Origin of the sequence: Flagellimonas olearia (genome assembly GCF_004150225.1) — a bacterium.
GTDB lineage: Bacteria > Bacteroidota > Bacteroidia > Flavobacteriales > Flavobacteriaceae > Flagellimonas > Flagellimonas olearia.
Genome location: NZ_ML142912.1, coordinates 1 through 115,343 on the forward strand (window position 1 = coordinate 1; position 115,343 = coordinate 115,343).

Annotated in this window: 102 protein-coding genes, 1 tRNA gene and 1 pseudogene (1 of these 104 running past the window's edge); 44 read left to right on the top strand and 60 right to left on the bottom strand. The window is 45.3% G+C overall.

Going from position 1 to position 115,343, the window contains the following annotated elements; genetic code table 11:
* Together DN53_RS13320 and DN53_RS13325 are read right to left on the bottom strand one after the other, a co-directional pair.
* Positions 1-299, bottom strand: a pseudogene (locus DN53_RS13320) (gfo/Idh/MocA family oxidoreductase); the annotation flags it as partial.
* Between the two features lie 17 nt (positions 300-316).
* On the bottom strand, positions 317-1,015 hold the full coding sequence (locus tag DN53_RS13325; RefSeq protein WP_313790143.1) for a 3-keto-disaccharide hydrolase: 699 nt from the start codon (positions 1,013-1,015) through the stop codon (positions 317-319).
* Between the two features lie 204 nt (positions 1,016-1,219).
* On the opposite strand from DN53_RS13325, the gene DN53_RS13330 reads away from it, so the two are divergent.
* The 11 genes from DN53_RS13330 (at position 1,220) to DN53_RS13380 (ending at position 18,231) form a co-directional block, all read left to right on the top strand.
* The gene (locus DN53_RS13330; protein ID WP_129654922.1) at positions 1,220-4,354 is read left to right on the top strand and encodes a VPS10 domain-containing protein; all 3,135 of its coding nucleotides are present in this window, start codon (positions 1,220-1,222) and stop codon (positions 4,352-4,354) included.
* Between the two features lie 24 nt (positions 4,355-4,378).
* Complete coding sequence (locus DN53_RS13335) at positions 4,379-7,501, top strand: VPS10 domain-containing protein (protein ID WP_129654924.1); 3,123 nt, start codon at positions 4,379-4,381, stop codon at positions 7,499-7,501.
* A gap of 18 nt (positions 7,502-7,519) precedes the next feature.
* The gene (locus DN53_RS13340; protein ID WP_129654926.1) at positions 7,520-8,065 is read left to right on the top strand and encodes a CopD family protein; all 546 of its coding nucleotides are present in this window, start codon (positions 7,520-7,522) and stop codon (positions 8,063-8,065) included.
* 183 nt (positions 8,066-8,248) lie between these two features.
* Complete coding sequence (locus DN53_RS13345) at positions 8,249-9,658, top strand: sensor histidine kinase (protein WP_129655371.1); 1,410 nt, start codon at positions 8,249-8,251, stop codon at positions 9,656-9,658.
* A 45-nt stretch (positions 9,659-9,703) separates the two neighbouring features.
* A complete protein-coding gene (locus tag DN53_RS13350) occupies positions 9,704-10,486 on the top strand; it encodes an enoyl-CoA hydratase/isomerase family protein (protein ID WP_129654928.1) in 783 nt (260 codons plus the stop codon).
* A 27-nt stretch (positions 10,487-10,513) separates the two neighbouring features.
* Positions 10,514-12,064, top strand: a complete 1,551-nt coding sequence (locus DN53_RS13355; protein WP_129654930.1) for a hypothetical protein — start codon at positions 10,514-10,516, stop codon at positions 12,062-12,064.
* A gap of 158 nt (positions 12,065-12,222) precedes the next feature.
* Positions 12,223-13,176, top strand: coding sequence for a DNRLRE domain-containing protein (locus DN53_RS13360; RefSeq protein ID WP_129654931.1), 954 nt, complete (start codon positions 12,223-12,225; stop codon positions 13,174-13,176).
* A gap of 491 nt (positions 13,177-13,667) precedes the next feature.
* A complete protein-coding gene (locus DN53_RS13365) occupies positions 13,668-14,756 on the top strand; it encodes a collagen-like protein (protein ID WP_129654933.1) in 1,089 nt (362 codons plus the stop codon).
* 569 nt (positions 14,757-15,325) lie between these two features.
* A complete protein-coding gene (locus DN53_RS13370) occupies positions 15,326-16,399 on the top strand; it encodes a PA0069 family radical SAM protein (protein ID WP_129654935.1) in 1,074 nt (357 codons plus the stop codon).
* 144 nt (positions 16,400-16,543) lie between these two features.
* On the top strand, positions 16,544-16,894 hold the full coding sequence (locus tag DN53_RS13375) for a YciI family protein (RefSeq protein ID WP_129654937.1): 351 nt from the start codon (positions 16,544-16,546) through the stop codon (positions 16,892-16,894).
* 89 nt (positions 16,895-16,983) lie between these two features.
* A complete protein-coding gene (locus tag DN53_RS13380; protein ID WP_129654939.1) occupies positions 16,984-18,231 on the top strand; it encodes an RNA polymerase sigma factor in 1,248 nt (415 codons plus the stop codon).
* 18 nt (positions 18,232-18,249) lie between these two features.
* Here the strand turns inward: DN53_RS13380 and DN53_RS13385 are convergent, their stop codons facing one another.
* The 5 genes from DN53_RS13385 to DN53_RS13405 all read right to left on the bottom strand — a co-directional run bounded on the left by DN53_RS13385 (position 18,250) and on the right by DN53_RS13405 (position 23,194).
* Positions 18,250-19,731: a vanadium-dependent haloperoxidase gene (locus DN53_RS13385; protein WP_129654941.1), complete on the bottom strand. Its 1,482-nt coding sequence runs from the start codon at positions 19,729-19,731 to the stop codon at positions 18,250-18,252.
* A gap of 87 nt (positions 19,732-19,818) precedes the next feature.
* A complete protein-coding gene (locus tag DN53_RS13390; RefSeq protein ID WP_129654943.1) occupies positions 19,819-21,243 on the bottom strand; it encodes a Gfo/Idh/MocA family protein in 1,425 nt (474 codons plus the stop codon).
* A 55-nt stretch (positions 21,244-21,298) separates the two neighbouring features.
* On the bottom strand, positions 21,299-21,958 hold the full coding sequence (locus DN53_RS13395; RefSeq protein ID WP_129654945.1) for an HD domain-containing protein: 660 nt from the start codon (positions 21,956-21,958) through the stop codon (positions 21,299-21,301).
* Positions 21,955-22,698 carry a lysophospholipid acyltransferase family protein gene (locus DN53_RS13400; protein ID WP_129654947.1) on the bottom strand — a complete coding sequence of 248 codons (744 nt, stop codon included), beginning with the start codon at positions 22,696-22,698 and terminating at the stop codon, positions 21,955-21,957. Before DN53_RS13400 ends, DN53_RS13395 begins: the two co-directional genes overlap by 4 nt.
* Before the next feature lie 85 nt (positions 22,699-22,783).
* Positions 22,784-23,194, bottom strand: coding sequence for a BrxA/BrxB family bacilliredoxin (locus tag DN53_RS13405; RefSeq protein WP_129654948.1), 411 nt, complete (start codon positions 23,192-23,194; stop codon positions 22,784-22,786).
* A gap of 122 nt (positions 23,195-23,316) precedes the next feature.
* On the opposite strand from DN53_RS13405, the gene DN53_RS13410 reads away from it, so the two are divergent.
* A complete protein-coding gene (locus DN53_RS13410) occupies positions 23,317-24,054 on the top strand; it encodes a TerB family tellurite resistance protein (RefSeq protein WP_129654950.1) in 738 nt (245 codons plus the stop codon).
* Here the strand turns inward: DN53_RS13410 and DN53_RS13415 are convergent.
* Positions 24,051-25,205 (bottom strand): PepSY-associated TM helix domain-containing protein, encoded by a 1,155-nt coding sequence (locus tag DN53_RS13415; protein ID WP_129654952.1) that lies wholly within the window; start codon positions 25,203-25,205, stop codon positions 24,051-24,053. The two genes, DN53_RS13410 and DN53_RS13415, sit on opposite strands and share 4 nt — an antisense overlap.
* Positions 25,206-25,258: 53 nt before the next feature.
* Positions 25,259-27,643: a TonB-dependent siderophore receptor gene (locus DN53_RS13420; protein WP_129654954.1), complete on the bottom strand. Its 2,385-nt coding sequence runs from the start codon at positions 27,641-27,643 to the stop codon at positions 25,259-25,261.
* Between the two features lie 160 nt (positions 27,644-27,803).
* On the opposite strand from DN53_RS13420, the gene DN53_RS13425 reads away from it, so the two are divergent.
* The 3 genes from DN53_RS13425 (at position 27,804) to DN53_RS13435 (ending at position 30,553) form a co-directional block, all read left to right on the top strand.
* Entirely contained in the window at positions 27,804-28,388 is a 585-nt protein-coding gene (locus DN53_RS13425) for a HupE/UreJ family protein (RefSeq protein ID WP_129654956.1), read from the top strand.
* 85 nt (positions 28,389-28,473) lie between these two features.
* Entirely contained in the window at positions 28,474-28,911 is a 438-nt protein-coding gene (locus DN53_RS13430) for a deoxycytidylate deaminase (protein ID WP_129654958.1), read from the top strand.
* Positions 28,912-28,927: 16 nt separating this feature from the next.
* Positions 28,928-30,553, top strand: coding sequence for a S41 family peptidase (locus tag DN53_RS13435; protein ID WP_129654960.1), 1,626 nt, complete (start codon positions 28,928-28,930; stop codon positions 30,551-30,553).
* Between the two features lie 4 nt (positions 30,554-30,557).
* Here the strand turns inward: DN53_RS13435 and DN53_RS13440 are convergent, their stop codons facing one another.
* Positions 30,558-30,761, bottom strand: coding sequence for a hypothetical protein (locus tag DN53_RS13440; RefSeq protein ID WP_129654962.1), 204 nt, complete (start codon positions 30,759-30,761; stop codon positions 30,558-30,560).
* A 9-nt stretch (positions 30,762-30,770) separates the two neighbouring features.
* The gene (locus DN53_RS13445) at positions 30,771-31,355 is read right to left on the bottom strand and encodes a MarC family protein (RefSeq protein WP_129654964.1); all 585 of its coding nucleotides are present in this window, start codon (positions 31,353-31,355) and stop codon (positions 30,771-30,773) included.
* Positions 31,356-31,476: 121 nt separating this feature from the next.
* On the opposite strand from DN53_RS13445, the gene DN53_RS13450 reads away from it, so the two are divergent.
* Positions 31,477-32,055, top strand: a complete 579-nt coding sequence (locus tag DN53_RS13450; protein ID WP_129654966.1) for a DUF3109 family protein — start codon at positions 31,477-31,479, stop codon at positions 32,053-32,055.
* Here the strand turns inward: DN53_RS13450 and DN53_RS13455 are convergent.
* Positions 32,045-34,012 (bottom strand): tetratricopeptide repeat protein, encoded by a 1,968-nt coding sequence (locus DN53_RS13455; protein WP_242502145.1) that lies wholly within the window; start codon positions 34,010-34,012, stop codon positions 32,045-32,047. The genes DN53_RS13450 and DN53_RS13455 overlap by 11 nt on opposite strands.
* 15 nt (positions 34,013-34,027) lie before the next feature.
* Positions 34,028-34,762, bottom strand: coding sequence for a LytR/AlgR family response regulator transcription factor (locus DN53_RS13460; RefSeq protein WP_129654970.1), 735 nt, complete (start codon positions 34,760-34,762; stop codon positions 34,028-34,030).
* A gap of 901 nt (positions 34,763-35,663) precedes the next feature.
* Between DN53_RS13460 and DN53_RS13465 the strand changes: the two genes are divergently transcribed.
* Positions 35,664-36,650 (top strand): ribonucleotide-diphosphate reductase subunit beta, encoded by a 987-nt coding sequence (locus tag DN53_RS13465; protein WP_129654972.1) that lies wholly within the window; start codon positions 35,664-35,666, stop codon positions 36,648-36,650.
* Positions 36,651-36,785: 135 nt separating this feature from the next.
* Entirely contained in the window at positions 36,786-39,257 is a 2,472-nt protein-coding gene (locus DN53_RS13470; RefSeq protein ID WP_129654974.1) for a ribonucleoside-diphosphate reductase subunit alpha, read from the top strand.
* Between the two features lie 173 nt (positions 39,258-39,430).
* Here the strand turns inward: DN53_RS13470 and DN53_RS13475 are convergent, their stop codons facing one another.
* Positions 39,431-40,084, bottom strand: coding sequence for a gluconate 2-dehydrogenase subunit 3 family protein (locus tag DN53_RS13475; RefSeq protein ID WP_129654976.1), 654 nt, complete (start codon positions 40,082-40,084; stop codon positions 39,431-39,433).
* Positions 40,084-41,802 (bottom strand): GMC oxidoreductase, encoded by a 1,719-nt coding sequence (locus tag DN53_RS13480; RefSeq protein WP_129654978.1) that lies wholly within the window; start codon positions 41,800-41,802, stop codon positions 40,084-40,086. Before DN53_RS13480 ends, DN53_RS13475 begins: the two co-directional genes overlap by 1 nt.
* A gap of 137 nt (positions 41,803-41,939) precedes the next feature.
* On the opposite strand from DN53_RS13480, the gene DN53_RS13485 reads away from it, so the two are divergent.
* Genes DN53_RS13485 through DN53_RS13500 form a run of 4 tightly spaced genes read left to right on the top strand, consistent with a single transcriptional unit; the run spans position 41,940 to position 45,804 of the window.
* Positions 41,940-42,938: a sugar phosphate isomerase/epimerase family protein gene (locus DN53_RS13485; RefSeq protein WP_129654980.1), complete on the top strand. Its 999-nt coding sequence runs from the start codon at positions 41,940-41,942 to the stop codon at positions 42,936-42,938.
* Positions 42,939-42,962: 24 nt separating this feature from the next.
* Positions 42,963-43,406: a DinB family protein gene (locus tag DN53_RS13490; protein WP_129654982.1), complete on the top strand. Its 444-nt coding sequence runs from the start codon at positions 42,963-42,965 to the stop codon at positions 43,404-43,406.
* A gap of 16 nt (positions 43,407-43,422) precedes the next feature.
* A complete protein-coding gene (locus DN53_RS13495) occupies positions 43,423-44,652 on the top strand; it encodes a nucleoside permease (RefSeq protein ID WP_129654984.1) in 1,230 nt (409 codons plus the stop codon).
* A 12-nt stretch (positions 44,653-44,664) separates the two neighbouring features.
* Positions 44,665-45,804 (top strand): Gfo/Idh/MocA family protein, encoded by a 1,140-nt coding sequence (locus tag DN53_RS13500; RefSeq protein WP_129654986.1) that lies wholly within the window; start codon positions 44,665-44,667, stop codon positions 45,802-45,804.
* Between the two features lie 45 nt (positions 45,805-45,849).
* Here the strand turns inward: DN53_RS13500 and DN53_RS13505 are convergent, their stop codons facing one another.
* A complete protein-coding gene (locus DN53_RS13505; protein WP_129654988.1) occupies positions 45,850-46,314 on the bottom strand; it encodes an ASCH domain-containing protein in 465 nt (154 codons plus the stop codon).
* Between the two features lie 9 nt (positions 46,315-46,323).
* Complete coding sequence (locus DN53_RS13510; protein WP_129654990.1) at positions 46,324-48,030, bottom strand: GMC oxidoreductase; 1,707 nt, start codon at positions 48,028-48,030, stop codon at positions 46,324-46,326.
* A gap of 139 nt (positions 48,031-48,169) precedes the next feature.
* Between DN53_RS13510 and DN53_RS13515 the strand changes: the two genes are divergently transcribed.
* From DN53_RS13515 to nadD, 6 genes are all read left to right on the top strand, one after another.
* A complete protein-coding gene (locus DN53_RS13515) occupies positions 48,170-49,222 on the top strand; it encodes a sugar phosphate isomerase/epimerase family protein (protein ID WP_116216846.1) in 1,053 nt (350 codons plus the stop codon).
* Between the two features lie 17 nt (positions 49,223-49,239).
* Positions 49,240-49,962: a 3-keto-disaccharide hydrolase gene (locus DN53_RS13520; RefSeq protein ID WP_417935930.1), complete on the top strand. Its 723-nt coding sequence runs from the start codon at positions 49,240-49,242 to the stop codon at positions 49,960-49,962.
* Positions 49,963-49,966: 4 nt separating this feature from the next.
* Positions 49,967-50,719 (top strand): 3-keto-disaccharide hydrolase, encoded by a 753-nt coding sequence (locus DN53_RS13525; protein ID WP_417935932.1) that lies wholly within the window; start codon positions 49,967-49,969, stop codon positions 50,717-50,719.
* Positions 50,720-50,799: 80 nt separating this feature from the next.
* A complete protein-coding gene (locus DN53_RS13530) occupies positions 50,800-51,657 on the top strand; it encodes a YicC/YloC family endoribonuclease (protein ID WP_129654995.1) in 858 nt (285 codons plus the stop codon).
* Positions 51,654-52,253, top strand: a complete 600-nt coding sequence (gene gmk, locus DN53_RS13535; RefSeq protein ID WP_129654997.1) for a guanylate kinase — start codon at positions 51,654-51,656, stop codon at positions 52,251-52,253. The genes DN53_RS13530 and gmk overlap by 4 nt, the downstream gene beginning before the upstream one ends.
* Positions 52,254-52,256: 3 nt before the next feature.
* Positions 52,257-52,841 carry a nicotinate (nicotinamide) nucleotide adenylyltransferase gene (gene nadD, locus DN53_RS13540; protein ID WP_129654999.1) on the top strand — a complete coding sequence of 195 codons (585 nt, stop codon included), beginning with the start codon at positions 52,257-52,259 and terminating at the stop codon, positions 52,839-52,841.
* A 12-nt stretch (positions 52,842-52,853) separates the two neighbouring features.
* Here the strand turns inward: nadD and DN53_RS13545 are convergent, their stop codons facing one another.
* From DN53_RS13545 to DN53_RS13555, 3 genes are all read right to left on the bottom strand, one after another.
* Positions 52,854-53,573 (bottom strand): DUF6503 family protein, encoded by a 720-nt coding sequence (locus tag DN53_RS13545; RefSeq protein WP_129655001.1) that lies wholly within the window; start codon positions 53,571-53,573, stop codon positions 52,854-52,856.
* 54 nt (positions 53,574-53,627) lie between these two features.
* Positions 53,628-55,925 carry an inorganic phosphate transporter gene (locus tag DN53_RS13550; protein ID WP_129655004.1) on the bottom strand — a complete coding sequence of 766 codons (2,298 nt, stop codon included), beginning with the start codon at positions 55,923-55,925 and terminating at the stop codon, positions 53,628-53,630.
* A gap of 76 nt (positions 55,926-56,001) precedes the next feature.
* Positions 56,002-57,216, bottom strand: a complete 1,215-nt coding sequence (locus DN53_RS13555; RefSeq protein WP_129655006.1) for a porin — start codon at positions 57,214-57,216, stop codon at positions 56,002-56,004.
* Positions 57,217-57,542: 326 nt separating this feature from the next.
* Here DN53_RS13555 and dgt point away from each other — a divergent pair, with 326 nt between their 5' ends.
* Complete coding sequence (gene dgt / locus DN53_RS13560; protein ID WP_129655008.1) at positions 57,543-58,901, top strand: dGTP triphosphohydrolase; 1,359 nt, start codon at positions 57,543-57,545, stop codon at positions 58,899-58,901.
* On the opposite strand, the gene DN53_RS13565 is transcribed toward dgt, so the two are convergent.
* The gene (locus DN53_RS13565) at positions 58,898-59,956 is read right to left on the bottom strand and encodes a DUF3078 domain-containing protein (RefSeq protein WP_129655010.1); all 1,059 of its coding nucleotides are present in this window, start codon (positions 59,954-59,956) and stop codon (positions 58,898-58,900) included. The genes dgt and DN53_RS13565 overlap by 4 nt on opposite strands.
* Positions 59,947-61,725 carry a 1-deoxy-D-xylulose-5-phosphate synthase gene (gene dxs, locus DN53_RS13570; protein WP_129655012.1) on the bottom strand — a complete coding sequence of 593 codons (1,779 nt, stop codon included), beginning with the start codon at positions 61,723-61,725 and terminating at the stop codon, positions 59,947-59,949. The genes DN53_RS13565 and dxs overlap by 10 nt, the downstream gene beginning before the upstream one ends.
* Positions 61,726-61,809: 84 nt before the next feature.
* Here dxs and DN53_RS13575 point away from each other — a divergent pair, with 84 nt between their 5' ends.
* Positions 61,810-62,259: a nucleoside deaminase gene (locus DN53_RS13575; RefSeq protein WP_129655014.1), complete on the top strand. Its 450-nt coding sequence runs from the start codon at positions 61,810-61,812 to the stop codon at positions 62,257-62,259.
* Positions 62,260-62,313: 54 nt separating this feature from the next.
* On the opposite strand, the gene DN53_RS13580 is transcribed toward DN53_RS13575, so the two are convergent.
* The 4 genes from DN53_RS13580 to aspS form a co-directional block, all read right to left on the bottom strand.
* Positions 62,314-62,508: a cold-shock protein gene (locus tag DN53_RS13580; protein WP_116216857.1), complete on the bottom strand. Its 195-nt coding sequence runs from the start codon at positions 62,506-62,508 to the stop codon at positions 62,314-62,316.
* Between the two features lie 81 nt (positions 62,509-62,589).
* Entirely contained in the window at positions 62,590-62,853 is a 264-nt protein-coding gene (locus DN53_RS13585) for a hypothetical protein (RefSeq protein WP_129655016.1), read from the bottom strand.
* Positions 62,850-64,550, bottom strand: a complete 1,701-nt coding sequence (locus tag DN53_RS13590; protein WP_417935931.1) for a chloride channel protein — start codon at positions 64,548-64,550, stop codon at positions 62,850-62,852. The genes DN53_RS13585 and DN53_RS13590 overlap by 4 nt, the downstream gene beginning before the upstream one ends.
* Positions 64,551-64,693: 143 nt before the next feature.
* Entirely contained in the window at positions 64,694-66,442 is a 1,749-nt protein-coding gene (gene aspS / locus DN53_RS13595) for an aspartate--tRNA ligase (protein ID WP_129655020.1), read from the bottom strand.
* A gap of 335 nt (positions 66,443-66,777) precedes the next feature.
* Between aspS and DN53_RS13600 the strand changes: the two genes are divergently transcribed.
* Entirely contained in the window at positions 66,778-67,128 is a 351-nt protein-coding gene (locus DN53_RS13600; protein WP_129655022.1) for a toxin-antitoxin system YwqK family antitoxin, read from the top strand.
* A gap of 56 nt (positions 67,129-67,184) precedes the next feature.
* On the opposite strand, the gene DN53_RS13605 is transcribed toward DN53_RS13600, so the two are convergent.
* From DN53_RS13605 to DN53_RS13630, 6 genes are all read right to left on the bottom strand, one after another.
* Entirely contained in the window at positions 67,185-70,694 is a 3,510-nt protein-coding gene (locus DN53_RS13605; protein ID WP_129655024.1) for an efflux RND transporter permease subunit, read from the bottom strand.
* Positions 70,695-70,704: 10 nt separating this feature from the next.
* Positions 70,705-71,880: an efflux RND transporter periplasmic adaptor subunit gene (locus DN53_RS13610; RefSeq protein ID WP_129655026.1), complete on the bottom strand. Its 1,176-nt coding sequence runs from the start codon at positions 71,878-71,880 to the stop codon at positions 70,705-70,707.
* Positions 71,881-71,903: 23 nt separating this feature from the next.
* A complete protein-coding gene (locus DN53_RS13615; protein ID WP_129655028.1) occupies positions 71,904-73,235 on the bottom strand; it encodes a TolC family protein in 1,332 nt (443 codons plus the stop codon).
* A complete protein-coding gene (locus DN53_RS13620; protein ID WP_116217626.1) occupies positions 73,236-73,841 on the bottom strand; it encodes a TetR/AcrR family transcriptional regulator in 606 nt (201 codons plus the stop codon). It abuts the gene before it with no gap.
* A 220-nt stretch (positions 73,842-74,061) separates the two neighbouring features.
* Positions 74,062-74,490 carry a hypothetical protein gene (locus DN53_RS13625; protein ID WP_129655030.1) on the bottom strand — a complete coding sequence of 143 codons (429 nt, stop codon included), beginning with the start codon at positions 74,488-74,490 and terminating at the stop codon, positions 74,062-74,064.
* A gap of 2 nt (positions 74,491-74,492) precedes the next feature.
* The gene (locus tag DN53_RS13630) at positions 74,493-75,038 is read right to left on the bottom strand and encodes an RNA polymerase sigma factor (protein WP_129655032.1); all 546 of its coding nucleotides are present in this window, start codon (positions 75,036-75,038) and stop codon (positions 74,493-74,495) included.
* 178 nt (positions 75,039-75,216) lie between these two features.
* Between DN53_RS13630 and DN53_RS13635 the strand changes: the two genes are divergently transcribed.
* Positions 75,217-76,200 (top strand): polyprenyl synthetase family protein, encoded by a 984-nt coding sequence (locus DN53_RS13635; protein WP_129655034.1) that lies wholly within the window; start codon positions 75,217-75,219, stop codon positions 76,198-76,200.
* Here DN53_RS13635 and DN53_RS13640 read toward each other — a convergent pair.
* On the bottom strand, positions 76,197-77,339 hold the full coding sequence (locus tag DN53_RS13640; protein ID WP_129655036.1) for a lycopene cyclase family protein: 1,143 nt from the start codon (positions 77,337-77,339) through the stop codon (positions 76,197-76,199). The two genes, DN53_RS13635 and DN53_RS13640, sit on opposite strands and share 4 nt — an antisense overlap.
* Positions 77,340-77,427: 88 nt before the next feature.
* On the bottom strand, positions 77,428-79,698 hold the full coding sequence (locus DN53_RS13645; RefSeq protein ID WP_129655038.1) for a TonB-dependent receptor: 2,271 nt from the start codon (positions 79,696-79,698) through the stop codon (positions 77,428-77,430).
* A gap of 78 nt (positions 79,699-79,776) precedes the next feature.
* On the opposite strand from DN53_RS13645, the gene DN53_RS13650 reads away from it, so the two are divergent.
* Both DN53_RS13650 and DN53_RS13655 read left to right on the top strand, forming a co-directional pair.
* Positions 79,777-80,433 carry a metal-dependent transcriptional regulator gene (locus tag DN53_RS13650; RefSeq protein ID WP_129655040.1) on the top strand — a complete coding sequence of 219 codons (657 nt, stop codon included), beginning with the start codon at positions 79,777-79,779 and terminating at the stop codon, positions 80,431-80,433.
* A complete protein-coding gene (locus DN53_RS13655) occupies positions 80,433-81,254 on the top strand; it encodes a ZIP family metal transporter (RefSeq protein WP_129655041.1) in 822 nt (273 codons plus the stop codon). The genes DN53_RS13650 and DN53_RS13655 overlap by 1 nt, the downstream gene beginning before the upstream one ends.
* Positions 81,255-81,256: 2 nt before the next feature.
* On the opposite strand, the gene DN53_RS13660 is transcribed toward DN53_RS13655, so the two are convergent.
* From DN53_RS13660 to DN53_RS13685, 6 genes are all read right to left on the bottom strand, one after another.
* Positions 81,257-82,390, bottom strand: coding sequence for an efflux RND transporter periplasmic adaptor subunit (locus DN53_RS13660; RefSeq protein ID WP_129655043.1), 1,134 nt, complete (start codon positions 82,388-82,390; stop codon positions 81,257-81,259).
* 4 nt (positions 82,391-82,394) lie between these two features.
* Positions 82,395-86,732, bottom strand: coding sequence for a CusA/CzcA family heavy metal efflux RND transporter (locus DN53_RS13665; protein ID WP_129655045.1), 4,338 nt, complete (start codon positions 86,730-86,732; stop codon positions 82,395-82,397).
* Positions 86,733-86,809: 77 nt separating this feature from the next.
* A complete protein-coding gene (locus tag DN53_RS13670; RefSeq protein ID WP_129655047.1) occupies positions 86,810-87,208 on the bottom strand; it encodes a hypothetical protein in 399 nt (132 codons plus the stop codon).
* A 93-nt stretch (positions 87,209-87,301) separates the two neighbouring features.
* Complete coding sequence (locus tag DN53_RS13675) at positions 87,302-90,331, bottom strand: VPS10 domain-containing protein (RefSeq protein WP_242502146.1); 3,030 nt, start codon at positions 90,329-90,331, stop codon at positions 87,302-87,304.
* A 171-nt stretch (positions 90,332-90,502) separates the two neighbouring features.
* Positions 90,503-90,973 (bottom strand): hypothetical protein, encoded by a 471-nt coding sequence (locus DN53_RS13680; protein WP_129655051.1) that lies wholly within the window; start codon positions 90,971-90,973, stop codon positions 90,503-90,505.
* A 4-nt stretch (positions 90,974-90,977) separates the two neighbouring features.
* Positions 90,978-91,745, bottom strand: a complete 768-nt coding sequence (locus DN53_RS13685; protein WP_129655053.1) for an SDR family NAD(P)-dependent oxidoreductase — start codon at positions 91,743-91,745, stop codon at positions 90,978-90,980.
* A 185-nt stretch (positions 91,746-91,930) separates the two neighbouring features.
* Between DN53_RS13685 and DN53_RS13690 the strand changes: the two genes are divergently transcribed.
* The 4 genes from DN53_RS13690 to DN53_RS13705 are packed head-to-tail and all read left to right on the top strand — an operon-like array spanning position 91,931 to position 95,264.
* Positions 91,931-93,976 (top strand): S9 family peptidase, encoded by a 2,046-nt coding sequence (locus DN53_RS13690; RefSeq protein ID WP_129655055.1) that lies wholly within the window; start codon positions 91,931-91,933, stop codon positions 93,974-93,976.
* A complete protein-coding gene (locus tag DN53_RS13695) occupies positions 93,963-94,397 on the top strand; it encodes a hypothetical protein (RefSeq protein WP_129655057.1) in 435 nt (144 codons plus the stop codon). The genes DN53_RS13690 and DN53_RS13695 overlap by 14 nt, the downstream gene beginning before the upstream one ends.
* Before the next feature lie 49 nt (positions 94,398-94,446).
* Entirely contained in the window at positions 94,447-94,854 is a 408-nt protein-coding gene (locus tag DN53_RS13700; RefSeq protein ID WP_129655059.1) for a DUF2141 domain-containing protein, read from the top strand.
* 17 nt (positions 94,855-94,871) lie between these two features.
* Positions 94,872-95,264 (top strand): DUF423 domain-containing protein, encoded by a 393-nt coding sequence (locus tag DN53_RS13705; RefSeq protein WP_129655061.1) that lies wholly within the window; start codon positions 94,872-94,874, stop codon positions 95,262-95,264.
* Between the two features lie 4 nt (positions 95,265-95,268).
* Here the strand turns inward: DN53_RS13705 and DN53_RS13710 are convergent, their stop codons facing one another.
* From DN53_RS13710 to DN53_RS13750, 10 genes are all read right to left on the bottom strand, one after another.
* On the bottom strand, positions 95,269-95,793 hold the full coding sequence (locus DN53_RS13710) for a YybH family protein (protein WP_129655063.1): 525 nt from the start codon (positions 95,791-95,793) through the stop codon (positions 95,269-95,271).
* A 3-nt stretch (positions 95,794-95,796) separates the two neighbouring features.
* On the bottom strand, positions 95,797-96,510 hold the full coding sequence (locus tag DN53_RS13715) for a DUF4097 family beta strand repeat-containing protein (protein ID WP_129655065.1): 714 nt from the start codon (positions 96,508-96,510) through the stop codon (positions 95,797-95,799).
* Between the two features lie 30 nt (positions 96,511-96,540).
* The gene (locus DN53_RS13720) at positions 96,541-97,293 is read right to left on the bottom strand and encodes a DUF4097 family beta strand repeat-containing protein (RefSeq protein ID WP_129655067.1); all 753 of its coding nucleotides are present in this window, start codon (positions 97,291-97,293) and stop codon (positions 96,541-96,543) included.
* Positions 97,294-97,312: 19 nt separating this feature from the next.
* Positions 97,313-98,101 (bottom strand): HEAT repeat domain-containing protein, encoded by a 789-nt coding sequence (locus DN53_RS13725; protein ID WP_129655069.1) that lies wholly within the window; start codon positions 98,099-98,101, stop codon positions 97,313-97,315.
* Positions 98,102-98,103: 2 nt separating this feature from the next.
* Positions 98,104-98,628, bottom strand: a complete 525-nt coding sequence (locus DN53_RS13730; protein WP_129655071.1) for an RNA polymerase sigma factor — start codon at positions 98,626-98,628, stop codon at positions 98,104-98,106.
* Between the two features lie 85 nt (positions 98,629-98,713).
* Complete coding sequence (locus DN53_RS13735) at positions 98,714-99,115, bottom strand: TonB-dependent receptor plug domain-containing protein (RefSeq protein ID WP_129655073.1); 402 nt, start codon at positions 99,113-99,115, stop codon at positions 98,714-98,716.
* Positions 99,116-99,195: 80 nt separating this feature from the next.
* Positions 99,196-99,342 (bottom strand): hypothetical protein, encoded by a 147-nt coding sequence (locus DN53_RS17960; protein ID WP_165357430.1) that lies wholly within the window; start codon positions 99,340-99,342, stop codon positions 99,196-99,198.
* Positions 99,342-101,564: a ferrous iron transport protein B gene (feoB, locus tag DN53_RS13740; RefSeq protein WP_129655075.1), complete on the bottom strand. Its 2,223-nt coding sequence runs from the start codon at positions 101,562-101,564 to the stop codon at positions 99,342-99,344. Before feoB ends, DN53_RS17960 begins: the two co-directional genes overlap by 1 nt.
* The gene (locus DN53_RS13745; RefSeq protein ID WP_116216888.1) at positions 101,561-101,806 is read right to left on the bottom strand and encodes a FeoA family protein; all 246 of its coding nucleotides are present in this window, start codon (positions 101,804-101,806) and stop codon (positions 101,561-101,563) included. The genes feoB and DN53_RS13745 overlap by 4 nt, the downstream gene beginning before the upstream one ends.
* 85 nt (positions 101,807-101,891) lie before the next feature.
* Positions 101,892-102,566, bottom strand: a complete 675-nt coding sequence (locus DN53_RS13750) for an SCO family protein (RefSeq protein ID WP_129655373.1) — start codon at positions 102,564-102,566, stop codon at positions 101,892-101,894.
* Between the two features lie 151 nt (positions 102,567-102,717).
* On the opposite strand from DN53_RS13750, the gene rseP reads away from it, so the two are divergent.
* Both rseP and DN53_RS13760 read left to right on the top strand, forming a co-directional pair.
* Positions 102,718-104,073, top strand: a complete 1,356-nt coding sequence (rseP, locus tag DN53_RS13755) for an RIP metalloprotease RseP (RefSeq protein WP_129655077.1) — start codon at positions 102,718-102,720, stop codon at positions 104,071-104,073.
* Positions 104,074-104,142: 69 nt separating this feature from the next.
* Positions 104,143-104,216: transfer RNA gene (locus DN53_RS13760), tRNA-Asn, on the top strand.
* Between the two features lie 77 nt (positions 104,217-104,293).
* Here the strand turns inward: DN53_RS13760 and DN53_RS13765 are convergent.
* Both DN53_RS13765 and DN53_RS13770 read right to left on the bottom strand, forming a co-directional pair.
* Positions 104,294-106,003, bottom strand: coding sequence for a peptidase associated/transthyretin-like domain-containing protein (locus DN53_RS13765; RefSeq protein ID WP_129655079.1), 1,710 nt, complete (start codon positions 106,001-106,003; stop codon positions 104,294-104,296).
* Positions 106,004-106,152: 149 nt separating this feature from the next.
* Positions 106,153-106,560: a VOC family protein gene (locus DN53_RS13770; RefSeq protein WP_129655080.1), complete on the bottom strand. Its 408-nt coding sequence runs from the start codon at positions 106,558-106,560 to the stop codon at positions 106,153-106,155.
* 146 nt (positions 106,561-106,706) lie between these two features.
* On the opposite strand from DN53_RS13770, the gene DN53_RS13775 reads away from it, so the two are divergent.
* Positions 106,707-107,810, top strand: a complete 1,104-nt coding sequence (locus DN53_RS13775) for an acyltransferase family protein (RefSeq protein WP_129655082.1) — start codon at positions 106,707-106,709, stop codon at positions 107,808-107,810.
* Between the two features lie 34 nt (positions 107,811-107,844).
* On the opposite strand, the gene DN53_RS13780 is transcribed toward DN53_RS13775, so the two are convergent.
* Genes DN53_RS13780 through DN53_RS13790 form a run of 3 tightly spaced genes read right to left on the bottom strand, consistent with a single transcriptional unit; the run spans position 107,845 to position 108,584 of the window.
* Positions 107,845-108,096: a helix-turn-helix domain-containing protein gene (locus DN53_RS13780; protein WP_129655084.1), complete on the bottom strand. Its 252-nt coding sequence runs from the start codon at positions 108,094-108,096 to the stop codon at positions 107,845-107,847.
* Positions 108,097-108,106: 10 nt separating this feature from the next.
* Positions 108,107-108,340: a helix-turn-helix domain-containing protein gene (locus DN53_RS13785; protein ID WP_129655086.1), complete on the bottom strand. Its 234-nt coding sequence runs from the start codon at positions 108,338-108,340 to the stop codon at positions 108,107-108,109.
* Positions 108,341-108,344: 4 nt separating this feature from the next.
* Complete coding sequence (locus DN53_RS13790) at positions 108,345-108,584, bottom strand: helix-turn-helix domain-containing protein (protein ID WP_236640831.1); 240 nt, start codon at positions 108,582-108,584, stop codon at positions 108,345-108,347.
* Between the two features lie 119 nt (positions 108,585-108,703).
* On the opposite strand from DN53_RS13790, the gene DN53_RS13795 reads away from it, so the two are divergent.
* On the top strand, positions 108,704-109,144 hold the full coding sequence (locus DN53_RS13795) for a hypothetical protein (RefSeq protein ID WP_129655090.1): 441 nt from the start codon (positions 108,704-108,706) through the stop codon (positions 109,142-109,144).
* Positions 109,145-109,275: 131 nt separating this feature from the next.
* Here DN53_RS13795 and DN53_RS13800 read toward each other — a convergent pair whose 3' ends face one another.
* The 4 genes from DN53_RS13800 to DN53_RS13815 form a co-directional block, all read right to left on the bottom strand.
* Positions 109,276-110,820, bottom strand: coding sequence for a vanadium-dependent haloperoxidase (locus DN53_RS13800; RefSeq protein ID WP_242502147.1), 1,545 nt, complete (start codon positions 110,818-110,820; stop codon positions 109,276-109,278).
* Positions 110,807-111,820 (bottom strand): transporter family protein, encoded by a 1,014-nt coding sequence (locus DN53_RS13805; protein WP_129655092.1) that lies wholly within the window; start codon positions 111,818-111,820, stop codon positions 110,807-110,809. The genes DN53_RS13800 and DN53_RS13805 overlap by 14 nt, the downstream gene beginning before the upstream one ends.
* Positions 111,821-112,104: 284 nt before the next feature.
* Positions 112,105-112,614 (bottom strand): PepSY domain-containing protein, encoded by a 510-nt coding sequence (locus DN53_RS13810; RefSeq protein WP_129655094.1) that lies wholly within the window; start codon positions 112,612-112,614, stop codon positions 112,105-112,107.
* A 42-nt stretch (positions 112,615-112,656) separates the two neighbouring features.
* Positions 112,657-113,217, bottom strand: coding sequence for a YceI family protein (locus tag DN53_RS13815; protein ID WP_129655096.1), 561 nt, complete (start codon positions 113,215-113,217; stop codon positions 112,657-112,659).
* A 242-nt stretch (positions 113,218-113,459) separates the two neighbouring features.
* Between DN53_RS13815 and DN53_RS13820 the strand changes: the two genes are divergently transcribed.
* Both DN53_RS13820 and DN53_RS13825 read left to right on the top strand, forming a co-directional pair.
* A complete protein-coding gene (locus tag DN53_RS13820; protein WP_129655098.1) occupies positions 113,460-114,458 on the top strand; it encodes a sensor histidine kinase in 999 nt (332 codons plus the stop codon).
* A gap of 3 nt (positions 114,459-114,461) precedes the next feature.
* Complete coding sequence (locus tag DN53_RS13825; RefSeq protein WP_129655100.1) at positions 114,462-115,160, top strand: LytR/AlgR family response regulator transcription factor; 699 nt, start codon at positions 114,462-114,464, stop codon at positions 115,158-115,160.
* Between the two features lie 73 nt (positions 115,161-115,233).
* On the opposite strand, the gene DN53_RS13830 is transcribed toward DN53_RS13825, so the two are convergent.
* Positions 115,234-115,343, bottom strand: the 3' end of a protein-coding gene (locus DN53_RS13830; protein WP_129655102.1) for a sodium:solute symporter. Its footprint extends 1,543 nt past the window's final position; only the last 110 of its 1,653 coding nucleotides appear in the window; its start codon lies beyond the right edge, outside the window; the stop codon is at positions 115,234-115,236.

Here is a 115,343-nt window from a genome sequence, read left to right on the forward strand (position 1 = left end):
ACGGCATCGATCTGATCGGCCATTTCCTTCAACATGGTGCGGTAATCGAAGAACACACGGGCCGTTGGGTGCAGCTTGCGTGCGGCGGAGAGGTTCACGGCGTCCACATCGCACAGGGCCACGACGTCCACGGAACCGTGGGACGATATGGCACTAAGGTCGGCGGCGCCCATATTGCCCACACCGATGTGGGCGGTGCGCAATCTTTCCTTGAAAGGGGCTCCCTTCAACAACGAAGGGGCCACCATGATGCCCAGGGCACCTACACTACTCTTCTTGATGAATTCTCTTTTATTCATGGGTCGGTTTTAGCGGGTTATAATTTCTTTATCTTGATGTTGCGGAACCATATCGGGCTGGAATGGTCCTGTAGCGCGATGTAGCCGGTCTTGAACTTTCCGTAGTCGGGACTGTTCTTCCATTTGTCCGAGTTCTTCTTTTCCTGCCAGGCCTCGTCCCAAGGGACAAATGACAACAATAGTTCGCCATTGAGCCAGTGCTCCACTTTTTCGGGGGTGAAGACGATCTTGGAGCTGTTCCATTCCCCAACGGGGTGTAGGGTCTTATCGGCCTTCGGGGGATGCATGGCATAATCGGCCCCGGTCTGTTGCAAGGGCTTGAGCTCTTCTGGCTTATCGGTGTAGCCCAGACTGGTATTGTAGGCCGTAAGGTCATGGATGCGGGCATAGTTCTCGTCATCGATGAGCTGATATTCGGGCGATACCACTGGAGGCCCGTCATAGCCTTCCTTGACATGGTAGAAAATACCGCTGTTGCCCCCTTCGGGGAGCTTCCATTCCATGTAGAGCTCAAAATTCTCGAACTCCTCGGCGCCGTAGATGATGTCCTTTCCGCCCTTGTAGTCCTGCTCCATGCCCAGTTCGGTGTCGAAGGTCAGGGTGCTGTCCTTTATGATCCAGCCGGGGGGAAGGGTCTCCATGTTGTAGCCGCGCCAGCCTTCGGTGCTGGTGCCGTCAAAGAGATAGATCCATTCGGACTCTTCCTGTGCTGGCATTTGTGCTGTTTGTGCTGTTTGTTCTTCTTGGGATTTTGATTGGTTTTTGCAGGCTGACATCAGAATAACAAGAACGATGAGCCCAAAATAATTTCGCATAGTGTGGGTTGAGATTTAAATGAGGGAGTTAAAATACAAAATATTGTGAAACCTTTTTTCTTCCTTTTTCATTACATTTAGACACGACTAATTAACACTTTGAAAATGAAGACTTGCTTTTCCAAAATGGGTATGCTGCTGCTTACCTTCACGCTCTGCGTTGCTACCGTTCAATCCCAACGAAAAAAGAAAACCCAAACCACTCCCGAGTATCCGGAGGAAATCTATTCCAGTTTGGAATATCGATTGATCGGTCCGTTTCGTGGCGGTCGCTCCGCTGCGGTTACAGGAGTACCCGGGGAACCCAATCTTTTTTATTTTGGCGCCACTGGTGGTGGGGTTTGGAAGACCACGGATGGGGGTCGATCATGGGAGAATATTTCTGATGGTTATTTTGGAGGAAGTATCGGTGCCGTTGAGGTAGCCAAAAGTGATCCCAATGTAATTTATGTTGGAGGAGGTGAAAAAACCGTACGGGGGAATGTCTCTTCAGGATATGGTGTTTGGAAAACTGAAGACGGAGGAAAGACCTGGGCATCCATGGGGCTTGAAAAAACAAGGCATATCCCCAGGTTAAAGGTACATCCCACAAACCACGATATCGTTTATGCGGCAGTGATGGGTAATATTTATAAGCCCACCAAGGAACGCGGGGTCTATAAAAGTACCGATGGGGGCAAAACCTGGAAACAAGTTCTTTTTGTAAACGATCATGCGGGTGCTGTGGATCTTACCTTGGACCCCAACAACCCAAGAGTATTGTATGCTTCCACATGGAGGGTGCAAAGAACTCCGTATAGCCTAAGCAGTGGCGGGGAAGGTTCTGCACTTTGGAAAAGTACGGATAGCGGAGAGACTTGGACAGAGATTTCAAAAAATGATGGTTTTCCGCAAGATACCTTGGGGATTATTGGTGTGACCGTATCCCCAAAGAACAGCGAAAGGGTATGGGCCATTGTGGAAAACAAGGAAAAAGGAGGCTTGTACCGTTCAGATGATGGAGGAAAAAAATGGACTCGCGTAAACGAGGAGCGCAAATTGCGTCAAAGGGCTTGGTACTACACCCGTGTCTATGCCGATACGGAAGATGAAGATGTGGTCTACGTGCTCAATGTCCAATACCACAGAAGTACGGATGGTGGGAAAACCTTCAATACCTTTAATGCACCACACGGTGACCATCACGATCTTTGGATCGCTCCAGAGAACTCAAAACGGATGATCATTGGGGACGATGGTGGCGCACAGATCAGTTATGATGGTGGGGAAACTTGGAGTACCTATTACAATCAACCCACGGCCCAGTTTTATAGGGTCACTACGGATAACGCCTTTCCATACCGGATCTATGTGGCGCAGCAGGACAATTCCACTTTGCGGATTAACCACCGGAGTGATGACAATTCCATAGGCGAGGACGATTGGGAAGAAACAGCGGGAGGCGAATCTGCCCATATTGCAGTGGACCCCGCCAATGATGATATTGTGTACGGAGGCAGCTATGGAGGATTCCTGACTAGGGTCAACCATAAGAACAAAACTGTTAGGGGCATCAATGTTTGGCCGGATAATCCTATGGGTTACGGCGCCGAGGGAATGAAATACCGTTTCCAATGGAACTTCCCGATCATATTCAGCAAGCATGACCCCAAAAAGCTCTACACCTTTTCCAACCATGTGCACATGAGTACCAATGAAGGGCAAAGTTGGACCTTGTTGAGTGATGACCTTACCCGAAACGATCCCACAAAATTGGTGTCCAGTGGTGGACCCATAACACAGGACAATACCAGTGTGGAATATTATTGTACCATTTTTGCTGCCAATGAAAGCCCTTTAAAAGAAGGTTTGTTGTGGGTAGGAAGTGATGATGGTCTCATCCATGTGACCCAAGATGGAGGAAAAACATGGGAGAATGTAACGCCCAATATCATGCCCGAGTGGAGTATGGTGAACAGCATTGAACCCTCCGCTTTTGATGAAGGGACCTGTTATGTGGCTGCCACCCGTTACAAATTGGGGGATTTTACTCCTTATCTCTACAAGACCACGGATTATGGAAAAACGTGGACCAAAATCACCAATGGGATCAACAACGAGCATTTTACCCGTGTGGTACGCGAAGACCCAAAAAGAAAAGGATTGTTATATGCCGGGACGGAAACGGGAATGTACATTTCCTTCAATGATGGCCAAAATTGGGAGAAATTCCAATTGAACTTACCCATTGTTCCCATTACCGACTTGACCATTAAAGACAACAACCTCATTGTGGCTACCCAAGGGCGAAGCCTTTGGATTATTGATGATCTTACGGTTTTGCATCAACTGGATGGCTCCAAAAAATCGGCAGAGGCCATTTTGTTCCATCCCAAGGACAGTTATCGTACCAAGGGAGGAGTGGCAAAGACTCCTTCCAAGATAGAGGGGCAAAACCACCCAAATGGTGTGGTCACCCATTTTTATCTCAAAAACCTTTCGGAAAAAGACAGCGTAGCCTTGACCTATACCAAAATGAATGGGGATACTTTGGCGTCATACAGCAACTATGCGAAGGACAAGGACAAAAAACTTGCGGCCAAGAAAGGGGGCAATACCCATGTTTGGGATACCCGTGGCAAAGGAGCGGAAAAATTGGAGGGAATGATTCTTTGGTGGGCCAATTTGGATGGCGCCAAAGCGGTTCCGGGAAGCTATAAAGTGCACTTGAATGTGAACGGTGCCGATCAGACCCAGGAATTTAAGATTCTTCCCGACCCCAGGGCGGAAGTTTCCGTGGCCGATATGCAAAAGCAGTTCGATTTTATTACCGGTATCAATGAAACGGTGGACAGGGCCCATCAATCCATAAAAAAGATTCGGAAAATCAATGAAAAGCTGGACGCTTTTGTAAAACAGTACAAGGATAATGAGGCGACCAAGGCCTTGGTGGAAAAGGCCGAAAAAATGAAGGAGGATTTCGGGGAAATTGAAAAGGCGCTTTATCAGACCCAAAACCGAAGCAACCAAGACCCCTTGAACTTTCCCATACGGTTGACCAATAAACTGGCCCACTTGAACAGCTTGGTGTCCATAGACGATTTCCCTCCAACAGAGCAGGATATGGCCGTGAAAAATGAGCTTTCAGGAAAGATCAAGGAACAATTGAATGCTTTTGATGCTTTGGTGGACAAAGAAATTGATGCGTTCAACAATGAGTTCAATCAACTGGAATTGGACTATTTGAGTATTGAGGATTAAAAAGAAACCTAAACCCGACCGGACATGAAAAAAGTAAGCTTTCTTTTAGGGGTGCTTTGTGCTACCCTGACTTTTGGGCAAACCGCCAATGACTATTTCAAACCCATGAAATTCAGGAACATTGGTCCATTTCGTGGTGGACGGTCCGTAACCGCCAGTGGTGTTGTGGGAGATCCCTTGACCTATTATATGGGCACAACAGGTGGCGGATTGTGGAAGACCACCAATGCCGGACAACAATGGGAAAACATTTCGGATGGTTTTTTTGAAATGGGTTCTGTTGGGGCGGTTTCCGTATCGGCCTCCAATCCCAATGTGGTGTATTGTGGGATGGGCGAACATGCCCCCCGTGGGGTAATGACCTCTTATGGGGATGGCGTTTACAAATCCAATGATGCCGGAAAGACATGGATCAAGCTGGGATTGGAAAAAACACAGCATATCTCCCGAATCATTGTGCATCCCACCAATCCAGATATGGTTTATGTGGCGGCGCAGGGAGCACTTTACGGTCCCAATAAGGAACGTGGGGTGTACCGCTCCACCGACGGGGGAAAAACCTGGAAGAACATTCTTTTTGTCAATGAACTTACGGGAGCCGTGGAACTTTCCATGGATGCCAATAATCCCTTGGTGTTGTACGCGGCCATGTGGGAGCACCAACGCAAACCCAATATCGTCATCAGTGGGGGCACCGGAAGCGGATTGTACAAGAGCACCGATGGAGGGGATACTTGGACCGAATTGACCGAAGGGCTTCCCAAAGAGAAAGGGAAAATGGCCATTGCAGTGAGTGCGGCCAATTCCGATAAGGTATATGCCCTGATTGAAAGCGATTCCAATGCAGACAAGGGCGGACTTTTCGTTTCGGGTGATGCCGGGAAAAGCTGGAGCATGGTGAGTGGCGATAACCGATTGGTGCAACGGGCTTGGTACTATATTGAAGTATTTGCCGACCCCACTGACGAGGATACGGTATATGTGCTCAGTGCAGAAATGTTCCGATCGGAAGACGGAGGAAAAACCTGGGAGACCATTTCCGTGCCACATGGTGACACCCATGATCTTTGGATCAATCCGAATAACTCCAAGAACATGGTAATGGCGGACGATGGTGGGGCCACCATAAGCTTTGATTATGGCAAAACGTGGACGCTTCAAGAGAATATGCCCACGGCCCAATTCTATCGCATCAGTACCGATAATCTTTTTCCATACAACATCTATGGTGGGCAACAGGACAACACCTCGGTGAAGATTGCAAGTCTTTCTTTAGGCCGATGGAGCATAAGCCGGGAAGATTGGCATTATTCCGCAGGGGGTGAGAGTGCCTTTTTGGCTTTCGACCCGGACAATCCCAGATATGTGATGGGCGGAAGTTACTTGGGAACCATTGAATTGTTGGATATGGAAACCAAGATGGCCACGGATGTCATGGCGGCTCCCATCCAATATTTAGGGCGTGAGGCCCGGAACATGAAATATTTGTACAATTGGAATGCCCCCATTATTTGGTCCCAACACGAACCCGGAACGTTTTATCACGGAGCGCAGCTAGTGCTTCGCACCCGTGACAATGGGGTTACTTGGGAAGAAATTTCACCCGACCTTACCCGTGATCAAGATGACAAACAGGGCAATGGCGGCGGACCCTATACCAATGAAGCTGTGGGCGCTGAAAACTATGGCACCCTGTCGTACATGATTGAATCCCCCCACGAAAAAGGGATTTTTTATACAGGAAGTGATGACGGATTGGTGCACATTACCAAAAATGGAGGCGAAACTTGGGAAAATATCACCCCAAAAGGACTTCGGGAGTGTTTGATCAATGCCATTGAAGTATCGCCCCATGACCCGGCCACGGTCTATATCGCCACTACGCGCTATAAGTTCAATGACCATACCCCGGCTTTGTACAAAAGTTCGGACTATGGCAAGACATGGGCCAATATCAGCACGGGAATCCCGTATGGTTCCTTTACTCGTGTGGTGCGGGAAGATCAAGTCCGTAAGGGATTGCTATATGCCGGAACCGAAAAAGGGCTTTATATTTCTTGGAACGATGGTAAAAACTGGGAACCATTGCAGTTGAATCTGCCCAAAGCGCCCATCACCGATTTGAAAGTGCATCAGGGAGATTTGATAGTGGCCACTTCAGGACGGTCTTTTTGGATTTTGGACAACATCACGACCCTGTCCCAGTACAAGGCCAATGTCAATGCGCTGCAACTCTTTCAACCAGAGGATGCCGTGAACGGATTTTGGTTCAGCCCCCTTGACAGCAACTCAAAAGAAGTGGAAGGGACCAACCCTTACGAAGGGGTGAATCCCGCCAATGGCATGGTCATCCACTACAATCTTCCCAAAGCCATGGACAGTACCGAGATCACTTTGGAGATTTTGAACCAACAGGGCAAGGTAGTGCGCAGTTTCACCTCGGAAAAGGACAAGGACTACAAACCCCATCATGGGGGTGGGGCACCTCCGGCACCAGTGTTGGGTACGGATAAAGGATTGAACCGTTTTGTATGGGACTTAAAGACTCCGATAATCCCGGGCATACCCGATGTGTATATTGAAGCCAATTTCACAGGGCATAAGGTCCCTCCCGGCAGCTACACGCTCCGGTTAAAGGCAGGTGGGGAAACCGTAACCACCACAGGTACTGTGCTAAGCCCTCCCAATACCAATATGACTCCCGAACGGTACAGGGAACATGATGTGTTTATGACAGAATTGGAAACCAACCTTACTGATATGCACCAAAAGATAAACGACCTTTTCAAGGTGCAGGGGCAGCTAAAGAAGTTATTGGAAGAGTTGGACAATGAAAACTTGAAAGCAGAAGGCAAAGCCCTACTGGAGAAGCTCAAGGCATGGGATGAGGATATGGTACAGCGAAAGTCGCAGGCCTATGACGATGTGGAGAATTTCCCCAACAAGTTCTCGGCAGAATATTTGTTTTTGATGAACCAGAGCAACAGTGCCTTGCCCCGAATCAATCAACCATCAAAAAACCGCAAGCGGGAATTGGATGCGCAATGGGTTGGACTTAAACAAAGAGCCGTAACTTTGATGACTGCCGATATCCCCAATTTTAACAAGAAGCTTTGGGAAAATGGGGTAGGGGCACTTCGATTGTAATCGTAAAAAAGCGTACTGTTGATTTACCCATATATTAAATCCTTGCACCTCATCTTTGTGGTCACCTGGTTCGCGGGACTGTTCTATATTCCGCGTTTGTTCATCTACCATATTGAGGCCTGGCAAAAACCCTCCCCGGAGCGGGAAATATTGACCGACCAATTGAAGCTGATGACCAAACGCCTATGGTACATCATCACATGGCCTTCGGCCATTCTGTGCACACTGTTTGCGGTTTGGATGCTTATTTTGATGCCCTCTTGGCTACAACAACCTTGGATGCATGTAAAACTGGGATTTGTGCTGTTGCTGTTCGCATATCATTTTAAATGCCATCAAATTTTTAAGCAATTGCAGCGCGATGAGGTAACATACACCTCCAAGTTTATGCGCATCTGGAACGAAGGGGCCACCTTGATACTCTTTGCCATCGTATTTCTGGTGATTCTTAAAAGTGCCTTCAATTGGATTTATGGGGTCATCGGTATTGTGGTGCTGGGCATTCTTTTGATGTTGGGCATTCGACTTTATAAACGTATACGGGACAAGAATCCCAATGCTTAGGAAAGTTCAAATATTAAGTTCAAGCGCATGCTCAGTTAAATTAGTAGGAACCTAATTTTGAGCTTGAAACTTGAACTTGCACTTACTCTAGTGCCTCATTTGGCTCGATAATTGCTTAAATTTACCTCAAACCAAATACGCTTGTTCAGTAAATTATCCTTACGATCCCGGATATTCTTCAGCATGATATTGTTGGTGGTCATTGCCTCCGTATTGATTGCCGGGGTTACCATTTACCAGTATAGCGAACAGGGCAGGGACTATCATGAGAATAGGGTGGAGCGTAAGGAAGAGCAGGTGCTCCAAAGCATTGCCTACACCATACGGGAAACCACCTACCCGGTGAACACGGAAAACCTCGGATTGATCTTTAGGGATGAAATCTACAAGATTGCTGATGTCCAAAATGTCAACTTTAATATTTACGACCTCGAGGGCAGTCTGATCAAAAGCTCTAGGCCCAGTTTTGAGGCCGATTCCATTTCCAATTGTTTGGATGCACAGATTCTGAACCATCTACGGGACAGTGATGACAAGCGATATGTTCAGGAACAGCGTGCCGCCGGCGATAATTACCAAGCCACCTACACCTACATCAACGATACAAGGTTTAAACCCATCGGGATCGTAAACCTTCAGTACTTTGAGGACAATACCTTCAACAATAAGGAGCTTACCGAGTTTCTCTTGCGTTTGGGGGGGGTGTACCTGATCATGTTGTTCTCCGCCATTTTCCTCGCGTACTTCATTTCAAAATACATTACCCGATCCCTCCAGACCATTTCCGATAAGATCAACCGGACCAACCTTACTAGGCGGAATGAAAAAATATACATTGAAAGCCCCGGGCAGGAAATTGGGAAACTGGTGGATTCGTACAACAGAATGATCGATGAATTGGAGGAAAGTGCCGTAAAATTAGCCAAGAGCGAACGCGAACAGGCATGGCGTGAAATGGCCAAACAAGTGGCTCATGAAATCAAAAACCCCTTGACACCCCTACGGCTTACCGTTCAGAATTTTGAACGCAAGTTCGACCCCCAGGACCCCGAGATCCAAACCAAGGTCAAGGAATTTTCAAAGACTTTGGTGCAGCAAATCGACACCATGAGCAATATCGCCACGGCCTTTTCCAGCTTTGCCAATATGCCCGCCCAGCAGAACGAGACCTTGAATGTGGTGAAGATCGTGAAGTTGGCCTTGGAGATTTTTACGGAAGACTACATCCATTTTATTGCAGACGAGGAAGAGATCATCGCCAAACTGGACCGCACCCAATTGATCAGGGTCATTACCAATCTGGTGAAAAATGCCATACAGGCCGTCCCCGAGGTGCCTTCTCCCCGAATATTGGTAACCGTTTCCTCGGAAGGGGAACAGGTAAAGATTTCGGTGGCGGACAATGGGGTGGGCATTTCGGATGGGTACAGGCAAAAGGTCTTTGAGCCCAAGTTCACCACCAAATCAAGCGGAACCGGCCTTGGTCTGGGAATGGTAAAGAACATTGTGGAAAACTACGGAGGAACCATTAACTTTACTTCACAAGTAGGTAAGGGAACCGTGTTTACCGTAAGGTTTCCAAAGCAATCTTAGGCATTAGTCAGGTCGAGCGCAGTCGAGACCTCAAAATAACAACACATGGACTACGAAAACATCTACATCGAAGAAGAGAACAGTATAGCCACCATCACCATTGATCGGCCCAAAAAACTGAATGCCCTCAACAAACGGACCATAGAGGAACTGCATGTGGCCGTGAAGGAGTTGGATGAGGATGCCGACACCAAGGTCATCATCATTGTGGGAAGTGGTGAAAAGGCTTTTGTGGCCGGGGCGGACATCTCGGAATTTGCCCACTTTTCGGTCAAAGAAGGGCGTCAATTGTCTGCCATGGGCCAAAAAAACCTGTTCGATTTTATTGAAAACCTATCCACACCCGTGATTGCGGCCATCAATGGCTTTGCATTGGGTGGCGGATTGGAGCTGGCCATGGCCTGCCATTTTAGGGTAGCGAGCACCAATGCCAGAATGGGTCTCCCCGAAGTCTCCCTCGGGGTCATCCCCGGTTATGGGGGTACACAGCGCCTCCCACAGCTTGTGGGCAAGGGTAGGGCCATGGAAATGATCATGACGGCAGGTATGATCGATGCGGACAAGGCCTTCGCCTACGGTTTGGTGAACCATGTGGTGTCCCCAGAGGAATTAGTGCCCTTGTGCATTAAAATAGCAAGCAGGATATCGAATAATTCCACTGTGGCGTTAAAACAGGCAATAAAAGTGGTAAATGCTGGTTTTAAGTATGATGTTGATGGTTATGCCGCCGAAATAGACGCCTTTGGCCATTGTTTTGGGACCGATGACTTTAGGGAAGGCACATCGGCCTTTTTGGAAAAGCGCAAGGCAGATTTCCCCGGCTCATGACCGTTGGCGAGACCAACCCAAATCGAAATGAAAAAACAAATCGTCCTGTTGGGCCTTCTTCTCATGGGCATTGTGGCACAGGCCCAAAAAATGCCCGTTTCCTATAATTTTGGTGAAAAATACAACGACCGCTATCGCTATTCCAACCTCTTGACCATTGATGATGACGGTACCGGGGGCTATATCTTGGTCCGGGCCTACTACCAAGGCCTGATCTTAAGGCCCAAAGGCTACCTCATAGAACACTACAATGCCGATCTGGAACTGGTCACGGAGTACAATTACAAGCTCAAGGGGCTCGACTTTGTGGACGGGTTCCTGAAAAACGGCCAATTGAACCTCATGTTCCTCAACTATAATGAGGGTAGGCACGAATACGAATATTGGGTGCATTCCAGCCCTATCATCGCGTTTGACTTTAAGGAGAAAAAACTGCTTTCCATCAGCTCGGAGCAGGTGGATGATCCCGTGGGGAAAAACTACTACAACCGGAACTTTTCCAAAGGATTTACCACGGCCATTCTTTTTGATGAGGACAAAAGGGGCTTTGTGATCAGTACCCACCACAAAAGAGGCAAGGACAACAAGCATATGATCCATATGTTCGATACGGCCCTCAACAAAAAATTCGAGTTCGACTTCTCTGGCGAGATCGAAGAAAAGAACTACGCTTTTGAGAATGTGGCCTTCTCGCAGGACCTGCAGACCGCGTATATTGTGGGGAAAGCCTATTTTAAGAAGAAACGCTTTCAGGTGGACGAGCGCAAGTTCCAGTACGAGCTTATAAGGGTTAACACCAACGGAAGCAGCGCGCAATCGTTCGTGGATCCCGGAAAATACCCCGAAGCGCTCTATCCGGTCCGGTTTAAAAACAGACTGGTCTGTATTGGATTTTATGCCGATAGAAAGGACAATCGCTACAACGGAATCGCCTATTTTGATCTAGATCCCACCTCGCTCGACATCAATTCCCAAAAATACAATCCCTTTTCGCAACAGTTCATGGAAGACAAGTTTGGTAGGGAAGAGGACAAGGAAGTAAAGAATTTGGTCTTCAAAGGGGTGCAGATCGCCCCAAACGACGATATCTTCTTTAATGCCGAGGAATACTTTGTTACCACGGGCATGGAGGTCACAGGTGCCGGACAGCGCATTAAAACGGAACGCTACCACTATAACGACATTGTAAGCGCCAAGTTAAAGCCCAATGGCGAAATGGACTGGGTGCGCAACATCAACAAAACGGAGGTTACCCGAGGCGATGGCGATTATGCCTCCTACAGCTCCTACTGCAAGGATGGCAACACCTACTTCTTTATCTGTACCGCAGCAGACAACCCACAACTTATTGGTAACGAACGTCTTATCTTTAAACAGGGTTTTAGCCGAAACCGCAATGTGTTCATGATCTCCTTGGACCCGAACGGCGTTTTGGACTACGAAAAGATCATAGACCAACAAGAGGCCCGTTTGCCCCTTATGGTCTCCAAACCCTTAAAAGATGCCACTGCGGACCAAATGTTGTTCTACGCCAAACGGGGTGGTAAAAAGCAGTTGGTCAAGGTAGATTTCAACTGATCGCCCACAAAAAGCAGCTTAAAATTCCCACAGCAGATTTCATCCGTCAATCCTAAAGGGCAATCCGTCAACCCAAACGGGTCAAGGGTCAACTAGGCCCCAAAATACCCAATGGCCCCGCGTACTTTTGGTTTCAGATAACAATTAAATAAAAAATTATGAAATCAATTAAAGTACTGGGCATGGCTCTTTTGGGAATGTCCATCATTTTGGCCTCTTGTTCTGCAGAAGATGGGGAAAAAGGGGATCAAGGATTGCAAGGAGCCAAGGGCGACACAGGAGATAAAGGTGATCAAGGAGAACAAGGTATTCCTGGGGAAGACAAGCCCAATGTGGATTTTTATTTCCAAAATGGTTTTAGCGATTATACAGATACTCAAGATGCAAGCATTGTACCGCCTAATATTGGGAGCGATGACCAGGAATTACAACTTCTCTATTCAAATAATGGCCTAGTGACAACGGAAAGAAGATCAGTGTTGCGCTTTGACAATATTGCTGATGAAATTACTGCTACCTTGGTTGGTGATGGGGAAAACTGTGCAGACGCTTTTCGTGTAAACAAGGCAACTTTATATGTATACCTAACTGGCTATACAAATCAAGATTATGATAATCTATTCATGAAAATTGGTTTTTATGGAGAGGATGAACCAACTTTTGAGCAAACAGAAGCTACATGGACATTTGCCCATGAGAATGAGTATTGGGCGGCAGATGGAGGAGAAGCAGCTACATGGGCAGGATTCTCAGGCTCTGACGATTATACATTCTTGCTCCCCAAGGGTTCCGGTGAAGCTTATGGTTGGTTTCCAATTATGTTGCCGAGAAGTGTAGTAGAGAACTGGATCTGTAATACTGGCTCCAACAAAGGAATGCGTTTGCGTATTGACCCTAACAGTGTCGATCTTGGACAGGGTTCAATTGATATTGCTTCAAGTGAAAATCCTAATACAGACCTAAGACCCCTTTTGGTCATCGAGACCGAGGATGTAGAGCCATCTGCTACTACCAAAATGGCCCCAAGCGGCAAGGCCAAAGATTGGGAGAACCTATCCTATGAAGAAAAAATGGCGCCCCTGTACCGCTACTTTGCGGCCAAGGGCCTATAACAAGCTTTCCCTTTCCCATACCTACCTGCAGAGAGAGTCCCGTCCGGGGCTCTTTCTTTTTGTGTCATTTCGAACTGTCATCCTGAGCGCAGTCGAAGGAGCATGTGAGAAATCTAAAGGTTGCCAGTGAACTATGGGATTTCTCGTTCCACTCGAAATGACATCAAGACTTCATCTCATTTCTGACTCTGTTTTGAGCCTTGCCTTGAGCCAAGTCGAAAGGGTAGTCGAAGGAGCGGTCGAGAACACTTACGGGCTTCCCTTAACCTTTGACCCTTCACACCATCACCTTTCGCCTAGCCCCATCTACTTTAATTCCAAGATGCATGTAAATTATCGGCCTTGGAACCCTTCAAAAAGTCTTGCTTCAAAACGTTCGTCAATCCTAAAGGGCAATCCGTCAATCCAAACAGGTCACAAGTCAACTAGGCCCCAAAATACCCAATGGACCTGTTTACTTTTGGTTTCATTTAACAAGTAAATAAACAATCATGAAATCAATAAAAGCACTGGGCATGGCCCTTTTGGGAATGTCCATAATCTTAGCTTCTTGTTCCGGGGAAGACGGACAAACAGGTCCAACCGGCCCTACGGGCCCTGCTGGCCCAACGGGACAAGGAACCCCTGGTGACCCGGGCGCGGATGGACTTGCCTGTTGGGACCTTGACGGTAGCGGAACCGCCGATTTGGAATCGGAAGATATCAACAATGATGGCGTTGTGGATGCTTTGGACTGTCAAGGCGTACCGGGCAATGATGGCCTAAATGGCCAGGACGGTAGCGACAAACCCAATATGGATTTTTATTTCCAGGATGGGTTTAAAGGGTATTCAGGTACTGTGGATGCAACCATTACCAACATCAATGGGGATAATGGGGACAATGGGACCATCTCACAGGTGTCTTTTGCTGAAATGGCAGTGGATAGAAGATACCATGTAATGCGCTTTGATGATATCTCTGAACAGATAACTACTGTATTGGTAGGTCAGGGAGAGAACTGTGCAGAGGCTTTTTATATGAACCGGGCCACCTTGTATATTTATATAACGTCCTATACCAATGATGCCGATCCATTATACCTTAGAGTAGGTTTTTACAATGCCAACGACCCCTTGTTTGTTGAGGCTGAAACCATCTGGACCATGGCAAATGGAACCGATGCATGGCATGGGACAGGTGGGGAAAGTGTTAATTGGGCTGGACCTTTTGTGGGAACAGATAATTATGCTGTCCAATTTGATGCAGGGCAAGGAGTCTCAGGCTCAAACTCAGGATGGTTTCCCATTCAATTGCCCAGAAGTGTAGTTGAGAATTGGATTTGTGACGGAAATACCAATAAAGGAATACGTTTGCGCCTTGATGGTGATAACGCAGTCAATGGAAGTACAATAAGTTTCCCGTCCAGTGAAAACACAAATGCAGACCTAAGACCCCTTTTGGTCATCGAGACCGAGGATGTAGAGCCATCCGCTACTACCAAAATGGCCCCTAGTGCCAAGACCAAAGATTGGGAGAACCTATCCTATGAAGAAAAAATGGCGCCCCTGTACCGTTACTTTGCGGCCAAAGGCCTTTAAAACTTTACCTTTCCTATACCTACCTGCAGAGAGAGTCCCGTCCGGGGCTCTTTCTTTTTGTGTCATTTCGAACTGTCATCCTGAGCGCAGTCGAAGGAGCATGTGAGAAACCTAAAAGTTACCAGTGAAACATGGGATTTCTCGTTACACTTGAAATGACATCAAGACTTCATCTCATTTCTGACCCTGTCCTGAGTCTTGCCTTGAACTGTCATCCTGAGCTCGGTAGAAGGAACAGTCGAGAATACTTATACCCTTGTCATTCTGAGCAGAGCGAAGAATCCCTTTCAGGTACCCATCCCTATGGAAACAGGTCAATGCGATGCTGAACTAAATTCAGCATGACGGCTTCATTTAACTTTTATAAACGTATTGCCCGTTCAAGCCTTGTCCATAGCAGTCGAGAACACTTACTGGCACCCTTCACCCTCCACCTTTGACCTTTCACCTTTGACCTTTGACCTTTCACCCTTTTTCCATGACCCATCACCTTTTACCCTTCACCCATTTAACATTTACCCAACACCAAACAAAGGAAATAATCCATAAATTTGGAATAAATCCAAAAAATGGAACCCAAAGAATACCAAAAAGGCCGAGGCGCCCAAAAAAACACCCCCAACCAATTTTTGCAGCAGGTGTACGAAATAAGGGAAGATTTTCTGGAGTTCTGTCGTTTGGAGGGCGAGGAGGCCGAGAACAACAAGACCCAATACATTCCCATTTTCCCCAAGACCATTGTGAACAAGGTGGACAGCCCCGATGTGGGGATGCTATACTCCATGAACCCTTACCAAGGTTGTGAGCATGGGTGTATTTACTGTTATGCCCGGAATACCCATGAGTATTGGGGCTATAGTGCCGGACTGGATTTTGAACGCCGGATTTTGGTCAAAAAGGCGGCCCCGGAATTGTTGGAGGCCAAGATCAAACACAAAAACTGGAAGGCGTGCACCATTGTGCTTTCGGGAAATACGGATTGCTACCAGCCCGCCGAACAAAAGTTCGAGATTACCCGTAAATGTCTGGAGGTATTTCTAAGATACCGCCACCCTGTGGGCATCATCACCAAAAATGCATTGGTGTTGCGCGATCTGGATATTTTAAAGGAGCTCAATGCCCATCAATTGGTGGGGGTCAATGTTTCGGTGACCTCCCTTTCGGAAAAGACCCGAAGAAAACTGGAACCGCGAACAGCTTCCATCCAAAAAAGGTTGAAGACCATTAAGGTCTTGTCCGAAAACAATATTCCCGTCAATGCGATGTTGGCGCCCATGATACCGGGCATCAACAGTCATGAGCTCTTGCCCTTGGCCAAGGCCGTGGCCGATCATGGGGCCCGTTCGTTTGCCATCACCGTGGTGCGTTTGAACGGGGCAATTGGACAGATTTTTACCGATTGGATCAAAAAGGCCATGCCGGACCGGGCCGAAAAAGTATTGCACCTGATCCAAGATTGCCACGGCGGGTCCATTAACGATAGCCGGTTTGGGATTCGGAGTCGGGGTGAAGGGAAAGTAGCCCAACAGATTCATGATATGACCCACTTGGCCCGCCACAAATATTTTAGGGACCGGCAGTTTCCCAGATTGCGGACCGATCTGCACGAACCCTACAAAAATGGTCAGATGAAATTATTTTGATACGCTCATTTCGAGTTAGTATGCGATGGGGAAATCTATTTTTCAACTATTTTTAGAGAAATGTCCAATCCTTGCCTTTGGTTTCGTCCTTAGGATGAAAACAATATATAACCAGTCCTAAATAAGGACACAAAACGAAACGTGATGAGTAATTTTTTGTATCTGTTCAGAGGTGGCGATGACGCCTTTGACAAATTGTCCCAAGAAGAAAAGCAGGCCCATATGGAAGTTTGGGGTGCATGGATGGGAGGCTTGAGTGAAAAAGGCAAGTTGTTGGACGGACTCCCTTTGGGAAAGGATGGCAAAGTGGTCCGCGATAGGGGCGAAGTGGTCACCAACGGTCCCTTTGCGGAAGGTGCCGAAATGGTGGGCGGATATTTGATCGTATCGGCCAAGGACTATGACGAGGCCGTGGAGATTTCCAAGGGCTGTCCCATTTTTGATTATGAGGGAAGTTTTGTGGAGGTCCGTGAGATCCTTTCCATGGAACACTGATGTAGAAAAAGTCATTTCGAACGAATGTGAGAAATCTAACCATAAGAGATTTGAAATGACGCAATTAAGAAAGTAGTCTTTTAAAAGTAATGTCACAGGACCACCACGCAACCGTAGAACACCTTTTTAGACAGGAATATGGGAAAGTGGTGGCCCTATTGACCCATAAGTTCGGGACTTCGCATTTGGAGCAGATAGAGGATGCCACCCAGGACACTTTTGTGAAAGCCATGCAAGTGTGGGCCTACAAATCTGTCCCCGATAACCCAACGGCTTGGTTGTACCGTGTGGCCAGCAATCGGTTGATCGATGTATTGCGGCGGGACAAAAAAGTGGACCTTCACGACACCGAACGACTCTCCCAACACAGCGGAATAGAACAAAACGGTGACCCGGCCTTGGATGCCACCCTTTCGGACAGCCAATTGAAAATGATATTCGCCTGTTGCCACCCTGCGCTTTCCAAAGAGCATCAAATAGTGTTGAGTCTAAAGCTCATTGGCGGTTTCAGCAATAAGGAATTGGCAGAGGCCCTATTGAAAAAGGAGGAAGCGGTAGCCAAATCCTTTACCCGGGCCAAGAAAAAGTTCCGGGAAGCGGTAAAAATGCTCAAAATCCCTGTGGAAATGGGCCTTCAGTCCCGTTTGTTCCGGGTATTGCAGGTTGTTTATCTCTTGTTTTCGGAAGGCTATGCCGCCACTTCGGGTACCTTGATCGTTAAAAGGGACATTTGTTATGAGGCCTTGCGATTGGCCTTGTTGATGCAGCAAAATACCTATTGCCAACACCCTAATTTGGAAGCATTGATCGCTTTGATGTGTTTTCATGCGTCCCGTTTTGACGCCCGACTGGATGATGAAGGTGCATTGGTCACTCTGGAACATCAGGATCGGAGCAAATACAACCAAGAATTGATTTCGATTGGGATGCGGCATTTGGAGCGTGCAGGGACCCATGACCGCACACCTTCCAAATATCATTTGGAAGCAGCCCGATCGTATTACCATTCCACGGCCAAAAGTTTTGTGGAGACCGATTGGAAGAACATCCTGTATCTATATGACTTGCAACTGAAATTGGAACCTTCACCTATGGTGGCCTTACATCGCATCGTGGCCTTTGCCAAAATCCATGGTGCCGAAAAAGCATTAGGGGAACTGAGGCAACTGGAGCAGAAAAACGATTTTACCGATCAAGCCCTATACCATGCCATTAAAGCCGAACTATATTTCGATTTAGGAAAAACCAAGGAGCAAAGGGCTGCTTTGGAAAAGGCCATTGCCCTCACCGAAAATGAACTGGTCAAAGCGCACTATCAAAAGAAAATGAAAACCTAGCGCCCTTAGTGGTGCAGGTTACATATCTTCTTCCCCAACATGCTTTTTATAGAATTTCCAAGCTTCGTGGGCCACATCGCGGCCCAATTCCAATCCGGCAATATTGTCCGATTGGATGTGGTATCCGCCAAGCACCCTTGAAATCCCGGCCATTTCGGCTGTTTTGGTAAACGTGGGAAACTTAAGGGTCACGGTGTCCCCAAGGTTCTCCGGTTCGGTAAGCGAACCCGCCACGAGTTCCACTTCGGAACCAAACTCATCGCTGCCCGTCCAAAGTTTCAATGCTTCGGCACAGCCCCCACTGATGGTACTGTGGCCCGAGGTGTAACTTGGAAAAGGTGGGCACAAGAACGTATCCGGGGAATAGGGGCGCCATTGGCTGCCATCCATCTCTACCATTCCTTTTCCGACCCCGCCCCATGCTTTGATTTTTTGCTGGTCGTAATATTCGTGTACCAAGGCGAACGGTCTGGCAAAGTCATAGAACATTTTGCTGTCCCATGAGGCAATGAAGGCATCCATGGCCACCACTTGGTTGTAGAAGAACATTTTTACATCTTGATCCAAGGTGTGGTTGTCCCTAATGGATACTTCTTGGGCAAACTTCAACCAGTGGCCTGCTTGTTGTACCGATTGTGGCCCGTCCCGCATGAACTCCACCAAGGCTTTTTGCTCGTCGGTGAGGTTGGCCTGCATCTCAATGACTTCCTGTACTTCTTTCTCCAACTGTTCCGAGCCAATTTGTGGAGGAGGTCCGGGTCTGAATTGGTCTCCGGATTTCATGGATATGGGGGTTACCTTGTCCCAAAAAGGGGTAAGGCACCCTGGGGCAAACTGCCCACCTTTTCCATCTGAAAAGTATTTGGGTTGCCAGCGGTTGGGATCCACATTGTTGTCCACGGAATTTATAGGCTCATACCCTACATAATTGAAATAAGGCACCCCATTGGAACCTTCTTCCTCCCCATATTGATTGGCACCATCTCCCTTTCGGGCCTCAATGACCGCTTTGGCGGCCAAATTACCGATGCCCTCTGGGGTATTGGGGTCCAAACTTTCATTATTGGGGTCCAATCCGAGCTCTTTCATAAAATCGGTAAAGAGTTCTTTATCCGAATAGTAATACTCGTTCATGGCCCTATATGCAGCATAACTGATGGCAATCTCCTTGTTTTTCAGGGTCTGTTCATCCATTGGACGTCGGTCTACTCCCTCCAGATACACAGGGATGGCTTTTTCATCGTAGCGGGACCAAGCATCAAAGATGGAAACAAATATCAACCCTAAAAATCTAGAGGTTATGGTAGGTCTTGGTTTAAATTTTTCAGTGTCGTTGGCCGTGGCAGTAATGGCCATTTGGCTCCATTGGTAGGCAATGTTTTCGGCTCCCATGGGTTGGGCCGCTTCCGCCACATTTTGGCTTTCTTTTCCGTTAGAGCCTTGCTTACAGGCCATAACGACTGCCAATGCAAATAGCAGTAAGAATGCTTTTTTCATCATAGGTGTGTTGTTTAGAGAAGTTACATCAGATGGATATGGACCGTTTGCTGCCCATATCCATCGTGCAATGTAGTAATTTTGAGAAAATTACGACAGTTCCCAGCCTTTACGGTAGTTCCGGGTGACCCATTCGTTGGCCTTGTCGTAATTGGTGATCTTCATGTTCTCACCATCCCAGAAAAGTTTGCGTCTTCCTGGGTAATCGTATGGATCCCAGTCCCCCACTTTTTTACCTTCTTTCAATACTTTGTATTGATAGGCTTTTACGGCCAAGTTGCCCATAAGTACGGTTTCGGTCAACGGACCGGCTTTGGAGAAATCGGAAGAAGTGGATCCCCCATTGAGGCACACATCAACAAAATTGGCAATGTGACCGCCCATGCTACCGGGAACTCTAGGATATTTTGGTTTTGGAGCTTTGTAGAGGTCCATCATATCGGTGGGGAGCAAACGTGCATTTTGGGAATACGTATCGCAAACCAAAATACCTCGTTCCCCATACATGATGGTTCCACCATCCCGGTTACCGACCATCTCACCATCTTTCAACTCATCGGGCAAGTTGGGCATAATGCCTCCGTCATACCAGTTCAAGGCAATATCTCCATGGTATTCGTGGTCAAATTTCAAATGTATTTTGGAAGAAGGAGGACAGGAAGGGCTGTAATCGGCCTCCACAAAATCGCCTACCCAAACCGTGGTGCAGCTTGCTTCGGCTTCAGTGGGATATCCCAAATCCAGCACACTGAACGGGGTTTCCATAATATGACATCCCATATCGCCCAAAGCACCGGTTCCAAAATCCCACCAACCTCGCCATTTAAAGGGAAGGTAGGCTTCATTATACTCCCGCATGGCGGCCGGACCCAGCCAAAGATCCCAATCCAATCCTTTTGGAACTCTTTGTTTTTCGGTAGGTACGGCAACTCCTTGTGGCCAAACAGGGCGGTTGGTCCAACAATCTATCGTATGGATTTTCCCGATAATTCCAGACTCGACCCACTCTCTTGCAATTCGGCTATCATCACTGGAAGCACCTTGATTCCCCATTTGGGTAACAATGCCATTTTCCTTGGCCACTTGGGTCATCAGACGGGCTTCATGGATGTTATGGGTGAGTGGTTTTTCTACATAGGCATGCTTTTTCTCCCGCATAAAAGGGAGTGCAATGGTGGCGTGCATATGGTCGGGGGTAGCTACCATTATGGCATCAATATCATTCAAATGCGCGTCAAAGACCTTTCTAAAATCCTTGTATCGTTTTACATCAGGGAATTTTTCGAAAGTATCTTTGGCCCGTCTATCATCTACATCGCAGAACGACACAAACTTCACCTTTCCAGTTTCATTGAGACCTTTGATGACACCACTTCCCCTGCCGCCAACACCAAAAGCACCAACATAGAGGGTATCACTGGGGGGAACATGGGTTTTGCCCAGAACATGACTGGGTACAATAGAAAACGCAGCGGAGGCCGCTGCGGCATTTTGAATGAATTTTCTTCTTTGCATTGTGTTAGTTTTGATTGCGATTACAAGATACAAAAAACTGAAAGAGACCAAAGATCTATTGGGTACCTTCCCATTCACCAAAAAACTGATCTAGGAAGGTTTCCATGAATTGGTGTCTCTGTAGGGCAAGTTTTCTGCCGGTTTCGGTGTTCATGCGGTCTTTAAGTAGTAGTAGCTTTTCGTAAAAATGGTTGATGGTAGGGGCCTTGGAGGCCTTGTACTCCTCTTTGGTCATCTGAAGATTAGGAGCAATTTTTGGGTCGTGCAATGCCCTGTTCTTGAATCCCCCATAATTGAAGGCACGTGCAATGCCGATGGCACCAATGGCATCCAATCGGTCTGCATCCTGGACCACTTCCAGTTCTGTGGAAGTAAAGACCGCTCCGTTGTTCTCCAGACTGTTTTTAAAGGACATATGCTGAATGATGTTCACCACATGATTTATGGTGGCGATATCTACCTGTTGGGATTCCAAAAACGTTTTGGCCAGTTTCGGGCCAACGGATTCGTCCCCATCATGGAATTTTGGGTCTGCTATATCGTGGAGCAATGCAGAAAGTTCCACAACAAGGGTGTTGGTGTTTTCATGTTCCGCTATGAATTTGGAAGTGTTGTATACCCGTTCAATGTGAAACCAATCATGACCTCCTTCCGCATGTTCAAGCGCTTTTTTGACAAATGAGATGGTGTTTTGGATGAGTTGGTCGTGATTCATTGGTCCGCGTTTACTCCCGAAGCGATAGTGGCTTCGATTTGGGCAATGAGCTCATCGGAATTGCCTTTGTTCTCTACAGGGACGTGCACCTTTAGGGTAAGGTGTGAGCCCAATCCCATGGGAAATTTGCCATACCGCAATAATTTCCAGGAGTTGTTTATGCTAATGGGCACAATCAAGGCAGAAGGTGAATTTTTCATCAACACTTTGAGTCCAGTGGTCCTAAAAAGTTTGGGAACGCCATTACGGCTTCGGGTCCCCTCTGGAAAAATCACGGCGCTTCGGTTGTGTTTCTCAATATACTTGCCCAGCTTTTGCAATTCGGCAATGGATTGTTTGGGGTCTTTTCTATCGATCAATGCCGAACCACTATGTCTTAAATTGAAAGATACGCTTGGGATGCCTTTCCCCAGTTCAATCTTGCTTACAAACTTAGGATGGTGTTTCCGCATATACCAGATAAGGGGAGGGATGTCGTACATGCTCTGGTGGTTGGAAACCACGATCAAAGGTCGGTCCGTAGGAATGTTGTGGGTGTTCTCAAAGGTGTATCGGGTGCCCAGTAGGTTGGTACATCGCATAATAAACCAATTGAGGATGGAAACGCTTCTTTTATGGGCATCGTACCCAAATACTTTAAGGCAGATCCACTGGATGGGGTGAAAAATGACCAAGACCAATCCAAAACTAATAAAGAAAAGGGAGGTAAAGAGATAGGAAAACAATTTGGCAAGTGTCATTTTCGGATGTTCGGTTTTTGGTAGGGTGTAAAAATAAAAAAACCACCCTTTAAGGGTGGCTTATTTTTTTGGACAGAAGGGATATTTAACAAAATTCGTTATACGCTTCCATCAAATTTTCTGCAATAAGCTCTGCTGGCCTACCTTCAATATGGTGTCTTTCGATCATGTGTACCAACTCCCCATCCTTAAAAAGGGCCATACTTGGCGATGATGGAGGGAAGGGAACCATACGGTTCCTCGCCGTGTTCACGGCATCGGTGTCCACTCCGGCAAATACGGTCGCCAAATGGTCCGGTTTTTTGGAGTTCTGCAGGCTCAATTTGGCCGCTGGTCTTGCGTTGGCCGCTGCACAACCACAGACCGAATTGACCACGATCAACGTGGTACCCTCTTGCTTAAGGGCATTCTCAACGGCTTCACTTGTATATAGTTCTTCAAACCCGGCGGTGGCCAAGTCTGCTCGCATAGGTTTTACCAATTCTTCAGGATACATAGACTACTTTTTAATTAGAGTCCAAAGATACGGTTTTGTTGGTTTATTTTCATGCTCCTTAACATTGTATAAGGCTTAGCTTCTTGCACAAAGCCCTATATTTGGGCTTTAATTTTTGTAGGATGATCAAATGGGTTGCGGCCTTAATTGGATTTTTTATTAGAGGAATTGTCGGAGCGGTCTTAGGGTTCTTTGTGGGCAGTCTACTGGATGGACTTGGAGGCTCATCAAAATCATCCAGAAGTGTTTTTCAGGATTTTACCCGCCAGAGCGTTTCCCCGGCCGATTTTGAACTGAACTTGCTCTCCCTTTGTTCCATCATCATCAAGGCTGACGGACAGGTAAGCCAACGTGAATTGGACTATGTACGCCAATATTTTTTAAGCACCTATGGAAAGGAAAAGGCCAATGCCATTTTCAGGACTTTCAATGAGGTGATCAAAAAACGGGAGGTATCCGCCCAACGGATTTGTACCTATATGGTCCAACGTACCCGCTACGAGGTACGGTTGCAATTGCTACACTTTTTGTTCGGGATAGCCCAAGCCGATGGGCAAGTAAGTCAGGCAGAGACTTCCAAGCTGCGGGAAATTGCCGGGTACCTTCGGGTGGGGATGCACGATTTTGAAAGTATCATGGCCATGTTCATCAAATCAGCGGACAATGCCTATAAGATCTTGGAGATAGAAAGGAGTGCCACGGACGAGGAGGTGAAAAAGGCCTATAGAACCATGGCCAAAAAATACCATCCAGACCGTGTAGTCACTGAAGACAAAGCCATTCAAAAAGGGGCCGAAGAAAAGTTCAAGGAGGTGCAAAAAGCCTACGAGACCATCCAGAAAGAAAGAGGGATGTCCTAGGCTGTTGCCAGTTTTCTTCTTCGCTTACTTTTCTTTTTCAATTTGTTGATATAGATAATGGTTCCCGTTATGGGTAAACTGGTCCCTATCAAACAGGCCAAAAAATACAACCACTTACTAAAGGTTCCATAGATTTCCCCTGTATGGATGGGTCTAATGGCCGATGCGATTTTTACGTTCAAGGGTTTGTCCGCATAGAGTTCTTTGTGAATGATTTTCCCGGAGGTGTGGATTTGCAATTGATCTTGGGCCACAGTGGACCAAGAGTCGTCCGCTATTTTTCTGAATCCATAAACGGGATTTTTTTCATTGGGCAAAGTTATTGTGAGTGTGCCGTTGTAATCCAAGGTATTGTTGGCCAAAAGTACTGCTTGCTCCAAATCAATTGCCTTGTCACCCTTCAGATTCTCCAAATCCACTTTGGGTTGAGCCCCACGGTTTCCAAAGACCTTGGCGCCCATAAGGGAACTCAAGCCATCCCTATAACCTTCAAAAGACCAGCAAAGGCCGGTGATTCCCATAATCAAAATAAGTAGACAGGAATAAAAACCAAGGGTGTTGTGCAGGTCATGGTTGATACGTTTCCAATTGGCGCTGGTCTTGATCTTGAAACCAGCCTTAACGGTTTTCCATTTTACCTTTTTGGGGAACCAAAGAACGATTCCGCTAATGGACAGGATCAAGAAAATTATGGTGGCAATCCCTACTATGGGCCTACCCAATTCAATATCCATCAACAACCATCGGTGCAGTTTGAACATGCTGAACATAAAATCATCCATTCCGGTCTTTTGGGGAGCCAAAATCTCGGCGGTGTATGGATTTACCTCATAGGTAGATCCCCTTCGTTGTTTGGGGTCCTCTTTAATGGACAATTGGTAAGGGGCAGCGTTATCAGTAGGCACGGTTATGGCCATGAGTTGCCCTTTGGCTTGTATGTTGGGATCATCCACAATTTGGGAAAGGGATATTTTGTTACCAGTTGCCTGGACCTTCATTTCCTCTTTGAACCACTGCTCTATCTCCTTTTCAAAAGTTAGTATGGTACCGCTAAGGCAGACCAAGAAAATGATGATGCCGCTGGTCAATCCAAGCCATAAATGAACATCGTTGATAAAAGCCCGTATACCGTAAGTTTTACTTTTTCCCATAACCATAAAAAGGCCCAACGCTTCCGCTGGACCTGTATATTTTAAATTTTCTGTTAGAATGAATAGGTGACCACCCCTGCCAAGTTGAATGGATCGGTTTGATTGATGAATCGGGTTCTATAGGCGTTGTACCCTATTTCATCAAAAACATTGTTGGCGATGACCCTAAAGTTCCAATTTCGATTGAATCGATACGAAGCTTGAAGGTTGACCAAGGTGTAGGCATCTACATCAAAAGGTTTTTGATTGGGTACTATACCTTCATGGGTAACGGCGCCGGCACTCCAGTCGTTGATGGGTCTTTTTCCGGTGTAGTAGGCGCCCCCACCAAAGGTGAGGCCTTCCAAGGCTCCTTTGAACCCGTAGTTCATGTAAAGGTTGAAAGTGTGCTTAGGGGTATTCAAGGGTGCAGATCCATATACAAATGAGGTGTGTTCCTTGTACTGTGCATCAATATAGGAGTATCCTCCGATCAGTTCCAGATTGTCCAATAGTCTTCCGGTCAACTCCAGTTCCACACCTTTGCGTTCATCGTTACCTCCTTTTTGGTAAAACCCAGTGGCCACCCAGTTTTCATCATAAACAGGTAGGTTGATGTTTTTGTTGTTGATTTTAAAATACGTAAAGTTAAATCGAAGCTTGTTGTCCAACCAGTTGGTTTTGATTCCTGCTTCCAACTGATCAAAACGCTCGTTGCCCAAAGGTTCCCCATTCTCATCCAATCTAGATGCTGTTCTGGGGTAGGCGCTGTTGGTGTAAGAAGCAAATACATTGATGTTTTGGTACGGGGTCACAATAATCCCAGCCAAAGGATTGAAGGCATCATTGGAAACAGACTCGGTGTCCGTATCTGTTTTTGTGGTGCTGTAACGGATGCCCAAGAAGGACTTCAGCCAGCTGTTGAAGGTGACCACATCCTGCGCCACAAACCCTAGGGATCGTGACGAAGCTTCTCCCTCGTTGGGAGTTCCAAAGGCAATGTTGGAAGGTAAGGTGTTGTTTATGGGGGCAAAGACATCAATGGTGTCCAAGTTGGATATGGTTTGGGAGAATGTGCTGTAGCTGGAAGATCGATAGTCCATACCCACTTGGAAGGTATGTTTGATGCTGCCTGTTTCCAGCTTATCCCCAATAAGATCTACTTGTAGGACGCTGTTCTTGTCATTTCGCTCAGAATTGGAGAACCCTCTGATGCGTTGGTTGTAAATGGCATTGTCTTCGTTGTCCGTAATGGCATTTCCCAAGCTGGCACCTCTGCTGTCCAAATCCAAATTGGAGTGGTAATAGGCCACTTGAAGATCAAGCTGATCGTCCAACTCCCTGTTGAAACGAATGGAGTAAGTTTGGTTCATGGTGTTGGATCTATCGGTCTCAAAGCCCAAGAATTGATCATACGGCATATCGTAAATGGCATTGGTGTTGTTCTCGCCCAAGTTTACGGTTCCTATGTCCGGGGTACGGCTATCATCCAAGTAATCCATTTCCATGGTAAGCTTGCTCTTGTTGTCAATACGCCATTCCAAGGATGGATTGATGTAAAAGCGCTCGCCTTCAACCTTATCCCTAAATGAATCCCCTTTTTCAAAGGTTCCATTGATTCTAAAAGCAAGATTTTTACTGTTGTTGAGGGGTCCGTACACATCGTAGGTGGTCCTGGCTTGTCCAAAACTGCCCACACGTCCGCTCACATTACCGCCAAATTGATATCTGGGGGTTTTGGTCACAATATTGATGACCCCACCTGGGCTTCCCAAGTCGGTGGCCACCCCTTGTGTAATGGAAGCGGCACCTTTCAATACTTGGATATTATCCACCCCTTGCATATCGGTGAGTACGCCAACTCCCCTAAAATCAGAATTGATCCGCACCCCATTTTTGAGGATGGGGATTCCCCTAAAACCTCGGGACGACATACTTTCCCTTTGATTGCCATAGGTGGCAAAGGTGTATACCCCGGGTACGTTTTTGGTAGCTTCTGATATGGTTAGGTTTCCCTGTTGCTCAATAAGCTTTTCAGAAACCACTGAAATACTCTGGATCTGTTCATATGGAGCCAAGGGAAGTCGCGTCAGGGCCTCGATTTTATCGGGATGTTCATAACGGTTCCCAAAAACTTCCACTTGTTCCAACTCGTTCCCTTGCTCAAGCGTGAAGTTTAAGGTCACTTCAGTGTTGGAGCGTACCTCCACCTGTTGTTTTGCGGAATGATATCCCACTGAAGAAACCACTATTTCGTAGGTGTTGGGAAGTAGATTTTTGAGTTCATAAGCGCCATTTTGATCGGCCGAGACCCCAATGCCGTCAGCTTTTATGATCACATGGGCAAAAGGAACTGGCTCACCCGTAGTATCGGTAATGGTGCCGGAAACACTCCCTTGTTGGGCGGAACAGACTCCTATGGTTGTAAATAAAAAGATTGAGAATAGTTTTTTGAACATTATAGTTATTATTTAGACTTATTAAAAATAGATGGCAAATATAAGGCTGGGGGCTATAACCAAACAAGAATTATTTAGATTAATTAAAAATAATTTTAAAGGGATTTCAATTCCTGCTTTTAAAGCGGTGATTATTACCTATTTTTGGATTTAAAAGAGTATGCAGGAATTCTTGTTTTACATCAAGTTGGGACTTAACCATGTTTTGGACTTTGGGGCTTACGACCATATTTTGTTCCTATCTGCCTTGGCGGTACCCTTTACGTTCAAAAGTTGGAAAAGGGTGTTGATCTTGGCCACCATTTTTACCGTTGCACATTGTACGTCCTTGGCCCTTTCGGTATATGAAGCCGTTACGGTTGATGTTGGACTTATTGAGTTTCTGATTCCGGTCACCATTTTATTGACGGCCCTCTTCAATTTTGCCTATGTGTTCAAAGAGGCGTTGGATGTTGGACTTTTTCTCCATGTTCTGGCCACGGCTTTTTTTGGGTTGATCCATGGTTTTGGCTTTTCCAATTATTTTAAAATGCTCATGGCCGAGGAAGAGGATAAGATCACACCGCTTTTGGGTTTTGCCACAGGGATAGAACTTTCCCAAGTGACCATCATTTTGGCGATTTTGACCTTGGCATTTGTGGTTTTGGATGTGTTGAAGGTCAAAAGACCTGTTTTTATTGCGGTGACCTCCATTTTGGTGATTGCCATTACAATACCCCTGCTCATTGCAACGTTTCCCATGTAGGCCCTTCGTTAAAATTAATCGAATAAGGTTGTACGGGTCTTTCAAAGCGGGTATATTTAATTATTCTCGATTTTTTTATTGATGTATGAAGGAGAGTAAACAAGAAAAGTACGACAAAGCGTATTTGCGAATGGCCTTGGAATGGGGAAAACTTTCCTATTGCGAGAGAAGGCAGGTGGGGGCCATTATCGTAAAAAATAGAATGATCATTTCCGATGGGTACAACGGAACACCTACGGGATTTGAGAATATATGTGAAGATGATGAAGGGTATACCAAATGGTATGTGCTTCATGCGGAAGCCAATGCCATTTTAAAGGTGGCGTCCTCAACCCAATCCTGTGAGGGGGCCACTTTGTACATTACCTTGTCCCCGTGCAGGGAATGTAGCAAATTGGTGCATCAGTCTGGCATAAAACGTGTGGTGTACCAAACCGCGTACAAAGACGATTCAGGATTGAAATTTTTGGAACGGGCCGGCGTTGAAATCGTGCATATGCCCGTTCTGGAGGAAATGGTGTAAGCCTCAACTTGCTATTATGAAGAAAATTAATGGATATATCTGGCCCACACTGCTGGCCCTTGCCGTAGCCATAGGGATTTTTATAGGAGGAAAACTCCATTTTAATGATACTCCCGAAAAATTGTTTTCCACCAATTCCAAGAAGGACAAACTCAACCGACTTATAGATTATATCGACTACGAATATGTGGACGAAATTGACACGGATAGCATAGTGGATGTGACGGTGAACAATATTTTGGGCAAGCTGGATCCACATTCCGTGTACATTCCCAAAAGCGAAATGGATGAGGTCTCCGAAAACATGAAAGGTGATTTTGCCGGAATAGGCGTCAGTTTTTATATGTTTAGGGATACCATTACGGTGATACGGACCATTAAAAACGGCCCCAGCTATATCAGCGGTATAAAACCTGGAGATCGCATATTGACGGCCAATAGCGACACACTCTTTGGAAGAAGGGTTCCCAATAATGAAGTAGTCTCCAAACTCAAGGGTAAGATAGGGACCAAAGTGGACCTTAAAGTGTTTAGAAAGTCGGAGAACCGGACCATGGATGTCACGGTTACCCGTGGGCATGTACCCATTCGAAGTGTGGACGCCTACTATATGCTCAGCAAGGATTTGGGATATATCAAAATCAATCGGTTTGCCGAATCAACCTTTAAGGAATTTCAGGACGCCCTAAGAAAGCTGAAATTACGGGGAGCCGAGAAATTGGTGTTGGACCTAAGGGATAATCCTGGCGGTTATCTGGGTATTGCCGAGAAATTGGCAGACGAGTTTTTGGAAGATGACAAGTTGATTCTCTTTACCAAAAACAAAAAGGGAAGAATAAAAAAGGCCTTTGCGACCAGCAAGGGTGATTTTGAGAACAAACCGGTATATGTACTGATCAATGAACGTTCCGCATCGGCCAGTGAGATCATAGCGGGTGCCCTTCAGGACAATGATATAGGAACCATTGTGGGAAGGCGTTCCTTTGGAAAAGGACTGGTGCAGCGGGAAATGGACCTGGGAGATGGTTCCGCGGTGCGACTTACCGTATCCCGATACTATACCCCAACGGGCCGTTCCATTCAAAAATCATACAAAAAAGGACATCGAGACTACTACCAGAAATTTATGGAACGCTATACCAATGGCGAACTGGTTTCTGCCGACAGCATTAAAGTAGCGGACTCCCTAAAATTCCGTACCCCAAAAGGGAAAATCGTCTACGGAGGGGGAGGCATTATTCCGGATGTTTTTGTGCCAATTGGAAGCAATGAGGAAGAGGCCATTGAAAGTATGGATGATACCTACCAATTTTTTTCCCGATTTGTTTTTGAACACTTGGAAGAGGATAGAGACCGATACGCTTCCTACAGTATGAACCAATTTTTGGAGGAGTTCCGTGTGGACGATATTCTTTTTGATCAGTTCCTCCAATTTGTGCTGAACCGAAAGATAAAGATGGACTTCTATGCCCAAGAGGACAAAATAAAGGCCTACATAAAAGCCAATATTGCCGAACAGTTGTTTTCGCCCAATCTATCTGCGGAAATCAAAGGAGAATATGACCCTATGCTCAACAAGGTGCTGGAATTGGATACCATTACATTTGACCAACCCGAAGTGGGTGCGGCCATCAAAAAATAAGGGATTAGTTGTCCTTTATCTTTTTTTCAATCTTTTTTGAAGTCATAAAGATCAATAGCAACACAATGGCGCACAATGATGCCACGATTCCAATCAAGGCAATGGTGCTGTCCCCTTGAAATGGGTTTTCAAAATCAACCAGGGTTACGTTATAAGCGATTAGCGCCAAGGCCAAAACAATAAGGACGATACTGAAGGGTCTGTTCATAAACGAATTTTAAATGCCGTGCGTAAAGAGCTCATTGATATTGGCAGCAAATAGCTTTACAGCAATCGCCAAAAGAATCACCCCAAACACTTTTCGGATAATGTTGAGGCCGTTTTTGCCCAATACGCGCTCAATTTTGGCACTGGACTTCAGCACCAGATATACAAAGATAATGTTTAGGATAATGGCAACGATGATGTTTTCCACATAGTATTCTGCACGGAGGGCCAACAGGGAGGTCATGGTCCCGGCCCCGGCAATAAGTGGAAATGCAATGGGAACTATGGAAGCACTTTCCGGCTCATCATCTTTATAAAGGCTGATGCCCAAGATCATCTCAATGGCAAGAAAAAAGATAATGAAGGAACCTGCCACGGCAAAGGAGTTCACATCAATTCCTATCAAAGACAAGATTCTTTCCCCCACAAAAAGGAATGCTACCATGATACAGGCTGCCACAATGGAGGCTTTTTCAGATTGAATATGCCCTACCTTGTTTCGCAATGAGATAATGATCGGGACACTCCCTACAATATCTATCACCGCAAAAAGAATCATGCTGGCGGTCGCTATTTCCTTAAAATTGAAATTCATGGCTGTATTTTTTTCAGTCTGCAAATGTACGTGTAAAAAAGACTTTTGGATGATATAAAAATGTTTGGAAAAGGTCAAATTTTGGGTTTTGGACTACCTTTGCCCCAAAACAGGCATAATTATGTTCCAGATAGGGAAAACCATAGTGTCCGAGGAGATTTTGGAGAACGATTTTGTGTGCAACCTAAATGCGTGCAAGGGCGCTTGCTGTGTAGGAGGGGAATATGGTGCCCCGGTAGAGGATTCGGAAACCGATATCTTGGTCAATATCTATCAAGAAGTAAAGCCCTACTTGCGTCCAGAGGGAGTCAAAGCCATTGAGGAACAGGGTGTTTTTGTAAAAGGAGAGGATGGCGAATGGGAAACCCCTTTGGTAAACAACAGCGAATGCGCCTACGTGATTTTTTCGGAGGATGGCATCACCAAATGTGGTATAGAAGCAGCCTATGAGGACGGCGCTACAAAATGGAAGAAGCCCGTTTCATGTCATCTTTATCCGGTACGTACCCGGGAATATTCAGAATTTACTGCGGTGAACTACCACAAATGGGAAATTTGCGACCCGGCCTGCAGCCTTGGGAAGGAGTTGAAAGTGCCCATCTATAAATTTGTCAAGGAAGCTTTGATCCGCAAATTTGGCAAAGCGTGGTACAGTGAATTGGAAGAGGTAGCGTCCGGGAACGCGGCTTCTAAATCGTAGGAATATCTAAAATGACTTTGGTGCCTATTGGATTTCCCCCTTCATCAAAAAGGTCCACAATATCCACATCAAACTTGTTTTGGTAATCCTTTGAAAAGTTGGCCAAACGTTCCTTGGTTATGCGGATACCCACGGATTTTCTTTTCAGCACCCTGTTTTCTTTGTTGACCTCTGCAGCGCCCCTGCCTACACCGTTGTCCATAATTTCTATGGAAACGTGGCTTTGGTTCTTTCGTTTGACGTTCACATGAATTTTCTTTTCCCCTTCTTTTGGCGAAAGCCCATGCCATAAAGAGTTTTCCAAAAAAGGCTGTAATGCCAGGGAAGGCATTTTAATATTGGTTGGGCATACACTTTCGTCCACGGTGATTTTAAAGTCTATTTCGTTGGAAAAGCGAATGTTTTCAATGTTCATGTACAATTCCACGGTTTCCAGTTCCTCCGCTAAGGTAATTTCCTTTTGGGAAGAAGCCTCCAATATCTTTCGGACCAATTTGGAAAATTTGTTGAGGTAGTGAACGGCATTTTTTTGCTCGTTGTTGATGATGTAAAGCTTGATGGAGTTCAGCGAATTGAACAAAAAATGGGGGTTCATCTGACTGCGAAGCATGGTCTGTTCCAAGGAAAGCACCCGCTTCTCGTTTTTGCTCTGGTATTGCCGATATAGAATGTAAAGGATGGATGATATGAGACCCACAATAAGGGCGCTGACCAATAGGGTGGTCTGGTTTTTTCGAAGTCTAAGGCGCACGATCTCATTCTCTTTGGCCAACACGGAGATTTGGTTGTTCTTCTTGTCCGCCTCATATCGGACAATGACATCGTTCATGTACCTTAGGTTGGTGGCATTGGAGATCTGGTCGCTATATTCATCAACCTTTTTAAAGTACTCATAGGCCATTTGATAGTTGCCCCTTGCTTCTTCAAGTTCCGAAAGCTTTTGATACCCATTGAGCATGTTGCTGGGCATATTGTGGCTTTTCGCCATTTCCAGGCCCTCTTGGATAAATGTATTGGCCTTGTCGTACTGTGCCAATTTAGTGTAGGCCCATCCCGTATTGATGAAAACAGAGGAGGTAATTGAAAAGTCACCTATTTTTTTGGATTCCTTGTGCAGCGGCTCCAAGAGTACAATGGCGGCATAAGGCATATTTTGTTTCAGATAAATTTGGGCCAGGCTGTTTTTACAGATGACCCTGCCATAGGCAGAGTTTATTTCCTCATTATAAGCCAAGGATTTCCGATAATTTTCCAAGGCTGCTTCCAAGTCACCCTTTTGTTCCAAACAGTCCCCGATGTTCTGATGGTTAATGGCCAGGCCGAGCTTGTTTCCGAGTTCCTCTTCCAATTTCAATGCTCTTTTAAACTGTGCAATGGCCAAGTCGTACTGCTCCAAGGTTTGGTATAGGTTTCCAATGGAGTTCAGGGAAATATTGATGTGCCGTTTAATATGATGGGAAGGATTTTCCACTTCTTCAGCCAACTCCATGGCTTTTTGGTGGTAATCCAAGGCTGTTTTTATGGCGTCAGTTCGTCTGTAGACTACCCCAAGCATGTTCAGGCTTAAGACCTTTAGTTCGGTGTTGTTGGCGCTCTCCGAAAGTTCCAAGGCTTTTTCGTGTAGGTCCGCCGCTTTCTTGTACTGGGAAATGTTCCTGTATTTGGTCCCCAATTGGTTAAGGGCGAATGCCTCTCCTTCCAAATAATTGTTTTCCTTGGAGAAGTTGGCAAAATAGCGTATCAGGGTAGTATCTCCTTTCTCGGATTTCAACTCGGTGTCCAATGCCACATAGGTCTTGGGCATCAATTGTACGATCCTTTCCACCTTTTCCTTGAACGCTTCTGGAATTTCTTGGGCGTAAAATGTTGCAACAAACAAAAGGTAGGCCAAGGAAAATAGAGTTACCCTTCGCAGTCGACCTAATTTTTCGATGTGTGTGGACTCTATTTTGGACACAGGGATTGAGGGGGATTACAGCATATCCAAAAAATCGGATTTTTTTTGCCGGGAGACAGGAATTTTGTGGTTGGACTCCAAGACCACATAGCCGTCCGTTTTTAGAAATTCTTTTATCTTGTTCAGGTTGATGATGTAGGAATTGTGTATCCTGAAAAAGCTGTTATCAGGTAAGAGGGCATTTACTTCTTTGAGTTTTTTGGTGAGAAGTATTTTTTGCCCATCGCTCAAAAAAATGGTGCTGTAGTTTCCGTCAGATTCGGCATACAGGATATCGTCACTGTTAAGGAACAGCAATTTACCATCCGTATTGATGGTTATTTTTTTGCTGTGGGATTCTGCATTGAAATTCAGTAGAATCTTTTCCAACCGATTAACGGTCAAATTTTTGGCATTGAATTTCTTGATCTTTGCAATGGTCACTTCCAAATCATCCGTATCAATGGGCTTGAGCAGATAATCTATAGCTTCGTTCTTCAAGGCCTGTAGGGCATACTGGTTATAAGCTGTGGTAATGACAACGGGGAAGTCCTTGTTTTTAAGGCTTTTAATGAACTGAAACCCATCCATGGCCGGCATTTCAATGTCCAAAAAAAGGCAGTCTGGGGTATTGCGTTCCAGATACTCCAAAGCCTCATGGGCATCGGTAAAGGAAGCTACAATATCCACCTCATCGCTCAAGTTGGTCAATTCCCAACTCAAGCTCTGAAGAGCCTTTATTTCATCGTCAACAATAACAGCTTCTAGCATGCTACGGTAATTAGGTATATCAAATTTATGATTATTCTTTCAACGCGTCCTTAAATTATGTGCTAATGGATGTATTACACGTATAATCGGTAAAAAAAGCCGAATCAAGCGAAAAAGCTGGGCTTTCGGGCTTGTGTATCAATTTTTTAACCAAATGTCCATGGATACCAAAACCAATTATACATAAAAGACAACCGTTTATACATACCCAAGGAGGAGCGGTGGCATTGTTGGCTATCTTGGCTCTGTCAAAAATTGGAGTATCATAAAGTACTGTTATGAGAAAATGTGTTGTATTGTTTGTGATTTTGGTGGCGGCTTTGATTTTTGCGGCAATTTCCGAGAAAAAGGAGTTGAAAATACAATCGCATTGGAATGAGATGGCTGTTGAAAGCAATCATCTATCTAGATAAGAAGTTCATATACATATTGCCAAGACTTGTACGGCCGAAGCAACCATTCTCTTGATTATAGAAACCGCTTGCAAAATAAAATCTTCGGTCTGCCCAGGGGTCAATTTTGGTTTTTAGGTTTCGGGGGAACTACCTAAATATTCCAAAGATCCTGTCGGAAAGGCATGGAGAGGCCGTACTGTTTGGTAATATCCCGTTAAGCTCCTGAGTTTAATCATCATAAAAACAAGACCAAAAAGTATATTTTTGATATACTTTTTGGTCTTTTTCTTTTTGGGCGCCCAACATCAAAAACTTATCATTTTTTCCCATTTTGGTCAAACCCAAGAAACATCGTTGGCGACCCTAGATTTCAACAGTTTGTGTTAAAAACTTTGCCTCGGTTTTGCAAAAACCAACTTTACATTCTAACAACAATTTTGAATCTTTGTTAGCCTATTCACATGGAAATTTCCTTCCAGATTATAAACCTTTAGCAACAAGAAACTATGTCGGCAGCCATTGAACCCATATTGCAAGAAAACAAAGACAGATTTGTGATTTTCCCCATAGAGCATCATGATTTGTGGGAATGGTACAAAAAATGTGAAGCTTGTTTTTGGACTGCCGAGGAGATTGACCTGCATCAGGATCTCACGGATTGGAACTCCAAGCTGAATGACGACGAGAAATATTTCATAAAGCATATTTTGGCCTTTTTTGCCGCTTCGGACGGGATTGTGAATGAGAACTTGGCAGAAAACTTTGTGAATGAGGTACAGTACTCCGAAGCCAAATTTTTCTACGGGTTCCAGATTATGATGGAGAACATCCACTCCGAAACCTATTCCTTGCTCATAGACACCTATGTGAAGGATGAAAAGGAAAAGAATGTGCTCTTTAAGGCCATCGAGAATTTCCCTGCCATCAAAAAGAAAGCGGATTGGGCCCTAAAATGGATAGAATCCCCAAGTTTTGCGGAGCGCTTGATTGCCTTTGCCGCGGTCGAGGGAATTTTCTTTTCCGGTGCGTTCTGTTCCATCTTCTGGTTGAAGAAAAGAGGGTTGATGCCCGGACTTACTTTTTCCAATGAACTGATTTCAAGGGATGAAGGAATGCATTGTGATTATGCAGTGCATTTGCACAATAACCACTTGGTCAATAAGGTGCCAAAGGAGCGTATCAAGGATATTATCGTAGATGCCCTGAACATAGAAAGGGAATTTATTACCGAGTCATTGCCGGTGAGCCTCATTGGGATGAACGCAAAACTAATGACCCAGTACTTGGAGTTTGTAACCGACAGGTTATTGGTGGAATTACAATGTGAAAAAGTGTACAACGCCACCAATCCATTTGATTTTATGGACATGATCTCCCTTCAGGGCAAGACCAATTTCTTTGAAAAACGGGTGTCCGAGTATCAGAAGGCAGGTGTTTTGAACAAGGAAAAGGATTCTGATTCGCAAAAAATCAGTTTCGACGCGGACTTTTGATCCAAGCTTTTTTGTTGACTTTCCATGCCCCCGGGAGTCTACATGACCTTAACCTGAAAATGTTAAAATTTTAACATCACGGTATGCAATTGGGCAAACACAACATATCAATTCAAATAAAACACTAGTAGCGCCATGTATGTAGTAAAAAGAGACGGAAGAAAAGAGCCGATCATGTTCGACAAGATTACGGCCAGGGTTAGAAAACTTTGTTATGGGCTCAATGCCCTAGTGGATCCCGTTAAAGTGGCCATGAGGGTCATCGAAGGACTTTATGATGGTGTTACCACCTCAGAGCTCGATAATCTGGCGGCCGAGATCGCGGCCACGATGACCACAACGCATCCGGATTATGCAAAACTAGCTGCCCGTATTTCCGTTTCCAACCTGCATAAGAACACCAAAAAGTCTTTCTCCGAGACCATGAAGGACTTGTACGAGTATGTAAATCCAAGAACCGGTAAAAAAGCTCCCCTGTTGTCCGATGAGGTGTTCAAGGTGATTTCGGAAAATGCAGAGACCTTGGATTCCACAATCATTTACAACCGGGATTTTGGCTACGATTATTTCGGTTTTAAAACCTTGGAACGCTCTTATTTGCTCAAGCTGAACGGTAAAATTGCCGAACGTCCCCAGCATATGCTCATGAGGGTGGCCGTTGGGATTCATTTGGACGATATGGATGCCGTTGTGGAAACTTATGAGTTGATGTCCAAAAAATACTTTACCCATGCTACGCCGACCCTTTTCAATTCGGGGACGCCAAAGCCACAGATGTCATCTTGCTTCCTTTTGGCCATGAAGGACGATAGCATCGATGGAATTTACGATACCCTAAAACAAACGGCCAAGATTTCCCAGTCCGCTGGTGGGATTGGATTGTCTATTCACAACATTAGGGCAACAGGATCCTATATTGCAGGAACCAATGGAACCTCCAACGGAATTGTTCCCATGTTACGGGTTTTCAATGACACGGCCAGATATGTGGACCAAGGTGGTGGAAAAAGAAAGGGAAGTTTTGCCATTTATGTGGAACCATGGCATGCCGATATTTATGATTTTCTGGAACTTAAAAAGAACCACGGGAAAGAAGAAATGCGGGCCAGGGACCTATTCTATGCCATGTGGATACCGGATTTGTTCATGAAACGAGTGGAAGCGGATGACACATGGACCTTGATGTGTCCTAATGAATGTCCAGGATTGTTCAATACCCATAGTGAGGAATTTGAGGCCCTGTACACCCAATACGAAGCTGAAGGAAAAGGAAGAAAGACCATAAAGGCCCGAGACCTTTGGGAAAAAATATTGGAGTCCCAGATAGAGACGGGTACCCCCTATATGCTGTACAAGGATGCAGCCAACAGGAAGAGTAACCAAAAGAATTTGGGGACCATCCGCTCCTCCAATCTCTGTACCGAGATTTTGGAATACACTTCCCCAGATGAGGTGGCCGTTTGTAATTTGGCCTCCATTGCATTGCCCATGTTCGTGAAGAATGGGGAGTTTGATCATAAGGAGTTGTTCCGGGTGACCAAAAGGGTGACCAAGAACCTCAATAAGGTCATTGACCGCAATTTTTATCCCGTTAAGGAAGCGGAGAACTCCAATATGCGACACAGACCTATAGGTCTGGGTGTTCAGGGATTGGCCGATGCCTTCATCATGTTGCGATTGCCTTTTACCAGTGATGAGGCCAAAAAATTGAACCAGGAGATTTTCGAGACCCTTTATTTTGCTGCCGTTACCGCTTCCATGGAACAGGCCCAAGAAGAAGGGGCCTACTCTACCTATGAGGGTTCGCCCATGTCCAAAGGGGAGTTTCAACACAATCTTTGGGGGGTTAAGGATGAAGAACTTTCCGGAAGATGGGATTGGGGAAAACTCCGAAAAGAGGTCAAAAAACACGGGATACGAAACTCCTTGTTGGTAGCCCCAATGCCTACCGCATCCACCTCCCAGATTTTGGGCAATAATGAATGCTTTGAACCCTACACCTCAAATATCTACACCCGAAGGGTATTGTCCGGAGAGTTCATTGTGGTGAACAAGCACCTATTGGAAGATTTGGTACGATTGGGTTTATGGAACGAAAACCTAAAACAGGAATTGATGCGTGCCAATGGCTCGGTTCAAGGCATCGATGCCATTCCAGAAGATATCAAGGAGCTTTACAAGACCGTCTGGGAACTTAGTATGAAGGATATTATCGACATGAGTAGACAAAGAGGCTATTTCATTGACCAGAGCCAATCATTGAACCTGTTCATGGAGAATGCCAATTATCCCAAGCTCACCTCTATGCACTTTTATGCTTGGAAGAGCGGTCTTAAGACCGGAATGTATTATCTGAGGACCAAAGCGGCAGTGGATGCCATTAAGTTCACTTTGGACAATACCAAGAAAAAAGAAGAGCCTGTGAGTGTTGCGGTCGAAACTACGGAAACTGCAGCGGTGGCAACGGAAGCCATTAAGGTGGAGGCAGTGGCCGTAAACCAACAGGAAGTGGACATACAGCCCCTCACACCAGAAGAAATGAAAGAAATGATCGAGCGCGCCAAGGCAGGTCAAGCAGATGACGATTGCCTAATGTGTGGATCATAAGTCTGTACTGGACTCAAAACAGTACATGTGATAGTGTTTATTGATTAGATGCCTCGGAAGAGTTCACCCCACCATGAACAACTTCCGAGGTATTTTTTTGCCGTAATTAAGAAAAGGGCCAAAAACAAAAAGCCTTCCATATGGAAGGCTTTTATGTGTATAAAGAACAAAACTTACAACGACCAGGCCTTGCCTCCGGTCAGTGTATTTAAATCTCCACAGCCAATATATTCACCAGGGATGGGCAAATAAGCCAAGACTTCTTCACCTACATATTCTGATGATTTATAGGCCCATGTGGCCAAGTTCCTCAAATCATTGGCAAAAGAGAAACTGGCAATATCCTCATTGAGGGTAGCTTCTCCTCCCTGTTCTATGGCATCCATATAACTGCTTATGGCTTCCGAATGGGCTGTTTCTTCCTCATCGGTTCGTTTTTTGAGATAGGTCTGTAAAACAGGCTCTATATCGGTAGCCTCAACATCCATTAGGGATGATTTTCCAGAATCGGCCAAGACCTTATCAAAGAAGTTGTCCATTTTCAGTTTTACAAAATCCTGCTGCTCTGTTGGCAATACCTCGTTCATGTACGAATCGATAAAAACATGCACATTCATCTCAGTAGCAGAGGGTGTGTCTGTCTTGGGAAGGATTACATCCAAGGTTTGGGCCAGGGCATATCCCTGTTCTTGGTTCAAAAAGGAAGGAGTCCATTCGGCATAGGCCGGTTTGTCCTTGCAGCTTTGAAGCAACCCTAAAAGGGTGGGAGTGGCCACGGCATAGCCAAAGGCCATACCCATATTCTTAAGTGCGGATCTTCTTTCCATTATATATTTCCTTTTTTAAGTTCTTGAGCGGCGTGGTGTACGGCTCTTGCTGTAAATGCCATGTAGGTCAATGATGGGTTTACGCAACTGGCGGAGGTCATAAAGGCCCCGTCGGTAACATAAACGTTCTTGCAGGCATGCACCTGGTTGTTTCCATTGACTACCGAAGTTTTAGGGTCGCGACCCATGCGGGCAGTACCCATTTCGTGGATACCCAATCCTAAGGCGTACGGACGATCGTAGGGCTCAATATCACGGGCACCTGCCTTTTCAAGCATCTTAACGGCTTGGTCCGTCATGTCCTTACGCATGTTCAATTCGTTTTCCTTGATCTCAGCATCAAAGGTCACCGTAGGTAGTCCCCACTCATCTTTTTTGTCGTAATCCAAGGTCATTTTATTGTCGTGATACGGAAGGATTTCTCCAAAAGCGGTCATGCCCATGCTCCATCCCCCTGGGGATAGAACGGCATCCTTGTATTCTTTTCCAAAGGAAGCTTCGGCAATCATTTCTTCATAATTTCCACGACCGGCACCACCTTGGTACCCATAGCCACGGACAAAATCTTTCATATTGGAATCTCCACCAAGATTTCGGAACCTTGGAATATAAATACCATTGGGCTTTCTGCCTTTGTAGTATTTGTCTTCGAAGCCATCAAATTTTCCACTGGCACCGGCCAAGAAATGATGGTCCATGATATTGTGGCCCAGTTCTCCTGAATCGTTCCCCAATCCATTTTCAAATCTATCCGATTTGGATTGCATCAAAATGGAAGTGGATGCGATGGCAGAGGCACAAAGGAAAATCACCTTGGCCTTGAACTCAAACTCTTCCTTGGTTTCCCTATCGATTACTTTTACCCCAGTGGCTTTTTTGGTATTGGGGTCATAAATGATCTCGTGTACAATGGAATCGGGTCTTAGGGTCATGTTTCCGGTTCTCTCGGCGGTTGGTAGGGTAGAGGATACACTACTAAAATAACCTCCAAAAGGACATCCCCTAATACATCTATTCCTAAACTGGCAACGAACCCGGCCATCGCCTTCAAATTTTTTATCACTGTTGATGTGTGCCACCCTTCCAGCGGTAACGGCCCGACCATTGAAGTGCTCGGACACTTTTCCCCTAAAAAGGTCTTCCACGCAGTTCAGTTCCATCATGGGCTCAAACTGTCCGTCGGGTAACTGGGGCAATCCTAGATTTTCACCCGAAACCCCAATGAATTTTTCCACTTTATCATACCATGGTGCAATGTCCTTGTAACGTACCGGCCAATCCACGGCAATGCCTTCATTTTTATTGGCCTCAAAATCAATATCGCTCCAACGGTAGCTATGGCGTCCCCACATAATGGAACGTCCACCAACGTGGTAGCCCCGCATCCAATCAAAGCGCTTTACCTCATTGTAAGGGTGTTTCAAATCGTTCACGAACCAATGCTTGGAGGCAGCGCTGGTGGTATATCCGGTCCTGGATTGTTTTTCCTGTTGTTTTATGTCTTCCCTTGTGGCCTGTCCGGCATGGGGAAAATCCCAAGGGTCCATATTGGCTGTGGGATAATCATCACGGTGTTTTACCATGGGGCCACGCTCCAAGACCAAAGTCTTGAGTCCATTTTCACAAAGCTCCTTGGCAGCCCAACCACCACTGATGCCCGTTCCCACCACTATGGCATCGTAGGAGTCCTGCTCCTCGTTGTAATAAAATTTACTCATTTATTCGGATTGTTTATTTCCTAAATGTATTAATTATTAAATTAATTTTCTACATTTAAACCCTATGTTTATTGAGAATTCGCTACTATAACGTTGTAGTTTTTTGTATTCCATGTGAAATTTTATTATAGAATCTTATGAAGAAACATTTTTTTGCCAAGAATGGTACTTTGGCTGTAGTCATGTTTGTATTACTGGGAATTTTTTCCTGTAAACAGAACCAGAAAAAGGAGGGAGAGGAGAGCCAAGAAGTGGCCCAAGAGGCAATGACAACCACTGATGCCCCCGCCTTTAAAATTTCCTTGGCCCAATGGTCCATACACAGAATGATCCGCGAAGAGGGAATGGATCCCTATCGCTTTGCCGAGAAAGCCAAAGAATGGGGGTTTGAAGGATTGGAGTATGTAAGTGCTCTATACAATGCCGAATTGGAGAAAGATAACTTCTCCGAAGAAGCCATGAAAAAGTTTGTGGAAAAGAGCAAGGCAGAGAGTGACAAGTATGGATTGCAAAACCTGATCATCATGATCGATGGCCAAGGGGATTTGGCCGCAGCCGATTCGGCTGAACGCAAAGCGGCCGTTGAAAACCACTATAAATGGGTAGATGCCGCAGCAGCTTTGGGTTGCCATTCCATTCGGGTGAACCTGAACGGAACCATGGAGCCCGAGGCATGGACCGCAGCGTCTGTGGATGGACTCACACAACTGTCTACCTATGCCAAGGACAAGAACATCAACATCATTGTGGAAAACCACGGAGGACCTTCTTCAAATGCGGCTATGCTCACTGCAATCATGAAGCAGGTGAACATGGACAATTGTGGCACCTTGCCCGATTTCGGCAATTTCTGCATCAAAAGGGAAGCGGGGGATTATTACGAATCCAAGTGTTTGGAGGAGTATGACAAATACCAAGGGGTAAGTGAGTTGATGCCCTACGCAAAAGCGGTAAGTGCAAAATCCTATGATTTTGATGAAGAAGGCAATGAAACCACCATTGACTATGCCAAAATGATGGATATAGTTGGGAAAGCAGGCTATTCCGGCTATGTAGGTGTGGAATATGAAGGCAACGAACTAGGCGAGGAAGCGGGGATTTTGGCCACAAAGGAATTGTTGGACAAACTGCGATAAGCGTTCACCATAAGGTAAAGAGGTATGAAGGGATTCTTGCAACAGCTCTTCGATTACAATTTCTACTGCAATAAAAAGCTGATAGGGCAATTCCATTCCATGGAACAGGTCCCTGAAAATTGTATTCGTCTTTTTAGCCATATCCTGAATGCACATCACATCTGGAACCAACGGATATTGGAAAAACAACCGGACTTTACGGTTTGGCAGGAACAGCCTGTGCAAAACTGGGAAGACATCCATTATGATAACCAAAGGACCTCCTTTGAGATCATTACCAATACCGAAGACCTTAACAAGAGGGTGGAATATGAAAACAGTGAGGGAAGGACTTATGCCAATGACATCAAAGACATCCTTTTCCACGTGGTGAACCACTCTACCCATCATCGAGGCCAGATTATGATGGATTTACGCGCATCAGGAATAGCACCCGAACCTCTGGACTATATTTTTTACAAACGATAAACTAAACCGACTAAATATGAGTTTTAAAACCAAATTCCAACTGTCCTTTATGATGTTCCTCGAATTTTTTATTTGGGGCGGATGGTTTGTGACCCTAGGAACATTTCTGGGGAACAATTTAAATGCAACTGGGGGAGAGATTGCCCAAGCGTTTTCAACACAATCGTGGGGAGCCATCATTGCTCCTTTCATTATTGGTTTGATTGCCGATAGATACTTTAATGCTGAACGAATCTTGGGAGTGCTTCACTTGGTTGGGGCCTTCTTGATGTACCAAATGTACCAAGCCGATGAGTTTGCGTTATTTTACCCATATATTTTGGGGTATATGATCCTATATATGCCCACATTGGCTTTGGTGAACTCTATTTCATTCAGTCAAATGAAGGATCCTGCCAAGGAATTTTCCCCTATCCGTGTTTTTGGAACCATTGGATGGATCGTTGCTGGGTTGGTCATCAGCTATATTTTTATTTGGGATTCCCCCGAAAGCATTCAAGCTGGAATGTTGAAGAACACCTTTTTAATGGTGGGAATTGCTTCGGCCGTTTTGGGGCTTTTTAGTTTCACTTTGCCCAAGACTCCTCCTAGCGTTAACAAGGACGAAAAAGTATCCGTTGCCGATATGCTGGGGTTGGATGCCTTGAAACTTTTGAAGGACAGAAACTTTCTGGTTTTCTTTATCTCTTCAATCTTGATTTGTATTCCGTTGGCCTTCTATTATCAAAATGCCAATCCGTTTCTATCTGAGATTGGAATGGAGAACCCAACAGGAAAGATGACCATAGGGCAAGCCTCTGAAGTTTTGTTTATGCTCCTTTTACCATATTTCTTTACCAAATTCGGATTCAAGAAAACCATAATCGCAGGGATGTTGGCTTGGACCGCTAGGTATTTGCTTTTTGCTTATGGAGATGCGGGAAGCTTGACATTTATGCTCCTCTTGGGGATAGCACTGCACGGCATATGTTATGATTTCTTCTTTGTTTCAGGACAGATCTATACCGACAGTAAGGCTGGTGAAAAATACAAGAGTGCTGCCCAAGGGTTGATTACCTTGGCCACATACGGCGTGGGGATGCTCATCGGATTCTGGATTGCTGGTCAGATTACGGACAACTATCTTATTTCAGAAAACAGCCATGATTGGGCAAGTATCTGGCGCTTTCCTGCTATTTTTGCCTTTGCGGTGGCAATTATCTTTGCCCTACTGTTCAAAAATGAAAAAATAGAGTACAAAGAGTAAATTAATCGAAACATGCCAAAAAAAATCAGATTAGGAATACTTGGAGGAGGCGGTGATTCCCTTATTGGGGTATTGCACAGAGTGGCTTCTTTCATTAATGATAACTATGAAATTGTGGGGGCCGTCTTCAACCCCAATCTTGAGGACAGTTTGAATTTTGCAAAGGAAATAGACATTCCCACCAACCGTATCTATAAGGATTTTGATACGTTGATAGAGGAGGAGCTCAAGCTTCCTGAGGAGGAGCGTATTCAGGTGTGTTCCATCCTTACGCCCAACTTCCTGCATTTTCCCATGGCCAAAAAGTTGTTGGAGAACGGCTTTCACGTCATCTGTGAAAAGCCCATGACCACAACTTATGAAGAAGCCAAGATTTTACAGGAAACCTTGGTGAAGGCCGGGACGGTGTTTGCGGTTACCCATACCTATACCGGGTATCCCATGGTACGGCAAATGCGCGAGATGATCAAGGAAGGTGTTTTGGGAAAAATCCACAAAGTGGATGCACAGTATTACCAAGGTTGGATCAATCCCATTATACATGACAAGGAAAAACGGTCGACCGTATGGCGCTTGGACCCCAAAAAAGCGGGTATCAGTTCCTGTATGGGAGATATTGGCGTCCATGCCTTTAACATGATCGAGTACACTACTGGACTTCAAGTGAAATCCTTGTTATGTGATTTCAACTACCTGTACGCAGACAACCAAATGGATGTGGACGGAACGGTGTTGTTGCGCATGGGAGAACATGTAAAGGGCCTTGTTCGAGCAAGTCAAGTCGCTACTGGAGAGGAAAACAACCTTACCATAGCCATTTACGGGGAAAAAGGAGGTTTGCGTTGGGAGCAGGAAAATCCCAACTACCTGTATAAGCTGAACGACCCAGAACCGCTACAGGTTCTTAAACCAGGGCATGCCTATAATTCAGAATTGTCCTTGGACGGTACCAAATTGCCTCCTGGTCACCCAGAAGGGATTTTTGATGCCATGGCCAATATCTATTTGGGTGTGGCGAGGGCCATACGCGGTGAGAAATATAATAGCGGGGAGTTCCCAACCATGACCGATGGGGTCCGTGGCCTCAACTTTATAGAAAACACTGTAGCTTCACACAAACAAGGGAATGTTTGGGTGGATATGGTGGATTGAATCCGCTTATAAAATAAAGATGTAATGGCTGCCTTTCGGTGGCCATTATTTTTTATAAAGCATCTCAAACTGTTCAAATACCACGATCATACTGTCTTTGGGTGCGGCACCGAACTGGCCAAGTTCCCGGGAGAAATAACTCCAATGCGTGTTTTTCCATTGGTCCAGACTTTTATCATCCTCACCTTCCAATCTGGCATGTTCTTCACGAATACTGAAATAGGGCAACAACTTTACTGAAGTGGTCCGGATGACACATTTGGCATTGCCGTTCCAATCGGTCACCACATAGAAATCACCAATCTTGGGAAGGGGTTCATTGCGTAATTGAAGACCCTTTAGCGCATGGGACATGGCTCTTTTAGTTTCCTTGCTGGCCAAATCGGCACAGACATTGGCATCTTTTTCATTATCATAAAAATGAATTACCCTTGGAGCATCCTCGGAGGCAAACTCCAGATGGGCGTCCAAAAAGTCGCCCCATAGATTCCGGGCTGAAGCATTTTCCATAAGCAGGTTTTAAGAAAATTTGTGTTGTTTAAATTGATTGGCGGCATGATTGGCGGCCCTGGCCGTGAACGCCATATAGGTCAATGAGGGGTTTACGCAACTTGCCGAGGTCATAAAGGCACCGTCCGTTACATAGACATTGGGTACGTCATGCAATTGATTGTGCTTGTTCAATACCGAGGTTTTGGGGTCGTGTCCCATTCGTGCGCCTCCCATTTCATGGATGCCCAGACCGGGACCGGTTTCGTTATCGTAGGTGGTGATATTTCTAAATCCGGCAGCCTTGAGCATGGCAGCGGCCTCTTCAAGTATGGCTTCTCGCATTTTGTACTCGTTGTCCTTGAACTCTACATCAAAATCCAATTGAGGCAATCCCCATTGGTCCTTTTTATCGTTGCTCAAGGTAACCCGATTATCATGATGTGGCAACATTTCCCCAAAGCCGGTCATTCCAATTTCCCAACCACCGGGTTTTAGGATGGCCTCTTTCAGTGCCTTGCCATAACCCATTTCCGCGACCATTTCAGACCAGTTGGTCCTATTGGCACCACCTTGGTATCCAAATCCACGTAGGAAGTCCTTGCGCTGGGTTTTTTCATCCAGATTGACAAACCTTGGGATATAAAAACCATTGGGCCGTCTTCCCTTGTAATATTTGTCCAAATGACCATCTACCTTTGCCGAAGCGCCCAATTGGTAATGGTGGTCCATGATGTTGCGTCCCAATTGGTCATGGTTGTTGCCCATTCCATTGGGGAACGCCTTTGATTTGGATTGCAACAAGATGCCCACGGATGCCATGGAGGATGCACAGAGAAAGACAATATTTGCTTTGAACTCCATTTTTTCATGGGTTTCTGCATCAATGACCTTTACCCCAGTGGCCTTTTTTTGTTGTTCATCATAGATGACTTCATAGACGATGGAGTTGGGTCTTAACGTCATGTTTCCGGTCCGTTCCGCAGCGGGAAGCGTAGAGGAGTTACTGCTAAAATAGCCTCCAAAGGGACATCCCCTCCAGCATCGGTTTCGATATTGACAAGGTCCCCGACCTTCAAATTCCGCAGTTTTTTCTGTGATATGGGCCACTCGGCCAATAGTCAAGAGCCTGCCATCCTCAAAATTGGAAGTCAAAGCCTGTTGCAAGTCCTTTTCTGCACAATTCAACTCCATGGGAGGTTGAAATTGCCCATCGGGCAATTGTTTAAGGCCCAAGGCTTGTCCACTTACCCCAATATAGGTTTCCACCTTATCATACCAAGGCGCAATGTCCTTGTAGCGAACGGGCCAATCCACGGCAATGTCTTCTTTTTTATTGGCCTCAAAATCGATATCGCTCCAGCGATAGCTCTGTCGGCCCCAAATCAGGGAACGGCCACCTACCTGATAGCCCCGTATCCAATCAAAACGTTTGGTTTCTTGGTAGGGATGTTCCAGGTCGTTCACAAAAAAGTGTTTCACATCGTCCCTGGGAGCCCACCCTACGCGTAGTTGTTTGTGGTATTTTTCTTTATCAGCACGGTTTAGTTCACCTTTATAGGGGTAGTCCCAAGGATCATCGTTCATGGTTTTGTAATCTTCCACATGCTTTACCATGGGGCCACGTTCCAACACCAAGGTTTTTAGTCCGTTTTCACAGAGTTCCTTGGCGGCCCAACCGCCACTGACTCCCGTGCCTACCACTATGGCATCATAAACTTTGGTATCATTCACCATTCTACTGTTTTAATTGTTGGCTAATCCCTATATTTAGGTCTTTATTCATGGGAAGTGAGAACACCATGATATTTTTCTTAAATATAGAGGATAAATCCTAAAAATGAATGGATTTATAAATTCCAAAAACTCAACTTAAATGAAAACAATTAAAGGACCGGCTGTTTTTTTAGCACAATTTGTGGACAGTCAGCCACCGTTCAATTCTTTGGATGGGCTTTGCGAATGGGCCTCGGGTCTAGGATATAAAGGAATTCAGATTCCTACATGGGAATCCTTTCTAATTGATTTGGATAAAGCGGCCGAAAGTCAGGACTATTGCGATGAGCTCAAGGGAAAGATAAACTCATACGGATTGGAAATCACCGAATTGTCCACCCATTTACAGGGGCAATTGGTAGCGGTGCACCCTGCGTACGATATCATGTTCGATAATTTTGCGCCGGATGCCCTAAAGGGTAAGCCCAAGGAGCGGACCCAATGGGCCATAGAGACCGTAAAAAAGGCAGCGACAGCCAGTCGAAGATTGGGATTGAACGCCCATGCCACCTTTTCTGGAGCATTGCTCTGGCACACGGCGCACCCTTGGCCCCAAAGACCGGCCGGTTTGGTGGAAATGGGATTTGAGGAACTGGCCAAGCGTTGGATGCCTATATTGAACCATTTTGATGAGGAAGGTGTGGATGTATGCTATGAAATTCACCCTGGGGAGGATTTGCACGATGGGGATACCTTTGAGCGTTTTTTGGAAGCCACAGGCAACCACAAAAGGGTCAATATTCTTTACGACCCAAGTCATTTTGTATTGCAGCAATTGGATTATATTGCTTACATAGACCATTACCACGAGTTTATAAAATCGTTTCACGTAAAGGATTCCGAGTTTAACCCAACAGGAAAGAAAGGAGCTTTTGGTGGCTACAATGATTGGGGGGATAGAGCCGGGAGATATCGTTCTTTGGGTGATGGGCAAATCGATTTTAAGACCATATTCTCCAAATTGACCCAATACGGCTGTGATGTTTGGGCTGTGATGGAATGGGAATGTTGCATCAAAAGCCCTGAGCAAGGCGCACGAGAAGGTGCCAAGTTCATCCAAGATCATATTATTGAAGCTACGACCAAGACCTTTGATGATTTTGCAGGTTCGGCAGTGGATTCGGAAAAACTTAAAAGAATACTAGGAATATGAAAAAAACAATCATTTTGATGGCACTTGCAGTAGTGTTTGCCTGCAAGGAAAAGCCCAAAGAGAATGCAACCGAAGAAGTTGCGAAACAGGAGACACAAACACAGGAAGAACCCACGTGGACTGTTTTGTTCGATGGCTCTTCCTTTGATGGATGGCATGTGTATAATGGAGGTGAGGTAGGAGAGCCATGGAAGCTGGAAGATGGCGCCATGGTATACTATCCACCCGAGGAAAGAAATAAAGGGAAAGTGTATGACCTGGTTACGGACAAGGATTACACCAATTTTGTATTGTCCTTGGAATGGAAAATTTCCGAGGGTGGAAACAGTGGAATTTTCTATGGAATATTTGAAGATAAGAAATATGGAGCGCCCTATGTGACAGGTCCGGAAATTCAGGTGTTGGATGATGAAGGCCATCCTGATGGCAAAAACGGGGCTACCCATCAGGCAGGGGCTTTGTACGATATGATTGCTGTATCGGAAAAAACAGTAAAACCTGTGGGCGAATGGAATCAAGTGGAATTGACCATCAACCATAAAACCAATCAAGGGCAAGTGGCCCTCAATGGCAAAAAAGTTGTAGAGTTTCCAGTACATGGCCCCGAATGGGATGAGATGGTTGCCAATTCCAAGTTTAAAGGATGGGAAGGTTTTGGAGCCTATCAAACTGGAAAGATAGGGTTGCAAGATCACGGAAATATTGTGGCGTTCAGAAACATCAAAATAAAGGAACTATAGTATGATGATCAACAAAAATGCCCTTTTGGCCCTATGTGTCTTAACAGGGGCCTTTGCCTTCGGCCAAGAGAAAGAACCTACCCAACCTGAAGCTACCGAGGTTTATGAACCCGTTCCTCCAAAAGTGGTGCCGGGAAGCAACGGTGCACCACCCAGTGATGCCATTGTTCTTTTTGATGGCTCCAATTTAGACGGATGGATCAGCACCACGGATAGCACTGCTGCAAAATGGACGCTGAACAAGGATGGGAGCATGACCGTAAAGGACAAAACAGGCAATATCCAAACCCAACAGAATTTTGGAAGCATCCAACTGCACATAGAATGGAAGTCCCCGGCCCAAGTAAATGGAAAAGGACAAAGCCGTGCCAATAGTGGTATCTTTTTATCGGGTTTGTATGAAGTACAGGTGCTGGACAACAACGACAATGATACCTACGTGAACGGTCAGGTGGGGTCGGTGTATAAGCAGCATGTGCCCTTGGCCATGGCCTCCGTGCCAACAGGGGAGTGGAATACCTACGATATCATCTACCATGCCCCAGAGTTTGAAAAAGGACAAAAAACCAAATCAGGGACACTCACAGTGATCCAAAATGGGGTTCTGATTCAAGACCATGTAGAAATCAAGGGGACCACACCGTACGTTGGATGGCCCAAGAACCCTCCCCATGGAAAGGGACCATTGATGTTGCAGGACCACCAAGACAATAGCAGGGTAAGCTACAGAAACATTTGGGTAAGGGAGCTGGACTAATTTTCTATTTATCTCCAACAAGCAGTAGTTAAAGGGCCAATACCTATTTTGGTTACCTTTGGCAAAATTTATCGTTTCATATGATTCAATCCATGACCGGCTTTGGAAAGCATGTTGTACAGCTTCCATCAAAAAAAATTACGGTAGAGCTTAAATCGCTCAACAGTAAAAATTTGGATATCAATGCCAGGATTCCCCAAACCTTTCGGGAAAAAGAGCTGGAGTTCAGAAAGATGATAGCCGATGTCCTAATCAGGGGAAAGGTTGATTTAAGCCTTTACGTTGAAATTACCGGAGAAGAAACCACAGCAGAAGTAAACCAAGGGGTGGTCCGGAATTATATGGAACAGCTGTCGGCGATTGCCCAAGGAGACGATTTGAAGCTCTTGGAACTGGCATTGCGTATGCCGGACACCCTGAAAACGGACAAGAACGACATTGATGTTGAAGAGTACAAAGCTATCAAGGAAGCTCTTGACCAGGCCCTATCCAAGATAATCGAATTTAGAAATGAAGAAGGCAAGGTCTTGGAAAAGGATTTTGTGGAACGTTTGGCCAACCTGAAAGCCTTGTTGGATAAAGTCAAATCCCTTGACCTTGAACGCTTGGCCAGCGTGCGCGAGCGTTTGGAAAGAGCCGTGTCAGACCTAAAAGTGGAAGTGGACGAGAACCGTTTTGAGCAAGAGCTCATCTACTATTTGGAGAAGTATGACATTACGGAGGAAAAAGTACGTCTGGACAACCATCTGAATTATTTTGAAACCACCTTGAACTCTGACGATTCCAATGGCAAGAAACTGGGATTCATTTCCCAAGAAATAGGAAGGGAGATCAATACCATTGGTTCCAAGGCCAATTATGCCCCCATGCAACAAGTGGTGGTGCAGATGAAGGATGAACTGGAGAAAATCAAGGAACAAATGCTGAATGTATTATGACGCAAGGAGGGAAACTCATTATTTTTTCGGCCCCATCGGGAAGTGGGAAAACAACGATTGTAAAGTACTTGTTGGAACAACCCGAACTGAACTTGGCCTTTTCGGTTTCGGCCACCTCCAGACCCAGAAGGGGTAAGGAAAAGCATGGGGTAAATTATTATTTCATGTCCATTTCCGAGTTCAAGAGACATATCAAGGAAGATGACTTCTTGGAATGGGAAGAAGTATATCGCGATAATTTTTATGGCACCTTAAAGAGTGAGGTGGAACGCTTGTGGGCCGAAGGCAAGAATGTCATTTTTGATATTGATGTGGTCGGAGGGCTTCGTATCAAAAAGAAATTCCCCGAACAGACCTTGGCCGTTTTTGTGAAGCCACCCAGTGTGGACGAGTTGAAGATTCGATTGAAAAAGCGCAGTACGGAAAGTGAGGATAAGATCAATATGCGGGTGGCAAAAGCCTCTGTTGAATTGGCCACGGCTCCCCAGTTTGACCGTATCATCAAAAATTATGATTTGGATACGGCTCTTAAAGAGGCCCATGAATTGGTGGCCGAATATGTCGGGGCCAAGATTCCCGATGCAAAAGAGGAATAGCTTATGAAGAAGGTAGGGCTCTTCTTTGGAACATTCAACCCCATTCATATAGGCCATTTGGTCATTGCGAACCATTTGGTGGAGTTTTCCGATTTGGATGAGGTTTGGTTTGTGATTACCCCGCAAAGTCCATTCAAGACCAAGCAATCGCTTTTGGATGACCACCATCGATACCAAATGGTATATGAGGCCGTACAGGAATATCCCAAGTTGAAACCCAGCAAGATAGAGTTTGACCTGCCTCAGCCCAATTATACCGTGAACACTTTGGTACATTTGGATGAAAGGTATGGGGAAGACCATCAGTTTGCCTTGATCATGGGAGAGGACAACCTGAAAAGCTTCCATAAATGGAAAAACTATGAAACCATTTTGGAGCAGTATTCCCTATATGTCTACCCAAGGGTTTCTGCAGGGGAGGTGGAGCAGCAGTTCAAGGACCATCCCAAGGTAGTGCGGGTGGCTGCCCCCATCATGGAAATTTCATCCACCTTTATTCGTAGGGAACATAAAAACGGGAAGAATATAAGACCTTTGCTTCCCAATGCAGTCTGGAAATATATGGACGAGATGAATTTTTACCGTTAGGAGAGTCTAAGGTCAACCTTTGGTAAGAATATCCGTTCCTAAATATTTGTCATCCTTGTTTAAATACCAGGCCCGAGTCTTGGGCATTTGTATCCCGTTGATTTCCTCCAATCCCTCCAAAAGGATGTATTCCCCATCATTTTTGCTTTCATCATGGTAAAATTGGTACACTTCCATGGCATAGGTCTTCGGGTCAAAATAGAAATACCAGGTATCGCTGCCTACCTTTTCATCATATCGAACTTTTAAGACAAGATATTCCTTGTCCTTAAAGGTTTTTACCTCCACTTTTTCGTCCAAGAGCGTCCCAGGGTCTTTTAGTTTCATGGGAAGCCCATACAGATAGGTATAGTAATTTTTCATGGTCGTGCCCCGTTCGCAGGATAGTCTCAATTTATCTGCCTCAGCTTCCGAAAACTCCTTACTGCCGTTTAAGGTAATGGAGCAATTGCCCTTGCTCATATCATAGGTATAGGAATTGCCGTCCTGCTCCACATCCAACACAAATTCTTGGTTGACAAAATCGGCTTTTATGGTACTTGTTCTCTTCGGAGCATTGGGAGACTCCATAATGACCTTGAAAGAGGTATCAAAATAGTTCCAGTTGTCATTGGGGTCATGGAAAGCAATGGCCCTTTCCAACACAGTATTGGCCGTTGGTAATTCTTGGGAACTGACAACCTGGACGGTTACCCATGTAATTAGGAAGGAGAAAAGCGCATATTTGACCATCTTGTACCTATTATTTATAGGTACAAGATAGTACTTTATGTATGATAATGTTGCTTACTGCTCCTGTTCGATCTTGGCAGGAGGAACGGAACTGTCGTACTCTTGATAGTACTGCTCCAAAAGATCCATCATGGCGGTCATTAAGTCCCGGGTCTCCAACAATAGGGAGAAATACAAAGTTGTATTTTTTGGACTGGACTCCTCAGTTCGGGTCCTTGAGACTTGACGATCAATTTTTTGCAATACCAGATCATACAGCTCTTGCTTGGAATTCAGGATGGCATCGATTTTGTCAAAGGATTTCTTTTCGAAGGTTTCTTGGGTCCTGTCAAAAATCTCCTGTAGTTTCTGGTCGATTTCCTTGAGCTCCTTTATCTGGTTGTACTTCAGTTTTTTATGGTTGTTGTACACATGGTTAAAGCTCACTTTTCCTATGTACTCAAGGGATTGCGACATATCGGTCAAATGTCCCATGGCATTGATATAAAAGTTACTGGCACCAATGTGGGCTTCCTCCAAATTCTTGATAAAGTAGAAAGTATGTTCCCGGAGGTCTTCAATCTCTGAAGAAAGTTTGTTGCTCTGTTTTTTGTTCTTCTTTAGGAAGTTCAAATCTTGTTTGGCCAACCCATTGATGGAGTTGGAGTAAATCCTATTGCTACGCTTAACAGCGTTGGCAATGTTGGCGGCACTTTCATCTATCACACCTTGAATGGAACTGCTTTCGGCCCTTCTCAAACGGTCTTCAACCTTGATTTCCTTTGTTTTCTTGTTGTAGGAGATGTAGTTCCTTACCAAAAGAAGTACAGCTGCAAACAAAAGAATGGCAATGGCGGCACCCTTACCAAAGCTGATGAGGGTTAGAATGGTCCCAGCGGCAATGAACGCTATAATCGCGGTACTGAACCATCCGGCGATAACATTGAGAACCCCTGCTACCCTGTATACGGCACTTTCGGCACCCCAAGCCCTATCGGCCAATGAGGTTCCCATGGCTACCATGAAGGTCACATAGGTAGTGGAAAGTGGAAGTTTATAGGAAGTGGCCACTGAAATCAGGATACCTGCCACCATCAGGTTAACCGATGCCCTGATCATATCAAAAGCGGGTAGGTGCAATACTTTGTCCTTGGATAGGTTGATTACGGGTTTTTTGAATCTTTTGTCGATGGCGCCCTGCACTGAAGGAGGAACTATGGAAGTTATCCATTCTGATACGGCAATGGAGTACCGGACAAGGCTTCTGGATAAATAGTTGGGCTGAAACCGTTCCTTGGCCTCACCTTCACGCGAAAGGTTGATTTCCGTATCGGCAACATAGCGCGCTTTTTTGGACCACCAAAGGGTGGCCACCATGATCATCCCGGAAATAAACAAAAGTAAGGTGGGCGTTTCCACTTTTGTGGCAAGGATTTCCATGCTAAATTCGGAGGCCGGGGTTCCAGAAACCACCCAAGCTTCATAAGATTGCCAAGCGGCAATGGGCACACCAATGAAATTGACAAGGTCATTTCCGGCAAAAGCCAATGCCAATGCAAAAGTTCCAACACCAATGATCAATTTATAGATGTTGGTATTGGCAAACATGATGAGCACGTAAGAAATAACAGCCCAAATCATGAAATTCACCACTACCACCCCGTACACTTGGGTCTCTAAAAAATCTTTAATGGTCATACCATTGATAAAACCATAGGTTTGGTCGGCAAAGGGAGTTCCTTTAATCCCTTTTATCAAGATAAAATAGGTGATCGCGGAAAGGGCGATACCTCCAAAAATAGCTCCCGTCCATTTTGGTTTCTTCTGAAAGTCATAGGAGAGCAAAAGCCTGGAAACCCATTGCACAAAAGCTCCAATGGAAAATGCAATGACCACGGAAGATAGGATACCTACAATAATTTCAATGGCCTTATCCGTGTTGATATAGTTGATGACATCCGTGAAATTCCCATTTTGTGCCCCGATTTTGATCAAGGCCATGGCAACCGCCGCCCCCAAAAGGTTGAAGACTATGGATACGGTTGTGGAAGTGGGCATGCCCAGCGTGTTGAAAAAGTCAAGAAGGAGAATATCGGTGATCATCACAGCCATAAAAATGAACATGATCTCATCAAAATAGAATTGACCGGGGTTAAAAATACCCTTTCGGGCCACCTCCATAAGACCGCTGGAAAAAATAGCGCCACAAGCAATACCTATACTGGCCACGATCATAATGGTCCTAAAGGATATTGCCTTGGAACCAATGGCCGAATTAAGAAAGTTTACCGCATCATTGCTGACACCAACTACAAGGTCGGCTATGGCCAAGGCCGCCAAGGCGACCATTATTAAAAAGTAAATACTATCCATACAATAATTAAAAGTCCAAAAAATTTTTCAAATATCTAGAGAATGCCCTATGATTAAGTTATGTTAAGGTTATCTTTTACAGGTGAACATCCAACTGTAACCGGAACATTAACTCATCAGTTCCTTGATCAACAGTTAGATAGCTAAGGTCGGTTTGCAGTTTTAGTTTATGTCCTACAATATATTTTGAAAGTCCCAGAGTATACTGTTTCTCAGGAGCTTTTCCCGTAATATTCTCATCCAATTTTATGCTGGTGAACCTGGCCGAGAGTTCCCAATTTTTTTTAAGGAGATATCCCGTTTGAAGGTTCAATCCGTTTCCTATTTGTACAATGTCGCCCGTTTCAGTACCATCCAAATTTTTGGCGATAGGGTCATCGGCATCACGGTTGGCATATTCTCCCATTAGTGAGAATCCCTTGTACTTAAACATGAAATCCATAAAAAAGGTGGAAATATCCGTTTCATAAAAGCCGGTATCGGTGAACATATAGGTACCCATGTTGCTCCGGGTCTTTACGGCGTTCTTGTTGAGGTCATATGTACTGCCTATCATTAATTTAGGGGTTTCTTCCCGTGCCAGATCGGCTCCTTTATAGTCCCCTTTGGACTGGAATTTTCCAAAGGGAAGGAATTCCAGGCGCGAGGTATACTGATGCCCACCCAGGTTTCCAACGGTAACATTTCTTCCTTCTCCCTGGGAGAAAGCGAACTTCTCCCTGATCAGAGCTTGTTTTCCCAATTTAAAATGATGCCTTAGTTGGAAGCCCATATCCCGATCAATGTTGAACTTGGCATTGAGCAAGGAGCGATCTACCTGCTGTAGGTCTCCGGATGAGATTACCCGTTCTATGTTCCCGGGAAGTTTGGTCTGGCCAAACCACAGCTCAAAATTTTCATAAAAGTTCCATTTCACAACGGCATCAAAGATATATCTGGGCGTGTTTCCCGTAAATTGGGAACCTCCTGAAATATCGCGGTTGGAGAGCCCCAATTCAATTTTATATCGAAGCTTTGGCGTGTATACAAACCCATCAAATTTTAATCTGGCCCTACGCACCAGGAAATTCTGTTCTGGGTTTTGTAACCCATCGGTTTCACTATTTTCCCAATTGGCAATGGCCAGAAGTTGCATTCTTGCCCCAACTTTGGAGCTCCATGTACTGTCCTTGCCAACAATGTTCAATAACCCTTTACCAAAAGTGGTTGGACTTGAATCTTGTGAGTGGGAAAAATGGGTGCATAAGAAAACAAAGAAAGACCCTGCTAGGGCTAACTTTTTGATATTCATTACAGTACTAGTTTTTGTCGCTGCAAAGAACAGCACCCAATGTTAAGTTAATGTTTTCTGTATGTTATATTAAGGATAGGAGATAAATAAAAAAGGCTACCTTATTGAAAAGGTAGCCCTAGGATTTCGAAGAATAGTCGACAAAAACTAATATCCGTAACGAAAACCTTAGCTGTAATGCTGTATTCTGACAAAAATGCCCCAATGGGATGTCTTTAGTGTAATGTAAAAATTAAGGAATCATTAAACTTTTGTGAGTTTGAAGGACAATACGGGACAAGGTTTTTCTTGGAACGTACCCAAGGTTCAGCGTATATTGCACCTATATGAACTGGGAACAATTACTCTCACTGCGGCGCCATGGCGATACCCACAAACGATTGCGAAAAGAGCAAAACGAGACCCGTTTAGGGTTTGAAGTGGATTACGACCGCATTATTTTCTCCTCGGCATTCCGTGGTCTTCAGGACAAGACCCAAGTGGTTCCCATGCCAATCAGTGTAGGTTCCAACAAAGACTTTGTGCATACGAGGCTTACCCACAGTTTGGAAGTTTCTGTGGTGGGGAGAAGTTTGGGACGAATAGCGGGGCAGAAAATCTTGGCCAAATATCCATTTCTATCGGAAGTGCACGGGTATCATTTTAATGATTTTGGTGCCATTGTTGCTGCTGCGGCCTTGGCCCATGATATAGGAAATCCTCCTTTTGGACATAGTGGGGAAAAGGCCATTGGAAATTATTTTGCACAGGGAAATGGGAGAAAATACAAGGAGGTTCTTTCCGAGGTGGAATACCAAGACCTTATAGATTTTGAAGGGAATGCCAATGGATTCAAACTGTTGACCGAGTCCAGGGACGGTGTTCCGGGTGGGTTACGACTCAGTTATGCTACCTTGGGGGCTTTCATGAAGTATCCCAAAGCCTCGTTGCCCAAAAAACCTTCCAGGCATATAGCGGACAAGAAGTTTGGCTTTTTTCAATCCGAAAAGGATTTTTTCATGGAAGTGGTGCAGGAAATTGGACTTGTTCCCAATCCCCATAATCCGGAAATGGGCTATTACCGTCACCCTTTGACCTATTTGGTGGAGGCGGCGGATGACATCTGCTACACCATCATCGATTTTGAGGATGGTATCAATTTGGGGTTGATTTCAGAGGAATATGCGTTGGAGTATTTGATCAAGTTGGTAAAAGACAACATCAACACCAAAAAATATACGGCCATGACCAACTCCAGTGACCGATTGAGTTATTTAAGGGCCCTGGCCATAAACACCTTGATCAGCGATGCCGTTGAAGTCTTTGTGAACAATGAGGAGACCATTTTAAAGGGAGATTTTGGATCTGCACTTTTGGACAAGGGAAAGTACAAAGCCCAGATAGACGATATCCTAAAGCTGAGTGTTGAAAAGATTTACCAATCTGCCCATGTAATCGATAAGGAATTGGCGGGATATCGGATCATTGCAGATCTGTTGGACATGTACACAACGGCCTTGATCCGAAAAAAAGAAGATTGTGCCAACAATTATGATGGATTGTTGATCAAGAGCTTGCCTGAAAATTACAGAAACACGGATGCCTCTGTGTACAAGATTTTATTGGACACCAGCTGTTTTGTGGCCAGTCTATCGGATAGTGCGGCGGTGCATATCCATGATAAGCTGACCGGCCGGAAAATTTAGAAGGCATATCTAAGGCCCACCCCTAAAATCTGCTTAAACTGTATTTTGGATATTCCTGGATCGGTTATTGTGCCATCTTCAGCGACCACTTCGTCAAATTTAATATCGTCATCAAAAATCACATGGGTACCAATCATGGCGTTCATATATTCATTGACTTTTAGGTTGAAGGTCATTTCCCAATCCACATCCACGTTACCAAAACTTCTTACATAATCCGTATATAGGTTGATGCGATGGTTCATCAACACATTTTTAAGGATTTCCTTTTCCCATGTATTGGTAATAAGGAAACCAAGTTCCAGAAACACATTTTCTCCTTCATCCACACCAAATGCTCCTTGACTGGATAAAGTTTCATCCAAAACAAAGGTTGATTTCAGGGTAGCGGGAGAAATATAGAGGTTGAATTTTTCATTTTGGGGAATATAGGAGGTACCAATACCGACAAAAAGATAACCGGGAGCCATGAATCTTGAAATGGGGGTTTCCCGGTCTGGATATTTAAAACCGTTGGAAAACTGGGTGTTAAAATTCGCTTTTACCGAGTAATACCAGTTGGTTATGGTATCCTTTCTAAAACCTATGGTGGAGGATAATCGTATCTGATCGTCCGTTTTTCGGAGTTTTCTCCCTTCTTGTGCGTTGAGGCCGTATCTTAGTTTTGCTTCATTTTTCCAGTTCAGGTACCGGAACTTGTAATTTCGTTCAAAGTCGGCACTGGCCAAGGCGGATACGGAATTGTCACCCCCTGCGTTCCAGTTTACAAAGGAAACCTCATTGATATTAAGTCCAAATGCATTCTTTTTATCCCAAAATGAATGGGGCACAAAGCGTTTGTACCACCTTTTAAGGGGCTTTACCCGATTAAGTACCGTTCTTGGATCGGTCAGTTTTGCACTACGGGTAAGGTATTTGAGTTTGACATCCTTGATTCGGACCACCCGAAAGCCGGTCTCGGTACTGTCGGGTTCAAAAACTTTTAAACGATTGATCTGGGCATTGGCGGAAAAGGAGACGGCTAGGAAGAGAAGTAAACAACAGATTATTCGCATTGGTCTAAGGTTGATTGTATAAAAGAATGAATGGTTTCAAAATCTATGCCAGCCAGTTTATGCGTCTCTGAAATTGTTCCATGACCAACAAACTTATCTGGAATGCCAAAAATTGTAACGGGTTTTACATAGTGTTCTGCATTGGCGAACTCCAAAACCGCAGAACCAAAACCACCTATCTCGCAGCCATCTTCGAGTGTAATGATGCGGTCATACGTATTGAAGACTGTATCTAACAGTTTTTTGTCCAAGGGTTTTATAAAACGCATGTCGTAATGACCAATGGCATCCGTTTGGTCAAGTGTTGACAATAAACGGGAAATTTCATTTCCAATATGGCCCACAGTAAGGATGGCGATTTTTGATCCTTCCTTGAGGCAACGCCCTGTTCCCAATGGGATGGACTCCAATTCATTTTTCCAATCAATGGTTACACCTTGGCCCCGTGGGTATCGAATGGCTATGGGCCCATCCATGCCCAATTGGGCCGTGTACATGATGTTCCTGAGTTCCATTTCGTTCATCGGGGCAAATAGAGTAAGATTGGGAATGCACCTTAAATAGGCAATATCAAACACCCCATGGTGCGTGGGACCGTCTTGACCTACCAGCCCAGCTCTATCCAAACAAAAAATGACCGGGAGGTTTTGTAGGGCCACGTCATGGATGACCTGATCATAGGCACGCTGCAAAAAGGTAGAATAGATATTGCAAAATGGGATAAGCCCTTGTGTGGCCATTCCAGCCGCCAAGGTTACTGCATGCTGTTCCGCGATGCCCACATCAAATGCCCGATCGGGCATTTCCTTCATCATATATTTTAGAGAACTTCCTGTGGGCATAGCAGGAGTGATGCCTACTATATTCTTATTTTTTTGGGCCAACTCCACCAAGGTATGCCCAAACACGTCTTGGTATTTTGGGGGTTGGGCCTCTTGGGATTTCTTGAGGCGTTCCCCGGTAACCTTATCAAATTTTCCGGGGGCATGGTAGACCACCTGGTCTTCTTCGGCTTTTTTTAAGCCTTTTCCTTTGGTGGTGATGATATGAAGGAGTTTGGGTCCATCCACTTTTTTTAGACGCTGTAACTCATCTACAAGACCTTTTACGTCGTGTCCATCCAATGGACCGGAATAATCAAGGTTCAAACATTCAAAAATGTTTTCATCCTTGGCTGTGCCGGCTTTTACGTTGGTGAGGTATTTTTTTAGGGCGCCTACACTGGGGTCTATGCCAATGGCATTGTCATTCAGTATAATAAGGGTGTTTACATCGGTGACCCCTAGATGGTTCAGCCCTTCAAAGGCCATACCGCTGGCTATGGAAGCATCACCTACCACAGCAATGTGCTGTTTGGAGTTTTCCCCATTCAGTTTGGAGGCCATGGCCATGCCCAAAATGGCGGATATGGCGGTAGAGCTATGTCCGGTCCCAAAATCATCATATGGGCTTTCACTGCGTTTGGGAAATCCGCTTATTCCACCAAGTTGTCTATTGGTTTCAAAAATCTCTTTTCTTCCGGTCAGAATTTTGTGGCCATAGGCCTGATGGCCCACATCCCATATAAGTTTATCGTTGGGCGTGTCAAAAACATAATGGAGGGCTATGGTCAGTTCCACAACTCCCAAGCTGGCACCCAAATGACCTTCTTTTGTGGAGACAATATCAATAATAAATTCCCGAAGCTCTTGGGCGAGTTTGGGAAGTTTATCCAAAGGCAGTTTTTTAAGGTCTGCCGGGGAATTGATATGTGTTAAAAGCTTTTCCAACGAATAAAAAACAAAAGTACCTATAATAGGTAAATTTTTTTTATGCTTAGCTTAGCCTTTTGATGAAAAGTTTCAATAAAAATTGTGGAGAACCCGTTTGACGACACCTATTTTATGAAAAAAGCCCTACAAGAGGCCGAAATGGCCTACGAAATGGGTGAAGTTCCCGTTGGGGCCATCGTGGTAGTGGACAACCGAATCATTGGACGTGCCCACAACCTTACGGAGCGATTGAAGGATGTTACGGCCCATGCCGAGATGCAGGCCATAACGGCGGCATCAAATTTTCTTGGCGGTAAGTATCTGCATGGGTGTACGCTCTATGTGACCTTGGAACCGTGCCAAATGTGTGCCGGTGCACTGTATTGGAGCCAAGTTTCAAAGATTGTCTATGGCGCAGCGGATTTGGAACGAGGATTCAATGTCATGGGAGGCCATCTGCATCCCAAAACGGAAGTGGTCAGCGGGATTATGGAAAACGAGGCTTCGGAATTACTGAAACGCTTTTTCATCCAACGAAGAAACCTCAACTAAAGTAAAAGCCCCGGCATGGGCCAGGGCTTCGAAATTTTTCAAAATAAAATATAATTATCCGATTACTTGCACTTGTGCAGCAACCCTTCCTTTTCTTCCTTCTTCTTCTTGGTATTCTACTTTGTCGCCTTCGTTCAATTCCACCCCGTTCAATGCTGTAACATGAACAAAGATGTCCTTTCCTGTGTCGTCGTTGGTAATGAACCCATAACCTTTGGATCCATTAAAAAATTTTACTGTACCGGTCATTAAAAAAAAATAAATGTTAAAGCACGAATGTAGGATATTTTACGTCTAATCAGGTAAAATAACCATTAAATCTTGGGAAGATTATTCTTTTCCAGTGTTTTTGCGCTCTTGATCCTGCATTTTTTTTATGTTGTCCTTGGTGAGCATGTAGTCTTTCATATTCTTTCCCTTGCTTTCTTTGAACAGGAAAAGGGGCATGGCCACCAAAAATAGGCCTATGGTTCCCAAACCGATATATCTGTGCGCAGAAGAAGGTTGCTCCTCTTCAATGGAAAAGCCAAATATGATAGAGGAAATGGAAGCCAGAACGATAAGGACAATGATATATTTGAGCTTGATTTTCATTGGGTGTAATTGATGAGTTTTCGGCGATAGGCCGTCAATAATTTCGATTTTGAAATGAAACCTTCGTATTTGCCATCCTTGATGACGGGCAGGTTCCAAGCACCACTGTCCTGGAATTTCTTCATGACCTGTTTCATGGTATCCTTTCCATAAAAGATATGCTCGGGCGGGGCATGCATTAAATTCTTTACATGAACGGTTTCGTAGAGGTCGCGGTCAAACATAAACTGGCGGATATCATCCAAAACAATGATACCCATTAATTTTTTTTCATCGTCCAGCACGGGGAAAATGTTCCTTTTGGATTTGGAAACGGATTCGTGCAGCATATCCCCCAAGGACATTTCAGGATGTACCGATTTGAAATTTTTCTCGATCACATCGTCCATTTCCATAAGTCCCAATACCATCTGGTCCTTATTGTGGGATAGCACGGCACCGATTTTTGCCAGTTCCTTGGTGTAAATGGTATAGTCCAACGCATTTTTGGTGGTGAGATAGGAGATCGAGGCGGTAATCATCAAGGGAACAAAGAGTTCGTAACCTCCGGTGATTTCAGCAATCAAGAAAATGGCGGTCAAAGGCGCATGGATTACCCCGGCTATCAGACCAGCCATGCCTATTAGGGTGAAGTTACTTTCCGATACCGAAAATCCGAGTCCCAGATGGTTGATGATCTTGGCCACCACATTGCCCAACGCACTTCCCATGACCATGGTAGGAATAAAGATTCCACCGGCACCACCAGCGGCAAAGGTGGTGGTCATGGCTATGGCCTTAAAAATGGTAATGCCGAACAAAAGGGCAATCACTACCCAAATGTTGTCCGTATAGGCATCGAACGGGGTTTTTCCCAAAGCCTTTAAATGGTCCCCATCCAATAAATTGTTGATGAATCCAAAACCTTCCCCGTAGAGCGGGGGGATGGCATAAAGCATAATTCCAATGGCAATACCGCCCACCAAAAGTTTGTACTTGGGACTTTTGAACCGTTTGAAAAAGGTGAGTATGGAAAAGTACATCTTGGTAAAATAGATGGAAGCAAAGGCGGTACCCACGCCCAACAACACATAAAATGGGGTGTCCTCCAATTCAAATCCTTCGGTAAGGGAAAAACTAAAAAGCACTTCGTTTCCCAGAAAGAAATAGGAAGTGAGCACCCCTGCTATGGAGGCCAACAACAAGGGAAGCATGGACATCATGGTCAAATCCAAGGTAAATACCTCCACGGCAAAGATAATGGCGGCAATAGGGGATTGGAAGATGGATGAAATGGCCCCGGCCGAAGCACAGGCAACCAATAAGGACCGGGTCTTGGCATCAATATGAAACAAGCGACTAAGGTTGGAACTTATGGCAGAACCAGACTTGACTGCCGGTCCCAAAAGTCCCACGGAACCCCCAAATCCTACGGTAAGCGGTGCTGTGATCAGTGGGGCGTAAATATCCTTGGTTGATAGAAGTCCCCCTTTTTTGGAAAGGGAGAAAATGATGGATGACACGGCATGCTGAATCGGCTTTTTGTGTACAAACTTTACGTAGAGATACACAAAGGTCAACCCAATAGTGGGTAGGATAAAGTAGAGTTGATTTTCTGAAAAAACGATTCCCATTTTAAGCAGGGACTCGATAAAATAGGTGAAGTTTTTTAAGGTAACGGCCACCAACCCGGCCAAAAAACCAACCACCAGACTCATAAGGTGTACAAAGGTTTTATTGGAGATATTTTTATACCTCCACTTCAAAAACTTCGTGAATATTTTTTTTGATCGGTTGGACATGAGGTCAATGAAACTACCTAAAAGTATTAAAAAATCCCGCTTAAGCGGGATTGTGTATTTTAAAGATCCAACTTTAAATGGAGTTCTTTAAGCTGCTCATCATCAATAATCGCCGGGGCATCGATCATAACATCCCTACCGCTATTGTTTTTGGGGAAAGCAATAAAGTCACGAATGGTCTCCTGTCCACCCAAAATAGCCACTAATCGGTCCAGACCAAAGGCAATACCACCATGGGGAGGGGCACCGTATTGAAAGGCATCCATTAAAAACCCGAACTGGGCCTTGGCCTCTTCAGGAGTAAACCCGAGATGCTTGAACATGGTTGCCTGTACTTGTTTATCATGGATACGGATAGACCCACCACCAATTTCATTGCCGTTCAACACCAGATCATAGGCATTGGCCTTGACAGCCCCCGGGTCGGTATCCAACAATTCCAATTGACCAGGTTTTGGAGAGGTGAAGGGGTGGTGCATGGCATGATAGGTGCCGGTTTCCTCGTCCAATTCCAACAAGGGGAAATCCACAACCCATAATGGGGCAAACTCATCTGATTTTCTTAGACCGAGCCTTTCAGCCAGCTCCATTCTAAGAGCGCTGAGTTGTGCACGGGTTTCATTGGTGTTCCCGGAGAGGACACAAATAAGGTCGCCCGGTTTTGCAGCGGTTACATTGGCCCATTGGGCCAAATCATCTTGGTCATAAAACTTGTCCACGGATGATTTGTAGGAACCATCCTCATTGCATTTTACGTAGACCATGCCCTTGGCCCCTACTTGGGGGCGTTTTACCCAATCGATAAGGGCATCTATTTCTTTTCGGGTATAGTTTGCAGCTCCGGGGACAGCGATGCCCACAACCAATTCGGCAGAGTTGAAGACGTTAAAGTCCCTGTGCTGGGCCACAGTATTGAGTTCCCCGAACTGCATTCCAAAACGGATATCGGGTTTGTCATTGCCATACAGGCGCATGGCATCGTCAAAGGTCATTCTTGGAAATTCATCGATTTCCACTCCCTTGATTTCCTTGAGCAAATGCTTGGTAAGGCCTTCAAAGGTATTCAGGATGTCCTCCTGTTCCACAAAGGCCATTTCACAATCTATTTGGGTGAATTCGGGTTGCCTATCTGCGCGTAGATCTTCATCCCTAAAACATTTTACAATCTGAAAATACTTGTCCAATCCACCCACCATCAGCAATTGCTTGAAGGTCTGCGGGGATTGGGGCAGGGCGTAGAACTGCCCTTCGTTCATTCGACTGGGAACCAAAAAGTCGCGTGCCCCTTCAGGGGTGGACTTGATCAAATATGGGGTTTCCACATCGATAAATCCTTGTTCCGAAAGGTATTTTCGGACCTCCATGCTCACTTTATGCCTAAAAATAAGCTTGTTCTTTACCGGATTCCTTCGGATATCCAAGTAGCGGTATTTCATACGGATATCCTCTCCGCCATCCGTTTCATCCTCTATGGTAAAGGGGGGTAGGAGGGATTTGTTCAGGATGGTAAGCTCCTTGACCAACACCTCAATTTCCCCTGTTGGGATATTTGGGTTTTTTGAGGCCCGTTCAATGACCTCTCCCTTGGCCTGAATTACCGTTTCACGACCCAACTCCCTGGCCTTTTCCAAGAGTTCGGCTGGTGTCCGTTCCTCATCAAACACCAATTGCGTAATGCCGTAGCGATCGCGAAGGTCTACCCAAACTACAAAACCCTTGTCACGGAGCTTGTGTGCCCAACCACTTAGAACTACTTCCGAACCGATATCTGATGCCCTTAATGCACCGCAGGTATTACTTCTGTACATGATGTTTGTTATGAGACGGCAAATTTAATAGGAATGGCAAAATTTATTGCTAGATATATGGATTTTCTCCTTGATGATGGGTACAGGATTTTGAAAAAAGAACGTTTTGGTCCCTATTCCGTTATAGGCTAGCGTAGGGGTTTGATTCAAAATGGGTGCTTTTTTATCGATAAACGGAGTAAAATGCATTTTTACCAAAAAGTTAACGTATTGAATTTCAATTAAATATAGTTTTAATGTAAATTTATTGTTACGTAAATCTTTATTTAATGTAAAATTTAAATAAATTTATAGCGTTAGTACAAGTAGTTCAAGATTTTAAATCCCAATGTATTATGAAGAAAGCAATATTTTTTATGGCGTTGATGTTTTCGGTTTATATGTATCCGCAAGATACCCAACCGACTTTTGAGAAAGTGGGAAAAATGGTAAAAGCAACATATTTTCATGAAAACGGAGAAATGGCCCAAACCGGCTATTATCTGAACGGAAAATTACACGGTCAATGGTTGATGTACAACGCGGAAGGAAAGAAAATCGCTTCCGGGGCGTATATGGATGGACAGAGAACTGGAAAATGGTTCTTCTGGGAAGGCGATTTGTTGAGGGAAGTGGATTTCAGCGACAATAGGATTGCCAGTGTAAAAAACTGGAACCAATCTGAAATCGTTTCGATTGACAAGTAATGTAAAACGATTTAATTAAAAAGCCCCTGCCATTGGCAGGGGCTTTTTTTATGACGTTAGGCGGCCACATCCAACTGTTCCTTTTTCTTTTTCTCTCTTCTTATTTTGTTTTTCTGTATCCTTAACTTGAGTCGGTACACCAAGGTGAACAGGATGGGAACCACGATCAGGGTCAAGAAGGTGGCCACAAATAGACCATAGATCACGGTCCAGGCCAAGGGTCCCCAAAAGATTACGTTGTCCCCACCAAAGTAAATGTGTGGGTTAAACTCGCTCATCAAGGTAAAGAAGTTGATGTTGAACCCTGTTGCCAATGGAATCAAGCCCAAAATGGTGGTGATGGCCGTAAGCAGTACAGGGCGCAACCTTGCCTTACCTCCTTTGACCACGGCTTCTTTAAAGTCTTCTGGTTCCAAAAGGTCTTCCTCATCCAAATCCAAGGCTACTTTCTTCCTGTCGATCAAGAGTTGGGTATAGTCCAAAAGGACCACACCGTTGTTCACCACAATTCCCGCCAATGAGATGATACCCATCATGGTCATCATGATCACAAAGGCACTTCCTGTGGCCACAATACCTCCAAACACCCCGATCAAACTCAAGAATATGGCAAGCATGATGATGCCAGGTTTGGAAACCGAGTTGAACTGGAAAATCAAAATGAAGAAAATCAAGCCAAGACCGGTAAAGAAAGCGCCCATCAAAAAGGCCATTTGCTTGTTCTGCTCTTCAATCTGACCCGTATAGTCAACCTTGATATCCGAAGGCAAGCCTTCAAAATCGTTCATTTCTTCCTGTATCTTGCCTACAATCGCACCAGCGTCCGTAAAACCAGGGGCCAAGGCAGAGTACACGGTTACCACACGTCTGGTGTCCCGGTGCTTGATGGCACTAAAACCAGTACTGTTCACCTGTTTGGCAACCGCTGATACGGGCACCTCTTTTATCTGGCCGGATGAAGGATCCCTAAACGTAATGCGCTGGTTAAAAATGGCACTGGTGTTATATCGGTTCTCCTCATTGAAACGGACATAAATGTCGTAATCCTCTCCATCTTCCTTATAGATTCCAGCTTTGGCACCAAAAATGGAGTTACGGAGCTGTTGTCCCACTTGTCCTGTGGCGACACCCAGTTCACCGGCCTTTTTTCTATCTACGGCAACCAACATGGAAGGCTTGGACTTGTTCACATCAATTTTGAGCTCATCAATACCAGGAATGTTCCTTGAGTTGATAAAGTTTCGCATCTGCTCTGCGGCAACGATCAGTTCGGAGTAATCCTCTCCTTCCAATTCTATATTGATGGGATATCCTGCTGGTGGACCAACGGCATCTTTCTCCACGGAAATGGCTACTCCGGGATATACATCTTTCAAGGCCTCTTGGACTTTTCGTAAAAGTTCATTACTGTCGGCTCCTTCACGAAACTTATATTCCCGCATGGTAGCGGTAATTTTTCCACGGTGTGGCATTTCGGCCGCGGAACCCCCATCGGTTTGTGGATTTCCTGCACCTTCGCCCACTTGGGAGACCCCACTTTCCACCAAGAAATTGTAATCGCCATGGTTATAGGTATCCGCATTGACAATATCAAATACCCGTTGCTCTATGTCCTTGGTGATGGCATTGGTCTTTTGGATATCTGTTCCTTCCGGATATTCAATGTATACAATGATCTGGTTAGGGGTATTGTCCGGGAAGAATTCCACTTTGGTTCGCTGGCTTCCCACTGAGGCTCCAAATCCCATAAAGGCTATGAGCAGGAGTACAAAAGTACCTATGGCTATAAAAATGGGCTTTCTCCCGGCCAATGTATAACGTAAGGTCCGTTCATAAAACCGTTCCCATCTAGGCAAAATCTTATTTTGAAACCCATTGGCCCAATTTCTCAAGAAAAGCCTGTAGATCCATAGCATAATGGCGGTCAATACCATTAAGGATCCCAAAGCTCTATATGTGCCTCCAAATAGAATGATCAAAAGTCCGATCACAGATATGATGGATGTGATACGGATAATCTGCTTTAGTGGCATACTCTTGTCCTCCGTGGTCATGTAACGGGATACAAGTACGGAGTTGAAAAAGATGGCCACAAAGAGTGAAGATCCCAGTACCACGGATAAGGTCACTGGGAAATAGATCATAAATTGTCCCATAACTCCCGGCCATAATCCAAGAGGGACGAAGGCGGCCACGGTGGTCAATGTGGAAATGATAATGGGAAATGCAATTTCTCCAATCCCTTTTTTGGCTGCTTCAATTCGGGACATGCCCTCTTCGTCCATAAGGCGATATACGTTTTCCACTACCACAATACCGTTGTCCACCAACATTCCCAATCCCATGATCAACCCAAAGAGGATCATAGTGTTCATGGTGTAACCCAGGGTGTTCAATATCATCAGGGACATGAACATGGACATGGGAATCGCAAAACCAACGAACAAGGCATTTTTGAAGCCCAAGAAGAACATCAGAACGGTCACCACCAAGATGATACCGAAGATGATGTTGTTCACCAAATCATCTACCTGGCCTATAGTCTTGGAAGATTGATCGTTGGCAATGGTCACTTTTAAATCCTGTGGAAACACATTTTTGACGGCATCGTCCACAATCACTTGGATTTGCTCAGCAGCGGCCACCATGTTCTTTCCGGCACGTTTCTTAACGTCCAACATCACCACGGGAGCACCGTATTCGCGGGCATAGGTGGTCTTGTCCTCTTCCTTAAAACTTACCTTGGCAATATCCTTCAGATAAATGGGGTTGCCATTTTCCGATTTTACCACAAAATTTTCCAGTTCATTGGGTCGGTCTATCTCACCCACAATACGGATGGTCCTACGCTGTCCACTGGTAATGAGGTTGCCCGCCGAAGTGGTCATGTTCTCATTGCTTATGGTATTGATGATGTCGTTGAAGCTCACCTTGGCGGCCATCATTTTATAGATGTCCACGGCAACTTCCACTTCCTTTTCCTGGGCACCGCGAATGTCCACTTGCTTTATTTCAAGCAGCCCTTCGATTTCGTCTTCAAGATATTCCCCATATTCCTTGAGTTTGTCCACGGGATAATCTCCTGAAATATTGATGTTAAGGATTGGGATTTCCTCAGACATGCTCAAATCGAACACATTGGGTTCTACCTTGGCACCGTTGAACGTGGGCCAATCTTCCCCTGCAGTCTTTGAATCCACCTCGTCCTTTACTTTCTGTAGGGCCCCTTCAACGGAAATGTTCTCATCAAACTCCACAATGATCATGGAGTAATCTTCCTGGGAGGTGGAGGTGATTTCCACTACATTGCTCACGGTCTTCAACTCATCCTCAATAGGGTCGGTGATGAGTTTTTCAATGTCCTCCGCGGTATTTCCGGGATAGAGGGAACTGATATAGATTTTCGTTTCCTTGATTTCCGGGAAACTTTCCCTAGGCATGCTAAAATAGGCCGATGCTCCCAGAAAAAGGATAACTGCTATCAGCACATACATGGTCGTTTTATTGTCGATAGCCCATGAGGACAGCCTAAATTCCTTATCTACGCTTTTCTTTTGCTTGCTCATAATTAGCTGGCTATATGTTGTTCTTGATTTTTACTTTTTGCCCTTCTTTTACGCTACGGGCCCCTTCATCAATGATACCATCACCACTATTGATACCGGAAAGTACCTCTACATAATCCCCTTGGGTCTTGCCGGTTTCAATGACCACTTTTTTGGCAACAGGGTCAGATGATATGGAATCGGCATCCACCAAGAACACATATTGTTCCCCATTGGCGTTTTCGGATACAATGCTTTGTGGGATAAGAATGGCATTCTCATTGGTGTAATCGTTGATCATCACTTTGGCGGTCAAGTTGGGCTTCACCTTCCCATCATGGCTCGGTACAGGGATTTCAGCAGTGAAAGACCTGTTGCTGGGGTTGATGAAGTTTCCGGTCTGACGAATTTTGGTGATGACGCTATCTCCCAATACGGGGAAATATACGCGAACATCCTTTCCTGGCGTAACGTTGGGCAGGTGACTTTCGGGCACCTCCACCTTGATGTACATGTTGGAAAGGTTCACGATTCGGAACACCTCTGAACCTGGTCCGGGACTTACCACGGTACCCTGATCTTTGATCACATCGTCAATGATACCGGCAAAAGGCGCGCGAATAGTGGATTTGCCCACTTGGCTTTCCAATTGCTTTACGGCACTTTGTTGTGCTTCGTAAGTGGTTTTGGCCTGTAGATATTGGATTTCGGAACCAATGTTCTGCTCCCAAAGTCTTTTCTGGCGTTCAAAAGTGGTCCTGCTGAGCTCAGCTTGGGTCTTTGCCTGGGCCAATTGGCTGGAAAGTCCACCATCGTCAATGGAGGCCAACACTTGGCCTTTGGCCACTTTTTGTCCTTCCTTGACATAGACTCTATACAGTGTCCCGGCCATTTCAGGATAGATCAGGACATTCTGCTTGGTGGTCACATCGCCTTGTAGTTCCAAGTAGTGGTCAAATTTCTCCGGTTTCACATCTATGGTGGTCACCAAGGGCAGTTTGGCGTTGTCGTCCAATTGTGCAATGGCCGAATCCAAGGTCTTCAACTCCATTTCCAAAGCTTTGTGCTGCTGGGAAATTTCCGTATGCTTGGCTCTGATCGCTTCTAGATTGTTGGTCTCAATGACACTCTCCACAGAGTTTTTGCCACTACTCCCACAAGAAGCCAAAGTTGCTGCTGTAAGTGCTATATATATTGCTTTTTTCATGATGGTACGGTTTTCTCTTTTCTTTATTGATTAAAAATGGTTTCCAGTTCGGTTTTCTTGTTGATCACGTCCACCATGGACTGCAAGTATTCCTGTTGACTGGTATAGAGTTGGGTCTGTGCCTGCCTTAGCTCAAAGCTGGTGGCCAAACCTTCGGAATATTTTATTTGGTTTTTGTTTTCAATGCGTTCGGCCAGTTCCAAGTTTTGCTTGGAGGTACCATATTCTTCAATGGCAAGGATGTAATTGCTTTTGGCATTTTCCAATTGAAGCCAGATTTGTTCCTCGGCCTCGGTCAATTGGGTCTTGGCCTTCTCCAAGGCAATTTTGGCCCGTTGTGTAGAGGCACTTCTTCCCAAAGAACTGAAAATGGGAATGTTGAGATCAACACCCAGAATGGATGATTCAAACCATTGTTGCCCGCTGCTTAAAAAATTGAATCGATCGCTAAATGAATTTCCCCCGTAGCTCACAAAAGCATTTAGTGTGGGCAACGCCCTGCTCTTGGCCAATTTCAGCTCAAAGTAACGTTGTTCGTTGAGGTTTGTGGCCAGTTTGTAATCCACGTTGTTCTCTATGTTGAATTCGGAGTCCAATAGGCCCAAGTCAATTTGTTGCTGGGTAAGATCATCCAGGTTCTCGGTCAAGACGGTTTGGGTCTCAATGGGCAATCCCAAGACTAGGTTCAACATCTGGAGTGTGATGACCTCCAGACGCTTCGCGTTTTTCAACTGATTGTCTACCGAAGAAAGGGTAATCTGCAATTGATCTACACTTTCCTCATCGCCCAGACCGTTTTCGTACACCCGTTTGGTCTCGTACAGGTTTTTCTCCAAGGTAGCTTTGTTGTTTTCGGAGATGAGGACACTTTCCTTGGCCAAAAGCACATTGCCATAAGCTTCCACCACGGCCTTTCTTACGTCCAAATCTGTTTTCTCCTTGTTGTTTTGACTATAGTCCAAAAAGGTTTTCGTGGCCTGTACACCTACAATATAAGATCCATCAAAAATCTGTTGTTTTAATGTGGCCGATGCCGACATGGATTGGGGTTGGCCAAAGACCACTTCCTGATAAGTACCCGGTTCACCGCCAAAAAACTCGGCAGGAATCTGGGATACAGGTTGTATCAATTGGTTTTGATAACTAACGGCCCCTGAAATCTGGGGAAGACCGCTGGCAATCGTCTCCCATTTCTGTTTTTGGGCATCGTCCAGGTCCCTAGTGGCGTTCAATGAACTATAATTATGTTCCAAGGCATATTGGATGGCGCCCTCCAGATTGAATCTGGGAATGGTATCCTGTGCTGACGAAAGCCATGGCAGCAATAATAGTAAAGTGATTAAGGTTGTTCGCATTTATTCTTGGTTTGAATTGATGATTGAGTTTAATATTTTTCGTCCTTTTGGGGTGACGATGCCCCTTAAATGGTATTCCAGATATTGGTCCAAGACATCAGGCTTGGAAAAAATCTGGGAAGGAAACAGGTTTTCATCCTTTAAGCTCATGACCCCTGAAAAATAGATTCTGGATACAAATTCCACATTGAGGTTGCTCCTGTAGATTTCCATTTCCATTCCCCGTTTTACATTCTCCAGTACACAGCCGTGCATGGACTCGTATTGCTTTTCCTTTAGGGACCCATGTATCTTGGGGTAATATTTTTGCAGTTGGTACAAGGGAGACGTTTTCTCGTTCTTTAAATTCACCATGACAAACTTTTTGATCTCATAGAGTTCTTCAATGGGGTTCTTTTGCAGACAAACAATGTTATCTATGCCACAGGTTATAAAGTCGCACATGGTCATTGTGGTCTCTTCCACCAGTTCGCTTTTGTTCCTGAAATGGGAGTAAATGGTCTTTTTGGATATCCCCATCTCATTGGCCAAATCGTCCATGGTCACACTCTTAAACCCCAGGTTTATGAAAAGTTCCGTCGCCTTCTGTATAATCTTTTCCCTCATAATGGGGGCAAAAGTAATCATGGAAACTTTAAAAACAAAAAAAGTTTCCAAGGTTTTACGTTTTTTTAACGAGTGCTTAATGGCTGATCTTTAGTGGGACCAACCTACTATGTGTTGACGAAATAGGGAGTCTCTTTTGGACTGGGTTGGGGATTTAGATCGTAAAGTCCAGAAAAAGGATTTGTACTGACGTTTGTAACGCTCTTGGATAAAGTTCTTTTTACTCGGTATCATGATTTTCGTTTTTGATTCGTTCCACGTAGGCTTTAAAGGCGGTTTCTCCTTCCTCTTTCCAGAATTGGTCATAGTGTTTCCATTCATCAAAATCGCGTCTGAGCGAACCACATCTTTTTTTGGAGAAGCCATGTTTTTTCTTGTGATGGGATTTTTTGCCTCCTTTGTCATCACCAAAGCCAAAACCAAAAATGAGTTTGGCCAAGACAAAGATGCCCAGGGCTTGCCAGTAGGTTACGGTGGGCAGTCCAAAGATGTCCGGCATCAACCAGTTCCATAACCACATCAACACATAATTGGCCAATAGGAGAAAAAGGATGCCCAAAATGACCATTGCAATCACTTTCAATACTTTTTTCACATAGTACTCCACTTTACTTTCCACTGCTTTTTCAATATTTTCTTTATGTTCCATGACTATATACTTTTAGATTCTTTACTATTTTCCAAATTGTTCAATAATACGGACATGGCTCGGTGTCTTCGGGACATGAGCGTCCCGGTTGGGATGCCGGTCCTTTCCGCAATTTCTTTATAGGTGAAACCTTCAAAGTCAATGGCGATGATGATATCCCGGTAAGCGGGTTTCAACGCTGCTACGGCTTTTTTCAACTCCTCTTCCAATGCAGGGGAATAGGAATTGTCCGCATCGCCATAAAAAGCTTCTGCAAAATCTTGCCACTGCCTGTCAATTTCCTCCGCAGGGTATTTATGCTCTTTTCTTCCCCGCATAATATCAATGATCCTATTGCGAATGGCACTGTACACAAACCCCCCAATATTGTTTATGGGGTTAAGGTCATCGGCCCGCGAATAAATCCGAAGCGCCACATCCTGGACAATGTCCTCCGCATCCCGTTCCGATGTATTTCGGATTTTGGACTGCACATACATTCGCAATGAGTGGTATTCCTCATTGAAAAAAGTGGTCAGGTTGTTGCGGTTCTCTGTTTTGCCGGCCATTTAAAAAAACGGATTGCTTGCTTTATCTGTAAGGACGAAGCTTTTCAAATCTATTGCATTTTTCGGGCGATTTTTTTGATGAATGGAGCAATTGCTTGTTTTTCAATGGGGATAACCACTAAAGTATTCCGCCACCTGACCCGTTGTTTTTTGTTTTTTTGCACGTATTTTTGGCTCCATGTCAGATATCGATATCATTAGTCAGTATAGGGAGCAGTTTGTTACGCATCTTAAGGCAAGAACCCAAATGACCGAACCCAGGAACCTGTACGAACCTGTGCACTATATTTTAGGTTTGGGGGGTAAACGGTTGCGACCTATACTTACCCTAATGACCGCCGAGGTTTTTGGGGGGAAGGCAAAGGATGCCATGGATGCGGCTTTGGCCATAGAAATGTTCCATAATTTTTCCTTGGTCCATGATGATATTATGGATGATGCCCCATTGCGAAGAGGAAAAACAACCGTGCATGAAAAATGGGATTTGAATACCGGGATTCTTTCCGGGGATGCCATGTTGATCCTGGCCTACCAGTTTTTTGAAGGGTATCCGCCCGAGACCTTTAAAAAACTCACGACGCTTTTTAGTAATACGGCCATTGAAGTTTGTGAAGGACAACAATACGATGTGGATTTTGAGACCCGCGATGATGTCACCATTCCGGAGTACCTTAAAATGATTGAGTATAAAACCTCGGTTTTGGTGGCTGCTGCTATGCAGATGGGGGCCATCATTGCCCACGCATCTGAAAAGGATGCCGAGGCCATGTATGAATTTGGACGCAATCTGGGGATTGCCTTTCAGCTTCAAGACGATTATCTGGATGCTTTTGGAGACCCTAAGACCTTTGGGAAACAGGTGGGGGGCGATATCATGGAGAACAAAAAGACCTTTCTGTACTTGAAATCACTTGAAAAGTCCACTAAGGAAGACCAGGAAAGTCTCATGCACCTCTATTCCATTAAACCTAAAGACGCTGCGGCAAAAGTCGAGGCTGTGAAAAGTATTTTTAAGGACAGTGGTGCCGTGGAAGCGACCCAAACTGAAATCGAGGCCTATACACAGAAGGCTTTTGAGGTTTTGGAACAATTGACGATTCCTGAAACCAACAAAGAACTGCTGCGAAAATTTGGGGAGAACCTAATGAAGCGAACCGTCTAAAAAATTCTTCGGAACAAAGCCTTTAGAAATGGCAGGGGTTTTGGGGCTGTCACAATCTGTAGTTCTTCGCCAAGATGGGTATCATTACCCAGAAACTTTAAGATCAGGGATGCTTTTCGCTTGGCAAACAGCGATTCAAATATGGATTGTCCCAAATGATTTTCATGATGGAGAATGTCCAAGAGGAGCGAATCATAGAATTCAAACCGACTTTTTTTGTGGAACTTGCCCAAGGGTTTTTCCTGTTTTAAGTGGGTAACCAAAGCCTTGATTTGTTGGCTCGTATTGTAAAATGTAAACCCGGTGCTGGGCTTTGCCCACCCTCCTGCAATACCGATGTGGAATACCACATTGGAATTATGCTTGTGAAACGGATAGCACGTCATGGGGATGCTTCCGAATTCTGTTTCTGTGATGGTATAATCAGTGCTGTTGTATTTTTCTTGAAGATAATTTTTGAGCGCTTCTTCGTAGTCGGTTTTCTCCAAAAGGTGTTCGGAGAAAAGGGTGTACTCCACCAAGGCTTCGGTGGTTGAGGTAGGAAGCACATACATAAAACGGGTATTGCCCTTTTGTGGAACGGAAAAATCCATGAATGTGGCTTCATCTGGCTTGAAAACAGGTGCTTTGGTCGTAATGAACCATCCCAAAAAGTGTTGTTGTAAAACCGGGAATTTAGTTTGTTGCGAAACGGAATCCCAATCCACGATACTGGAAAAAACTATTTTACCCGAAAAAGAGCGTTTCTTCGTATGGACCAAGGCTCCTTCTTGATTTTCCTGAATATGGTTGACCTCGTCCTGAATCCATGTAATACGGGGGCAACGTTTTATTTCAGGGACGTATTTGGAGTAGAAATCCAACCCTCGAAGCATTTTGTAGGTGTACGGAGCTATGGGCGTGGAAAGGCGAAGTTTCTTTCCCGCTACATGGATGGTGTCCCAAGTTTTGCAGACCAAATCGTCAAAATCGCCTGGCCCTTTTTCCCAAAAACACCAAGTACGATCGTTTTTTTTCTTGGAATCCTTGTCCAATACCAATATGGATTTTGAAGCAAAGAATGCATCCTTCCCAAGGGTATGGGCCAATAAAATTCCGGCAGCTCCCGCTCCTATGATGATGTAGTCGTATTGGGACATAGTTCCAAAAATACGGAAAGGAAGACAGTCGTATGAAAGGATTTTATTTTCTAACTATTGAAAATGGTTTTTAGCGGGGAGTCATCTTTTAAAAAACCGTATATCTGACCCCAAAGAACCCACGAATCCCCTGATTTGGGGCATACACGTAGCTTGGGTCAAAAGTTAGGGCATAGGGGTTGCCTGGAGTGGCCATGGCATTGCCATTGGTGTCAAAGGTCACGTTTTTGTCAAAAGGATCGTTGGTGCGGGCAATGATGAATGGATTGCCCTTGTTCGGGGTCCAGTCCAGTAGATTTTTGATGCCGCCGTACACCTCAAAATTGTTCCACCCCTTATACGTAAATTGAATGTTCTGGATGCTCCAAGTAGGGGAATATTCCTGTCTGGGGTCCAAATCACCCAAAAGGGGCAATCGCATGGGACCGTAAAGGTTTCCGGTATAGTCCACACTTAGATTCAACATTCTAAAAGTATACGAAAGGTTCCAGGTTCCTGTAATACTTTCGGTAAGGATCTGTTGTTGGGTAATGCCATTTTCGGTATTGCTTACGTCCTGCCAAGTGGCTCCCAACAAAAATTTAATGCCATTGGGAAACACTACGTCCAAATTGGCACTGATTCCTTTGGAAACCGATTTTCCATCCAGATTATCATAAATGATTTGATTGGGGTTGGAGTCATAATCAGGTAGAATGATGTTCGAAAAATGCGTGTAAAACGCCGAGGCATCAATACCCACAAAAGTGCCATTGTCACTGTAGATTTTTTTCAAATAGTTCAGGTTGACATTTACGGAGCGCTCGGGTTTCAGTTCCTCGGTAATGATCACTTCCCGTGCCCCGGTCAGTGCGGCATGGTCTTCAGTAAAAAGGTTCACCACCCGGAACCCGGTTCCTGCATTGATACGAAAAATGTCATTGTCAGAAATTTTCCATTTGTAGGCCGCACGGGGTGTGAAAATATTGCCGTGGCGCTGGTCGTAATCGTATCGTAGCCCTGCCAAGAAGGAGTGCTTTGGAACAAGTTTTATCTCATCTTGTGCAAAAACACTTGGAATCCAGATGTTGTCCGCATTGACAGTTGCCGGAGTGTTGTCGTCATAATAGTTGTATCGGACCGCACTCCCGAACAAAAGATCATGGTTGCCGGCAGATTTATCCCAAGTAAGTTGTGCAAAACCGATGCGTTGATCGGCCAAATATTGGGTATCCCCATAAACGGAATTCTGGCTATGGTCATTATACGATAACGAGAGCAACATCTTCTCTTGGATGGGCAATTGATATTTGCCTAAAATCTCCCATCGGCGGGTATAGATACTTTCACCATAAATTTCATCGCCTCCTCTAAATTCTGGGGTCCACTGCATTTCCCCTCCCCATCGGTCTTCGTAAAAAAACCGACCGGCCACGGAAAGGATTCTTGAATCATCCCGCTCAAAATCCCATTTTTGAAAGATGGAAATCCTATCCTGAAGGGTAAGGTCGGTAAAGTTGTCGCCATTGTTGTCTATGGGGACATCATAATTAAAATAGTTGACCCCAAGGAGCATATTGGCTTTTTTGCCCACCTCAATTTTACTGCCTACATCCAGATTGTATTCGCCCCACCCAGTTACAAACCCATCGGCAAAAAATTCGGGGGCCGTGATGGCATTTTTGGTGATGATGTTGATCAGTCCCCCTACCGCCTCGCTGCCATAAAGGGAAGAGGCAGGACCCTTCACAATTTCTATTTGGTCGATTAAGGAGTTCGGGATGCCGGTCAGTCCGTAAACGGTTCCCAAACCGCTCACAATGGGCATGCCGTCAATCAAAACCAAAGTGTACGGACCTTCCAATCCATTGATATGGATGTCACCCGTATTGCAAACATTGCAGTTGATTTGTGGACGGACCCCGTTGACATTTTGTAGTGCATCAAAAATACTGGGTGTCGGGTTTTTTTTCAAGAAAGTGGGGGTGTAGACTTCCACCGGAACCGGGCTTTCCAGCCGACTTACGGGTTTTAGGGTGCCGGTGACCACGGTTTCATCCAAGGCCTGTGCCGAAGCTTCCAAAATAATATTTACGGTTTTGGATTCACCTTCTTTTACGGTAAGGGTGGTTTGATATGGGATATAACCCATGGATGTGGCCAAAAGCACGTAGTCGCCAGATGCTATATTGGAAAGTTGATACTGCCCGTCCACATTGGTTGAGCCACCTATTTGGGTTCCTTTTAGTAAGATGTTCACAAAGGGTAGGGGTTCGCCATTTTCGGTAACCTTTCCGGAAATGGAAGCTTCCTGGGAAAATAAATTAACAAAGCATCCCAAAAAAGCGATGAAGACGATATAGTCAGCAGTATTTTTCAACTAGTAAAAAATTAAATTTAGACAAAACTAAAAATAGGTTTTGATAAATAAAAATGTATTTTTGAAAAAATATTTTTCATGACCCGTTCTGAAGAGAACTATCTCAAGATCATCTTCCATCTGGGAGGGAGCAATTCCACCCCCATTACCACCAATGCCATTGCCGAACAGATGGAGACCAAACCCTCATCGGTCACCGACATGGCCAAGAAATTGGCGGAAAAGGGATTGGTGAACTACAAAAGGTACCAAGGGGTGTCCTTGACAGATCAGGGCACAAAAACGGCACTTTCCATCATTAGAAAACATCGGTTGTGGGAAGTTTTTTTAGTAAAGAAATTGGATTTTTCTTGGGATGAGGTCCATGAAGTGGCCGAGCAGTTGGAGCACATCAAAAGTGAAAAACTAATAGATAAAATCGACGAACTGTTGGAGTTTCCAAAGTTTGACCCCCATGGTGATCCCATTCCCAGCAAGGATGGCAAATTCATGGAGCGGGACAAACAACTTCTGAGCGAAGTGGCCATCGGCGGCAAAGGGGTATGCGTGGGAGTGAAGGATTCTTCGGCGCCCTTCTTAAAGTTTTTGGACAAAAATAAAATCGCTTTGGGCCATACCATCCAAGTTTTGGAGAAGGAAGATTTTGATCAATCCTTACACATAGCCATGGAAGGCAGGGAGCTGCGCATTTCACATCAGATCGCATCCAATCTTTATGTTAAAAAGAACGAATAATGGAACAAGTAATTACCTATTTTGAAACCATTGACCCCATTTTGGCGGCTTTGTACGCCACATTGTTCACTTGGGGACTGACCGCCTTGGGAGCAGGCTTGGTTTTCTTTTTTAAAAATGCGAACCGAGCTGTATTGGACGGGATGCTTGGATTTACCGGAGGGGTAATGGTTGCAGCCAGTTTTTGGAGTTTGTTGGCGCCGGGTATTGAAATGAGCCAAGGCGAAGGTTTTGTAAAGGTGATTCCCGCTGCCGTTGGTTTTTTGCTTGGGGCCGGGTTCATTTTTGGTTTGGATAAGATCTTGCCTCACCTACATATCAATTTTAAAATGAGCGAGGCCGAAGGGGTAAAAACCCCATGGCACAGAACTACCTTGCTCACCTTGGCCATAACCTTGCACAATATTCCTGAGGGCCTTGCTGTAGGCGTACTTTTTGGCGGAGTGGCCGCTGGAGTTGATGGCGCTACCATCGGAGGGGCAGTAGCCTTGGCATTGGGGATCGGGTTACAGAATTTCCCTGAAGGTTTTGCAGTGGCCATGCCCTTGCGTAGACATGGTCTAAGCCGACGAAAAAGTTGGATGTACGGACAGGCGTCTGCCATAGTGGAGCCCATTGCAGGGGTTTTGGGAGCTTGGGCCGTTTTGACCTTTGAGCCTATTTTACCCTATGCACTTTCCTTTGCCGCCGGGGCGATGATCTTTGTGGTGGTTGAGGAGGTTATCCCAGAAACCCAACAGGATAAATACACCGATATCGCCACAATGGGCTTTATCGGCGGATTTATCATCATGATGACTTTGGATGTTGGGTTGGGTTAAAACTAGTTCCCAAACAGGTCATAGACCCCCTTCACCAAAAATTGGTCGTTATCATTGAGCTTTTCTTGGGAAGTTATCTCCACATGGCCTGCATAGCTATCGCCTAAGGTTACCCCAACACGTTCAAATTGAAGGTCACCCCCTTCTTTGGATATCAACTTTAGGAGATAGGAAGAACCTTCCACGTTAAAAACAGCTTCTTCAGGCAGTCCCCAAGCTTTGGTGGTATCGGTCATGATCTTGGCATCAACGAACATCCCGGGAAGGAAACCACCATCCTCTTTTTCCAAATGCCCATGGACTTTAATGGTTCGTTGGGCATCCTCAATGGAAGTCCCTACCAAATATACCTCGGCCCCAAAGGTTTCCTCGGAAGCCTCAGGAATCTTAAATTGGATTTCCTGTCCCTTTTTTATTTTCAAAATGTCCTTTTCAAAAACGGTCAGCTCCAGATGTACGTGCTCATTGTCCACAATTTCCAGGATTTCCATGGAAGGGGAAACGTAACTTCCTGTTGATACGTGCATTTTGGTGATGCTCCCATCAATGGGGGAATAAATGACCGCTTCCGGGGTGATGATGCGCTGTTCCACATCTTTTGGGGAAATATTGAGCATCTGCAACTGCTTTCTAAGTCCTTCAGACTTGGCCAGAAAGGTTTCATAATTGCTCTTGGCCTCCAGATAGTTCTTTTGCGAAGCGATTTTTTCCTCAAAAAGCGTCTTGTTCCTATCGTATTCGGCCTTTAAAAAATCAAGTTGGTTGAATACCTCAAGATACTCCTGTTGCATTTTCACGAACTCCTGACTTTCCAAAGTGATCAACGGTTGCCCCTTTTTTACCCGGTCACCCACCAGCAATGGGGTTTTTTTCACAAAACCGCCCATAAGTGCAGTGATTATGGCCTTGTTCTTGGGCGGGACATCAATCATTCCCGAGGTTTCCACCATATTGGGAAAGGTCTGTTTCTGCATGTTTCCCAAGGCAAACCCACTACTGTTGAACTGCTCTTGGGTCACAATTACGGTGGAAGTTTCGGTTGACTCTTCGTTGGAAGTCTCAGTGCTTTTTTGATTGCCGCATCCTGCAATCAGCAGGGCTAAAAATGAGGCATAAATGAAGCTTATATTTTTCATGGTCTTATAATGTTATGGTCAAATAATTAATGGCGAGTACGGTTGTATTGTATTGGTTGAGGACATCCAAATGGTTCAATTGGATCTCGTAGGCATTTTCAAGGCTTTGGATGTACTGGAAGAAATCGATTTCCCCGTTCTGAAAATTTCCCATGGCAGCTTTGATGATCTGTTCCGAAAGTTGCTGCCCTTCATTTTCATAATACACCAGTTCCTTGGATTGTTGTTCCAATTGATTCAAAAGGCCTTGATAGGTCTGATTGGCGGCAATGGTCACCTGTTGGTTTTCCAATTCCGTAATCTGTGCATTGATCTTGGAAGATTTCAACCTGCTGCTATGCCCAAAGAAAAGAATGGGGATTTTTAGACCCAATTGGATTCCATAGAGCGATGTTCCCAGCCCATTGTTGGTACCTTGGAAATACTCCAAGCTAAGATCGGGGAGCAACCGGTTTCCCTCCAATTGTTTTTCCGCATTGCTCCTGTTTTGAAGGGATTCCAAAAAGTTGGTTTCCATTTCCCTTAATCCCACGGGGTTGACCATGGTCAACTTTTGGGGTTTCTCCAACTTGATGTCCAATGTATCAGTACTCTGAACCAAACTCACAATCTCCGTATAGGTGGTTGCCAATTCCTGTTGGATTTTGGAATAGGTGTTGGTGATCTGACGAAGTTTGGCTTGGGCCGTTACCTTTTCCAAATAATTGGTCTCACCCAATTCAAAACGCCTGTTGGCCGCGTGGGAAAACTGGGAGTAGATACTGTCCAAGGTTTTGTACAACAGTGCTTTTTGGTGCAAGGTTTGATACTTGTAATACACGGTACTCAACGATTTGAACAGTTCCTTTTTTCGGATTTCAAGCGCCGATTTCTGAACTTCGTACTGGGCATTTTGGAGTTTGTTTTTGGCTCCATACACGGTCGGAAACTCAAATTGTTGCTGTACTCCAAATACCTTTAAGGGTTCATTGTTCAGGGCCAGGTTGTTTTCATCATATTGATAATACACCTCGGTCTTGTCAAACTGGAACGCCGTTCCCTTCAGGGCATCTGCCCTGTCTACCTGAAGCGCATTGGCCTGGATGCCTTTATTGTTTTCCAAGGAAAGTGCCATGAGGTCTTCCAAGCCCAATTGCTCTTGTGAAAATCCAAGAAATGGCAAGGAAAAGGCTATCAGCAATATGGTGTTTTTGGACATTTTTTTTCTTTTTCTGGTTTTTCCAAAATGAACATTATGTGAATAAGCATAGAGTACAGGGAGTACCACCAAAGTCAACAGGGTCGCCGTAACCAATCCTCCAATGACCACAGTGGCCAAGGGGCGTTGCACTTCGGCCCCGGCATTGGTGGAAACTGCCATGGGCAAGAAGCCTAGCGCTGCAGCGGATGCCGTCAACAGTACAGCCCGCAATCGGTCTTTGGTGCCTTGCTTGATCAAATCCTTCATGGAGTCGAAATGTGAACCCTTGAGCTCTTTAAAATGTTCTATGAGCACAATTCCATTGAGCACCGCAATACCAAAAAGAGCAATAAAGCCAACCCCGGCCGAGATGCTGAACGGCATGTCCCTTAACCATAGAAGCAAAACCCCACCTACTGCGGAAAGGGGAATGGCAGTGAACACCAATAAGGCTTCCTTTACCGATTTAAAGGCAAAGTAGAGCATGATAAAAATGAGCAATAGGGCAATGGGTACGGCAATCAACAATCGGGCCTTGGCATTTTGTAGGTTTTCAAATTGCCCCCCATAGGTGATGGTATAGCCTGCAGGAAGTTTCAGGTGGGCATTTACCAATTCCTGCACATCGTCCACCACGGATTGGAGGTCGCGATTCCGAACATTGATGCCCACCACGATACGTCTTCGGGTATCATCCCTTGAGATTTTTGCAGCTCCTTTTTGATAGGTGATTTCCGCCAATTCACTGAGGGGGATCTTTCCTCCCGAAGGGATGTCAACATACAAATTCCTTAGGTTGGAAATGTCTTTTCGGTTTTCAGAATTCAATCGGACTGCAAGGTCAAACTGCCGCTCTCCTTCAAAAACACTTCCTACGACCTTGCCGGCAAATCCCATGGAGACCATTTCATTAAGATCGGCAATATTGAGGCCATGTCGGGCCACTTTGGCGCGGTCATAGGTAACGTTCATTTGTGGAAGGCCTTCCACTTTTTCCACCGTGATGTCCGAGGCTCCCTCCACATTTTCGATGAGCTGCCGTACCTCGTTGGCCTTTTCAGCGAGAATCTCGAGGTCTTCCCCAAAAATTTTGATGGCGATGTCTGCCCTGACCCCGGTGATGAGCTCATTGAAACGCATTTCTATAGGTTGGGTGAACTCCACCTCAATGCCTGGTAGAACTGAAAGGGCCTCTTTGAACTTATCGGCCAATTCGTCCTTGGACTCGGCAGAGACCCATTCCGATTTGGGTTTTAAAACAATGATGACATCACTTTCTTCCATGGACATGGGGTCCGTAGGTACTTCGGCGGCCCCAATCCGGCTCACCACTTGCTTTACCTCTGGAAAATTCTCCAGAAGGATTTGCTCCATCTTGGTGGTGGTCTCCACGGTCTTCGCCAACGATGTTCCGGTCTTGAGCACGGGTTGGATCACAAAGTCGCCTTCGTCCAAGGTGGGGACAAATTCTCCTCCCATGTTGGAAAATAAAATCACGGCACCAATGAGCAAGGCTGTCGCGATGGACAATACCAGTTTTTTACTTTCCATGGCCCAATGGATGATCGGCTCATATTTTTTGTTGATCCAAAGTATCAAGCGGGCCGAAATTCCTTTTTCAGAATTTTTATTGGGCTTTAGAAATAGGGCCGATGCAACCGGCACATAGGTAAAACACAAGATAATGGCACCAAGAAGGGCAAAACTGAAGGTCATGGCCATGGGTTTGAACATTTTTCCTTCAACCCCGCTCAAAGACAGTATGGGAATAAAGACAATTAAAATGATGAGCTGCCCAAAAACAGCAGAATTCATCATTTTGGAGGCACCCTTTAGGGTGATATCGTCTTTAACCGCCTGACTTTGTTCCCTATCAAGCGAGTTGAGCTCGGCTTGTTTGGTCGTAATTTGAAAGGCAATGTACTCCACGATAATAACGGCCCCATCTATAATGATTCCAAAATCTATCGCTCCCAAACTCAACAGGTTGGCATCGACGCCAAAAACATACATTAAAGTAAGGGCAAAGAGCAGACACAAAGGGATTACGGAGGCCACCACCAACCCTGAACGCCAGTTGCCCAAGAGGAGTACCACCACAAAAATGACGATCAAACAACCCAATACCAAGTTTTCGGTCACGGTAAATGTGGTACGTCCAATGAGTTCGCTACGATCCAAAAAAGGATTGATATAGACCCCTTCGGGCAGTGACTTTGAAATTTCGGCAACCCTTTCCTTTACGGCGTCAATGACCTTTTTGGAGTTGGCATCCTTGAGCATCATGATCTGGCCCATGACTTTTTCCCCTTCGCCGTTGCCCGTAATGGCCCCAAAACGGGGAGCGCTTCCAAAGCCTACTTGGGCGATGTCCCGAACATAAATGGGAGTGCCGCTTCTTCGGGCTACCACAATATTTTCTATGTCCTGCAAATTTTCAACCAAGCCTTCCCCTCTAATAAAATAGGCTTGGTTCACCTTTTCGATATACCCACCACCGGAAACACTGTTGTTCATTTCCAAGGCAGTAAAGACTTCCTTGGCTGAAATGTTCAGGGCATTGAGCTTTTGGGTCTCAATGGCCACCTCATATTGTTTAAGGTAGCCTCCCCAGGTATTCACTTCCACCACGCCCGGTATACCGGAAAGTTGCCGTTTAACGACCCAATCCTGAATGGTTCGCAATTGGGTGGGCGTGTATTGGTCCTTGTAAGCGGTTTCCACATCCAAGGTGTATTGGTAGATTTCACCCAAACCTGTGGTAATGGGCCCCATTTCCGGGGTGCCAAAACCCTCCGGGATTCGTTTGGAGGCCGATATGATTTTTTCGGCAATCAATTGTCTGGGGAGATAGGTTCCCATATCATCCTCAAAAACAATGGTGACCACTGAGATTCCAAATTTTGAGATGGAACGGATTTCCTTGACCCCGGGAAGGTTGGCCATTTCCAGTTCAATGGGATAGGTTATGAACTGTTCCATATCCTGTGTGGAAAGGCTGGTTGAGGTGGTAATGACCTGAACTTGATTATTGGTGACGTCAGGCACGGCACCTATGGGAATCTTGGACAAAGAGAACAATCCAAGACCAATGATAAATAAAGTAAAGAGCAGAACAATGAATTTGTTCTTAATGCTAAAGTTTATGATGTTTGAAAACATGATCCATAGAAATAGATAGCGTTATAAATTCGATAAAGCTTCCGAAAAGTGTCCAGCATAGCTGGAGATACTATGAATTATGCGTGTTTTGGAGGCTGAAAAGGCCCATCACCCCAAATAATGGAGTAAGACATTTGGTAGTGGAAATTATCCGTAGTGGCCACAGGGACTTCCGAGCGGGATTCCAAAATGGGTTTGTGGTCTTCAACAAAAACCAAAAGTTGGGAACATTGCGTTTGATGCTGAAAAGGAAGTTTTTCATGCTCTTGCTGCTCCTCCTGATGCTGTTGACTGTGCTGGGTTTTCTCTGAACCGTAATGTTTGGATATAAAAACCAAGAAATTGTCGCCATACTCATCGCTGTGGAATTGATAGTGTTCCACAAGCTGATCCAACTCCACTAAATCATTGAAGTGGAGGTTGATGCTCTGCATAAAAATGAGCGAAGAAAGTGATATGGCAAATAGCTTCAACATAAAGCGCCCTAAAAATACGACTTTTTACAAGGTTGATATACTGCCAGTTGTTAATTTAGACTTAATCTCATTTTAAGTTCAAATCATTCCATTTTATGGTAATCTAACCGTGGATGTCCCATTTTTTTGCAATGTTGCATTTATTTTGGGCAACTGCTTTTCCAGCGCTCCTTGTAATCGGGCCATGTGTATGTCCAGCTCTTTGGTAAGTTCTTCATAAACCTGATAGGCCCCATCTGTGGGTTTTGCATCCCCGGTTTCAATGCTTCGCTGCAAGGCGTAGAATCGATTGTTCAGCTTTATGGGGAAATTCAAGGGGTCTTGTCCGGAACGGTTCTTTACTTGATAGAGGTCCTCTTCAATCTCCGTCAAGGTATCCAGAAATGCCTTGGATTGTTTCTGGAATGCTTTGCTGGAAATGGGTTTGCCCAGACTATCGAGCTGTTTTCGGATGTTTCTGATCTGTATAACGGCTTCATTGGCCATAGTGGCTTTTTGAGTGATTTTGGAGGCCAATTGAAACTGCTCTTGCAAATCTTCCGCTGTGATTCCTTTTAGGTTGGGGTCCATGGCAATTTTGAACGGAGCGGTCTGTACCACTTCCTCCCCAACTTTCATTCTAAGGGTGTAGTCTCCCAAAGGGGCTTTTGGACCTCTATCTGTAGGGGCGCCCCAAATAATGATACCATCAAAGGTGGTGGGGCCGGGATATCTGAGGTTCCAGGAAAAACTGTTCAGCCCTTTGGCGGTAGTGGGCTTTGTGCTGGCACTTCCGCCCCACCAAGAGGCACTTTTCTTCTCTTCGTATTTGGGTTGATTTCCCCCAAAGGAATCGATTAAGGTATTGTTGTTGTCCAAGATTTCAAAAGTGATGGTATCCACTTCTTCTTGCAGGTAATATTGGAACGTAGCATCATAAATGCCCCGAATGGCATCCGTGGGCTTAAAAAGTGCCTGTTTCTTGCCAATTAAATCATTGGAGTATTCGCGTAAAGGTTGTATATCGTCCAAAATCCAAAACCCTCTTCCATGGGAGCCCAAGACCACATCATTGTCCTTGATGACCAAATCCCGGATAGGGGTATCGGGCAAGTTCAGTTGAAGCGATTGCCATTGGGCCCCATCATTGATTGAAAAATACACTCCATGTTCCGTGGCCAAGAACAGCAAGCCTTCCTTTTGATGGTCCTCGCGAATGGCCCGTGCAAAATGTCCAGGCGCAATGCCATTGATGATTTTGGTCCATGTTTTTCCATAATCATGGGTTTTAAAAACATAGGGTTCACGGTCATCCACTTGATATCGGTTGGCCGCCACATAAAGGGTGCCCGGATTATGGATGGATTCATCAATGATGCTCACCCTTGAAAATTTGGGCAGTTCGGTGGGGGTGATATCCGTCCAGTTTTTTCCACCATCGCGGGTTATGTGGATTTTTCCATCGTCCGATCCCGCCCAAATGGTGTTGATGTCATGATGGGAAGGCGCCAAAGCAAATACGGTGGCGTAGATCTCCGGGCCATTCATGTCCATGGTAATGACCCCTCCCGTTTTGCCCAAGGTCTCTGGATCGGCATAGGTAAGGTCCGGGCTGATTTTTTCCCAGGTCTGTCCGTCATTGGTGGTTTTCCAAACATGTTGGGAGCAGGTGTACATAACGTTGGGGTCCTTGGGCGCGAACATAATGGGGAATGTCCATTGCCAACGCTCGGGAAGGGCACTGGCAGGTTCTCCGGAAAAGAACCTTGGATACACCTGAATATCCCTGGTCTGTCCATTGCTGCGGTCGTATCGGGTGAGCAGGGCCCCTTGGCTTCCTGCGTAAAAAACATCTGGATTTGTGGGACTTTGGGTAATCCACCCACTTTCGCCACCGCCTACGGCATAATACCATCCATGGTTGGCCCCCATTCTAGCTTGCATAAAATCCCATCCATCGCTGGGCATGGCCAAAGTGGTATTGTCCTGTTGCGCCCCTACCACATGATAGGGAACATCACTGGTGGCCATCACATGATAAAACTGGGAAGTGGGAAAATCCTGTTCGGTCCATGTTTTTCCGCCATTGATGCTGACATTGCCACCACCATCATTGGAACTGATCATTCGCTCCGGGTTGTTGGGGTCGATCCATAGATCATGGTTATCGCCATGGGGCACTTCAATTTCAACGTCGAATGTTTTTCCACCGTCCGTGGATTTAAAGAAATCCACATTCAAACCGTAGACGACATCCTTGTCCTTGGGGTCGGCATAAATTCGTGAATAATAAAAAGCCCTCTGTCTTAGCTTACGTTCGTTATTGGTGAGTTCCCAAGTCTTTCCAGCATCATCGGACCGAAAGACACCACCTTCGTTGGCCTCCACAACGGCCCAAACCCTATTGGAATCAACGGGTGAAACCGTCACCCCAATTTTACCGATAGGACCTTTGGGCATTCCTGGATTTTTGGTGAGGTCTGTCCAAGTTTCCCCGCCGTCGGTGGATTTCCACAATTTGCAATCCGGGCCTCCGCCCCACATTTTCCATGCTTTGCGGTATACTTGCCAAGTACTGGCGTATAGCGTGTTCGGGTTGTTTCTGTCTATGATCAAGTCGGCAGCTCCAGCCTTATCACTGACATACAGCACTTTTTTCCAAGTTTCCCCACCATCCGTGCTTTTGAACACCCCACGTTCCTCGTTGTCTCCATAAGGGTGGCCCAGTGCGGCCACATAAACAATATTCTCGTTGGTAGGGTGTACCCGTATCCTGGAAATGGCCTGGGTTTCCTCTAGTCCCAAATGGGACCATGTTTTTCCGCCATCCGTGGTTTTGTAGACGCCATCCCCTTGGGTGATGCTACCTCGGAGCTGGGTCTCTCCCATACCAATATAGACGACATCGGGATGGGTCTCCGAAACGGCCACAGCTCCAACGGAAGAGCTGGTCACTTGACCATCGGTAACGCAGGACCATGTGTTTCCACCATCAATGGTTTTCCATAAACCACCTCCCGTAGCGCCGAAATAATATTCGTTGGGCCGGGTAGGACTCCCAGCACAGCCAAGAGATCTTCCACCTCTATCGGGGCCAATGTTTCGCCATTTGAACCCACTGTAGAAGCTGGTGTCAACGGCCATGTTTTGTGCTTGAATAAAAAATGAGGGGATTAAAAGGGCAAAAAACAGCCCTATACGCAAGGAGGTTGGTTGCATTTTCATAGTGTCAGTTCTGGAGTTGATACATTAGTCGTATCCTAATGTACTGAATCTTTTTGAATCACTCATTGGGTTGGTTTCCAAAAGGATGTGTCACAAATTCTCCAGAATCAATCCATAGTCGTACTGTAAATCCTCGTGGAGGACTGGCAATTTTTTCTTGATGTATTCCAACTGCCTTTGGTACAAATTGTGCATAGCCGTGTTGCGATGGATGGAAGGCGTAAAGGAGTTCAATTTTTCGCAAAAGTAGAGGAGGAGTTCAACTTCAGTCTCCTTTTTATTGGAATAGCGACTATATTTTTTAATGGTCCGCAAGATTTTCCGTACACTTTTTTTGATGTAAAAGAAGCTCTTGGTATTGATTTCCCCAAACAATTCATCCACCTCTTGTTTGATGGACTCCACATAACCACTTTCGTTCTCGGCCTCGAACAAAAGATAGGTAAGCAGTTCTTTATTTTCTTTCTTGAAGCGGGCCAACCGTAGGCAAAGTTGCAACACTTCGTCTTGCGACCTATACTGGAGTTCCTTTTTCAATTGGGCAATGGTAGATGCTTTCATGGGCTCAACTTCTAAGGTAGGATGCCCCGTTTACATCGATAATGGTGCCGGAGGAATAAGCGGCACTCTCCGATGCCAAAAATAAAATGGCATGGGCCACTTCCTCGGGTTGGGCCATTCGTTTGAAAGGGGATTCGCGCAGTAAATTTTCCCTCTCCTCAGGGGTAAGGGTCTTGGCGGCCATTTCGGTTTCGGTAAACCCAGGGGCCACCACTCCAATATAAATTTTGTGGGGCGCCAACTTCTTGGCCAGGGACTGGCTCATAGCATTCAAAGCGGCCTTGCTGGCCCCATAGGCCGGTTTAGTGGGTTCGCCCCTAAAGGCGCCCCGAGAAGAAACATTGACTATATGGCCACCGCCAGATTTCATCATGGATTGTGCCGTCCAGTAGCAGAGATTGGCCGCCGCAAAAAGATTGGTTTCAAACGTTTTTTCCCAGGCATGGGTCCAGTGGTCAAAATCTACTTGGTCTATTTCGTGAAAGATGGAAATGCCGGCGTTGTTCACCAATACATCCAATTGGCCATACGCTTTCACAAAGTCCTGAATTAAGGCCCGGGTTTCCTCCTTTTGGGAAATGTCCCGTTTAAAGAGTTGATGGCCTTTGCCGGGCAATTCCTTTAAAGTGTGTTTAGCAGCTTCATCATTACTTCTGTAATTAAGGCCAACTTTGGCCCCGTTTTGGGCAAAGGCAAGGGCAGTGGCCCTTCCAATTCCGCGGGATGCGCCCGTGATCAATACGTTCTTGCCTATAAAATTGTATGCTTGCATTTGAATATCAACTTAATACCGCTATGAATTTACCTCCATATCATTGACCCTAAAGATAGGGAGTTGTACAGTTTTAATAGGATGTTGGGACAAAGTAGTTAAATAGGAAACCCAAACGGGGGTTGTGGCCGCATTGAATTCTCCATTGAATTGCGCTATCTTTAAAAACTTCAAAAAGTAATGCAATGAAAACATTTTTCCGTTTGTTGTTTTTGGTAAGCGCCGTTCAGGTTGCCATGGCCCAAAAGCAAAGCTTTTCCTATCTCGATATTTTTGACCTCCAATATGTGTCCGATCCACAAATTTCTCCCAATGGGGAATGGGTGGTATACCGCCGTATGGGCTTGGACATTATGAAGGATGCCGAAACGGGCAACCTTTGGTTGATCAAAACCGATGGAAGCCAAAACCAAAAGCTCACTTCTCGAGAGATGAACGAAAGCAGTCCGCGATGGTCGCCCAATGGGGACCGTATTGTCTTTGCGAGCAGTACCGATGAGGGTTCCGAAATCTATATGTACTGGGTTGGCTCGGGAAGAGTGGCCAAGCTTACCCAATTGCCCTTTAGTCCCAGTTCATTGACTTGGTCACCTAATGGAAAACAATTGGCCTTTTCCATGAACGTGCCCCAAGCACCTCCTGTGATTGCCAAGATTCCGGCCAAGCCCAAAGGGGCCAAATGGCAGGATACGCCTCGGATTACGGATCGGGTCTACCATGAAGCGGATGGCAGGGGTTATATTGAACCGGGGTTCAATCATATTTTTACCATTCCCGCCAACGGTGGGGCACCTCGCCAGATAACTTCTGGGGATTGGCACCACAGGGGAAACCTTTCATGGGGCAAGGATGGGACCAAGATTTATTTTTCGGCCAATAGGGTAGCCGATTGGGAATATCGTTTTCGAAACAGCGAGATCTATTCGGTGGAGGTGCAAACAGGAGCGATAGTAGCCTTGACGGACCGCGATGGCCCTGACCATGATCCCCAGGTATCCCCAGATGGAAAAAGTATTGCCTATGTGGGGTATGAAGACAAGATACAGACCTATCAAGTCCGAAAATTGCACATCATGAATGTTGATGGGAGCAAAAAAAGGGTCATTGCCAAGGATTTTGACCGATCTATTGCCGATATCCAATGGAACGCCAAAGGAGATGGGGTCTATGTATATTATGATGATAAAGGAAATGGAAAGGTTGGTCTGATTTCCCTTAATGGAAAAATGACCAAGCTGGTGGACAATGTGGGAGGAACTACCTTGGGTCGACCTTATTCAGGAGGATCTTACAGTGTTTCCAACAATGGAACGGTAGCCTACACCCAAACCCGGCCAGAATATCCTTCGGATTTGGCCATTCTGGGACCAAAGGCAAAGAACCCTGTCCGGGTCACCCGTTTAAATGATGCCTTGCTCAACTACAGGGAACTGGGAAGGGTAGAGGAGGTCTGGTACAAGTCCTCTGTGGATGGTCGTGATATTCAAGGGTGGGTGGTATATCCTCCTAATTATGATTCAAACAAGAAGTATCCTTTTATGGTAGAGAACCATGGTGGTCCGATTGCCAATTATGGGGACCGATTTTCGGCTGAGATGCAATTGTTCGCCGCTGCCGGCTATGTGGTTTTTTATCCCAACCCAAGAGGAAGTACGAGCTACGGCGAGGAATTTGGGAACCTACTATACAACAATTATCCAGGAGACGATTACCATGATGTGATGGATGGTGTGGATTATTGCATCCAGAAGGGGATTGCCCATGAAAACCAACTGTTTGTGACCGGGGGAAGTGCAGGAGGAATCATGTCTGCATGGATGATCGGCAAGAACAATCGTTTTGAGGCTGCTGCGGTGATAAAGCCCGTGATGAACTGGATCAGTAAAACCCTTACCGCTGACAACTATTTTTATTATGCCGAGAATCGGTACCCGGGGCAACCTTGGGAAAATTTTGAGGGCTATTGGAAATTTTCGCCCATTTCCCTCGTTGGAAATGTACAGACCCCTACCATGGTCATGGTGGGGATGGAAGATTTACGAACACCGTCCAGTGAGGCCAAGCAACTATATCATGCGCTCAAGCTGCGCAAGATCGAGACCGTTTTGGTCGAAGTTCCCGGGGCAAGCCATGGCATTGCCGGAAAGCCCAGTAATCTCATGACCAAAGTAGCCCATATTGTGGCTTGGTTTGATAAGTACAGAACGGATAAGAAGGATGAACAGAAATAAAAGACATTGGCTTTGGAACGTATTGATCGTTCTTACCTTGGTGGCCTGTACCCTTGCCTTTGTGGCCCATTACAAGAATTGGCAGAAAATCGAGGAGGGGGAGTTTCGCATTTTTTCAGGAATCTATTACCAAAGGATTCCAATTGCCGATATGGACAGCATCATGTTGGTGGATAAATTGCCCGAAATGGAACGTTCTTCCGGATTTTCATGGATGGCGAAGGAGAAAGGGGTGTTCAACGATTCCATTACCCAGACCAAGGTCTATGTTTTTGTGGATGACCTGAGACAGCAAAAGGTGCGATTGGTGCACCACGATTCCCTGAAAATGTATTTCAACCTACAGGACAGTCTCGAAACCCAAAAAATATATACTATTTTGCAATCAGAATTGATGGACAACCTCAAAGAACCAAAATGATTTTTTTGATCGTACATGGTATGCAACCCACTAATTGTCCCAATTTACTATGAAACTGATTTTTTTAACGCTCGTGTTGGCCCCGATATCCCTTTTTTCGCAAAACACGATTTCGGTACACATTAAAAATGTGGATTCCACCAAAGGCCACGTAAATGTGGCGGTGTACAACTCGGATGATTCTTTTTTATCGTTTGATGAGGTCCTTACAACCGAAACGGCGCCCGCCCATGAAGGCGTGGTAAGCTTGAAGATACAAGATCTGCCCATGGGCGAGTATGCATTGGCTGTTTTCCATGATGAAAATGCCAACGGAAAACTGGATACCAACTGGTTGGGCATTCCAAAGGAAAAAGTGGCCTTTTCCAAGGCCAAGATGAAAGCGTTCGGACCGCCCAAATACAAGGAGTGTGCCTTTAAGGTCACTTCAGATTATGAGATCAGTATTGATCTTTGACCAAAAAAACTATTAGAATGGAAACCATTTTTCTCACCCAGCTGATGGGAGCACTCTATGGATTATTGGCCGTTGTTTTTGGTGCTTTTGGCGCCCACGCCCTTAAAAAGAAATTGACCCCTGAACTACTCCATAGTTTTGAGACAGGGGTCAAATATCAAATGTACCATGCCATTGTGCTGTTGGTTTTGGGCTTTAATCTGGGGTTTGACCAACCCTTGGATTCGGCCATTGCGAACTGCTTTATTTTTGGCACTCTTTTGTTTTCCTTTAGCATTTATGCCCTCTGTCTGAGTGCCGCCAAAGGAGAAAAGCTTCGTTTTTTGGGTCCGGTCACCCCTATTGGGGGATTACTCTTGGTAGTGGGTTGGGCCTTGTTGCTCTACAAGTTTGTATCGCCAATATTTTAAGGGATCAGTCCACCGTGACGGGAATGATTTCTGGATAAAACCATGGTGTATGCTGGTTGGTCACCGCGGTCCATTTCCAACCCTCTTTTTTCTTATGGGCGTTCAAGGTCATCAGTCCAATCTCCTTAAAAGTGGTATCCGAAGGGATTTCCTTTTTATACCAAAACATTTTCCAGGAATAGTATGCCAGTGCATTTTGAGAATCCAATAATCGTATTTTGGGTTTTCCAACCTCATAGTAATACGCCAAGGAGTCATTGCCCATCATCATGCCATGAAACTTTTCAAGCTCTTCTCTTCCTTTAAAATAATACCCTTGCGAATTGATCCATGTGGCATCCTCGGCAAATCTGTCCATGGCCAAGGCCATGTCTTTTTGGATCATGGCCCTCTCTCGTTCCGCGACCATCTGGATCAACTCCAAGGAATCCTGCTCACGGGTATTGGTAAGAGGCACAGTTTCATTTTGATTTTGACAGGATAGGGTTGTTCCACCAATCCAGAGCAATCCCAAATAGAAAATCTTCATGATCTAAAGCCTTAAGTACATATTCCCGTTGATGGTGTTCAAACGAAGCCGATGGGTGGCGTCGTCAAATTTGCCTTCCACCTTTTGGCCTACGTGCCGGTCCGTCACTTGCAGTTCCAGATGTTCATCGGCATAAATATTGCCATGAATGGTTTCGGCCACCAGACGGGAGTTTTTCATCACTAGGTCAATTTCACCATTGATGGTCTTTAGGTTCATGTCACCGGCATATTTTTTGATTTCAATATTCCCATTGATAAGATCAGCGGTAAAGTCTCCCTCAATAAGGTCGGCATTGAGGTCCCCATTGATACTACTCACTTTGAAAATGGCATTCTTGGGAACGTAGAGGACATAGTTGAACCGATAGGTCTCATGCGTATGGTAATAGCGCCGTTCCCCTTCCGGCCGGTTTTGGTTCCACTCGTCATGAAAGGCATCAAAAACATCCTGCGGGTTGGAAGTAATGGTAATGGAACTGTTGCCCTCATCGATGTCCAATTTATAGTTATCCAAATATTTTCCGTCTTCCGTGGTGATGTCCGCCTTAAAATACACCGAGGACTTTTCCCAAGTCTTGACCTCAATTTTATAGGCAAACTTCACATCCAATTCTATGAATTGATTGGCATAGGGAATGGTTTTCTCAATGATTTTCTGTGCATTGAGGGACAGGCACAGGAAGCCCATCAATACTAGGGTCATTACATTTTTCATGAGGATTCGTTTTTAAGATGATGGATTGAATTATTGTTTTCTTAGGTAGATGTTGCCATTGGTGGATTTTAGGGAGATGTTCACACCGCCATTGTTTATGGCTGCATTGACTTTACGGCCTGAAACGGATTTAAGCCCATCCTTTTCTTCGCGTTTTAGATCAAAATTGGTGTAGATGTCCCCGTTTACAGAACTTAGGGAAAGGTCTGCAGGGGTGTTTCCTGGCATGGTGACGTCCACAGCGCCATTGGTGGAATAAATGGAAATAGGGGAACTTTGCTTTACGGCACCAAACTCCACAGTGACTTCACCATTTAAGGTGTTGGCGGTAACAGGACCGTTCACATCCAAAATTTCAATACTGCCATTGAGTTGGGCGTCTGCCTCTATTTCGCCCGCGAAACCATCAATTTCTATGTTTCCGTTCCAGGTACTCTTTACGGCCACATTTTGGTTTTTGGGCAAAAAGATCTCGGCACCTTCAGATTTTCTCAAGTTTTTTACGATCAAGGTGTTCCCGTCCTGTACCACATAAAACCCGACCTCGGTATTGTCGTTTCCGCCTTCCCCTACAAGACGAAGTCCTTTGGCACGTTCTGAAACCTCATGCCGGTCACCGGCTTTGATCAATATCTCATTGGACGTGTATGTTCTAACTACAATATCCGCCTTAGATTCGATCTTCACCCATTCTATCCCGTTGAGGGATTTGGTGTAATCGTTTTGTGCGTGGGCCATGGCACTTAGAATAAGGGCCGTGAAAAGAAGTGTCATTTTTTTCATGATTTTCGTTTTTTGATGTTTATGTTATATTGGGTAATACAGCTTTGATCTGTTCTTTGATGAAAGGCTGTGTGTCTTCTTGTTCCAACAGTTTTTTCATGGGAGCAATCGCTTTTTTCTCCTGTATCTGTACCAACATCTCAATGATGCCAATCTGGATGCTTGGGTTTTTTTCCTTTCCAAGGGCCTCGATGAAGACACTCTTTACGGTATCCGATGCGGTGAATTTTGAAAGGGCCTCAAAAGCGGTAAGGCGAACATTGTCATTTTCATCATGGAGCAATCGATTGGCCAACGCCTGTATGATGGCTTCATCCGGATGTTCAAACTCTTCAATATAATTGACGCCTTGTATGCGTTTGCTGGCGGATTGGTTTTCCATCAAGGAAAGCATGGCGGTCTGTTTCATTTGTAGGGTTTCGTCCTTTAAAATGGCCATGTCTCCATCCACCTTTCGCTGTTGAAAGAGGCTTCCCATTTGAAAAGAAGCCACCAAAAGGGCTATACTGGCCGCTACTTTGAGCAGATTGGTGGCCCAGTTGGATTTTTTCTTCGGCGCCAACGGAACCACTTTTCCCAGACTCTCTTTTTCGGCTTCCAAGGCTTCTTCGAATTTGTTCCTGAGTCGATTTGTAGGTACATGAGGAACGTCATCTTCAAAAGCCTTGAACAGCGTTTTCATCTCTTCCAGTTCTTTTTGACAGTCAGGGCACTGGGATAGATGCTCTTCTGCCTTTTTCTGGGTATTTTTATCAAGAGTACCATCCAAATAGGCCGGAATCAAGTCCGAAATGTGATTATTCTTCATGGCTATAAACTTTCTAAATAAATTTTCTTCAACTTTTTAAGGATACGACAGACCTTGGTCTTCATTGCTCCAGGGGTGCTTCCCATGATTTCCGCCAGCTCTTCATACCGTATTTCCTTGAATCGGTTTAGGATGACCAGCTCACGATCTTCTGGGTCCAACTGGTTAAGAGCTTGTTGCAATTGGGAATAATCTTCCACATCTTCATTTTCTTCCTTATCGGATTTGTACTCAAGAACCTCCAAACCATCATGATGCTTGTGGTTTCTTGAAAAATGACTTTTCAGACTGTTCCGGGCTATGGTGAACAGCCAGGAAACGAATGAGCCATTGTTATAGGAACTTCTGTATTTAATCAGCTTGTAAAAAACATCTTGGGTCAAATCCTCGCTCAACATGCTATCGCCGGACATCTTGTACAAAAAATTGTACACGTGTTTGTGATGTCGGTCAAAAAGGACCTTGAGCACATCCAGATTGCCCTCGGCAACCTTTTGCATCAGTATTTCATCTGAAAGCGCTTTCAATAGCTGTTTTTGGTTGTTGTTTATCCTATATAGTCAAGAAATTGAAAAAGGTTACAGTTGGGAAGAAAAAAATGAACGGTAGAGATTATTCGATGGTTTTGATCTTGATGACACCACTGGCACCCCTTGAGCCATATTCCGCTGTTTCAGCACCGGTCAAGGCCTCAATGCTCTCTACCATAAAACTATTGACCAATTGGTCCACGGACCTAAATGAGTTGCCAACAATATATCCGTTGAGAACATATAAGGGTTCCGTGACTTGTTGACCGAAGACCTGATTGGAGGCTTTGACAAAATAGGGCACCCCATTTCTTAAGGTAACCCCGGGCAATTGCCGGATACGCTGAAGTAGACTGATGTTTCCTTTGTTCCGTTGCTCAAGCTCTTTGGCGATTTCTGGATTGTAACCTGTGCTTTTGGATCCTGAACAGCTAACCAATAAGAAAATAATGAACAAAATACTGAGGGTAAATAGCTGTTTCATAGTGGCACAATTACCCTACAAGCTATTAATTTTTAGCGAATTAAGTCGAAGTTATCCGGAAAAATTGGACTGAGGAAATTTTATCCACAACCACAATTGTCCTGCCCGCAGGATTTGGAACCTTTCTTTTTGCCAAAAAGCATGGATTTGGGCAGGAGAAATTTCCAGACCAAATAACCCACGGCAAGGGCAACGATGATATAGACCATTAATTGCTGAAGTTCCATTAGCTAAGAATTTGATAGGCCACCATGGCAACAAGGTAGGCAAATATGCTCATAAAGGCCAATTGGTACAGGGGCCATTTCCATGAATTGGTCTCCCGTTTCACCACGGCCAAGGTGCTCATACATTGCATGGCAAAGGCATAAAAAAGCATCAGTGAAATTCCAGAAGCCAGATTGAACAGGGGTTTCCCCATTGGGCCTAATTCTGCTGCCATCCGATTTTTTATGGTTTCTTCCTCATCACTACCCACACTGTAAATGGTGGCAAGGGTGCCCACGAATACTTCACGGGCGGCAAAGGACGTCAGTACCGCAATGCCAATTTTCCAGTCATAGCCCAAGGGCCTCACCAGGGGTTCAAAAGCCTTTCCAGCATAGCCGATGTAGGAATGCTCCAATTTATAACTGGCAATTTCTTGAGCTTTGGCCCTTTCCATCAGGTCTTGGGTCCTAATTTGGATGGAATCTTGCATAGCTTCGGAGGTTAGGCCAGCATGGTCGGTTGCCAAAGCCTGCTCATAAGTGTTGATGTTGTTTTGGATATAATTTTTGCTATACGTGCTAAGGCCTTCCTCTTCAATTCGGGTGTTCACAATTTGTTCCGCATCATGGAAATCATCCGAGAAACCATTCGACCCCAAAAACCAGAGTACAATGGAAATGGCCAAGATGATCTTTCCCGCACCGAACACAAAGCTTTTGGTTTTCTCCAATACGGTATAGCCCACATTTTTGATGAGGGGTAGGCGATAGGTGGGCATTTCCACCATAAAGAGCCCCCTGCTTTTTATCTTCAATATTTTATTCAGGACCATGGCGGAGAAGATGGCCATTCCAAAACCGATGAGGTAGAGCAACATCAAGGTCAATGCCTGATAACTTACACCCAAAATACTTCCCTCGGGGATAACGAGGGCGATTAGGATAAGATACACTGGCAATCGCGCCGAACAGGTGGTAAACGGGGTCACTAAAATAGTGATAAGACGTTCTTTCCAGTTTTCTATGGTCCGGGTGGCCATTACCGCTGGGATGGCACAGGCGGTTCCAGAAATTAGCGGGACCACACTTTTGCCACTCAGCCCGAAGGGACGCATCAAACGGTCCATAAGAAAGACCACTCGGCTCATGTACCCAGATTCTTCCAATAATGAAATGAACAGGAACAAAAAGGCAATCTGAGGAACGAAAATGACGATTCCACCTATTCCGGCCAAGATTCCTTCGGCCAACAAGTCGGTGAGGACCCCTGGAGGCAAAGTATTTTTGATCCATTCGGCAGCCATGGAGAATTGCTCGTCAATGATATCTTGGGGATAGGAACTCCATTCAAAAATGGCTTGAAAAATCAGCAGTAAAATGGCAAAGAAAATCAGATAGCCAAAAACCTTGTGGGTAAGGACCTTATCTATGGAGGCACGAAGTCCCTTGGCAGCCAAGAAATCTACCTTGTAGGTCTCTTTTAGCGCATTGTTGATGAACTGGTAGCGCAACACGGTCTCCTTGTGCTGTAGTTTTTTGAGTTCGTCCTTGGACTTGGTGGAAAATGAGGTGACATCCTCTATTCGTTTTTTCTCTATGGGCATAAAGTTGACATCCTGGGTGATAACCAGCCATAGTTTGTAGAGATCCTCGTTGGGGAATGCTTTCTGCAATCTTCCAAAATAGTCCGGGGCAATCCGTGTGGTGTCTATGTTGGGGGATGTGGACAGGCTTTTGTAATCCGCAATAAGCTCCTTTAAGCGATCAATACCATCGCCTTTTCGGGTACTTACCAAAGCAATTTTGGCATCCAGTTTTTTCTCCATTGCCGCAACGTCCAATGAAATCCCTTTTCTGGACATGCGATCGGCCATGTTGATGACCAAGATGGCCGGAATCCTAAGGTCTTTGATCTGGGTGAAAAGAAGGAGGTTCCTTTTAAGGTTTTCCACATCGCTAATCACCACGGCGACATCCGGATAATTTTTGTCGTTCTTGTTGAGCAAAAGTTCAACGGCCACACTTTCGTCCAAGGAAGTAGTATTGAGGCTGTAGGTTCCGGGAAGGTCCAGTATATGTGCCTTTACGCCTCTGGGGAGTTTGCAGATGCCCTCTTTCTTTTCTACGGTAATGCCCGGATAATTGCCCACCTTTTGCTTAAGGCCCGTCAATTGGTTAAAAACAGAGGTCTTTCCGGTATTGGGATTGCCAATCAGGGCAATATTGATGTTTTTGCTCATAGGGCCTTCGTATCTTCAATAATATCCAACTCAATGCATTGGGCCAATGATCGTCTTATGGCGATGTGGCTTCCGCTTAGATTGATGTAGATGGGATCTTTTAACGGGGCAACCTGTACCAGTTCCACTATATTTCCGGGCAAGCATCCCAATTCCAAAAGTTTTATGGGGAGGATATGTTCCGAAAAATCCTTGATCACTCCTTTTTGCCCATGCACAAGATCCGCAACTGTAGCCACTATATTTATTTAGATTGATTTTAAGTAACAGCAAAAATACATAAAAAACATATAAAGCCGTAACCGAACGGCGAGTAAGGCTTTGGTTCTATTCTGTGTAGCTGTCTTTCAGGGTTTTAAGGTCCTCGAGCAGTTTGTCAATTTCCTTTCTGTTGGTGCCATCATAAAAGCCCCTGATCCTACGCTCTTTGTCCACAAGGATAAAATTTTCGGTATGGATCATATCGTAGGGGCCGCCATCTCCATCGGTCTTTACGGCCAAATACGATTTTCTGGCCAACTCATAAATTTGTTTCTTGTCGCCCGTGACCAAATTCCACTTGTTATCCACGACCCCTTTTTCCAGGGCGTATTTTTTTAATTGGGGAACGGAATCTATCACTGGAGTCACGGAATGGGACAGCAACATGACATCATCATCGTCCAAAATGGCATCTTGGATTTCGGTCATGTTTTTGGTCATTATGGGGCAAATGGTAGGGCATGTGGTAAAAAAGAAATCGGCCACATAGATTTTATCCTTGTAATTGTCTTGGGTGATGGTTTCCCCGTTTTGGTTGACCAGTTCAAAATCAGCAATTTTATGGTACTTCTTTTTGTAGTGTAAAGTGCTATCCACCAAAGAAGGGTCCACCATGGAAGGTTGGTACACCGGGAGCAGCTTTTGGGGCTGTAGGGCATTGTAAAATAGATAGATGATCACTGCGGAAAGTGCCAAGAGGACAGCTCCAAAGAACTTGTATTTTGAAAAGAAAGACAACATACTTGCAAAATTACGGCTGATGGGAGGATTCTTCAAGTTGAAAACAAGTTTTTGGTGCTAAATCTTTCTTAAAACAAAGCTCTGTTCACCATGCTGTTTTCATATCACTAGGTAAAAGGTTACTTTTGTGGGTTTTAACAAAACACTTCGGATGAGTCCCATACTTATAAAGACAATTCAATTCTTTCTTAGCCTGTCCTTACTCATTGTGCTTCATGAGCTTGGGCACTTTATTCCTGCCAAGATTTTTAAGACACGGGTTGAAAAATTCTACCTCTTTTTTGATGTAAAGTTTTCCCTTTTCAAGAAGAAAATAGGAGAGACCGTATACGGTATCGGATGGTTGCCCTTGGGGGGTTATGTGAAGATTTCGGGGATGATCGATGAAAGTATGGACACTGAGCAGATGAAGGAGGAACCCAAGCCTTGGGAATTCCGTAGCAAACCGGCCTGGCAACGGTTGATCATTATGTTGGGAGGTGTCACGGTGAACTTTATTCTGGCTGTGGTCATCTACATTGGCATGGCGTATTCCTATGGCAGGCAATACATTCCCATTGATAGCCTTAAGGACGGGGTTTGGGTAACCGAAAAAACCATTGGGGACAAACTGGGAATCGAGACAGGTGACAAGATAGTTGCTGTGGATGGCAAGGAACTGGAATCCTTTGACAGTGTTTTTGGGGAATTGATCAACGGGAACAGTATTACCATTATTCGAGATGGCGAGCGCATTGAAAAGGAAATCCCGATCGATTTTATTTCCACCTTACTGGATGACGAGGACAAACTTCGCTTTTTGAGTGTTAGGGTTCCCTTTGTGGTGAACAAGGTGCCCAAAACCTCACACAACAAAGAAGCTGGATTCAAGCCCAAGGATAAATTTTTGGCCGTTAACGGCCAAGCAGCTGTATACAGGGACCAGGTAATTGCTTTTCTGGAGAAAAACAAGGGTAAGGATATCAATATCACCTTGCAGCGACAAGATGGTTCACAAGATCAGGTAACGGCCCATGTAAATGACGAAGGTATGTTGGGATTGGAAGTTGGGGGGTATACCATGGAAGATCTTGAGGAGCAAGGATATTTTAAGATCAATACCGAGGAATATACCTTTATGGAAGCCATTCCTGCGGGGATAGACAAGGGGGTAACCACCTTGTCCAGCTATGTGAAACAGCTAAAGAAGATATTTAATCCGGAAACAGGTGCCTACAAAGGCGTGGGTGGTTTTGCAGCAATTGGAAGCTTGTTCCCCGATACGTGGAACTGGGCCACATTCTGGTCTACCACAGCATTTATATCCATTATGTTGGCTTTTATGAACATCTTGCCCATACCGGCACTGGATGGAGGGCATGTGGCATTCCTATTGTATGAAATGGTTACGGGACGCAAGCCCAGTGACAAGTTTTTGGAGTATGCACAGATGGTCGGGTTCTTCTTGTTGATCGCATTATTGTTGTTTGCCAACGGGAATGATTTGTATAAATGGCTTTTTAAATAGAAAAGCGATTTTTTTCTTTGTACTGTATGAAAGAATCTGCTATATTTGCACCCGCTTAAGGTAAAATATTCCTCCTTAGCTCAGTTGGTTAGAGCATCTGACTGTTAATCAGAGGGTCCTTGGTTCGAGCCCAAGAGGGGGAGCAGAAAGCGAAAGAGCCGCACATTTGTGCGGCTCTTTTTTTATTTATGGGCTTGTGTAGTCATCTCGGAAAAGCCCTTTAATGGTGCGCTACCCCGGCGGGAATCCTTAGTTTAAACAGATGTTGGTTCATCCCCTTTGTGGCCAATTTGAAAGCGTGGACCTCTTTGCTTTGCAGTCTACTTCCGTAATTTCTGTATACGGTAACTTTTAGATAGGTAGGGGTAAGTTGTTTATTGCCATGGTAGGTGGCATTGATTTTCCAATCACCCAAGAGTTCCTCATCCAGTAAAAAGTCGGCCATGGAATACCCCAGTTCTTTTTCGGAACGGATTCTTTCCGGCATTTCCCCTTGTGTGTGCTTCCATTCAAAATATTGGTTGCCCGGATTTACAAACTGTAGATTGAATTCCGCTTCGGAGTCGTTCCACTCGAACACCAACCGGGTGTCATTTTCATCATCGGTTTTCTTTCGTTTTTGAATTTTCAAAGAGCCATTGTCCAAGGCAAACAGATTGTCCATCTCCCTTTCCATAAGCGCCGAAAGTTCCATACTGTCCTTGGGCAAAAGACCTTGGTCCAGCAAATAGGAATGTCGGGCATAAAGCGAGGCTGCGGATTCGGGTTTGTCCAAATCGCGGTAGCTGTTGGCCATGTCTATGAAACTTTGTGCATATTCTGGCCGAAGTTTATAGACCTGTTTATAGACCGAATGGGCTTTTCCCTGCCGTCCCTGAGCTTCAAGGACATAGGCCATGGCTTTCAACAACACAGGATTATTCCCGGCTAGATCATGATAAGCATTTAAGATACCATCTGCATAAGACTTTTCCTTTTCGGTCTCGTAAAAATGACGATAAGAGTCCAGATAAAAGAACGGATGATGGGCATAGGTGGCCCTATTATTTTCAAATACGGTTTTGGCGGCTTGGGTAGATCCACTCTCGTGAAGTTCTTTTAAATAACTGGGCAAGGATGCGCCAAGACCCTCCACATCGGCGACCTCCTCGGTGAGGTAGTTGTTCCGCAAACGGGCCTGGTCGTAGGGCTTGCCATCAGGTTCTTTTGGGGTGATAGTGCCTGTCTTGGTATTGATAATCATTACCCCTCTTACACCAAAGCCATATCGTGTCGTCCCTGCAAGCCCAGAAATAAATGCTATTCTTCGAATATTGCCAAATATTGTACTGCAAGCTATCCTATACAAGATTACTCCATCCACATCAAAAACAACACCTTTGCCACGCACATACACTTCAAGTTCATCATTAAAGGGGTTGCACCTAGCAGAGATTCCAGCAAATCTTCCCGTAAGTAAAAAGTCCAATTGAGGTGCCATTTCAATTTCTTCTTCTTCTAAAATTCGAAGAGAGTAACCGGAAGTCTCCTTGTTCAGATATCCATAGGCCGATTTGATGATGTTGGGATTGGAATCGTACTCCAGTTCCAGTTCTTTTTGGCCTTTGAGAATGGTCTTGGAAACCGTTACTTCTTCCAATTCTTCTACCCTTAGGTTCATTTTTATATTTAGGATTCGGGTAATGTCTTCCACAATGACGGAAACCGTATCCATCCCCACATAGGTGAACCGCAACTCCTCCTTGGGGTGTGCCTGGATGTGATACATTCCTTCCCGGTCTGAAGTAATTTGTGCGCCTGAATCAAGATTGGTCACATGCACATCTGGCAAGGGTGCTCCCGCTTGGGTAATGCGCCCTTGGATGGTCTGTTGCCCATGGGTAGCGATAAAAAAGAGAAGAAAAAGACTGGCAAGGGTGAATGATTTCATTACCTACATGTTTTTGATTGTTGATACGTGAACTTTTGTGGGGGAGCCTTAGGTGTTCGATGTAAAATCTTACACATCAACAAGATAGTGATTTTTTTGTAAGTAAGGATCATGGGGAAGTTCCGCCCTGACCGATTGGGATATTGGGCCTAATCCTCTGGGCCCACCCATGCAAACGGATTGTGGGCCACTTCCCACAGGTGACCGTCCAAGTCTTTAAAATAGCCATGGAAACCGCCCCAATCCGCTCTTTGGGCAGATTTCACCAATACGGCACCCGCGTTCACGGCTTGTTCCAAGACTTCCACAACTTCGTTTTCCGAAGCTACGTTATGGGCCAAGTTTATTCCGGTATACCCGCTTCCTTCGGAGGGAACACCGGCATCGGCTGCCAAACTTTCACGCCCAGAAAGTCCGAGCCAGGTCCCGTTCAGGTTAAAAAAGGCAACGCCGGGAGGGGAGGGGAGCATGGGCAGTCCCAGTCCATCCCGATAAAAAGCAATGGATTTCTCCAAGTCTGCGACCCCCAAAGACACCATACTGATTCTAGGTTTCATTTTTATGTTTTTTACAGTATAACTTTTCCTTGATGACTTCACTAAGATACAATTCGCAAGTCATTTTGTGGGTCAGTTCATGCTCTGGCGCCATTGGGATGTATGACAAATGGGCTATCTTGTAGCGAGTATCCAACCAACCATCTATGTCACAGATTACCACCAATGTTTCCCAACGTCTTTTTTCCTTGGATGTATTCCGGGGACTGACCATGTTCCTATTGATTGCCGAAGCTGCCGGATTTCATAGTAATTTTTCGGCCTTCGCCGAAGGCACTTGGTTGGAAGGGCTTGCCCATCAGTTGCACCACCACCCCTGGAACGGGCTTCGGTTTTGGGATTTGATCCAGCCCTTTTTCATGTTCATCGTGGGAGTGGCCATGCCTTTTTCAACACGCAAACGACTGGCCAACGGGGACAAGGGCGCAGTGGCCCGCCATATCTTGAAAAGGTGTTTCCTGCTGTTCAGTTTTGGGGTGCTGTTGCACTGTGTCTACAGTCATAAACTGGTCTGGGAACTTTGGAACGTTCTGGTGCAGTTGGCATTCACCATACTGATCGCCTACGCCATCATGCAGCTTCCCCATAAAGTTCAATTGGCCATATCTGCCGCACTTTTGGTATTGACCGAAGTATTGTACCGCGCCTACAATCCCGAAAACCCGTACAACCAAGGCGAAAGTTTTGGTTCTTGGGTAGATATGTTGGTGATGGGAAAGACCAATGGCGGCTATTGGGTCTTTATCAATTTTATCCCTACGGCGGCCCACACCATTTGGGGCGTGGTCTGCGGACAGGTTTTGCTCTCCAATAGGGATGCAAAGGAAAAACTAAAGGCATTCATCATTTGGGGACTTGGGATTCTGGTGCTGGGTCTGGCCATGGATGTGCTGGACATTACCCCGATCATCAAAAGGATTGCCACCACCTCCTTTACCTTGGCCTCCGGGGGTATTGCCGTTCTGGTATTGGCCTTGTTCTATTGGGGGATCGATGTTAAGGGTTATAAGGCCAATTGGTTGAAAATATTCTCCGTAGTGGGCACCAACTCCATCTTTATCTATTTGTTTGCGGAGACCGTGGGGGTGCAATGGTTTCAGGATTTTGGAAAAATTTGGACCGAAGGGCTCTTGGCCCCGATCGGCCTGCCCCAAGATTGGATCATGGTGATCAATGCCTTGTTCGTACTCTTTATCTTTTGGTACCTCACCTACTTTTTGGATAAGAAGAGAGTCTATTTTAAGGTGTAAGGACGTTTATCAACAAAACTCACTTTCATCAATTTTAATACTCAAACAAATCCAGTAACTGTTCTTTGTTTAGGTTCAGAGCCCTAGCCACTCTAAGTAGACTGATGACACTGCTATTGATCTCCCCATTCTCCAATCTACTGATTTGGGTTCTGCTGATGTTGGCCTCCAACGCCAATTGATGTTGGGATAATCCGATTGCGGACCTATGACCCTTGATTTTTTCACCAAGCTGTTTTTTGAACTCGTTTTCCTGCCTTTCAAGCTCGCTTTCATAAAATCTCATTTGTGTTGGATTATGATTGAAAAAAATCTTTTATCGGCACATCCAGTGCTTGTGCCAAAAGATGGAGATTGACAATGGAAGTACTGATCTCTCCACGTTCTATTCTCCCAACCTGATTTTTGGACATCTTCGCATCTGTTTCCAAAGCAGCCTGGGACAGTCCTGCCGCTTCCCTTAAATCTCGAACCCGTAGTCCAAAATCTTTTAAGATTTGTAACTCTTCTTGGGTGTAGTTTCTTCGCATGATTCTAACCCTCTTTCAAAAATAAGGTGTGCAAGGGAACTCCCAAGGCACTGGCAATTCGGTTGAGGGTAACCAAACTGGTGTTACGCTCTGCACGTTCAATTCTCCCAATCTGGTTCTTGGTGATATCTGCTTCTATGGAAAGTTGGAATTGGGTCAGCCCTTTCGCATTGCGAAGTTGTTGGATTCTCTGACCAACCGACTTCATGATTTCCTTGTCTTCTTGTGTGTAGGTATTGAGCACATGCCAAGTTGCCTATAGTTTAATAAAATATAGACACCCTCGATGGGGTATTTTAATTATTTTTCTTATCATTGTCATAGAAATGCCGGCATAACCCCCTGAACCGTAATATCTTTGCCATGCCCATTGATCTATTGGGGGAGATCCAACATTTTTTGGACCAGCGTGCCAACTCTTCCCTGGAAATTACCCTCGCATATCTGGACATCCATTTGTTCAATGAGCACAAGTTGCTCAACAGGATCGTTCGGGAGAATGCCAAACTCCGCATCCACGCCCCACCATCGCCCGGGATGCCCCAAATGGAGGTGTTGGACCATCTGGTGTTTCAGTTTTCCTTTCGGTTTGGGCTACCCACTTCTAAATTCTCGTTCGAGAGCAATGCATTGGGCATGCCAAGGCCCTTGGCCTGCGGTTTTTTACAGATCAACACCGATGAACTGGACCTACAGTTCACCATTGAGGCCCCAGACCCCCAACTCCACATCTTGGTACAGCATTGTTATGTCAATCCCATACATATAAAGCAGGTGGAACGGCAAGGTGTGGCCCAACCCTAAAGGGTTGTTTGCAGTAAAAAAGCCCACCGATATCGGCGGGCTCTTTCCTGTAAAGCTAGTTTTTCAGATTGTTTTGGTCTGATTTTGTTGGTCGGGAAGATTGCCCCTTGGCTTACAGGGCGGCTTCCATTTTATTGGTCCGCACCATCTACCATGGCGCGATCAATGGTATACTGTGCCACTTCGCGGCCTTGGTCGGTACCCACGGTGGCATCAAAACTCCAATGGATTCCACCGTACACCCGTGATATGGCGGCCTCTTCGGCCCAACCCCTGAATTTACTGGCCTCTTCCGGGAAAACATAGGCCAACACTTCCGATGCCGCTGCCGAGAACACACTGTGCCCCGAGGTGTAGCTGGGGAAGTTGGGCGTCCCGGCGATGGTCTCAAACCCTTCGATCATTTGGATGGGTCTGGGATAATGGTAATAGTATTTGGCATCCCAACAACTGATTCCGGAGTCCATAATGGCCATGTTCATATAGGCCAGGGTACGGGTGGTCTGAAGTGGATTCAATCTATAATCCACGATAAATTCGTTGGCAATTCGGTTCCAGTGCCCCGGAGGGGTGTAGGTGCCCAGTCCATCTTGCCAAAAGTTGGCAATCCTTCGATGTTCATCCGTCATGTTGCGGGCGTAGTCCTTGAGCAGTTCCACATCGTCCAAAAATTCCTGTGAGTCCAGTTGTGGTGGTGCAATGGGGCGTACACTTTCCACATCGTCAATGCTCCACATGGTCACCTGACTGAACAATGGGGTCAATCCCACGGGACGTTCCGGGATTTCCAAATTGTCCCAGGCCCAACCGAAACGGTCATAGGCAGCCTGTTTAATGGAATCAGAAACGGCCTTTGGGGTCTGTGCCTTGCTCATGCCGTCGGTGGAGGCCCGTGCCAAGGCAGTGGCCGAGACCACATCACCAATGGCCACGCCTGCGGTGACATCGCTCATCACATGCCCTCCGGACAATCGGAGACTTTCCAAATGCTCTTCTTCCAAGCCTTGCAGGTACTCCGCTTCCAAAGGAAACATGGCCGTAAGGATGTTCCGTGAGGCCCTTGCAATCACTGCTCCATCCGAGGGATAGGAAGGGATGGCATTTTCCTCATACGCAAAATCGATGTCCCCATCCTGCTGATAGGGTGCTGCCCGGTTGTATTGGTATTTGTAATGCCACGCACTGATGAGGCCATCAAACTGCGCTACGGACATATAGGCCAATGCCCTACACGCATAGGGTGGATGTGCAAAAGGAAAGGCCGGTGGCCCTTCTGGGTTGGATGGACTGGGCAGGGTATAGGTGCCATCGGCATTGGGACCGGGGATGAGGTTGTACTTGGCAATGAGTTCCAAGGCAACCTCGTTCCAGCGAATGGCCGGATTATTGGTCCAATACTTTACGGCTTTTTTCTGTTCCGAGCTCATGCTTTGCATGTCTGCTTTCAGGTCTGCCAGTTCCGCTTGATAGGCTTGGGAATCGGAAGACTCGGGCGCATCCACGGGTATCGAGGCCCCGGAATCATGCAGCACAGGGGTCCAGTCCCCACCGTTTTCATCAAGTTCGGAATACGCATAACTTTCATAGGGAAGGTAGCGTGGGGTATCTTTTTCGCAGGAGGCCAAAACCACAAGGGCGATGACCCAAAGTAGGGAGGATATCTTATTGTACATCATCGGTTACTTCAATTGGTTTTTTGAATGGGTTGAACTGATAGGTAATACCAAAGCCGGTATTGCTAAGTTTGGGCATGTTCCGCCCATCAATGATCCTGTTGTGGTAGGCCACAACGCCCAATCCCTTCAAGGATTTAAAATAGTATTGTGCCGAAAGCCCAATACGGTCAAACTTTACCTTATTGGTGGGCTGTGCGGCATTATAGGCCCTGATATCGTCCCCGCTGGTGGAATCCAATCCGGTATAGTTGAATTCCAGTTTTAGGGAATAGTCAAAGAACCACTTTCCAACGATTCCTTCATAAGTCCAAGCGTTGGGGACATCCATCCAAGCGGTGTAGTAGCTGCCGTTATTGTAATAGTAATCCCGTTCGGCCTCGGTATACCCACGCCAAAGATGGGCCAAGGAACCTCTTACGAACCAGCCGTTGGACAGTTGGTACTGGCTTATGGCCCGTAGTGAAAATTCCGGGGCACCCGAACCAATGCTATAGGGTTTGTAATCGGACAAGTAATTGGTTAGGGGAGTTGAAAATCCGGCCGTGGTCAAGACGGATAGCTCCCCATTGCCCAAGGTTTTTTGAATGGCCCTATATTTTAAGGCGAGGCCAATATCCTGAAATCCCCTTGCGCCAGTGAACTTTCCTCCGTTGGGTTCCGAAGATTCCGTGCTGATGAAGGGCAGGCCAATATAAAAGTTGAGGTCGTCCAGAATACCAATGGCGGCCATGGGCAATACCGTGTTGCGGTCCACCGTGGCAATGGTCTCGTTGGATCGTAGGTAATCGCCTTCCCAATAGCGGTCAAAGCTGCCCATATCATAGGCAAACAAGATGCAGATGTTCTTTGAGGGCATCATCAAGGCATCACTGGGAGTCTGTGCCCGAAGCGGGTTCGAGAACCAGATGCACAATAGCGTTAGGGTGACCAGCAGATGGGGCCAAGAAAATCTGGACCTACATGTGGAACCCTGTTTAGAAGTGTTGTTTAATGGAATCATTATTTAGTTTTGATTGGAAATAGGGTAAAGGCAATGATTTCAGTCCCATTACAGATTGATATGCTGGGCGTTGGGTCATGCCGCGGGCTAAAATAGAGGTATGGCCCGAACGAATGGATTAAGGAAAAATAAGAAGGGTTAAGGAGAGATTAAGAAGGTTAAGAATTACCTAAAAAGAGGAAATTAAGGCTAATCAAAGGTTATGCAAGACGGGATAATCGATAATATTCCATAAAAAAAGCCACCCTAAAGGGTGGCCAATCAATATAGGTGGTACAGATTTTCTAAACAAAAAGCAATATCACGGTCAGTACAAAACCTGCTGCGGCAAAGTACAGTCCGTTTTTATAAATGGGTGCCTTGGGGCGAAACATAAAGAAAGCGGAGACGGCAAAGAACAATAGTGCTACACCAAAAAATATACCCAGCCAAAACAACGGATGGCCCGAGTGCATTTTGTGCAGTTTGTTCATGTTGTCCAGAATCTTGGGCAAACGTTTTTCGGTATAGGAAGCTTCCCCCGTCTTTTGGTTGTAGGTGCCTCCACTGAAATACAACAGGTCCCCTTCGGTCTTGTCCACCTTGAACGCTCTTTTACGCAAGGCGGTGCCAAGGGTTTCCTCATTGAGGTTGGGCTCCAAGGTTGTGCTGACCTGGACGTCACTTTTCATGTAGTCCGTATTCCTAAACGTGAGCACAATGCCACTAATGGCATATACGGCCATGATTCCGGCCAAGAAGAACCCTAGATACCTGTGGATTTCCCGAAATGTGTTTTCCGATTTTCGTCCCATGTAAGTGGTTTGTTTAAACTGTTGTCGGGCCTAAATATACGCCTATTGTTGGGCCATTTCCAGATTGATGGTCAGGTCAACATCATTTCCAAGGGAAACCGTTTCACCGCCCACACCAAAATCCAATCGGTTGACGGTACCCATAAGTTTAAGCCCCGCTTTCAATTTTTGGCTGCGTTGGTCCGTAATGATTCCGTTCACCTTTCCATCAAGAGTAACGGTTTTGGTCACGCCATGCATGGTAAGGTCTCCTGTAAGCTTAAAGGTCTTGTCCCCGGTCTTTTCAAAGGTGTTGCTCTTGAAGGTAATGGTAGGATGGGTCTCGGCGGCAAAAAAATCGTCGCTTCGCAAATGGTTGTCCCGGTTGGTGTTGTCGGTATCGATACTGGTGGTTTTAATATCGACGGTAAATTTAGCATTGTCAAAAGTATCGGAAGCCGTTGCGGTAATCTCAAAATCGCTAAAATGGCCTTCCACTTCGGAGATCATAAGGTGGGTAATAGCAAATCCGACCTTGGAATGGGCACCGTCCGATTTCCATGTGGATTGAGCAGATACCATGGCCCCAGCAAGTAGGGCAAAAATTATTAAGGTTTGTTTCATGATGGTTACTTTTAGATGTTTTGTGAAGTTTCCTTTTTTGGGTTGATACCTACTAATTTGACCAATCAAGGCGGATATGTTGAACTATTTTCCGTGAACGGTAGAAGTGGAGATGTCATCAACAGGATTTATGAAAATTTTAACTAAACTGTCGTTCAAGGGGTAAATTTTGTTGTTGGCAAAACTATTTTCCTTTAAAAAGGGATTATACCTAGTTTTGACATTCACTTAATGGTAACGTGTTGATTTCAAGGAAAGAGCTTATTTTTCAAATTGTACTGCACCTGATCGTGCTACTGTTTTTCTCGTTTAACAAACATGAGGGCAGTATTAATATAGATCGGGCCATCTTTCTGTTGTATTACAGTGCGGCCACGGTCATTATCACCTATTATTTAATGCCCAAATACTTGTATAAGAAGAGGTATTGGCAATTCTTCATTGCCTTTGGCCTTGTGGTTACGGGAGTGATTTTGTTGGAAGAATTGGTGCTGGAACCTTTGATGTTTCCCAATACCAAAAGAGGAAACTCCTTTCCTGGGGTGTATTTGTCCCTTTTGGGGGTGTTGCCTGTGATGACCATCTTGTCCGGATGTAAATTTGGATGGGATGCCCTTCAGAAGCAAGCAAAGATAGATGAGTTGCAAAGTACCATACAGGAAAGCGAAATCCAATTTTTGCGGTCGCAGATCAATCCCCATTTTTTGTTCAATAACTTGAACAACCTTTATTCCTATGCCTTGCAGAACTCACCCAAGACCCCAGAGATCATTTTGGAGATGAGTGGGGTTCTACGCTATATGCTTTATGAATCCAAAGAGCAGTTTGTTCCGTTGAAAAAGGAGTTGGAACAGTTGGACAACTTCATCAAATTGTACAAGTTGCAGATTGAGGACAGGGGGCAGGTCCGTTTTGAAACCAGCAACATAGGAGCAGGATACAAAATTGCCCCGTTGATTTTGATCGTTTTCATTGAAAATGCGTTCAAGCACAGCCAATCTGGGCAATCCTCTGATATTGAGATAGATATTTCCGTGAAAATGGACAATTCCGTTCTGGAGTTTTATTGCAAGAACAACTTTGAGGCAGTGCCCAGTCTGGATACCATTGCCAAGGGGATCGGATTACAAAATGTCCAAAAGCGTTTGCAGTTGCTCTATCCCAACAAACATAAGTTGGAAATAAAGGACGAGAATAAAAGTTATGATGTATACTTGAGGCTGGAACTCGAAAAAGCATAGGGTATGAGGTGCATTATTGTTGAAGACCAACCGCCAGCGCAGCGTATTCTTGAGAAGTTCATCAAGGATGTAAATTCCCTTGAACTTGTGGGAGTGTTTTCTGATGGATTGCAGGCCTTGGAGTTTCTCAAATCCGAACAGGTGGACCTAATGTTCTTGGACATCCATTTGCCCAAGATCAATGGGATTGACTTTTTAAAGAGCATCCAAGATCCTCCCAATGTGATACTGACCACAGCTTTCTCTGAATATGCCTTGGAAGGATATGATTTAAACGTGGTGGATTACTTATTGAAGCCGTTTTCCTTCCAACGCTTTTTGCAGGCTGTGAACAAGCTGGATAATAAAAAGGAACACCCTGACCTGAAAAATAACGGTATCACCCCCAATCCAATCAACGAAATCTATGTGAAATCGAGCCATGAGCACATCAAGGTTGCGGTGGACGACATTCTCACCATTTCCTCAGATTCCGATTATACGGAAATCCGTTTGGAACACCGAAAGATATTGTCCAACGAACCGCTGCGGCATTGGGTGACCGTTCTGGGACCGCCGCAATTTTTTCAGGTGCACAAATCACATATCATCAACACCAAAAAAATCGATAGGATATCCGGGAATTTGGTATATCTGACCAATGGAGCAAAAATTCCCATTGGGCGTGCCTACAAGGAAAACTTTTTGAATAGTATATTGTAACCAATAATAGTACTGCCAATAAAATAAAAAGGCCCGGAAATTTCCGGGCCTTTCTTGTTGATATTTTTGAATCCTATCCGGTAAAATAGGATAAAATGGCAATCACAATTACGACCAAGAGCACAGAAAGCACCACATCCACAGTGCTGTAGCTTCCTTTGGTGGCGGCCCGGTCCTCTGCAG

Bases quoted from the DNA above. Each gene is read 5' to 3' on its own strand.
- DN53_RS13665 (WP_129655045.1), bottom strand. From the start codon at position 86,732: ATGTTTTCAAACATCATAAACTTTAGCATTAAGAACAAATTCATTGTT.
- DN53_RS13400 (WP_129654947.1), bottom strand. From the start codon at position 22,698: ATGACACTTGCCAAATTGTTTTCCTATCTCTTTACCTCCCTTTTCTTT.
- DN53_RS13735 (WP_129655073.1), bottom strand. From the start codon at position 99,115: ATGAAACAGCTATTTACCCTCAGTATTTTGTTCATTATTTTCTTATTG.
- DN53_RS13800 (WP_242502147.1), bottom strand. From the start codon at position 110,820: ATGATGTACAATAAGATATCCTCCCTACTTTGGGTCATCGCCCTTGTG.
- DN53_RS13705 (WP_129655061.1), top strand. From the start codon at position 94,872: ATGGAAACCATTTTTCTCACCCAGCTGATGGGAGCACTCTATGGATTA.
- DN53_RS13375 (WP_129654937.1), top strand. From the start codon at position 16,544: ATGAGTAATTTTTTGTATCTGTTCAGAGGTGGCGATGACGCCTTTGAC.
- DN53_RS13710 (WP_129655063.1), bottom strand. From the start codon at position 95,793: ATGAAGATTTTCTATTTGGGATTGCTCTGGATTGGTGGAACAACCCTA.
- DN53_RS13565 (WP_129655010.1), bottom strand. From the start codon at position 59,956: ATGCGAATAATCTGTTGTTTACTTCTCTTCCTAGCCGTCTCCTTTTCC.
- DN53_RS13390 (WP_129654943.1), bottom strand. From the start codon at position 21,243: ATGCAAAGAAGAAAATTCATTCAAAATGCCGCAGCGGCCTCCGCTGCG.
- aspS (WP_129655020.1), bottom strand. From the start codon at position 66,442: ATGTACAGAAGTAATACCTGCGGTGCATTAAGGGCATCAGATATCGGT.
- DN53_RS13485 (WP_129654980.1), top strand. From the start codon at position 41,940: ATGAAGAAACATTTTTTTGCCAAGAATGGTACTTTGGCTGTAGTCATG.
- DN53_RS13510 (WP_129654990.1), bottom strand. From the start codon at position 48,030: ATGGTGAATGATACCAAAGTTTATGATGCCATAGTGGTAGGCACGGGA.
- DN53_RS13525 (WP_417935932.1), top strand. From the start codon at position 49,967: ATGATCAACAAAAATGCCCTTTTGGCCCTATGTGTCTTAACAGGGGCC.
- DN53_RS13380 (WP_129654939.1), top strand. From the start codon at position 16,984: ATGTCACAGGACCACCACGCAACCGTAGAACACCTTTTTAGACAGGAA.
- DN53_RS13445 (WP_129654964.1), bottom strand. From the start codon at position 31,355: ATGAATTTCAATTTTAAGGAAATAGCGACCGCCAGCATGATTCTTTTT.
- DN53_RS13355 (WP_129654930.1), top strand. From the start codon at position 10,514: ATGAAAAAACAAATCGTCCTGTTGGGCCTTCTTCTCATGGGCATTGTG.
- DN53_RS13670 (WP_129655047.1), bottom strand. From the start codon at position 87,208: ATGTTGAAGCTATTTGCCATATCACTTTCTTCGCTCATTTTTATGCAG.
- feoB (WP_129655075.1), bottom strand. From the start codon at position 101,564: ATGAGCAAAAACATCAATATTGCCCTGATTGGCAATCCCAATACCGGA.
- DN53_RS13415 (WP_129654952.1), bottom strand. From the start codon at position 25,205: ATGGGAAAAAGTAAAACTTACGGTATACGGGCTTTTATCAACGATGTT.
- DN53_RS13620 (WP_116217626.1), bottom strand. From the start codon at position 73,841: ATGAGGGAAAAGATTATACAGAAGGCGACGGAACTTTTCATAAACCTG.
- DN53_RS13545 (WP_129655001.1), bottom strand. From the start codon at position 53,573: ATGGTCAAATATGCGCTTTTCTCCTTCCTAATTACATGGGTAACCGTC.
- dgt (WP_129655008.1), top strand. From the start codon at position 57,543: ATGAACTGGGAACAATTACTCTCACTGCGGCGCCATGGCGATACCCAC.
- gmk (WP_129654997.1), top strand. From the start codon at position 51,654: ATGACGCAAGGAGGGAAACTCATTATTTTTTCGGCCCCATCGGGAAGT.
- rseP (WP_129655077.1), top strand. From the start codon at position 102,718: ATGAGTCCCATACTTATAAAGACAATTCAATTCTTTCTTAGCCTGTCC.
- DN53_RS13435 (WP_129654960.1), top strand. From the start codon at position 28,928: ATGAAGAAAATTAATGGATATATCTGGCCCACACTGCTGGCCCTTGCC.
- DN53_RS13550 (WP_129655004.1), bottom strand. From the start codon at position 55,925: ATGGATAGTATTTACTTTTTAATAATGGTCGCCTTGGCGGCCTTGGCC.
- DN53_RS13425 (WP_129654956.1), top strand. From the start codon at position 27,804: ATGCAGGAATTCTTGTTTTACATCAAGTTGGGACTTAACCATGTTTTG.
- DN53_RS13495 (WP_129654984.1), top strand. From the start codon at position 43,423: ATGAGTTTTAAAACCAAATTCCAACTGTCCTTTATGATGTTCCTCGAA.
- DN53_RS13650 (WP_129655040.1), top strand. From the start codon at position 79,777: ATGACCCGTTCTGAAGAGAACTATCTCAAGATCATCTTCCATCTGGGA.
- DN53_RS13625 (WP_129655030.1), bottom strand. From the start codon at position 74,490: ATGGAACATAAAGAAAATATTGAAAAAGCAGTGGAAAGTAAAGTGGAG.
- DN53_RS13815 (WP_129655096.1), bottom strand. From the start codon at position 113,217: ATGAAACAAACCTTAATAATTTTTGCCCTACTTGCTGGGGCCATGGTA.
- DN53_RS13795 (WP_129655090.1), top strand. From the start codon at position 108,704: ATGCCCATTGATCTATTGGGGGAGATCCAACATTTTTTGGACCAGCGT.
- DN53_RS13780 (WP_129655084.1), bottom strand. From the start codon at position 108,096: ATGAGATTTTATGAAAGCGAGCTTGAAAGGCAGGAAAACGAGTTCAAA.
- DN53_RS13490 (WP_129654982.1), top strand. From the start codon at position 42,963: ATGAAGGGATTCTTGCAACAGCTCTTCGATTACAATTTCTACTGCAAT.
- DN53_RS13640 (WP_129655036.1), bottom strand. From the start codon at position 77,339: ATGTCCCAATACGACTACATCATCATAGGAGCGGGAGCTGCCGGAATT.
- DN53_RS13460 (WP_129654970.1), bottom strand. From the start codon at position 34,762: ATGCTAGAAGCTGTTATTGTTGACGATGAAATAAAGGCTCTTCAGAGC.
- DN53_RS13590 (WP_417935931.1), bottom strand. From the start codon at position 64,550: ATGAGTCTGGTGGTTGGTTTTTTGGCCGGGTTGGTGGCCGTTACCTTA.
- DN53_RS13785 (WP_129655086.1), bottom strand. From the start codon at position 108,340: ATGCGAAGAAACTACACCCAAGAAGAGTTACAAATCTTAAAAGATTTT.
- DN53_RS13470 (WP_129654974.1), top strand. From the start codon at position 36,786: ATGTATGTAGTAAAAAGAGACGGAAGAAAAGAGCCGATCATGTTCGAC.
- DN53_RS13775 (WP_129655082.1), top strand. From the start codon at position 106,707: ATGTCACAGATTACCACCAATGTTTCCCAACGTCTTTTTTCCTTGGAT.
- DN53_RS13555 (WP_129655006.1), bottom strand. From the start codon at position 57,216: ATGAATATCAAAAAGTTAGCCCTAGCAGGGTCTTTCTTTGTTTTCTTA.
- DN53_RS13715 (WP_129655065.1), bottom strand. From the start codon at position 96,510: ATGAAAAATGTAATGACCCTAGTATTGATGGGCTTCCTGTGCCTGTCC.
- DN53_RS17960 (WP_165357430.1), bottom strand. From the start codon at position 99,342: ATGGAACTTCAGCAATTAATGGTCTATATCATCGTTGCCCTTGCCGTG.
- DN53_RS13690 (WP_129655055.1), top strand. From the start codon at position 91,931: ATGAAAACATTTTTCCGTTTGTTGTTTTTGGTAAGCGCCGTTCAGGTT.
- DN53_RS13420 (WP_129654954.1), bottom strand. From the start codon at position 27,643: ATGTTCAAAAAACTATTCTCAATCTTTTTATTTACAACCATAGGAGTC.
- DN53_RS13600 (WP_129655022.1), top strand. From the start codon at position 66,778: ATGAAGAAAGCAATATTTTTTATGGCGTTGATGTTTTCGGTTTATATG.
- DN53_RS13700 (WP_129655059.1), top strand. From the start codon at position 94,447: ATGAAACTGATTTTTTTAACGCTCGTGTTGGCCCCGATATCCCTTTTT.
- DN53_RS13365 (WP_129654933.1), top strand. From the start codon at position 13,668: ATGAAATCAATAAAAGCACTGGGCATGGCCCTTTTGGGAATGTCCATA.
- DN53_RS13370 (WP_129654935.1), top strand. From the start codon at position 15,326: ATGGAACCCAAAGAATACCAAAAAGGCCGAGGCGCCCAAAAAAACACC.
- DN53_RS13450 (WP_129654966.1), top strand. From the start codon at position 31,477: ATGTTCCAGATAGGGAAAACCATAGTGTCCGAGGAGATTTTGGAGAAC.
- DN53_RS13615 (WP_129655028.1), bottom strand. From the start codon at position 73,235: ATGCGAACAACCTTAATCACTTTACTATTATTGCTGCCATGGCTTTCG.
- DN53_RS13505 (WP_129654988.1), bottom strand. From the start codon at position 46,314: ATGGAAAATGCTTCAGCCCGGAATCTATGGGGCGACTTTTTGGACGCC.
- DN53_RS13480 (WP_129654978.1), bottom strand. From the start codon at position 41,802: ATGAGTAAATTTTATTACAACGAGGAGCAGGACTCCTACGATGCCATA.
- DN53_RS13765 (WP_129655079.1), bottom strand. From the start codon at position 106,003: ATGAAATCATTCACCCTTGCCAGTCTTTTTCTTCTCTTTTTTATCGCT.
- DN53_RS13405 (WP_129654948.1), bottom strand. From the start codon at position 23,194: ATGTATCCTGAAGAATTGGTAAAACCTATGCGAGCAGACTTGGCCACC.
- DN53_RS13660 (WP_129655043.1), bottom strand. From the start codon at position 82,390: ATGAAAAATATAAGCTTCATTTATGCCTCATTTTTAGCCCTGCTGATT.
- DN53_RS13770 (WP_129655080.1), bottom strand. From the start codon at position 106,560: ATGAAACCTAGAATCAGTATGGTGTCTTTGGGGGTCGCAGACTTGGAG.
- DN53_RS13515 (WP_116216846.1), top strand. From the start codon at position 48,170: ATGAAAACAATTAAAGGACCGGCTGTTTTTTTAGCACAATTTGTGGAC.
- DN53_RS13325 (WP_313790143.1), bottom strand. From the start codon at position 1,015: ATGCCAGCACAGGAAGAGTCCGAATGGATCTATCTCTTTGACGGCACC.
- DN53_RS13605 (WP_129655024.1), bottom strand. From the start codon at position 70,694: ATGAGCAAGCAAAAGAAAAGCGTAGATAAGGAATTTAGGCTGTCCTCA.
- DN53_RS13500 (WP_129654986.1), top strand. From the start codon at position 44,665: ATGCCAAAAAAAATCAGATTAGGAATACTTGGAGGAGGCGGTGATTCC.
- DN53_RS13585 (WP_129655016.1), bottom strand. From the start codon at position 62,853: ATGAAAATCAAGCTCAAATATATCATTGTCCTTATCGTTCTGGCTTCC.
- DN53_RS13695 (WP_129655057.1), top strand. From the start codon at position 93,963: ATGAACAGAAATAAAAGACATTGGCTTTGGAACGTATTGATCGTTCTT.
- DN53_RS13395 (WP_129654945.1), bottom strand. From the start codon at position 21,958: ATGAATCACGACCAACTCATCCAAAACACCATCTCATTTGTCAAAAAA.
- DN53_RS13825 (WP_129655100.1), top strand. From the start codon at position 114,462: ATGAGGTGCATTATTGTTGAAGACCAACCGCCAGCGCAGCGTATTCTT.
- DN53_RS13335 (WP_129654924.1), top strand. From the start codon at position 4,379: ATGAAAAAAGTAAGCTTTCTTTTAGGGGTGCTTTGTGCTACCCTGACT.
- DN53_RS13475 (WP_129654976.1), bottom strand. From the start codon at position 40,084: ATGGAAAGAAGATCCGCACTTAAGAATATGGGTATGGCCTTTGGCTAT.
- DN53_RS13440 (WP_129654962.1), bottom strand. From the start codon at position 30,761: ATGAACAGACCCTTCAGTATCGTCCTTATTGTTTTGGCCTTGGCGCTA.
- DN53_RS13680 (WP_129655051.1), bottom strand. From the start codon at position 90,973: ATGAAAGCATCTACCATTGCCCAATTGAAAAAGGAACTCCAGTATAGG.
- DN53_RS13750 (WP_129655373.1), bottom strand. From the start codon at position 102,566: ATGTTGTCTTTCTTTTCAAAATACAAGTTCTTTGGAGCTGTCCTCTTG.
- DN53_RS13430 (WP_129654958.1), top strand. From the start codon at position 28,474: ATGAAGGAGAGTAAACAAGAAAAGTACGACAAAGCGTATTTGCGAATG.
- DN53_RS13655 (WP_129655041.1), top strand. From the start codon at position 80,433: ATGGAACAAGTAATTACCTATTTTGAAACCATTGACCCCATTTTGGCG.
- DN53_RS13410 (WP_129654950.1), top strand. From the start codon at position 23,317: ATGATCAAATGGGTTGCGGCCTTAATTGGATTTTTTATTAGAGGAATT.
- DN53_RS13725 (WP_129655069.1), bottom strand. From the start codon at position 98,101: ATGAAGAATAATCACATTTCGGACTTGATTCCGGCCTATTTGGATGGT.
- DN53_RS13720 (WP_129655067.1), bottom strand. From the start codon at position 97,293: ATGAAAAAAATGACACTTCTTTTCACGGCCCTTATTCTAAGTGCCATG.
- DN53_RS13345 (WP_129655371.1), top strand. From the start codon at position 8,249: ATGATATTGTTGGTGGTCATTGCCTCCGTATTGATTGCCGGGGTTACC.
- DN53_RS13675 (WP_242502146.1), bottom strand. From the start codon at position 90,331: ATGGCCGTTGACACCAGCTTCTACAGTGGGTTCAAATGGCGAAACATT.
- DN53_RS13685 (WP_129655053.1), bottom strand. From the start codon at position 91,745: ATGCAAGCATACAATTTTATAGGCAAGAACGTATTGATCACGGGCGCA.
- DN53_RS13385 (WP_129654941.1), bottom strand. From the start codon at position 19,731: ATGATGAAAAAAGCATTCTTACTGCTATTTGCATTGGCAGTCGTTATG.
- DN53_RS13630 (WP_129655032.1), bottom strand. From the start codon at position 75,038: ATGGCCGGCAAAACAGAGAACCGCAACAACCTGACCACTTTTTTCAAT.
- DN53_RS13805 (WP_129655092.1), bottom strand. From the start codon at position 111,820: ATGATTCCATTAAACAACACTTCTAAACAGGGTTCCACATGTAGGTCC.
- DN53_RS13610 (WP_129655026.1), bottom strand. From the start codon at position 71,880: ATGAAAAAAGCAATATATATAGCACTTACAGCAGCAACTTTGGCTTCT.
- nadD (WP_129654999.1), top strand. From the start codon at position 52,257: ATGAAGAAGGTAGGGCTCTTCTTTGGAACATTCAACCCCATTCATATA.
- DN53_RS13520 (WP_417935930.1), top strand. From the start codon at position 49,240: ATGGCACTTGCAGTAGTGTTTGCCTGCAAGGAAAAGCCCAAAGAGAAT.
- DN53_RS13810 (WP_129655094.1), bottom strand. From the start codon at position 112,614: ATGGGACGAAAATCGGAAAACACATTTCGGGAAATCCACAGGTATCTA.
- DN53_RS13580 (WP_116216857.1), bottom strand. From the start codon at position 62,508: ATGACCGGTACAGTAAAATTTTTTAATGGATCCAAAGGTTATGGGTTC.
- DN53_RS13360 (WP_129654931.1), top strand. From the start codon at position 12,223: ATGAAATCAATTAAAGTACTGGGCATGGCTCTTTTGGGAATGTCCATC.
- DN53_RS13465 (WP_129654972.1), top strand. From the start codon at position 35,664: ATGTCGGCAGCCATTGAACCCATATTGCAAGAAAACAAAGACAGATTT.
- DN53_RS13635 (WP_129655034.1), top strand. From the start codon at position 75,217: ATGTCAGATATCGATATCATTAGTCAGTATAGGGAGCAGTTTGTTACG.
- DN53_RS13330 (WP_129654922.1), top strand. From the start codon at position 1,220: ATGAAGACTTGCTTTTCCAAAATGGGTATGCTGCTGCTTACCTTCACG.
- DN53_RS13350 (WP_129654928.1), top strand. From the start codon at position 9,704: ATGGACTACGAAAACATCTACATCGAAGAAGAGAACAGTATAGCCACC.
- DN53_RS13530 (WP_129654995.1), top strand. From the start codon at position 50,800: ATGATTCAATCCATGACCGGCTTTGGAAAGCATGTTGTACAGCTTCCA.